Origin of the sequence: Bradyrhizobium sp. AUGA SZCCT0169, assembly GCF_018130085.1 — a bacterium.
In the GTDB taxonomy this organism is placed as follows: Bacteria; Pseudomonadota; Alphaproteobacteria; order Rhizobiales; family Xanthobacteraceae; genus Bradyrhizobium.
Window position 1 is genome coordinate 171,738 of sequence record NZ_JAFCMC010000004.1, and the last position, 108,577, is coordinate 280,314.

The 108,577-nt window shown below is 62.8% G+C and carries 120 protein-coding genes and 1 pseudogene (2 of these 121 only partly in view); 45 read left to right on the plus strand and 76 right to left on the minus strand.

Annotated features, from left to right (window positions below; all coding sequences use genetic code 11):
• The 4 genes from purF to JQ609_RS06435 all read left to right on the plus strand — a co-directional run.
• Positions 1–578, plus strand: partial view of an amidophosphoribosyltransferase gene (purF, locus tag JQ609_RS06420; protein WP_212208037.1) — the 3' portion only. The gene continues 931 nt to the left of window position 1, outside the view; the window shows 578 of its 1,509 coding nt (coding positions 932–1,509); its start codon lies beyond the left edge, outside the window; it ends in the stop codon at positions 576–578.
• A 158-nt stretch (positions 579–736) separates the two neighbouring features.
• Entirely contained in the window at positions 737–1,477 is a 741-nt protein-coding gene (locus JQ609_RS06425) for an SDR family NAD(P)-dependent oxidoreductase (RefSeq protein WP_212207963.1), read from the plus strand.
• Positions 1,478–1,738: 261 nt separating this feature from the next.
• A complete protein-coding gene (locus JQ609_RS06430) occupies positions 1,739–2,815 on the plus strand; it encodes a hypothetical protein (RefSeq protein ID WP_409411169.1) in 1,077 nt (358 codons plus the stop codon).
• A gap of 102 nt (positions 2,816–2,917) precedes the next feature.
• Positions 2,918–4,144, plus strand: a complete 1,227-nt coding sequence (locus tag JQ609_RS06435) for an ABC transporter substrate-binding protein (protein ID WP_212272507.1) — start codon at positions 2,918–2,920, stop codon at positions 4,142–4,144.
• 168 nt (positions 4,145–4,312) lie between these two features.
• On the opposite strand, the gene poxB is transcribed toward JQ609_RS06435, so the two are convergent.
• From poxB to JQ609_RS06460, 5 genes are all read right to left on the minus strand, one after another.
• Positions 4,313–6,049 carry a ubiquinone-dependent pyruvate dehydrogenase gene (gene poxB, locus JQ609_RS06440; RefSeq protein ID WP_212272766.1) on the minus strand — a complete coding sequence of 579 codons (1,737 nt, stop codon included), beginning with the start codon at positions 6,047–6,049 and terminating at the stop codon, positions 4,313–4,315.
• A 109-nt stretch (positions 6,050–6,158) separates the two neighbouring features.
• Positions 6,159–7,376 carry a TCR/Tet family MFS transporter gene (locus JQ609_RS06445; RefSeq protein ID WP_212208036.1) on the minus strand — a complete coding sequence of 406 codons (1,218 nt, stop codon included), beginning with the start codon at positions 7,374–7,376 and terminating at the stop codon, positions 6,159–6,161.
• 29 nt (positions 7,377–7,405) lie between these two features.
• Positions 7,406–8,791, minus strand: coding sequence for a ribosome biogenesis GTPase Der (gene der / locus JQ609_RS06450; RefSeq protein ID WP_212272510.1), 1,386 nt, complete (start codon positions 8,789–8,791; stop codon positions 7,406–7,408).
• A gap of 146 nt (positions 8,792–8,937) precedes the next feature.
• Positions 8,938–9,486: a hypothetical protein gene (locus JQ609_RS06455; RefSeq protein ID WP_212272513.1), complete on the minus strand. Its 549-nt coding sequence runs from the start codon at positions 9,484–9,486 to the stop codon at positions 8,938–8,940.
• 30 nt (positions 9,487–9,516) lie between these two features.
• Positions 9,517–10,170 carry a tetratricopeptide repeat protein gene (locus tag JQ609_RS06460; protein WP_212272516.1) on the minus strand — a complete coding sequence of 218 codons (654 nt, stop codon included), beginning with the start codon at positions 10,168–10,170 and terminating at the stop codon, positions 9,517–9,519.
• A gap of 260 nt (positions 10,171–10,430) precedes the next feature.
• On the opposite strand from JQ609_RS06460, the gene JQ609_RS06465 reads away from it, so the two are divergent.
• Positions 10,431–11,294, plus strand: coding sequence for a hypothetical protein (locus JQ609_RS06465; protein ID WP_212272519.1), 864 nt, complete (start codon positions 10,431–10,433; stop codon positions 11,292–11,294).
• 40 nt (positions 11,295–11,334) lie between these two features.
• Here JQ609_RS06465 and JQ609_RS34930 read toward each other — a convergent pair whose 3' ends face one another.
• The 7 genes from JQ609_RS34930 to JQ609_RS06495 form a co-directional block, all read right to left on the minus strand.
• On the minus strand, positions 11,335–11,700 hold the full coding sequence (locus tag JQ609_RS34930; protein WP_249127706.1) for a hypothetical protein: 366 nt from the start codon (positions 11,698–11,700) through the stop codon (positions 11,335–11,337).
• Positions 11,697–13,967, minus strand: coding sequence for a hypothetical protein (locus tag JQ609_RS34935; RefSeq protein ID WP_249127707.1), 2,271 nt, complete (start codon positions 13,965–13,967; stop codon positions 11,697–11,699). The genes JQ609_RS34930 and JQ609_RS34935 overlap by 4 nt, the downstream gene beginning before the upstream one ends.
• 183 nt (positions 13,968–14,150) lie before the next feature.
• The gene (locus JQ609_RS06475) at positions 14,151–15,746 is read right to left on the minus strand and encodes a class I adenylate-forming enzyme family protein (protein ID WP_212272522.1); all 1,596 of its coding nucleotides are present in this window, start codon (positions 15,744–15,746) and stop codon (positions 14,151–14,153) included.
• A 10-nt stretch (positions 15,747–15,756) separates the two neighbouring features.
• A complete protein-coding gene (gene panB / locus JQ609_RS06480) occupies positions 15,757–16,581 on the minus strand; it encodes a 3-methyl-2-oxobutanoate hydroxymethyltransferase (protein ID WP_212272525.1) in 825 nt (274 codons plus the stop codon).
• Position 16,582: 1 nt separating this feature from the next.
• On the minus strand, positions 16,583–17,167 hold the full coding sequence (locus JQ609_RS06485; RefSeq protein WP_212207953.1) for an NnrU family protein: 585 nt from the start codon (positions 17,165–17,167) through the stop codon (positions 16,583–16,585).
• 85 nt (positions 17,168–17,252) lie between these two features.
• Complete coding sequence (locus tag JQ609_RS06490) at positions 17,253–17,855, minus strand: hypothetical protein (protein ID WP_212272528.1); 603 nt, start codon at positions 17,853–17,855, stop codon at positions 17,253–17,255.
• A gap of 293 nt (positions 17,856–18,148) precedes the next feature.
• Positions 18,149–19,768 (minus strand): peptide chain release factor 3, encoded by a 1,620-nt coding sequence (locus JQ609_RS06495; RefSeq protein WP_212272531.1) that lies wholly within the window; start codon positions 19,766–19,768, stop codon positions 18,149–18,151.
• A gap of 151 nt (positions 19,769–19,919) precedes the next feature.
• On the opposite strand from JQ609_RS06495, the gene sugE reads away from it, so the two are divergent.
• The gene (gene sugE, locus JQ609_RS06500) at positions 19,920–20,234 is read left to right on the plus strand and encodes a quaternary ammonium compound efflux SMR transporter SugE (RefSeq protein WP_212207950.1); all 315 of its coding nucleotides are present in this window, start codon (positions 19,920–19,922) and stop codon (positions 20,232–20,234) included.
• 22 nt (positions 20,235–20,256) lie between these two features.
• Here the strand turns inward: sugE and JQ609_RS06505 are convergent, their stop codons facing one another.
• From JQ609_RS06505 to JQ609_RS06535, 7 genes are all read right to left on the minus strand, one after another.
• The gene (locus tag JQ609_RS06505) at positions 20,257–21,261 is read right to left on the minus strand and encodes an inorganic phosphate transporter (RefSeq protein ID WP_212207949.1); all 1,005 of its coding nucleotides are present in this window, start codon (positions 21,259–21,261) and stop codon (positions 20,257–20,259) included.
• Positions 21,262–21,275: 14 nt separating this feature from the next.
• Positions 21,276–21,920 (minus strand): DUF47 domain-containing protein, encoded by a 645-nt coding sequence (locus tag JQ609_RS06510; RefSeq protein WP_212207948.1) that lies wholly within the window; start codon positions 21,918–21,920, stop codon positions 21,276–21,278.
• A gap of 151 nt (positions 21,921–22,071) precedes the next feature.
• Positions 22,072–23,040: a branched-chain amino acid ABC transporter permease gene (locus tag JQ609_RS06515; RefSeq protein WP_212264839.1), complete on the minus strand. Its 969-nt coding sequence runs from the start codon at positions 23,038–23,040 to the stop codon at positions 22,072–22,074.
• Between the two features lies 1 nt (position 23,041).
• A complete protein-coding gene (locus JQ609_RS06520) occupies positions 23,042–23,905 on the minus strand; it encodes a branched-chain amino acid ABC transporter permease (protein WP_192739604.1) in 864 nt (287 codons plus the stop codon).
• 109 nt (positions 23,906–24,014) lie between these two features.
• A complete protein-coding gene (locus JQ609_RS06525; protein ID WP_212207947.1) occupies positions 24,015–25,232 on the minus strand; it encodes an ABC transporter substrate-binding protein in 1,218 nt (405 codons plus the stop codon).
• Between the two features lie 37 nt (positions 25,233–25,269).
• The gene (locus tag JQ609_RS06530) at positions 25,270–26,013 is read right to left on the minus strand and encodes an ABC transporter ATP-binding protein (protein WP_212207946.1); all 744 of its coding nucleotides are present in this window, start codon (positions 26,011–26,013) and stop codon (positions 25,270–25,272) included.
• On the minus strand, positions 26,006–26,761 hold the full coding sequence (locus tag JQ609_RS06535) for an ABC transporter ATP-binding protein (RefSeq protein ID WP_212207945.1): 756 nt from the start codon (positions 26,759–26,761) through the stop codon (positions 26,006–26,008). Before JQ609_RS06535 ends, JQ609_RS06530 begins: the two co-directional genes overlap by 8 nt.
• A gap of 371 nt (positions 26,762–27,132) precedes the next feature.
• On the opposite strand from JQ609_RS06535, the gene JQ609_RS06540 reads away from it, so the two are divergent.
• Genes JQ609_RS06540 through JQ609_RS34940 form a run of 3 tightly spaced genes read left to right on the plus strand, consistent with a single transcriptional unit; the run spans position 27,133 to position 28,364 of the window.
• Complete coding sequence (locus tag JQ609_RS06540) at positions 27,133–27,735, plus strand: hypothetical protein (protein WP_212272534.1); 603 nt, start codon at positions 27,133–27,135, stop codon at positions 27,733–27,735.
• 4 nt (positions 27,736–27,739) lie between these two features.
• Entirely contained in the window at positions 27,740–28,147 is a 408-nt protein-coding gene (locus JQ609_RS06545; protein ID WP_249127708.1) for a hypothetical protein, read from the plus strand.
• Entirely contained in the window at positions 28,113–28,364 is a 252-nt protein-coding gene (locus JQ609_RS34940) for a hypothetical protein (protein ID WP_249127709.1), read from the plus strand. The genes JQ609_RS06545 and JQ609_RS34940 overlap by 35 nt, the downstream gene beginning before the upstream one ends.
• 13 nt (positions 28,365–28,377) lie before the next feature.
• Here JQ609_RS34940 and JQ609_RS06550 read toward each other — a convergent pair whose 3' ends face one another.
• Positions 28,378–28,746 carry an ArsC family reductase gene (locus JQ609_RS06550; RefSeq protein WP_212207942.1) on the minus strand — a complete coding sequence of 123 codons (369 nt, stop codon included), beginning with the start codon at positions 28,744–28,746 and terminating at the stop codon, positions 28,378–28,380.
• A 118-nt stretch (positions 28,747–28,864) separates the two neighbouring features.
• Between JQ609_RS06550 and JQ609_RS06555 the strand changes: the two genes are divergently transcribed.
• Both JQ609_RS06555 and JQ609_RS06560 read left to right on the plus strand, forming a co-directional pair.
• On the plus strand, positions 28,865–29,023 hold the full coding sequence (locus JQ609_RS06555) for a DUF5993 family protein (RefSeq protein WP_212207941.1): 159 nt from the start codon (positions 28,865–28,867) through the stop codon (positions 29,021–29,023).
• An 8-nt stretch (positions 29,024–29,031) separates the two neighbouring features.
• On the plus strand, positions 29,032–29,589 hold the full coding sequence (locus JQ609_RS06560) for a disulfide bond formation protein B (protein WP_212272536.1): 558 nt from the start codon (positions 29,032–29,034) through the stop codon (positions 29,587–29,589).
• Positions 29,590–29,628: 39 nt separating this feature from the next.
• Here JQ609_RS06560 and JQ609_RS06565 read toward each other — a convergent pair whose 3' ends face one another.
• Positions 29,629–30,042 carry a VOC family protein gene (locus tag JQ609_RS06565; protein ID WP_212207939.1) on the minus strand — a complete coding sequence of 138 codons (414 nt, stop codon included), beginning with the start codon at positions 30,040–30,042 and terminating at the stop codon, positions 29,629–29,631.
• A gap of 64 nt (positions 30,043–30,106) precedes the next feature.
• On the opposite strand from JQ609_RS06565, the gene JQ609_RS06570 reads away from it, so the two are divergent.
• Entirely contained in the window at positions 30,107–30,724 is a 618-nt protein-coding gene (locus JQ609_RS06570; RefSeq protein ID WP_212272538.1) for a TetR/AcrR family transcriptional regulator, read from the plus strand.
• Between the two features lie 77 nt (positions 30,725–30,801).
• Here JQ609_RS06570 and JQ609_RS06575 read toward each other — a convergent pair whose 3' ends face one another.
• Complete coding sequence (locus JQ609_RS06575) at positions 30,802–31,506, minus strand: glutathione S-transferase N-terminal domain-containing protein (protein ID WP_212272540.1); 705 nt, start codon at positions 31,504–31,506, stop codon at positions 30,802–30,804.
• 113 nt (positions 31,507–31,619) lie between these two features.
• Here JQ609_RS06575 and JQ609_RS06580 point away from each other — a divergent pair, with 113 nt between their 5' ends.
• Both JQ609_RS06580 and JQ609_RS06585 read left to right on the plus strand, forming a co-directional pair.
• Positions 31,620–32,456 (plus strand): SDR family oxidoreductase, encoded by an 837-nt coding sequence (locus JQ609_RS06580; RefSeq protein ID WP_249127710.1) that lies wholly within the window; start codon positions 31,620–31,622, stop codon positions 32,454–32,456.
• Positions 32,457–32,473: 17 nt separating this feature from the next.
• Positions 32,474–33,106 (plus strand): HAD-IA family hydrolase, encoded by a 633-nt coding sequence (locus JQ609_RS06585; RefSeq protein ID WP_212272543.1) that lies wholly within the window; start codon positions 32,474–32,476, stop codon positions 33,104–33,106.
• Between the two features lie 8 nt (positions 33,107–33,114).
• Here JQ609_RS06585 and JQ609_RS06590 read toward each other — a convergent pair whose 3' ends face one another.
• From JQ609_RS06590 to JQ609_RS06610, 5 genes are all read right to left on the minus strand, one after another.
• The gene (locus JQ609_RS06590) at positions 33,115–33,795 is read right to left on the minus strand and encodes a GNAT family N-acetyltransferase (RefSeq protein ID WP_212272545.1); all 681 of its coding nucleotides are present in this window, start codon (positions 33,793–33,795) and stop codon (positions 33,115–33,117) included.
• 22 nt (positions 33,796–33,817) lie between these two features.
• Entirely contained in the window at positions 33,818–35,533 is a 1,716-nt protein-coding gene (locus tag JQ609_RS06595) for a dihydroxy-acid dehydratase (RefSeq protein ID WP_212272548.1), read from the minus strand.
• Between the two features lie 6 nt (positions 35,534–35,539).
• Positions 35,540–36,874, minus strand: a complete 1,335-nt coding sequence (locus JQ609_RS06600; protein ID WP_212272551.1) for an amidohydrolase — start codon at positions 36,872–36,874, stop codon at positions 35,540–35,542.
• Positions 36,875–36,943: 69 nt separating this feature from the next.
• Positions 36,944–37,294 carry a Lin0512 family protein gene (locus tag JQ609_RS06605; RefSeq protein ID WP_212272552.1) on the minus strand — a complete coding sequence of 117 codons (351 nt, stop codon included), beginning with the start codon at positions 37,292–37,294 and terminating at the stop codon, positions 36,944–36,946.
• Positions 37,295–37,432: 138 nt separating this feature from the next.
• The gene (locus JQ609_RS06610; RefSeq protein WP_212272768.1) at positions 37,433–38,617 is read right to left on the minus strand and encodes an aminotransferase class V-fold PLP-dependent enzyme; all 1,185 of its coding nucleotides are present in this window, start codon (positions 38,615–38,617) and stop codon (positions 37,433–37,435) included.
• Between the two features lie 252 nt (positions 38,618–38,869).
• On the opposite strand from JQ609_RS06610, the gene JQ609_RS06615 reads away from it, so the two are divergent.
• Positions 38,870–39,307, plus strand: a complete 438-nt coding sequence (locus JQ609_RS06615) for a VOC family protein (RefSeq protein WP_212272554.1) — start codon at positions 38,870–38,872, stop codon at positions 39,305–39,307.
• Positions 39,308–39,376: 69 nt separating this feature from the next.
• On the opposite strand, the gene JQ609_RS06620 is transcribed toward JQ609_RS06615, so the two are convergent.
• The 7 genes and pseudogenes from JQ609_RS06620 to JQ609_RS06650 all read right to left on the minus strand — a co-directional run bounded on the left by JQ609_RS06620 (position 39,377) and on the right by JQ609_RS06650 (position 44,430).
• Complete coding sequence (locus JQ609_RS06620; RefSeq protein ID WP_212272556.1) at positions 39,377–40,609, minus strand: MFS transporter; 1,233 nt, start codon at positions 40,607–40,609, stop codon at positions 39,377–39,379.
• A gap of 110 nt (positions 40,610–40,719) precedes the next feature.
• Positions 40,720–41,145: pseudogene (locus JQ609_RS06625) on the minus strand (GFA family protein).
• A gap of 74 nt (positions 41,146–41,219) precedes the next feature.
• Complete coding sequence (locus JQ609_RS06630; protein WP_212207927.1) at positions 41,220–41,486, minus strand: hypothetical protein; 267 nt, start codon at positions 41,484–41,486, stop codon at positions 41,220–41,222.
• 77 nt (positions 41,487–41,563) lie between these two features.
• Positions 41,564–42,310: a DUF899 family protein gene (locus JQ609_RS06635; protein ID WP_212272558.1), complete on the minus strand. Its 747-nt coding sequence runs from the start codon at positions 42,308–42,310 to the stop codon at positions 41,564–41,566.
• Positions 42,311–42,364: 54 nt separating this feature from the next.
• Entirely contained in the window at positions 42,365–42,895 is a 531-nt protein-coding gene (locus tag JQ609_RS06640; protein WP_212272560.1) for an SRPBCC family protein, read from the minus strand.
• Between the two features lie 12 nt (positions 42,896–42,907).
• A complete protein-coding gene (locus JQ609_RS06645; RefSeq protein WP_249127711.1) occupies positions 42,908–43,273 on the minus strand; it encodes an ArsR/SmtB family transcription factor in 366 nt (121 codons plus the stop codon).
• Between the two features lie 62 nt (positions 43,274–43,335).
• Positions 43,336–44,430, minus strand: a complete 1,095-nt coding sequence (locus tag JQ609_RS06650; protein ID WP_212272562.1) for an adenylate/guanylate cyclase domain-containing protein — start codon at positions 44,428–44,430, stop codon at positions 43,336–43,338.
• A gap of 118 nt (positions 44,431–44,548) precedes the next feature.
• Here JQ609_RS06650 and JQ609_RS06655 point away from each other — a divergent pair, with 118 nt between their 5' ends.
• Positions 44,549–45,007, plus strand: a complete 459-nt coding sequence (locus tag JQ609_RS06655) for an SRPBCC family protein (protein ID WP_212207923.1) — start codon at positions 44,549–44,551, stop codon at positions 45,005–45,007.
• A gap of 110 nt (positions 45,008–45,117) precedes the next feature.
• Here the strand turns inward: JQ609_RS06655 and JQ609_RS06660 are convergent, their stop codons facing one another.
• Positions 45,118–45,678 (minus strand): hypothetical protein, encoded by a 561-nt coding sequence (locus JQ609_RS06660; protein ID WP_212272565.1) that lies wholly within the window; start codon positions 45,676–45,678, stop codon positions 45,118–45,120.
• 103 nt (positions 45,679–45,781) lie between these two features.
• On the opposite strand from JQ609_RS06660, the gene JQ609_RS06665 reads away from it, so the two are divergent.
• Complete coding sequence (locus tag JQ609_RS06665; protein ID WP_312014809.1) at positions 45,782–46,717, plus strand: TRAP transporter large permease; 936 nt, start codon at positions 45,782–45,784, stop codon at positions 46,715–46,717.
• Between the two features lie 34 nt (positions 46,718–46,751).
• Here JQ609_RS06665 and JQ609_RS06670 read toward each other — a convergent pair whose 3' ends face one another.
• From JQ609_RS06670 to JQ609_RS06685, 4 genes are all read right to left on the minus strand, one after another.
• On the minus strand, positions 46,752–47,909 hold the full coding sequence (locus tag JQ609_RS06670; protein WP_212272569.1) for a substrate-binding protein: 1,158 nt from the start codon (positions 47,907–47,909) through the stop codon (positions 46,752–46,754).
• 150 nt (positions 47,910–48,059) lie between these two features.
• The gene (locus tag JQ609_RS06675; protein ID WP_212272572.1) at positions 48,060–50,270 is read right to left on the minus strand and encodes a hypothetical protein; all 2,211 of its coding nucleotides are present in this window, start codon (positions 50,268–50,270) and stop codon (positions 48,060–48,062) included.
• A gap of 161 nt (positions 50,271–50,431) precedes the next feature.
• Entirely contained in the window at positions 50,432–51,394 is a 963-nt protein-coding gene (kdgD, locus tag JQ609_RS06680) for a 5-dehydro-4-deoxyglucarate dehydratase (protein WP_212272574.1), read from the minus strand.
• A 166-nt stretch (positions 51,395–51,560) separates the two neighbouring features.
• On the minus strand, positions 51,561–52,484 hold the full coding sequence (locus JQ609_RS06685) for a LysR substrate-binding domain-containing protein (RefSeq protein ID WP_212272577.1): 924 nt from the start codon (positions 52,482–52,484) through the stop codon (positions 51,561–51,563).
• A 206-nt stretch (positions 52,485–52,690) separates the two neighbouring features.
• Here JQ609_RS06685 and JQ609_RS06690 point away from each other — a divergent pair, with 206 nt between their 5' ends.
• The 3 genes from JQ609_RS06690 to JQ609_RS06700 are packed head-to-tail and all read left to right on the plus strand — an operon-like array spanning position 52,691 to position 55,665.
• Complete coding sequence (locus tag JQ609_RS06690) at positions 52,691–53,674, plus strand: tripartite tricarboxylate transporter substrate binding protein (protein ID WP_211994527.1); 984 nt, start codon at positions 52,691–52,693, stop codon at positions 53,672–53,674.
• Between the two features lie 31 nt (positions 53,675–53,705).
• Entirely contained in the window at positions 53,706–54,164 is a 459-nt protein-coding gene (locus JQ609_RS06695; protein ID WP_212272579.1) for a tripartite tricarboxylate transporter TctB family protein, read from the plus strand.
• A gap of 1 nt (position 54,165) precedes the next feature.
• On the plus strand, positions 54,166–55,665 hold the full coding sequence (locus tag JQ609_RS06700; RefSeq protein WP_212272581.1) for a tripartite tricarboxylate transporter permease: 1,500 nt from the start codon (positions 54,166–54,168) through the stop codon (positions 55,663–55,665).
• 75 nt (positions 55,666–55,740) lie between these two features.
• On the opposite strand, the gene JQ609_RS06705 is transcribed toward JQ609_RS06700, so the two are convergent.
• Together JQ609_RS06705 and JQ609_RS06710 are read right to left on the minus strand one after the other, a co-directional pair.
• Positions 55,741–56,931: an NADH:flavin oxidoreductase gene (locus JQ609_RS06705; protein WP_212272582.1), complete on the minus strand. Its 1,191-nt coding sequence runs from the start codon at positions 56,929–56,931 to the stop codon at positions 55,741–55,743.
• Between the two features lies 1 nt (position 56,932).
• The gene (locus JQ609_RS06710) at positions 56,933–57,328 is read right to left on the minus strand and encodes a RidA family protein (RefSeq protein ID WP_212208032.1); all 396 of its coding nucleotides are present in this window, start codon (positions 57,326–57,328) and stop codon (positions 56,933–56,935) included.
• A 132-nt stretch (positions 57,329–57,460) separates the two neighbouring features.
• Here JQ609_RS06710 and JQ609_RS06715 point away from each other — a divergent pair, with 132 nt between their 5' ends.
• Positions 57,461–58,384, plus strand: a complete 924-nt coding sequence (locus tag JQ609_RS06715) for a LysR substrate-binding domain-containing protein (protein ID WP_249127713.1) — start codon at positions 57,461–57,463, stop codon at positions 58,382–58,384.
• Between the two features lie 58 nt (positions 58,385–58,442).
• On the opposite strand, the gene JQ609_RS06720 is transcribed toward JQ609_RS06715, so the two are convergent.
• Positions 58,443–59,039, minus strand: a complete 597-nt coding sequence (locus JQ609_RS06720; RefSeq protein ID WP_212207912.1) for a YdeI family protein — start codon at positions 59,037–59,039, stop codon at positions 58,443–58,445.
• Positions 59,040–59,434: 395 nt separating this feature from the next.
• Here JQ609_RS06720 and JQ609_RS06725 point away from each other — a divergent pair, with 395 nt between their 5' ends.
• The 4 genes from JQ609_RS06725 (at position 59,435) to JQ609_RS06740 (ending at position 62,320) form a co-directional block, all read left to right on the plus strand.
• Positions 59,435–60,094, plus strand: a complete 660-nt coding sequence (locus JQ609_RS06725; protein WP_212272583.1) for a VOC family protein — start codon at positions 59,435–59,437, stop codon at positions 60,092–60,094.
• Between the two features lie 94 nt (positions 60,095–60,188).
• Positions 60,189–60,605: a cupin domain-containing protein gene (locus JQ609_RS06730; protein ID WP_212207910.1), complete on the plus strand. Its 417-nt coding sequence runs from the start codon at positions 60,189–60,191 to the stop codon at positions 60,603–60,605.
• A gap of 30 nt (positions 60,606–60,635) precedes the next feature.
• The gene (locus JQ609_RS06735; RefSeq protein ID WP_212272584.1) at positions 60,636–61,337 is read left to right on the plus strand and encodes a cytochrome c biogenesis CcdA family protein; all 702 of its coding nucleotides are present in this window, start codon (positions 60,636–60,638) and stop codon (positions 61,335–61,337) included.
• Positions 61,338–61,339: 2 nt separating this feature from the next.
• Complete coding sequence (locus tag JQ609_RS06740; protein ID WP_212272585.1) at positions 61,340–62,320, plus strand: thioredoxin family protein; 981 nt, start codon at positions 61,340–61,342, stop codon at positions 62,318–62,320.
• Between the two features lie 13 nt (positions 62,321–62,333).
• On the opposite strand, the gene JQ609_RS06745 is transcribed toward JQ609_RS06740, so the two are convergent.
• Positions 62,334–63,725: an amidase gene (locus tag JQ609_RS06745; protein WP_212272587.1), complete on the minus strand. Its 1,392-nt coding sequence runs from the start codon at positions 63,723–63,725 to the stop codon at positions 62,334–62,336.
• Positions 63,726–63,733: 8 nt separating this feature from the next.
• Positions 63,734–64,285, minus strand: coding sequence for a carboxymuconolactone decarboxylase family protein (locus tag JQ609_RS06750; protein WP_212272590.1), 552 nt, complete (start codon positions 64,283–64,285; stop codon positions 63,734–63,736).
• Positions 64,286–64,455: 170 nt separating this feature from the next.
• On the opposite strand from JQ609_RS06750, the gene JQ609_RS06755 reads away from it, so the two are divergent.
• The 3 genes from JQ609_RS06755 to JQ609_RS06765 are packed head-to-tail and all read left to right on the plus strand — an operon-like array spanning position 64,456 to position 66,118.
• A complete protein-coding gene (locus JQ609_RS06755) occupies positions 64,456–64,920 on the plus strand; it encodes an Rrf2 family transcriptional regulator (RefSeq protein ID WP_212207905.1) in 465 nt (154 codons plus the stop codon).
• Positions 64,910–65,605, plus strand: a complete 696-nt coding sequence (locus tag JQ609_RS06760) for a class I SAM-dependent methyltransferase (RefSeq protein ID WP_212272592.1) — start codon at positions 64,910–64,912, stop codon at positions 65,603–65,605. The genes JQ609_RS06755 and JQ609_RS06760 overlap by 11 nt, the downstream gene beginning before the upstream one ends.
• Positions 65,606–65,620: 15 nt before the next feature.
• Positions 65,621–66,118, plus strand: coding sequence for a peptide deformylase (locus JQ609_RS06765; RefSeq protein ID WP_212272595.1), 498 nt, complete (start codon positions 65,621–65,623; stop codon positions 66,116–66,118).
• Between the two features lie 33 nt (positions 66,119–66,151).
• Here JQ609_RS06765 and JQ609_RS06770 read toward each other — a convergent pair whose 3' ends face one another.
• Positions 66,152–66,544, minus strand: coding sequence for a RidA family protein (locus tag JQ609_RS06770; RefSeq protein ID WP_212272597.1), 393 nt, complete (start codon positions 66,542–66,544; stop codon positions 66,152–66,154).
• 151 nt (positions 66,545–66,695) lie between these two features.
• Here JQ609_RS06770 and JQ609_RS06775 point away from each other — a divergent pair, with 151 nt between their 5' ends.
• Positions 66,696–67,292 carry a TetR/AcrR family transcriptional regulator gene (locus JQ609_RS06775; protein ID WP_312014810.1) on the plus strand — a complete coding sequence of 199 codons (597 nt, stop codon included), beginning with the start codon at positions 66,696–66,698 and terminating at the stop codon, positions 67,290–67,292.
• 22 nt (positions 67,293–67,314) lie between these two features.
• Here JQ609_RS06775 and JQ609_RS06780 read toward each other — a convergent pair whose 3' ends face one another.
• The gene (locus JQ609_RS06780; RefSeq protein ID WP_212272598.1) at positions 67,315–67,794 is read right to left on the minus strand and encodes a GNAT family N-acetyltransferase; all 480 of its coding nucleotides are present in this window, start codon (positions 67,792–67,794) and stop codon (positions 67,315–67,317) included.
• A 118-nt stretch (positions 67,795–67,912) separates the two neighbouring features.
• Between JQ609_RS06780 and JQ609_RS06785 the strand changes: the two genes are divergently transcribed.
• From JQ609_RS06785 to JQ609_RS06800, 4 genes are all read left to right on the plus strand, one after another.
• Positions 67,913–68,227: an ArsR/SmtB family transcription factor gene (locus JQ609_RS06785; RefSeq protein WP_249119179.1), complete on the plus strand. Its 315-nt coding sequence runs from the start codon at positions 67,913–67,915 to the stop codon at positions 68,225–68,227.
• Complete coding sequence (locus JQ609_RS06790; RefSeq protein ID WP_212272599.1) at positions 68,224–68,664, plus strand: SRPBCC domain-containing protein; 441 nt, start codon at positions 68,224–68,226, stop codon at positions 68,662–68,664. The genes JQ609_RS06785 and JQ609_RS06790 overlap by 4 nt, the downstream gene beginning before the upstream one ends.
• On the plus strand, positions 68,661–69,308 hold the full coding sequence (locus tag JQ609_RS06795; RefSeq protein ID WP_212272601.1) for a glutathione S-transferase family protein: 648 nt from the start codon (positions 68,661–68,663) through the stop codon (positions 69,306–69,308). The genes JQ609_RS06790 and JQ609_RS06795 overlap by 4 nt, the downstream gene beginning before the upstream one ends.
• 144 nt (positions 69,309–69,452) lie before the next feature.
• Positions 69,453–69,614 carry a bacteriocin gene (locus JQ609_RS06800; protein WP_212207899.1) on the plus strand — a complete coding sequence of 54 codons (162 nt, stop codon included), beginning with the start codon at positions 69,453–69,455 and terminating at the stop codon, positions 69,612–69,614.
• An 88-nt stretch (positions 69,615–69,702) separates the two neighbouring features.
• On the opposite strand, the gene JQ609_RS06805 is transcribed toward JQ609_RS06800, so the two are convergent.
• From JQ609_RS06805 to JQ609_RS06830, 6 genes are all read right to left on the minus strand, one after another.
• Positions 69,703–70,962: a serine hydrolase gene (locus JQ609_RS06805; RefSeq protein ID WP_212272603.1), complete on the minus strand. Its 1,260-nt coding sequence runs from the start codon at positions 70,960–70,962 to the stop codon at positions 69,703–69,705.
• Positions 70,963–71,117: 155 nt separating this feature from the next.
• A complete protein-coding gene (locus JQ609_RS06810; RefSeq protein WP_212272605.1) occupies positions 71,118–71,648 on the minus strand; it encodes a dihydrofolate reductase family protein in 531 nt (176 codons plus the stop codon).
• Between the two features lie 15 nt (positions 71,649–71,663).
• A complete protein-coding gene (locus JQ609_RS06815) occupies positions 71,664–72,077 on the minus strand; it encodes a YciI family protein (RefSeq protein WP_212272606.1) in 414 nt (137 codons plus the stop codon).
• A 187-nt stretch (positions 72,078–72,264) separates the two neighbouring features.
• The gene (locus JQ609_RS06820; protein ID WP_212272608.1) at positions 72,265–72,708 is read right to left on the minus strand and encodes an SRPBCC family protein; all 444 of its coding nucleotides are present in this window, start codon (positions 72,706–72,708) and stop codon (positions 72,265–72,267) included.
• Positions 72,709–73,506: 798 nt separating this feature from the next.
• Complete coding sequence (locus JQ609_RS06825; protein ID WP_212272610.1) at positions 73,507–73,749, minus strand: type II toxin-antitoxin system Phd/YefM family antitoxin; 243 nt, start codon at positions 73,747–73,749, stop codon at positions 73,507–73,509.
• Positions 73,750–73,989: 240 nt separating this feature from the next.
• Positions 73,990–74,634 carry a class I SAM-dependent methyltransferase gene (locus JQ609_RS06830; protein ID WP_212272612.1) on the minus strand — a complete coding sequence of 215 codons (645 nt, stop codon included), beginning with the start codon at positions 74,632–74,634 and terminating at the stop codon, positions 73,990–73,992.
• Between the two features lie 250 nt (positions 74,635–74,884).
• Here JQ609_RS06830 and JQ609_RS06835 point away from each other — a divergent pair, with 250 nt between their 5' ends.
• Entirely contained in the window at positions 74,885–75,514 is a 630-nt protein-coding gene (locus tag JQ609_RS06835) for a LysE family translocator (protein ID WP_212272614.1), read from the plus strand.
• Between the two features lie 95 nt (positions 75,515–75,609).
• On the opposite strand, the gene JQ609_RS06840 is transcribed toward JQ609_RS06835, so the two are convergent.
• From JQ609_RS06840 to guaA, 5 genes are all read right to left on the minus strand, one after another.
• On the minus strand, positions 75,610–76,254 hold the full coding sequence (locus tag JQ609_RS06840) for a hypothetical protein (protein ID WP_212272616.1): 645 nt from the start codon (positions 76,252–76,254) through the stop codon (positions 75,610–75,612).
• A 110-nt stretch (positions 76,255–76,364) separates the two neighbouring features.
• Positions 76,365–76,838, minus strand: a complete 474-nt coding sequence (locus JQ609_RS06845) for a hypothetical protein (RefSeq protein WP_212272618.1) — start codon at positions 76,836–76,838, stop codon at positions 76,365–76,367.
• 73 nt (positions 76,839–76,911) lie between these two features.
• Complete coding sequence (locus JQ609_RS06850) at positions 76,912–77,577, minus strand: hypothetical protein (protein ID WP_212272621.1); 666 nt, start codon at positions 77,575–77,577, stop codon at positions 76,912–76,914.
• 49 nt (positions 77,578–77,626) lie between these two features.
• Complete coding sequence (locus JQ609_RS06855; RefSeq protein WP_212272624.1) at positions 77,627–78,097, minus strand: hypothetical protein; 471 nt, start codon at positions 78,095–78,097, stop codon at positions 77,627–77,629.
• A gap of 4 nt (positions 78,098–78,101) precedes the next feature.
• Complete coding sequence (gene guaA, locus JQ609_RS06860) at positions 78,102–79,697, minus strand: glutamine-hydrolyzing GMP synthase (RefSeq protein ID WP_212272627.1); 1,596 nt, start codon at positions 79,695–79,697, stop codon at positions 78,102–78,104.
• A 338-nt stretch (positions 79,698–80,035) separates the two neighbouring features.
• Between guaA and JQ609_RS06865 the strand changes: the two genes are divergently transcribed.
• On the plus strand, positions 80,036–80,368 hold the full coding sequence (locus JQ609_RS06865; protein WP_212272630.1) for a DHCW motif cupin fold protein: 333 nt from the start codon (positions 80,036–80,038) through the stop codon (positions 80,366–80,368).
• A gap of 76 nt (positions 80,369–80,444) precedes the next feature.
• On the opposite strand, the gene JQ609_RS06870 is transcribed toward JQ609_RS06865, so the two are convergent.
• On the minus strand, positions 80,445–81,746 hold the full coding sequence (locus JQ609_RS06870) for an RsmB/NOP family class I SAM-dependent RNA methyltransferase (RefSeq protein WP_212272632.1): 1,302 nt from the start codon (positions 81,744–81,746) through the stop codon (positions 80,445–80,447).
• 32 nt (positions 81,747–81,778) lie between these two features.
• Positions 81,779–82,201 carry an MAPEG family protein gene (locus JQ609_RS06875; RefSeq protein ID WP_212208028.1) on the minus strand — a complete coding sequence of 141 codons (423 nt, stop codon included), beginning with the start codon at positions 82,199–82,201 and terminating at the stop codon, positions 81,779–81,781.
• 175 nt (positions 82,202–82,376) lie between these two features.
• Here JQ609_RS06875 and JQ609_RS06880 point away from each other — a divergent pair, with 175 nt between their 5' ends.
• Positions 82,377–83,084: an acriflavin resistance protein gene (locus tag JQ609_RS06880; RefSeq protein ID WP_312014811.1), complete on the plus strand. Its 708-nt coding sequence runs from the start codon at positions 82,377–82,379 to the stop codon at positions 83,082–83,084.
• Between the two features lie 301 nt (positions 83,085–83,385).
• Positions 83,386–84,234: a metallophosphoesterase gene (locus tag JQ609_RS06885; protein ID WP_212272634.1), complete on the plus strand. Its 849-nt coding sequence runs from the start codon at positions 83,386–83,388 to the stop codon at positions 84,232–84,234.
• On the opposite strand, the gene JQ609_RS06890 is transcribed toward JQ609_RS06885, so the two are convergent.
• The 6 genes from JQ609_RS06890 to JQ609_RS06915 form a co-directional block, all read right to left on the minus strand.
• On the minus strand, positions 84,231–85,256 hold the full coding sequence (locus JQ609_RS06890) for an NADP-dependent oxidoreductase (RefSeq protein WP_212272635.1): 1,026 nt from the start codon (positions 85,254–85,256) through the stop codon (positions 84,231–84,233). The genes JQ609_RS06885 and JQ609_RS06890 overlap by 4 nt on opposite strands.
• 169 nt (positions 85,257–85,425) lie before the next feature.
• Positions 85,426–86,049, minus strand: a complete 624-nt coding sequence (locus tag JQ609_RS06895; RefSeq protein ID WP_212207885.1) for a hypothetical protein — start codon at positions 86,047–86,049, stop codon at positions 85,426–85,428.
• Positions 86,050–86,170: 121 nt separating this feature from the next.
• Complete coding sequence (gene guaB / locus JQ609_RS06900; protein WP_212207884.1) at positions 86,171–87,661, minus strand: IMP dehydrogenase; 1,491 nt, start codon at positions 87,659–87,661, stop codon at positions 86,171–86,173.
• Positions 87,662–87,857: 196 nt separating this feature from the next.
• Positions 87,858–88,106, minus strand: coding sequence for a hypothetical protein (locus JQ609_RS06905; protein WP_212207883.1), 249 nt, complete (start codon positions 88,104–88,106; stop codon positions 87,858–87,860).
• Positions 88,107–88,207: 101 nt separating this feature from the next.
• The gene (locus JQ609_RS06910) at positions 88,208–88,618 is read right to left on the minus strand and encodes a helix-turn-helix transcriptional regulator (protein WP_212272637.1); all 411 of its coding nucleotides are present in this window, start codon (positions 88,616–88,618) and stop codon (positions 88,208–88,210) included.
• Positions 88,619–88,627: 9 nt separating this feature from the next.
• On the minus strand, positions 88,628–88,870 hold the full coding sequence (locus JQ609_RS06915) for a type II toxin-antitoxin system RelE/ParE family toxin (protein ID WP_212272639.1): 243 nt from the start codon (positions 88,868–88,870) through the stop codon (positions 88,628–88,630).
• Between the two features lie 168 nt (positions 88,871–89,038).
• Between JQ609_RS06915 and JQ609_RS06920 the strand changes: the two genes are divergently transcribed.
• Positions 89,039–90,514 (plus strand): DHA2 family efflux MFS transporter permease subunit, encoded by a 1,476-nt coding sequence (locus JQ609_RS06920; protein WP_212272640.1) that lies wholly within the window; start codon positions 89,039–89,041, stop codon positions 90,512–90,514.
• Between the two features lie 5 nt (positions 90,515–90,519).
• Here the strand turns inward: JQ609_RS06920 and JQ609_RS06925 are convergent, their stop codons facing one another.
• Complete coding sequence (locus tag JQ609_RS06925; RefSeq protein ID WP_212272642.1) at positions 90,520–90,819, minus strand: hypothetical protein; 300 nt, start codon at positions 90,817–90,819, stop codon at positions 90,520–90,522.
• Between the two features lie 248 nt (positions 90,820–91,067).
• On the opposite strand from JQ609_RS06925, the gene JQ609_RS06930 reads away from it, so the two are divergent.
• Positions 91,068–91,280, plus strand: a complete 213-nt coding sequence (locus JQ609_RS06930) for a hypothetical protein (protein WP_212272643.1) — start codon at positions 91,068–91,070, stop codon at positions 91,278–91,280.
• 30 nt (positions 91,281–91,310) lie between these two features.
• Positions 91,311–91,472, plus strand: coding sequence for a hypothetical protein (locus tag JQ609_RS06935; protein ID WP_212207879.1), 162 nt, complete (start codon positions 91,311–91,313; stop codon positions 91,470–91,472).
• A gap of 181 nt (positions 91,473–91,653) precedes the next feature.
• Here JQ609_RS06935 and JQ609_RS06940 read toward each other — a convergent pair whose 3' ends face one another.
• Both JQ609_RS06940 and JQ609_RS06945 read right to left on the minus strand, forming a co-directional pair.
• Positions 91,654–92,340, minus strand: coding sequence for an RlmE family RNA methyltransferase (locus JQ609_RS06940; RefSeq protein WP_212207878.1), 687 nt, complete (start codon positions 92,338–92,340; stop codon positions 91,654–91,656).
• Between the two features lie 114 nt (positions 92,341–92,454).
• Positions 92,455–93,495 (minus strand): Ppx/GppA phosphatase family protein, encoded by a 1,041-nt coding sequence (locus tag JQ609_RS06945; protein ID WP_212272646.1) that lies wholly within the window; start codon positions 93,493–93,495, stop codon positions 92,455–92,457.
• Between the two features lie 196 nt (positions 93,496–93,691).
• Here JQ609_RS06945 and JQ609_RS06950 point away from each other — a divergent pair, with 196 nt between their 5' ends.
• Positions 93,692–96,067, plus strand: a complete 2,376-nt coding sequence (locus JQ609_RS06950; protein ID WP_212272648.1) for a xanthine dehydrogenase family protein molybdopterin-binding subunit — start codon at positions 93,692–93,694, stop codon at positions 96,065–96,067.
• Between the two features lies 1 nt (position 96,068).
• Positions 96,069–97,457 carry an FAD-binding oxidoreductase gene (locus JQ609_RS06955; protein WP_212272649.1) on the plus strand — a complete coding sequence of 463 codons (1,389 nt, stop codon included), beginning with the start codon at positions 96,069–96,071 and terminating at the stop codon, positions 97,455–97,457.
• A gap of 10 nt (positions 97,458–97,467) precedes the next feature.
• Here the strand turns inward: JQ609_RS06955 and JQ609_RS06960 are convergent, their stop codons facing one another.
• On the minus strand, positions 97,468–98,076 hold the full coding sequence (locus tag JQ609_RS06960; RefSeq protein WP_212272652.1) for a 2-hydroxychromene-2-carboxylate isomerase: 609 nt from the start codon (positions 98,074–98,076) through the stop codon (positions 97,468–97,470).
• 2 nt (positions 98,077–98,078) lie between these two features.
• Complete coding sequence (locus JQ609_RS06965) at positions 98,079–98,879, minus strand: hypothetical protein (RefSeq protein ID WP_212272654.1); 801 nt, start codon at positions 98,877–98,879, stop codon at positions 98,079–98,081.
• A 175-nt stretch (positions 98,880–99,054) separates the two neighbouring features.
• Here JQ609_RS06965 and JQ609_RS06970 point away from each other — a divergent pair, with 175 nt between their 5' ends.
• From JQ609_RS06970 to JQ609_RS06980, 3 genes are all read left to right on the plus strand, one after another.
• Positions 99,055–99,540: a YaiI/YqxD family protein gene (locus JQ609_RS06970; protein ID WP_212207872.1), complete on the plus strand. Its 486-nt coding sequence runs from the start codon at positions 99,055–99,057 to the stop codon at positions 99,538–99,540.
• A gap of 8 nt (positions 99,541–99,548) precedes the next feature.
• The gene (locus JQ609_RS06975; protein WP_212272656.1) at positions 99,549–101,360 is read left to right on the plus strand and encodes an ABC-F family ATP-binding cassette domain-containing protein; all 1,812 of its coding nucleotides are present in this window, start codon (positions 99,549–99,551) and stop codon (positions 101,358–101,360) included.
• A gap of 98 nt (positions 101,361–101,458) precedes the next feature.
• Positions 101,459–102,541: a D-TA family PLP-dependent enzyme gene (locus JQ609_RS06980; protein ID WP_212272658.1), complete on the plus strand. Its 1,083-nt coding sequence runs from the start codon at positions 101,459–101,461 to the stop codon at positions 102,539–102,541.
• Between the two features lie 72 nt (positions 102,542–102,613).
• Here the strand turns inward: JQ609_RS06980 and JQ609_RS06985 are convergent, their stop codons facing one another.
• The 6 genes from JQ609_RS06985 to JQ609_RS07010 form a co-directional block, all read right to left on the minus strand.
• On the minus strand, positions 102,614–103,843 hold the full coding sequence (locus JQ609_RS06985; RefSeq protein ID WP_212272661.1) for a TIGR03862 family flavoprotein: 1,230 nt from the start codon (positions 103,841–103,843) through the stop codon (positions 102,614–102,616).
• 2 nt (positions 103,844–103,845) lie between these two features.
• On the minus strand, positions 103,846–104,763 hold the full coding sequence (locus tag JQ609_RS06990; protein WP_212272662.1) for an SDR family NAD(P)-dependent oxidoreductase: 918 nt from the start codon (positions 104,761–104,763) through the stop codon (positions 103,846–103,848).
• Positions 104,764–104,878: 115 nt separating this feature from the next.
• Positions 104,879–105,358 (minus strand): MaoC family dehydratase, encoded by a 480-nt coding sequence (locus JQ609_RS06995; protein WP_212272664.1) that lies wholly within the window; start codon positions 105,356–105,358, stop codon positions 104,879–104,881.
• Positions 105,359–105,361: 3 nt separating this feature from the next.
• Positions 105,362–107,095, minus strand: a complete 1,734-nt coding sequence (locus JQ609_RS07000) for an AMP-binding protein (RefSeq protein ID WP_212272665.1) — start codon at positions 107,093–107,095, stop codon at positions 105,362–105,364.
• A gap of 10 nt (positions 107,096–107,105) precedes the next feature.
• The gene (gene mmsB / locus JQ609_RS07005; RefSeq protein WP_212272666.1) at positions 107,106–107,993 is read right to left on the minus strand and encodes a 3-hydroxyisobutyrate dehydrogenase; all 888 of its coding nucleotides are present in this window, start codon (positions 107,991–107,993) and stop codon (positions 107,106–107,108) included.
• Positions 107,994–108,026: 33 nt separating this feature from the next.
• Positions 108,027–108,577, minus strand: the 3' portion of a protein-coding gene (locus JQ609_RS07010) for an enoyl-CoA hydratase/isomerase family protein (RefSeq protein WP_212272667.1). The gene runs 526 nt beyond the window's last position; 551 of the gene's 1,077 nt are visible here — the last part of the coding sequence; its start codon lies off the right edge, out of view; its stop codon occupies positions 108,027–108,029.

The window sequence follows — 108,577 nt, forward strand, 5'->3', positions numbered from 1 at the left end:
CGGTGCCGGATTCCGGCGTGCCCGCCGCGATCGGTTACGCCCAGCATTCCGGCGTGCCGTTCGAACTCGGCATCATCAGAAACCACTATGTCGGCCGCACCTTCATTCAGCCGACCCAGAGCGTCCGCGAACTCGGCGTGCGCATGAAGCATTCGGCCAACCGCGCCGCGATCGAGGGCAAGCGCATCATCCTGATCGACGACTCGCTGGTGCGCGGCACCACCTCGAAGAAGATCGTGCGCATGATGCGCGACGCCGGCGCCCGCGAAGTGCATTTCCGCCTCGCCTCGCCGCCGATCCTCTACCCCGACTATTACGGCATCGACCTGCCGGACCGCGGCGGGCTCCTTGCCGCCACGCATTCCCTTGAGGAGATGCGCGAGATCATCGGCGCCGATTCACTGGCGTTCCTGTCGATCGACGGCATGTACCGCGCGATGGGTGAACCCGGCCGCGATCCCGCCAATCCGAAATTCTCGGACCACTGCTTTACGGGCGCCTACCCGACCCACCTCACCGACCAGACCGAAACCGAGCCGTCGCCCCGGCAATTGTCGCTGCTGGCGGAGGCGAGTTAGTAGACCCGAGTTAGTAGACCCCATTGGTTTGTCGTCCCGGCGAAGGCCGGGACCCATAGCCACCGGCCGTCGTTTTACGGACGCCTCTAGACACAACCACCTTTCGCATCATAACCGTCACGGCGTATGGGTCAGACGACGATGATAGAGCCACTTCCATGACATCTCCCCTCGCCTCCCGTATCGCACTCGTCACCGGCGCCTCGCGCGGCATCGGCTATGCCACCGCGCGCGCGCTTGCCAAGGCCGGCGCGCATGTCGTGGCGGTGGCGCGGACGCAAGGCGGGCTGGAAGAGCTCGACGACGAGATCCGCAAGGACGGCGGCAGCGCCACGCTGGTGCCGCTGAACCTCACCGACTCCGACGGCATCGCCCGCCTCGGCGCGGCACTGCACGAGCGTCACGGCAAGATTGACATTCTCGTCGGTAATGCCGGCGTCGCCGGCCCCTCCTCGCCGCTCGGCCATATCGAACTGAAGCCTTGGAACGACGTGATGGCGGTCAACGTCACCGCGAACTTTCAATTGATCCGCTGCATGGAACCACTGCTGAGGCAGTCCGACGCCGGCCGCGCCGTGTTCGTCACATCAGGCGCCGCCAACAAGGCCAGCGCCTATGTCGGCCCGTATGCCGCCTCGAAAGCCGCCCTCGAAGCGCTGGCGCGCGCCTGGGCGCAGGAGACCGCAAGCACGAACCTGCGCGTCAATCTTTTCAGCCCCGGCCCGGTCCGCACCAAGATGCGCGCCATAGTATTTCCCGGCGAAGACCCGGAGACGCTGGATACGCCGGAACAGGTCGCGGAATTCATCGTGCCGATGTGTTCGCCGGATTGGTCCGAGACCGGCAAGCTCTATGATTACAAGACCCGCACGCTGATGGACTTTCGCGCGCCTGCTTGAGTTCTCTCCACGTCATTGCGAGCGAAGCGAAGCAATCCATTCTTCCTTTGCGGGGCGCCATGGATTGCTTCGCTGCGCTCGCAATGACGGTGGGTGTCATACCGTTGACTCCTCCCTTCCCCCACGATTGACTGCCCGCGCAAGCGGGAGCAACCCGCCAAGAATATCAGGGAAGGAAGCATCATGGCGATGCATCGCGCGCGCTCGATACCGGCCATCCAACATCTCAGCAAAACCATCCTCGCCGGTGTCACCGCCGCCATGCTGATGTCAGTCACCGCGATGCCACTTCCCGCGCTCGCCGGCGATGTTCCGACCTTCGCCGTCGATGCGTCCTGGCCAAAGCCGCTGCCGAACAACTGGATCCTCGGCCAGGTCGGCGGCATCGCCGTCGACTCGAAGGACCACATCTGGGTCATTCACCGTCCGCGCTCGCTGACCGACGACGAAAAGGGCGCAACGCTGACCCCGCCCCGATCGAAGTGCTGCGTCTCGGCGCCGCCGGTGCTGGAGTTCGATGCCGAGGGCAATCTGCTGCGCTCCAGGGGCGGTGCGGGCGAAGGCTATGAATGGGTCGGCCGCGAACACGGCATCGAAGTCGACGAAAAGGGTTTTGTCTGGGTCGGCGGCAACGCCGACAATGACAACGCGGTTCTGAAATTCACCCTCGACGGCAAGTTCGTGATGCAGATCGGCAAGATCGCGCCGAGCAAGGGTTCTAATGACACCACACAACTCGGCAAGCCCGCCGAGACCGCGGTCGACAAGGATGCCAACGAGATCTACATCGCCGACGGCTACGGCAACCGCCGCGTCATCGTGTTCGACGCGACGACTGGCGCCTACAAGCGGCACTGGGGCGCCTATGGCAAGCCGCCGAACGACGACAAGCAGCCGCCCTATGATCCCAAGGCGCCGCCTGCCCAGCAATTCGCAAATCCCGTGCATTGCGTGAAGCTCACCACCGACGGGATGGTTTATGTCTGCGACCGCATCAACAACCGCATCCAGGTGTTCAAGAAGGACGGAACTTTCGTGAAGGAGTGGTTCTTCGAGAAGAACACGCTCGGCAATGGCGCGGTGTGGGACATCGCCGTTTGGCCCGATCCGAAACAGACCTATTTGTTGAGCGCTGATGGCGAAAACAACGAAATTCGGGTGCTGAAGCGCGACGACGGTACCGTGGTCGGGAGTTTTGGACGCAGCGGCCGCAATGCCGGGCAGTTCCACTGGATTCACGCCATGGCGGTCGATTCCAAGGGCAACGTCTATACCGCCGAAGTCGACACCGGAAAGCGCATCCAGAAATTCAAGCTGACATCGGACGCGCTACGATAGGTGGATTGCCGGGAGCTTCCGGAACCACTACCACCATCTCAGTCATATGCCGGGTTGGACCTCCCAAAGAAGGCCGCCCGGCGACATAGATGGAGGAAATACATGACTGCACTTCGCGCGCGGCGCCTTGCCGCGTTGATCACCGTTGCCGGCGTCAGCCTTGCCGCGCCCGCCTACGCCCAGGACAAGACCGTCAAGATCGGCGTGTTGAACGACATGTCGAGCCTTTACGCCGATATCGGCGGCCCCAATTCGGTGGTCGCGGTCAAGATGGCGATCGAGGATTCCGGGCTGCTCAAGAAAGGATGGAAGATCGACGTCGTCAGTGGCGATCACCAGAACAAGCCCGACGTCGGCGTCAACATCGCCAGGCAGTGGATCGACAACGACAAAGTCGATGCGATCGCCGATACGCCGAACTCCGGCGTGGCTCTCGCCGTCAGCAACCTCGTCAAGGAGAAGAACATCGCGCTGCTCAATTCGGGCGCCGCGACGGCCGATCTCACCGGCAAGGCCTGCACACCGAACACGATCTCCTTCACCTATGACACCTATATGCTGGCCAACGGCACCGGCAAGGCGCTCACCAAATCCGGCGGCGACACCTGGTACTTCCTGACCGCCGACTATGCGTTTGGCCACGCGCTGGAGCGCGATACGTCCGCTGTTGTCACCGCCAATGGCGGCAAGGTGCTCGGCGGCGTCAAGCATCCGATCAACACCTCGGATTTCTCCTCGTTCCTGCTGCAGGCGCAGGCTTCCAAGGCCAAGGTCGTGGGCCTCGCCAATGCCGGCGGCGATACCACCAACGCGATCAAGCAGGCTTCCGAATTCGGCATCGTCGCGGGCGGCCAGAAGATCGCCGCGCTGCTGCTGTTCATCAACGACGTGCATTCGCTGGGATTGAGGACGGCGCAAGGCCTGACCTTCACGGAATCCTTTTACTGGGACCTGAACGACCAGACCCGCGCCTTCTCGAAGCGGTTTGCCGCATTGGCGAGCAAGAATGCGATGCCGTCGATGACGCAGGCGGGCAATTACGCCATGGTGCTGCATTATCTCAAGGCGATGGAAGCGCTCGGCGGCAATCCGCGTGACGGCGCCAAGGTGATCGCCAAGATGAAGGAACTGCCGACCGACGATCCCTTGTTCGGCAAGGGCCCGTTGCGCGCCGACGGCCGTCGTCTCATTCCGGCCTATCTGTTCGAAGTGAAGAAGCCGGAAGAGTCGAAGGGTCCGTGGGACTATTACAAGCAGATCGCCACGATCGCCCCGGAAGACGCCGCCAAGCCGCTCGAGGCAAGCGACTGTCCGCTGGTGAAGAAATAGTCAGACCACAAACTCGATCGTCGTCCCGGCGAAAGCCGGGACCCATACGCCGCGGCGGCTGTAATTGTAGCAGGTGTCGGCCACCTTGTTTTAGCCGATAGCACAAAGCGGTATGGGTCCCGGCTCAAGGCCGGGACGACGTAGACAAAAACGCTTTCATCCGCACCATCAACGCGGCAGCAGGTTGGTCTTGGCGAGGTCCAAAACCTCGTCGCCCCGTCCGCTCATCACGGCCCGCAGCACCCACAGGCTGAAGCCCTTGACCTGTTCCGCGGTGATCGTGGGCGGCATCGACAATTCCTGCCGCGCGGTGACGACGTCGAGCACCGCCGGTCCGTCATGGGCCAGTATTTCGCGGATCGCCTGCGGCAGATCGCCGGGATCCTCGACCCGCCGCGCGTGAATGCCCATGGCCCGGGCCATCGCCGCGAAGTCAGGGTTTTCCAGATCGACGCCGGTTTCGATAAAGCCGGACGCCTTCATTTCCAGCGCAACAAATCCCAGCACGCCGTTGTTGAAGATCACGATTTTCACCGGCAGCTTCATCTGCCGCAGCGTGATCAGGTCGCCCATCAGCATCGCGAACCCGCCATCGCCGGACATCGACACCACCTGCCGCCCCGGCTGCGATGCCTGGGCGCCGATCGCATGCGCCATCGCGTTGGCCATCGAGCCGTGCACCCACGATCCCAGCAGACGCCGGCGTCCGTTCATGACGAGATAGCGCGCCGCCCAGATCGTCGGCGTGCCGACATCGGCCGTGAACACAGCGTCGTCGGAAGCCGCCTCGCTGAGCAGGCGCGCCAGATATTGCGGGTGGATCGGCTTGTGCCCGGGCGTCCCGCGCGCCAGTTCGTCGAGGCCGGCGCGGGCTTTCTTATAGTGGGCAGCACTGTCGTCGAGATGACGGCGATCATCCTTCGCCGTCAGGCGCGGCAGCAGCGCCTCGATCGTGACGGCGACATCGCCGACAAGACCGAGATCGAGCTTGCAGCGGCGGCCGAGATTTTCGGGGCGGATGTCGACCTGCGCGATCTTCGCTCCCGTGGGTAAAAACTGCTTGTAGGGGAAATCGGTCCCCAGCATCAGCAACACATCGCAGGCGTGCATGGCGGCGTAGCCGGAAGAGAAACCGATGAAGCCGGTCATGCCGACATCGTAAGGATTGTCGAATTCGACGTGTTCCTTGCCGCCGAGTGCGTGCACCATCGGGCTCTTGAGCTTGTCCGCCAGCCGCATCAGGCTGGGATGGGCGCCCGCGCAGCCGCGGCCGCAGAACAACGTCACACGTTTGGCACCGTTCAGAAGCTCCGCCAGCGCCGCCAATTCCGTCTCATCCGGCCGAACCACGGGGGCTTTCGGCAACAGCCCGGCATTCGGTGAAATGCCACGGCTGGGCGCTAGTCGCAGCGCGATATCGCCGGGGATCACCAGCACGGCCACGCCACGCCGGCCGACCGCGGCGCGGATCGCATTTTCCAGCACGTAAGGAAGCTGCGCCGTATCGGAAACGAGTTCGCAATAATGACTGCATTCGCGGAACAAGTCCTGCGGATGGGTCTCCTGAAAGTATCCGCCGCCGATTTCCGCGGACGGAACCTGGGCGGCGATGGCCAGTACCGGCGTGCGGCTGCGATGCGCATCGAACAGGCCGTTGATGAGGTGAAGATTGCCCGGCCCGCACGATCCCGCGCATACCGCGAGCCCGCCGGTGATTTGCGCTTCAGCCGAGGCCGCGAAGGCGGCGACTTCCTCATGTCGAACGTGAACCCAGTCGATCACCTCGCGTTTGCGCAGTGCCTCGGTCAAGCCGTTCAGGCTGTCCCCGACCACGCCGAATATCCGCTTCACGCCGGCCTGGATGAGCGTTTCCGCGATGAGGTCAGCGACGGTGTCGATCGGCATGGTGGCCTCGCTCTGTTGGGGGAGCTTCGGAACGTCAGCCATCAGATGTAGCGGGCCGGCCGGGCCTGAACAATTCAGGCTACCGTGAAGTCCGTGGAACTCCGCGGCTTCAAGTGGCTGGTTTGCCAGCCATGGTCCGCCACGCCACCAACAGCGCCAGCGCCAATAGCGCAGCAGCCAGGAGGAACGGCGCGCCCGGCATTTTCACCGGCGCAGAATCGCTGATGAAATAGGCAAAGATCAGCGTGAACAGAAACGGTCCGACCATCTGGGCAACGCTGTTGACGCTGTTGGTAGCGCCCTGCAACTGGCCTTGCTGATCGGGCGCGACCAGTTGCGTGGTCAGCGACTGGACCGCGGCTCCGGCGATGCCCCACAACGCCATCACGGGAATGCCGACCCAGAACAGCGGGCCGGTCGGCGCGGCCCCATAGATCAGGAAACCCAGCGCACCGCAGCCGAGCCCGAGTAGCAGCGCGCGGCGCTCGCCGAGGCGCGCGACGATCGGTCCGACGCCCGCGCCCTGCACCACCATGGCGCAGACACCGACCAGCGCCAGCGTCAGGCCGACGGTCTTGGTGTCCCAACCGTAGCGATAGGTCGCATAGAGCACGAAGGTCGAGGGCAGCACGACATGCGCGACCTGGCCAAAGAAATTCGCCAGCGACAGACCTGCGAGAACCCGGTTGGAACGCAAGAGATGCAGCGCGCCGAGCGGGTTGGCGCTTTTCCATTGGAACGGTGCGCGCCGTTCCGGCGGCAGCGACTCCGGCAGGATCAGCCAGCCGTAAAGCGTGTTGGCAAAACTGAGGCCCGCCGCGACCCAGAACGGCAGCCGCGGATCCATATCACCGAGCAGGCCGCCGACGGCGGGGCCGAGAATAAATCCGGCACCGAACGCCGCGCCGATCTTGCCGAACACGGCAGCGCGCCGTTCCGGCGGCGTCACGTCGGCGATGTAGGCAAAAGCCGTCGAGATACTGGCCGAGGTGATGCCCGAGATCACGCGGCCGATAAACAGCCACAGCAGCGACGGCGCCAGCGCCATCAGGACGTAGTCCAGCGCTAGTCCAAAATTGGACAACAGCACCACGGGCCGGCGGCCGAACCGGTCGGACAAGGCGCCGAGGATCGGCGAGAAGATGAACTGCATCACCGCCCAGGCGGTGCCGAACAGTCCAAAGATCCGCGCGGCGGTCGCGGTATCATTGTCGACGAAGCTTTCGACCAGCTTGGGCAAGATCGGCAGGATCAGGCCGAGCGCGAACATGTCGAGCAGGATGGTAACGAAAATGAAGATGGCGGCGCCGCTGCGCACCGGCGGCATCTCGGCCACGCGTTCCGAGGCCGCCTCGTTCACGACGGCCGCTTGCGCTTGTGGGCGAACGGGTTGGCCTTCTCGCGCAGCATAATACGGATCGGCGTGCCCGGCAGATCGAAGGCCTCACGCATGCTGTTGGTGAGATAGCGCAAATAAGACGTCGGCACCGCGTCGGCGCGCGAGCAGAACAGGATGAAACTCGGCGGCCGCGCCTTGGCTTGCGTGATGTAATTCAGCTTCAGCCGGCGGCCCGACACCGAGGGCGGTGGATTGGCGTCGACCGCCTGTTCGAACCAGCGATTGAGGGCTGCCGTCGGCACGCGCTTGTTCCAGACCGCATAGGCTTGCTCGATCGCGGTCATCAGCCGGTCGATGCCCTCGCCCATCAGGCCCGACACCGCAACAACCGGCGCGCCCTTGATCTGCGGCAGCAAGTGATCGGCATCGGTGCGCAGCCCCGAAATGAGGCTGCCTTTCTTCTCCATCAAATCCCATTTATTGACGGCCAGCACGACCGCGCGCCCCTCGCGCTCGATCAGGTCCGCGATTCGCAGATCCTGTTCCTCGAACCGGTTCTGCGCGTCCATCATCATGACAACGACTTCGGCAAAGCGCACCGCGCGCAGTGCGTCCGCCACCGAAAGCTTCTCCAGTTTCTCGTCGATCCGCGCCCGCCGCCGCAAGCCGGCGGTATCGAACACCCGGAAGTCGCGCCCCTGCCAGGTCACCTCGACGGAGATGGAGTCGCGGGTGGTGCCGGCTTCGGCGCTGGTCAGCAGCCGCTCCTCGCCGAGCAGATGATTGATCAGCGTCGATTTGCCGGCGTTGGGACGGCCGACGATCGCGACGCGAATCGGACGCTTGGCGAGATCCTCGTCGGATTCGATGATGTCGTCATCGTCGAACTCCTCCCCCTCCTCGGTGGGATCGGGCATCAGCACGCGCAGCGAATCGTAGAGATCGCTGAGGCCTTCGCCATGTTCGGCGGAAATCTGCACGGGGTCGCCGAGCCCGAGCGCGTAGGCTTCCATCGCGCCGACCTCGCCGTGCCTGCCCTCGCTCTTGTTGGCGACCAGCACCACCGGCTTGTTGGCGCGGCGGGCGAAATCGGCAAAGGCGCGATCATTCGGCGTCAGCCCGGCGCGGGCGTCGATCACGAACATCAGCGCGTCGGCGAGCGCAATCGCGGTTTCGGTCTGTTCCTGCATCCGCGCGGTGAGCGAGCCCCTGGCGCCTTCATCGAGCCCGGCGGTATCGATCACGGTGAATTCGAGGTCGCCAAGGCGCCCGTTGCCCTCGCGGCGGTCGCGGGTGACTCCGGGTTCGTCGTCGACCAGCGCGAGCTTCTGCCCGACCAGCCGGTTGAACAGCGTCGACTTTCCGACATTGGGTCGGCCGATGATGGCAATCGTAAAGGGCATAAATAAATCCAAACGCCCTTCTTGAAGGACGTGTCCATCGAACGAAACGATAGAGCATGGTTTTCGTCGGAACCGCGCTCTGATTTTGTTTTGACGCGTTTGCTTTACGCGAACCGGCGTCCACTAGCCGCGAAAACGCTACGCCATTAACGCGTGAAGCTGCCGCTCGGCATCGGCGCCGGGAACGGAGCGGCCGATTGCTGGGTGGACTGCGCGGGCGCCGCCTGGGCCGGCTGGTCGGGTGGCGGCGCGGTGGTGCGCTTGCGCACGATCTTCTTCGGTTTCGGCGCCGGCGGGGCTGCATTGGTGCCGCCCTCGTCCACCGGCGCGGCATCGGGGTCTGCGGCGGCGGGCTCGGTCGCGGGCGCCGCTGCAACGGGTGCCTGCTTGCCTCTGGATTTCGCGGATCCCCTGGATTGCGACTCCTGCGGCGGCGGTGCGACCGCGGCCTGGGCATTCGGATCTTCGATCTGCTGCTGGCGCGCGCCTTTGTAGAGATCCTTCGGCACGCCCTGCTCGAGGCCGGGCACACCGTCGGGGAAAACCGGCTTGCGTTCACCGGGCAGCTTCTTTTTGGTGTCGAGGAAGTCGAGCATGTCGCTCGGATCGAAATTGCCCATGCTGCTACAGCCTGCCAGCGCGCTGGAAAACGCGATGAGGATGGTGGCTGCGATCAGACGGTGCGGACGGCGCATGCTCGGTTCTCGTTTAACTCGTTGGCCGGCTCAGCTCTTTGCGACAGGCGGAAGCAACGCCTCCAGCGCTTCGGCGCGCGAGCGCAGGCTCGGTGGCGTGCCGCCGTCATTGGCAATCACGTCCAGCCATTGCCGTGTCGCTGTCGCGTCGTTGGCGCGCCAGGCCGACAGCGCCAGCAATTCGCGCGCGGTATGGCGAAAGGTAGCAGCCGGTCCGGCTGCCGCCTCCAGGCGAGACTTCATGTCGGGATAGGAGGTGCTCTCCAGCAGCAACTGGGCGGCGCGAATTCGGGCCAGATCCTGTTCCGCTACGCCGACGCTGCGGTCGGCGGCAATCTCGTCGAACATCTTGGCAGCAGCCTGCTGGTCGCGGCTTGCGACCTCCGCGGCCGTGCGCAGGCGCGCCAGCACGCGGTATCCCGCCGGCGCCTTCGCCGCCAGCTCGGCAAACGCCGCCTCGGCCTCTGCGTGCTTGTTGGCTTCCGATAGCTCCGCCGCCTTGTCGAAGGCCGCACCGGCCTCAACCGCCTTCTTGGCTTCCAGATATTGGTAGCCACGCCAGCCACCCACGGAGGCGATGAGCAGCAGCGCTCCTGCAATGATAAAGAGAGAATATCGGTCCCACAGCTTCTTGAGCTGATCGCGACGGACCTCCTCGTCGACTTCATTAAATAATTCAGACACTTAAGGCTATCCCATCCCCGGTGAGCCGCTGGACGCGCGGCGGCGCCCTGCGCCCGATCCCCGCATGGCGGCGGCGATACCCTAACGATATGGCGGTGGCAAGGCAAAGCGAGCCGGATCAAAGCGTTAACGCTAGAGGGAGCGCCCGGAAGCGAGTTGTCCCACGCCGCGAGCGTCCGGGAATATTGACTTCGCGGTTCAAAGCTTGGCGTAATCCGTTCGATTTTTGTCGGTTATTCGTCTGATTTTGCAGGTGCTTCATGGTTTGCCGCGCCCTGGTCGTCACGCTTGCCATCGGGGCCGCCGCCCTGCCCGCCGCGACCCAAGCCTACGACATCAAGGCGAAGGCGCCGGACTCGGCATTTTCCGGCAAACAGCGTCCGGACATTTTGGGCATCTCGGCGGATTCCACCGCTGATTCCGCGCGTGCCACGCTCGAATCGTTCTTCAAGGGACGCACCAACACCACGACCGACGTCCAGCAACAGAAGTTCGGCAGCACCGCGATCAGCTTCACCTCGGCACTGACTTTCAGCCTTCCTCCCGGGCCCAGCCAGAACGGTGAGGTGCTGTCGAGCAGCTTCTCGTCGCCGGCGAGCGGCAATCGCATTTATTTCCTCGCCCGCAACCTCACCTTTGCGAAGGACCAGCAGCCGGCGAAAGCCGACATGGTCAAGGAGGTGATGGGCAAATACGGCGCGCCCACCATCGTCGGCGATCAGCACCTCTATTACATCTATCGCAAAGGCTCGATCGTATCGGTGGGCACGAAGTACAAGGAAGCGACCGCAATCGAGGCCATCGGCAAGCCGCTCGATCCCAAGGCCGCGCTCAAGCTCAACGGCGAAACCATCCGCGGCAGCTGCGTGGCGGTCGTCAAACGGGCGCAGGCAAAGGAGAAAGCGCTGGCTGCGATGCTCAGCGAAGCCAAGGGCGCCAATTGCGACGGCGTGCTGAGCGTGCAGCTGATACCGGGCACGGCGCCAGACCGGGTCGGGATCGCGCAGTTTTCGCTACTGGATGTCAAACGCGTCATCAGCGCGGCGGCGATCGACAACGATGCGCTTGCCGCGGAACAGAACGAACGCAATACGATGCCGAAGGGCAGCGCGCCGAAGCTCTGATTCTCGATCGCGCTCGTATCGGGCCTCGCGCGACGGCTCCTCAAACCAGCAAATGGAATTCCTGCCACGGGCTCCATTCGGTGCCGTCGCTGGCCCGCACCCAGAGATCGGCCGGAGCCGTCGCGGCATGGAACGCGGCGTCCGCCAGCTGGGCAGCGGTTACATCGATCGCCGAATTGGCAGCCTGCGCAATTCCGTTCAACGTCCAGTGCCCGCTTGTGGCATCCGCCGACGAATCCCAGAGCTGATATTTGATGATGGCGTCGCCGTCGGGATCGATCGCCGTGAAGAACGAACTGGCCGCCACGGTTTGATGCGGCGCGGCCACGACGTTGGATGCCGTAACAACAGGTGCCTGGTCGACCGGCGCGTTGACATGGAACGGCTTCCAGTCGCTCCACTTCATTCCGTCATTGACGCGAACCCAGAGATGATCGGAGCCGGATCCGCTTTGGAACGTGGTCTGGGAAAGTTGCGCGGCCGTGACATCGATTGCCACGCCCGCGGATTGGGCCACGCCGTTGACGCTCCAGTGCCCGCTGGCGGGATTTGCAGTCGAATCCCAGAATTGATAGGCGGCGATGCTGTCGTTTTCGGCGTCGATGACCGAGAACAGCGTCGAGGCCGCGATGTTCTGATTGTGAGTGGCCGAGAAATCGGACGCCACGGCAACCGGCGCCGCGTCGACCGGCGCTGTGACGTGGAATTCGGACCATTTGCTCCACTGGAAGCCGTCGTATGCGCGGACCCAGAGTTGGTCCGATCCTGAACCGCTCTGGAACGAAGTGCTTGCAAGTTCGGCGCCGTCACTTCGATAGCCACATTGCTCTGCGTCGCAACGCCATTCAGTACCCAGTGGCCGCTGCTGGCGCCAGAAGTGGAATCCCAGAACTCATACCGGGTCATATGGTCGCCACCGCTGACCGCAAAAAGGCTCGCGGCATCAAGCGATTGGCCATGCGTTGCAACGGTGTCCTGGCCGCTCACAACGGGCGCGGGGCCGGCCAATGGGGCCATGACTTGTGTAACGACCATCGTGAAGGGCTGCCATACCCCCCAATCCGTGCCATCGAACGCACGCACCCACAGCTGGTCGGAAATGTTGGTGCCGGCGTGAAACGAAGTTTGCGCGAGCTGTTCCGCCGAAACATCGATAGCCACATGCGCCGCCTGCGCGACGCCGTTCACAACCCAGTGGCCGCTATTCTGAACGGATCTCGAATCCCACAATTGATAGCGGGTGATGCTGTCGCCATCGGGATCGGCTGCAGAGACCAACGCGGAGATAGCAGCCGTATCGTCACTGATCATCGCCCGGTTTGCGACCGTCACCACCGGCGCCTGGTTGACGTTCGGACTCGCGGTAAACCGTTGCCACGCCCCCCACTCGGCACCGTCATTCGCCCGCACATAAAGCGTGTCTGTGGCCGAGCCGAACACGTAGCTCATCTGCGCGAGTTGTCCGGCCGCAATGTCGATCTCGGCGTTGGTGGACATCACGACGCCATTGAGCAGCCAGTGGCCGTTGCCCTCGGTGTCCCAGAACGAATAACGCGTAATGCTGTCGCCATCCGCATCCGTGGCGCCAAACAGGTCGGTGGCCAGGACGGAATTCTGACCATGCGCTGCGGTGACGTTGGAAGCAGTTACAACGGGCTTGTGGTTGAGCGGCGCGGTGACGTGAAACGCGATCCAGTCGCTCCACTCCCGGCCATCGAAGGCCCGGGCCCAAAGATGGTCGTCGCCGGAGCCGCTTAGAAAATCGAGATTTGCCAGCTGATCGGCGGCGACTTCGATGGCGACCTTGCTCTGCGTACGGACGCCGTCCAGAACCCAGCTTCCACTCGAGGCGCCGTCCGTCGAGTCCCATACCTCGTACAAGGTGATCGCGTCGCCATCGATATCCTGCGCGGAGAACAAGGCCGAAGCAGCCAGGCTTTGACCATGAAGCGCAGAGGTATTTTGCGCGGTAACCACGGGCGTATGGTTGGGTGTGGGTCCCGGATAGTCGCCGTCGGCCGGCACGGTGATTGTAAAAGATTTCCAGTCGCTCCACGCTACTCCGTCAAATGCGCGGGCCCAGAGCAGTTCAGAGCCGGTGATGGCGGTGTGAAACGACGTATGGGCGAGCTGGTCGGCCGTCACGTCGATCGCCGTGCCCGTCCCTTGCGCAACGCCGTTCACGACCCAATGACCGCTCTTCGATCCCGGTGTAGAATCCCACAACTGGTACTTCGTGATGGCATCGCCATCCGGGTCAGCGGCGGAAAACAAGTAGGAAACGTCTAGCGACGTATCGAACATTGCCACGATGGGCTGCGTGGTCACGACCGGTGCATGGTTAACGTATGGGCTGGCCGTAAACGCCTGCCAGCCACCCCAAGCTGCGCCGTTGTTGATGCGCACATAGAGGGTTTCGGCTGCAGAACCGAACACGTAACTCGTCTTCGACAGCTGCGCCGCGGTAATGTCTATCGCCGTGCTGCTGGCCTGGGCTACCCCGTTGATCACCCAATGTCCGTAGCCATTGGTATCGAACAGCGTATATCGGGTGATCGGATTGCCGTCGGCGTCGACCAAACCGAACAGATCAGAAGCCGCGATCGAAATCTGACCGCGCCTTGCGACGACGTTTGAGGCGAGCGACAGGGCTGGAAGCGCAGAACCAATCATCGGAACTAAGGGCCCCACGCAATTCAGAAATGATTATGCATAACGGGATGGCAATAAACGCACTTAACAAACTATCAACATCCGAAAAATTGGGAACCCCTGCAGGCCGACGCGCGGACTTATTGCAGCGTTTACAGTTAATTGCGAAAAGTCCTTCATATCAGGCTCGAGCTTGCGGCAACCTTACTGCGAAGCCGCCCAGGTCTCGCGCAACTGCCGTTTCAATACCTTGCCGTTGGCGTTGCGCGGCAGCGGATCGGCGGTCAGGTCGATGGTTTCCGGCACCTTGTAATCCGAAAGCCGCTCGGCACACCACGCACGCAAGGTCTCAACGCTGGCCTCGCCCCTGACCACGACAACGGCGTGGACGCGCTCGCCGAGCACGGGGCATGGTTTGGCGATGATCGCGCTTTCGAGCACGTCAGGGTGGCCTGACAGGACAGACTCGACCTCGGCGGAATAGATCTTCAGGCCGCCGCGATTGATCATATCCTTCTGGCGGTCGAACACGCGCACGAAGTTTGCCTCATCGATCGAGCCGAGATCGCCGGAATGCCAGAAGCCGGCGGTAAAACTTTCGGCCGTTGCTTTTGGATTGTTCCAGTAGCCCTTGATGACCGAGCCGCCGTGGATCCAGATTTCACCGATCTCGCCGCGCGGCAGTTCGTGGCCGTCGGGAGCGACGACGATGATCTGCGCGCCGGGACAGGGCAAGCCGACGCTGTCGATGTACCTCGCGGTCAATTCGCCGGGCATCATCGTCGATGGCGACGTCGTCTCGGTGGCGCCGTAGCAATTTGCCAGCTTCAAGCCCGGAATCCTGGCGGCCAGCCGTTCGATCGTCGCAATCGGCATCGGCGCGCCGCCAAAGCCGCCGATCCGCCAGCTCGACAGATCGTAGCTGTCGAAATCCGGCTGCAGCAGGCAGAGATTATACATCGCCGGCACCATCACGGTGTAGGTGACGCGCTCCCGTGCCGCCAGCTTCAGATATTCCGCGGCCTTGAACTCCGGCATCACGATCAGTGCGCCCGCGCAGCGAGCCATGGTCGTGATATTGGCGACCACGCCGGTGACGTGCCCGAGCGGTACCGCGGCGATCGAGCGGTCCGCCGCGGTCAGCTGCAGGCAGGACACGAAGACCATCGACGAATGGATGACGTTGCAATGCGCGAGCATTGCGCCCTTTGGCTTGCCCGTGGTGCCCGACGTGTAGAGGATCATCGCGGTGTCTTCTTCGCCGACCTCGGCAGGCGACACTGATGCCGCGTGATCCAGCAGATCGGAGAATTGCGAGGTGATGCCGTCACCGACGGCAACGCGATGCAGGAGATCGGGTACCTCGCCTGCATCCGGCACGCGCTCGGCCAGGGTCGCTTCGTGGATCAGAAGTTTTGCGCCGGAATCGGTCAGCACATAGGCGATCTCCGGCTTTTGCTGGCGGGTCGACAGCAGCACGGTCACAAGGCCGGCATGGGCAGCGGCGAACATCGTAAGCACGAACTCGACGCGATTGCCGAGCAGCACACCGATACGATCGCCGCGGCTCAATCCGAGCCGCTGAAGCCCGGCCGCAATCCGTGCCGATTGAGAGGCCACGTCGCGCCAACTCATCCGGCGATCACCGCAGATCAATGCCTCGCCATCCGGATTTCGCTCCGCAGCCTCGGCGATCATCGCCCAGACGGAGCCCGGCCGTTCACCAAACGCCGGCACCACGCGATCGCCGAAGCGTGTCTCGAGGCGCATCGCCGGAATAGGATGTTGCGACCAGTCCATTTTGGCCTCGTCAGTTCTTTGCCTTCATGTCGTAGACGTGTTCCGGGCCGGGAAACGCACGGGAACGGACGTCCGTAGCGTAGCCTTCAATGGCGGCCTCGATCGCGGGCCCGAGATTACCATAGCGGCGCACGAATTTCGGCGTCCGTGGCGACAGGCCGAGCATGTCCTCCAGCACCAGCACCTGGCCGTCGCAGGCTGCACTGGCGCCGATGCCGATGGTCGGAATGGCGATGCTTTCGGTGATCTTGCGGGCCAGCGGTTCCGCGACCGCCTCGATCACGACCGAGAAGGCACCCGCCCCGGCAATGGCCTTGGCGTCGTTCTCGATCGGCCCCCAACTGCCTTCCTCGCGGCCCTGCGCGCGAAACGAGCCGAGCGTGTTGATCGATTGCGGCGTCAGGCCGATATGGCCCATCACAGGAACGCCGCGCTCGCTGAGAAACGCCACCGTCTCCGCCATCCGCACGCCGCCTTCGAGCTTGACGGCGCCGCAACGGGTCTCCTTCAATATCCGCACCGCGGCATGGAACGCCTGCTCTTTCGAGGCCTCATACGAGCCGAAGGGCATGTCGACCACGACCAGCGCGTGTTGCGAACCGCGCATCACCGCACGCCCCTGCAGGATCATCATATCGAGCGTCACCGGCACCGTGGTCTCGAACCCGTGCATGACGTTGCCGAGGGAATCGCCGACCAGGATGACGTCGCAATAGCGATCGACCAATGCCGCCGTATGCGCGTGATAGGACGTCAGCATCACGATCGGATCGCCGTTCTTGCGCGCGCGAATGTCTGGCGCGGTCTTGCGCCTGATGGCCGACTGGACTGACATGCTAGACTCCAACCACGGGGACGCCGATCACGACCGGATGGAAGGCAAATGCCAGCGCCAGATAGGCGATGACCCCGACCGCGATCGCGATCAGGTCGTTGCCGGGACCGCCGACCGGTATCGGCGGCCCGCCGGCGTCTGCACGGCGTTTCAGCGAGATGCGGTCGAACACCGCCCACGCCAGAAACGAGCCGAACAGGATGATCGAGCCGAGATCGCCATTGGCGAGCAGATGCGCGGCCGCCCATAGCTTGATTCCGGTCAGCATCGGATGCTTCAGCGTCGTGTAGATCCGGCCACGGATGTAGGAGGCGACCACCAGAATGATCGCGGGCAGCATCAGGGCCACGGTGATGTGCTTGAACGCCGTCGGCGGGTTCCAGACGTTGATCCAGCCCGTAGCGCGATAATTGGCAAAGCCCCAGATGACCAGCGCCAGACCCGCGACCGAGGCCAGCGCATAGCCGATCTTGTAGCCGCCCTCGCCCATTGAGCCGATCACCCGTGCGCGCAATTCGCGCTGCGTGGTCAGCGTGTGGACGCCGAGAAACAGGATCAGGCCCAGGATCATCACCAGCAGTCCCACGATGTCCCTCCCTGGGCAGCTTTGGTTATGACCTCGCGTATCATTTAAAGGGCCGGGAGCGCAATGCGCACCGCCGCCATCAGCCTCATGGCTTCTCCGCTTGCTTCTTCAGATCGCGGTTGTCGACGTAGCGGATCGCGATCGGTCGCCCGGCCAGCGCGCCTCCGAGCTCGCCGGTGAATTTCAGCGGCTTGCAGGCATCGAGCGAGGCGTTGATCGCCTTCAGATAAATGGTGCGGGTATCGGCCGGAACGCCGGCGGTGGCGAAGGTCAGCCGGGGGGCGGCAATGATTTCGCCCGAGCGCTTGAAACTGAAGCGCACCGACATCTGCATGCCCTCGCGCGCGCTGTCGGCCGGCGGCGGGGTCCAGCAGGACCGCAGCGCCGCAAACAGGTCGCCGATGCTGTCGAGGTCGTGGTTCGGCTTCCGGTATTTCGCGGCCTGGTCCTTTGGCGGAACGCTTTCGATCGTCAGTTGCAGGTTCTGGCCGTAGGGATAATCGATCTCGGGAATGCAGGGGCCATCGTTGAACACGCTGCAGAACGACGGCGTGCAGGGCTGGCCGTCGAGCACGCTGCAGGGCGCGTGCGAAAACGGCGTGGCGTCGATCTGACGCCGCGACTGGGCGTCAGCAGCGTTGATTCCGATGGTGATGCCGATCAGGCAGATCGCGATAAGCCGGAGCATGGAAGAAGCCTCGATCGCAGTTCTGGTGAACTTGGTGCCCACTTTGGTCGGGATCAAGCCTGATAGCGTTCACATCCCTGCGCGTTCACTGCCCCGCATTCATGCCCGACAGTTCCGCGATCAGCGCCTGTTCGCCGGCGTGCGCTGCTGTAACGACGCGCGAGGTGTCGTCACCCGCGGAGGCGGGTGACCCAGTATCCCAGAGACGGTTGTTGAATAATCGAGGGGCCGCGGCGTACTGGGTCCCCCGCTTTCGCGGAGGACGACAAGGTGGGGCGCCGCACGAGCCCGCCCTACCCCTTCTTCTTCACATCCTTGATGTGGGAAAACACGATGCCCTCGGCGCGTTCCTTGGTATAGCCCAAATAGAACTCGTTCTTGGCGAGGAACACCGGGTCACCGTCGACGTCATCGGCAACACCCGATCCATTGGCCGAGATAAACGCGTCGAGCTTCTTGCGGTCGTCGGACGAGATCCAGCGCGCCAGCTGGAATTCCGAGACTTCGAATTCGACCAGCAGCGAATATTCCGCGTCAAGCCGCGCTTTGAGCACGTCGAGCTGCAGCGGACCGACCACGCCGACCAGCGCCGGCGCGCCGTCGCGCGGGCGGAACACCTGCACGACGCCCTCCTCCGACATCTGCTGCAGCGCTTCCTTCAGCTTCTTGGCCTTCATTGCGTCGGTCAGCCGCACGCGGCGGACGATTTCCGGTGCAAAGCTCGGCACGCCGACGAACGTGAGATCTTCGCCTTCGGTCAGCGTATCGCCGATCCGCAACGTGCCGTGGTTGGGAATGCCGACGACGTCGCCGGCAAAGGCTTCATCCGCCACCGAGCGGTCCTGTGCAAAGAAGAATTGCGGCGAGGACAGCGACATGTTTTTGCCAGTGCGCACCAGCTTGGCCTTCATGCCGCGGCTGAGCTTGCCGGAGCACAGCCGCGCGAACGCGATGCGGTCGCGGTGGTTCGGATCCATGTTGGCCTGGATCTTGAACACGAAGGCGCTCATGCGCGGCTCGGCTGCCTCGACCTTGCGCAGATTGCTTTCCTGCGCGCGCGGCGCCGGTGCGAAGCGCCCGAGGCCTTCCAGCAAATCGCCGACGCCGAAATTGCGCAGCGCGCTGCCGAAATAGACCGGCGTCAGATGGCCCTCGCGGAACGCCTCGAGTTCGAACGGCTTGCAGGCTTCCGAGACCAGCGCGAGTTCGTCCTTGACCTCGGCGACGTCGAGATTGGCGCTGCGGCCGGCGAGATCGGCGATGTCGATCTGCTGCGCGGCGCCGGTCTTGGCGCCGCCGCCTTCGAGCAGGCGCACGCCGCCGGTGGCGATGTCGTAGGTGCCGAGGAAGTCACGGCCGCGGCCGACCGGCCAGGTCATCGGCGTGGTGTCGAGCGCCAGCGTCTTCTCGATTTCATCGAGCAGTTCGAACGTGTCGCGGCTCTCGCGGTCCATCTTGTTGATGAAGGTGATGATCGGGATGTCGCGCAACCGGCACACCTCGAACAGCTTTCGGGTGCGCGCCTCGATACCCTTGGCGGCGTCGATCACCATGACCGCGGAATCGACCGCCGTCAGCGTGCGGTAGGTGTCTTCCGAAAAGTCCTCATGGCCCGGCGTATCCAGGAGGTTGAAGACGAGGCCATCGAACTCGAAGGTCATCACCGAGGTCACGACCGAAATGCCGCGCTCGCGCTCGATCTTCATCCAGTCGGATCGGGTGTTGCGGCGTTCGCCCTTGGCCTTGACCTGACCGGCAAGGTTGATGGCGCCGCCGAACAGCAGCAGCTTCTCGGTCAGCGTGGTCTTGCCGGCGTCCGGGTGGGAAATGATGGCAAAGGTCCGTCGCCGCGCCACTTCATCTGCAAGCGGCGAGCGGGACGGCGATTCGGCTGAAACGGCAATGTCGGACATGAATCGAGCGTTTGGCAGGGAAAACGGGCGCAATCAAGGGCGATTTGGCAATTGCCGACGGTGGATACAACCCCCATATCACTCTGGGAAGGACGACCTTCCCATCACCACCATCCGCGGGGACGACCCTGCTCTATCTGGAGGGTTTGTCATGGCTTGGGCTGTGTTGTTCACCGCGGGTCTCCTCGAAATCGGCTGGGCAATCGGCCTCAAATACACCGAAGGCTTTACGCGGCTGGTGCCGTCGGTCCTGACGCTGGCGGCCATGGCCGCGAGTATCCTGCTGCTTGGACTGGCGTTGAAGACGCTGCCGATCGGAACCGCCTATGCGGTCTGGACGGGAATCGGCGCCGTGGGCACGGCCATCCTTGGCATCGCCCTGTTCGGTGAACCTGCGACCGCAGCCCGCCTGGCCAGCATCGGGTTGATCGTTGCCGGTATTGTCGGCCTTAAGCTGGTCACCTGACGAGAGCCCGTTCCGATGCGCTCTAGCGCAGCAGCACGACCGCCCAATAGGTCAGTGCCGCCACGATTCCCGAGGCCGGGATGGTGATGACCCAGGCGTAGAGGATCGAACTCGCCACGTTCCAGCGCACCGCCGAGACCCGGCGCGCTGCGCCGACGCCGACGATCGAGCCAGTGATGGTGTGGGTGGTGGAGACGGGAACCCCGAGATAGGTCGCCATGAATAGAGTCGCGGCCCCGCCGGTTTCGGCGCAAAAGCCCTGCATCGGAGTCAATTTGGTGATCCGCAGGCCCATGGTGCGGACGATCCGCCAGCCCCCCATCAAGGTGCCGAGCCCCATGGCCGCCTGGCAGGAGATCACCACCCAGAACGGGATTGCAAAGTCGGAGCCAAGGTGGCCCTGCGAATAGAGCAGCACCGCGATGATGCCCATGGTCTTCTGTGCATCGTTGCCGCCGTGGCCCAGCGAATAAAGCGACGCCGATACGAATTGCAGAATACGGAATGCGCGATCGACCGCGAACGGCGTCGAGCGCACCGAGAGCCACGACACGATGGCGACCAGCACCAGCGCCAGCAGGAAGCCAACCAGCGGCGAAAGCACGATCGCCAGCAGCGTCTTGGACAGGCCGCTCCAGACCGCGGCCGAAATCCCGGCCTTTGCCATCCCGGCGCCGACCAGCCCGCCAATCAGCGCGTGCGAGCTGGACGATGGAATGCCGAGCCCCCAGGTGATCAGGTTCCAGGCGATGGCGCCGACCAGCGCCGCGAAGATCACGGTGGCATCGACGATATCAGGTTCGATAATTCCCTTGCCGATCGTATTGGCGACGTGCAGCCCGAAGAAGAGGAAGGCGATGAAATTGAAGAAAGCCGCCCAGAGCACCGCATATTGCGGGCGCAGCACTCGGGTCGACACGATCGTGGCGATCGAATTGGCGGCGTCATGCAGCCCATTGAGAAAGTCGAACAGCAACGCAACCGCGATCAGGAAGATCAGAATCGGAAGACCAAGCGAGGCGTCCACTGCGCGTCCCTGCCCTATACCTGTTCGATCACGATTGAATTGATCTCGTTGGCGACGTCATCGAAACGATCGGACACTTTTTCAAGATGCTTGTAGATCTCTGCGCCCACGATGAAATCCATGGTGTTGGCGTCGCGATGCTTGAGAAACAGTTCTTTCAACCCGATGTCGTGGAGGTCGTCGATGCGACCCTCCAGCTTGCCGATCTCCTCGGTGATCGCGGTCAGCATCGCGACGTTGTCGCCGATCGACTGCATCAGCGGCAATGCGCGCCCGACGAGATTGGCGCACTCGACAATCAGCGTCCCGATCTCGCGCATCGGCGGCTCGAAAGTTCGGACCTCGAACAACACCACTGCCTTGGCGGTCTGCTGCATCTGATCGATGGCATCGTCCATCGAGGTGATCAGGTTTTTGATATCGCCGCGGTCGAACGGGGTGATGAAGGTGCGCCGGACCGCGGTCAGGACCTCGCGGGTGATGTTGTCGGCGTCGTTTTCGAACTGACTGACGCGCTGGCAAAATACCGGCGTCTCGTCGCCGCCGCGCAGCATGTCCTGCAGCGCCAGCGCCCCCTGCACGACGGTCTGGGAGTGACGGGCAAAGAGGTCGAAAAACCGCTCTTCCTTGGGCAGGAAATAGCGAAACCAGCGCAACATCGGTCTTATCCATCGTTCTGGAACGGCTGCCCGGGGCGGCCTGTCACAAAACTGTCATAGACCATTCACAGGCAAAGCGCGCGACGACGGACCCCGGAATAGTGGTCATCCACCGCTTTGTAGGCCGTTAAAATGCGCCCAAACGGGTAATTTACAGCGACCGGCGGAAGAAATGCGCGATCTCGCCGATCACGCCGCGGCGGAAAGTCAGCACGCAGGCGACGAAGATGACGCCTTGGATCACCGTCACCCACTGGCCGAAACCGGCCAGATATTGCTGCATGGCAATGATCACGAATGCGCCGACCACGGGACCGAACACGGTTCCGAGACCGCCGACCAGCGTCATCAGCACGATTTCGCCCGACATCGTCCAGTGCACGTCGGTGAGCGAGGCGTTCTGCGCCACGAACACCTTTAGGGAGCCAGCGAAACCGGCGATCGTTCCGGACAGGATGAAGGCCAGCAGTTTGTAGTGATCGGTCTTGTAGCCCAGCGAGATCGCGCGCGGTTCGTTTTCGCGGATCGCCTTCAAGACCTCGCCGAACGGCGAGTTGATGGTGCGATAGATCAAGAGGAAACCGCCAAGGAACCCGACGAGGATGACGTAATACAGCACCGTCGGCTTGGCGAGATTGAAGATGCCGAACAGATAGCCCTGCGGGATGCCCTGGATGCCGTCCTCACCATGGGTGAACGGCGTCTGCAGGTAGATGAAATACAGCAGCTGCGACAGCGCCAGCGTGATCATCGAGAAGTAGATGCCCTGACGGCGAATGGCGACGACGCCGGTAATGACGCCGAGCCCGGCGGCACCGAGGGTGCCGACCAGAATTCCAAGCTCCGGCGACAGCCCCCAGACCTTCAGCGCATGCGCGGTGAAGTAACCGGCCGTGCCCAGAAACATCGCGTGGCCGAACGACAAAAGCCCGCCATAGCCGATCAGGAGGTTGAACGCGCAGGCCAGCAGCGCAAAGCACAGCGCCTGCATCACGAAGAACGGATAGATCCCGGTCAGCGGCACGATCGCCAGCAGCGCTGCCATCAGCACGAATACGATCATCTCGTCGCGCACGGCACGCGGTGAAGCCGGCAGTGTATCGTCAGTCAATGCGCTCATATCAGGCCGCCCGTCCGGTCAGACCCGTTGGCTTCACCAGCAACACCAGCACCATCAGGACGAAAACCACGGTGTTTGAAGCTTCGGGATAGAAATATTTGGTCAGTCCTTCGATCACGCCGAGCGAAAAGCCGGTGATGATCGATCCCATGATGGAGCCCATGCCGCCGATCACCACCACCGCGAACACGACGATGATCAGGTCGGCGCCCATCAGCGGCCGGACCTGGTTGATCGGGGCGGACAGGACGCCGGCCAGCGCCGCAAGACCGACGCCGAGCCCGTAGGTCAGCGTGATCATCCTGGGCACGTTGATGCCGAACGCGCGCACCAGCGTCGGATTTTCGGTCGCGGCGCGCAGATTGGCGCCAAGCCGCGTCTTTTCGATCAGGTACCAGGTAGCAAGGCAAACGATGAGCGAGAACACGACTACCCAGCCGCGGTAGATCGGCAGGAACATGAAGCCGAGGTTCATCCCGCCCTTCAGTTCATCGGGGATCGCATAGGGAAGGCCCGAGGAGCCGAAATAATTCTGGAACACGCCCTGCACGATCAGCGCGATGCCGAACGTCAGCAACAGTCCGTAGAGATGGTCGAGGCCTGAAAGCCACTGCAGCATGGTCCGTTCCAGGATCATGCCGAAGATGCCGACCACGATCGGCGCGATGATCAGCGCCGGCCAGTATCCGATGCCCGCCAGGTTGAGCAGGAAATAGGCGCAGAACGCCCCCATCATATAGAGCGCGCCATGGGCGAAATTGATGATGTTGAGCATGCCGAAGATGACGGCCAGCCCGAGACTGAGCAGCGCGTAGAACGAGCCGTTGATCAATCCCACCAAAAGCTGCGCGTAGAGAGCTTGCATCGGTTTCGCACTCGATTTCGTGGTGACGTTATTTCGCGTCGTGACGCGAAGGTGTCGCGTGGTGACGCGAACGGAAGCCCGCCGGCACGGTGCCGGCGGGCGATCTTCGTTACTTCTTTACCAGCGGACAGGCGCTTTCCGAAAGCGGCCGGAAGGCCTGGTCGCCAGGGGTGGTCCCGATCAGCTTGTAATAGTCCCACGGTCCCTTGGATTCGGACGGCTTCTTGACCTCGAACAGATAGGCCGGATGAAGCTTGCGACCGTCGGCGCGGATCGTCCCCTTGCCGAACAGCGGGTCCTCGGTCGGCGCCGCCTTCATTTTCTCAACGACCTTGATGCCGTCATGCGGATTGCCGCCCATCGCGTCGAGCGTCTTGAAGTAGTGGATCAGACCGGAATAGACGCCGGCCTGCACCATGGACGGCATCGCCTTGTTCTTCATGCGCTCGGAGAAGCGCTTGGAAAACGCGCGGGTGTCGTCGTTCAGATCCCAATAGAAGGTTTCCGTGAAGCTCAGGCCCTGCGCCACCTTCAGGCCGAGCGAGTGAACGTCGGTGATGAACAGCAGGAGACCAGCCAGCTTCTGGCCGCCAGAGACGATGCCGAATTCCGACGCCTGCTTGATGGTGTTGGTGGTGTCGCCGCCGGCATTGGCCATGCCGACGATCTTGGCTTTGGAAGCCTGCGCCTGCAGCAGGAACGAGGAGAAGTCCGACGAATTCAGCGGATGTCTGACGGTGCCGATAACCTTGCCGCCCGATTTAGTCACGACCGCAGCGGTGTCGCGTTCCAGCGCGTGGCCGAACGCGTAATCCGCGGTCAGGAAGTACCAGGTGTCGCCACCGGCCTTCACCAGCGCCTGCCCGGTGCTGTTCGCCAGCATGTAGGTGTCGTAAACCCAGTGAATCGTGTTCGGCGAGCACTGGGCGTTGGTGAGATCCGACGTCGCCGCGCCGGTATTGATCATAACGGCGTTCTTTTCCTTCACCAGATTGTTGACCGCCAGCGCAACGCCGGAGTTCAGCACGTCCATGAAGATGTCGACCTTCTCGACGTCGATCCATTGGCGCGCGATGGTCGTGGCGATGTCGGGCTTGTTCTGGTGGTCGGCCGAAATCACATCGATCTTCCAGCCCTTGGCGGCAAGCCCGGAATCCTCGATCGCCATCTGGGCGGCGAGCGTGGAGCCGGCGCCGCCGAGGTCGGAATAAAGACCGGAATTGTCGGTGAGGACACCGATCTTGATGTTCTTGTCCTGCGCCAACGCGCCGCTCGCGGCGAGTGTCAGCGCGGTGCCGAAAAGCAGTGCCGAAATTTTCTGTTTCATATTTTCTCCCTGAATTTTGTTTGCCGAACTATACCGATCAGACGCCAAGATAAGTGTGGAGCTTGTCCATATTGGCCTGCAGTTCCGAATTCGCGAACCCGTCGATGACCTTGCCGTGCTCGACGATGTAATAGCGATCCGCGACCGTCGCGGCGAAGCGGAAATTCTGCTCGACCAGCAGGATGGTAAAACCTTCCGACTTCAGCCGCGCGATGGTGTGCCCGATCTGCTGGATGATGACCGGTGCCAGACCTTCGGTCGGCTCGTCCAGCATCAGGAACCGCGCACCGGTACGCAGGATTCTGGCGATCGCGAGCATCTGCTGCTCGCCGCCCGAAAGCTTGGTGCCCTGGCTGTTGAGCCGTTCCTTCAGATTCGGAAACAGCTCGAAGATCTGATCGAGCGAAAGGCCGCCCGGGCGCACGATCGGCGGCAGCAGCAGGTTTTCGCGCACGTCGAGGCTTGCGAAAATGCCGCGCTCCTCCGGGCAGAAGGCGACGCCCATCCGCGCGATCTTGTCGGACGAGGTGCGCGTGATGTCTTCATTGTTGAAGCGGATCGAACCGGTGCGCTTGCCGATGATCCCCATCACCGATTTCAACGTGGTGGTCTTGCCGGCGCCGTTGCGTCCGAGCAGCGTCACCACCTCGCCGGCATTCACATTGAAATTGATGCCGTGAAGGATGTGTGATTCGCCGTACCAGGCCTCCAGGTTCTGAACCGAGAGAACCGGAGCGCCGGTCGTCTTTGCAGGGGCTTCCGCCATCTTTACCTCAGCCATGACCGGCCCCCAGATAGGCTTCCTTGACGCGCTCGTCCTTGGACAGATCGGCATAATTGCCTTCCGCCAGCACCTGACCGCGCGTCAATACCGTGATGATATCGGAAAGGTTCGCCACCACGGAGAGATTGTGTTCGACCATCAGGATCGTGTGTTTCGCCGAGATGCTCTTGATCAGCGCCGCGATCTTGTCGATGTCCTCGTGGCCCATGCCGGCCATCGGTTCGTCGAGCAACATCATCTCCGGATCGAGCGCCAGCGTCGTTGCGATTTCGAGCGCGCGCTTGCGCCCATAGGGCATCTCGACCGCCGGTGTCGTGGCGAATTCGCTCAGGCCGACGTCGTTCAACAGCTCATGGGCACGATTGTTGAAGCGATCGAGCACGCTCTTGGAGCGCCAGAAATCGAATGAAGAGCCGTGCTGGCGCTGCAACGCGACCCGAACATTCTCCAGCGCCGTGAGGTGCGGAAACACCGCCGAAATCTGGAACGAACGCACCAGCCCGAGGCGTGCCACGTCGGCCGGCGCCATCGCAGTGATGTCCTTCCCCTTGTACAGAATCTGGCCCGCCGAGGGCTTCAGAAACTTGGTCAAGAGGTTGAAGCACGTCGTCTTGCCGGCGCCGTTCGGCCCGATCAACGCATGAATACTGCCGCGACGCACCTTGAGAGCAACGTCGCGAACGGCGAAGAAACCCGCGAATTCCTTGGTCAATCCGTGGGTTTCGAGAATGAACTCATCGGCCAAACAAACTTCCCCCATCAGCCCGCTGCGAAATCCCCTCGCGCGCGGCCAATTTTTCCCTTGTCGGGCAGGCTCTCCCGGACGCCTTGGAAACCGTCCCGGACCTGCCGCCTCCGGGCGGAATATGCCGTCAACGGCACGGATTAGGCAAGGCGGAAAGCTTGGCTAGGCCAAAGCATTAGTGCCGGTTCCAAATCCGCCCTTAGTCGAATTGCATAGCCTGCGCGAATGGCAGGGTGCCGGAGCGTCTTCCCGCCATACCCGCGCACCGGAAAGCCGCCGTTAACGGTGTTTTGCTGCAATCGGGCCTTTTCATAGAATATTACCGCCCGGAGCAGATCATCTCGCGATTTAGTCAGGCAGGGATCGCGGCCGTGGATTTCGCAAGCGCCGACCCATCAATCGTCAAATCGATCAAGCAGCGCGATTTGCTGAACACCTGGCTGCGGCTTTTTGCCCGCGAGCATTCGCTGCCGCCTCTGGATCAGTATCGGCCGGAACGGCTGGAGGATGAACTTCCCGACCTCGTCTTCTTGGACGTCGATACCAGTACGCCGCTGCCCCGCCTCACGATCCAGAGCGACGGCACGCGGATGTCGAGCGCCTATGGCCATACCGGCAAGGGCCGCTATCTGGACGAGTATCTTGGCGCAAGGCTCGCACCGATCGTGATGCCGGTCTATTACGAATGCATCGCCCGCCGCCTGCCCGCCTACACCATCGCCAATATCGATGACGTCTACGGACGTATCGTCGCCTATGAGCGGCTGCTGCTGCCGTTCTCCGACGGCGGCAACGTCACCCACATCATCGCATCGCTCAAGACCATCAGCGAGGATGGCGGTTTCGAGATCAGGAATCTGATGCGCGGAAGCGACAAGCTGCCGGTGCCCAAGCTTCGTACCATCATCGACCGCGACCTTTTCCATCGCGCGCCCGGCCGCATTCCGTCCGGCGACGTGCTCGAATTCGGCTAGGGCAATGGAATTCGCAAGTGCCGATCCTTCGGTCGTAAGGTCGATCAAGCAGCGCGAGCTCCTGAACGCGTGGCTGCGCGCCGCAACCAGGCACCGGCCGCTTCCCCTTATCGATGATTTCCAACCCAACCGCGTCGGCGACGAACCGGCCGACATGATGACCCTTGACGTGGTCGGCCACGGCGACGACGCTCGCTTCCTGGTCACCCAGGCGGGCACCACACTAAGCGCCACCTATGGCAGCGATCGCTTCGAGCCGGCCAAACCGGCCAATCGCTATCTGGACAACGCGATCGGGCCGGAACGATATGCCCGCGTGGTTGCCCTTGTATCGCGCCTGCCTGAAGCACAAGCGGCCGGCCTATTCGATTTCAACGGTGCAGGACGCCGACAACAAGGACGTGTCCTATGAGCGGCTGCTGCTGCCGTTCGGTCGTGGCGATGGGGTCGAACACATCGTCGGCTCCTACAAGAGCATCAGTATCGAGGGCGGCTTCAAGATCAAGAATCTGATGGGTCTCAAGCCGAAGGCCGTGCCCGTGATCCTGGTCCGGGCGATCATCGATCGCGATTTCGTGCCGAGCACCGCAAGCCGGCAGCTGTCCGACGACGTCATCGAACTGGGCTAGGCTTCTAACTCGACTAGGCCTTGCGCTTGTCCTTCGACGCCACTTCCTTGGCGTAAATATCCGGCTTGAACCCGACCAGCAATTTGCCGCCGAGATCGAGCACGGGCCGCTTGATCATCGACGGCTGCGCCAGCATCAGCGCCAGCGCCTTGCGCTCGTTCAACCCTTCTTTGTCACTATCCGGCAGCTTGCGGAAGGTCGTGCCGGCGCGGTTGAGCAGGGTTTCCCAACCGAGTTCATCGGACCATTGCTTGAGCTTGTCCTTGGCGATGCCAGCGATCTTGTAGTCGTGAAAATCGTAAGCGACGCCGTGGCCGTCGAGCCAGGTGCGGGCCTTCTTCATGGTGTCGCAGTTCTTGATGCCGTAGATGGTGATGGGCATTTCAACACATTCCAGATTTGGCGCCATTCGCTGCTGGCGAGGCGTCCGCAGGTTTCTATACAATGCAGATCAGCGAATCCATCATAGACTGACGTGTCACCCGCAGGTGAGGCCCCGCATGGAATTCACCCTTTTGTTTCTGGCAGCAAGCATCGTGATGCTGGTGGCCTGGCGCGGTTCACGCGCCCTTGCGCTCGGCCTGTACGCGGCCGCCATGATCGCCTGCGTCGCGACCTATCTGCACCATGCGACCGATACGCTGAAACTGTCGTTCTGAAGCCGCCCATGACCCAGACCCGCGCCATCACCCTGAATGCGCTCAGCCTCTACGCCGTCGCGCTGGTGCTGGCGGCGGCATTTGCGGCGCAGCTCCTGCTGCATGAATTGCCCTGCCCGCTGTGCCTGCTGCAACGCATCCTGTTCGCGATGCTGGCGATCGGCCCGATCCTGAACATCCGCTTCGGACCGCGCCCCAGCCATTATGCCCTGTCGCTGTTGGCAGCCGTTGCCGGCGCGGTCGCTTCGACGCGGCAGGTGCTGCTGCACATCATGCCGGGAGACCCGGGCTACGGTTCGGCGTTGCTCGGCTATCACTATTACACCTGGGCGCTGATCGGCTTCATCGCTTCCATCGTTCTTCTCGCGGCGGTGCTGCTGTTCGACCGGCAGTTCGAAGATGATGGCGGTGCATTGCCGCCGACCGGCGGCCTGTTCGCGCTGGCCGCCGTCTGGCTCGTGATCGCGCTGACGGCGGCGAACGTGGTGACGACGCTTTTGGAATGCGGCTTTGGGGCATGCGCCGATAACCCGGTTGTATATGAATTGCTCAAACGGGGAGTGTAGCGGTTTGCCGACCTTGAAGCAGAATCGCCGCCATCAGGATCAGTTCTTGGCGTAAGACTCCAGGTATTCAGCTGATGGTGGAATCGGCGTGATCACATCGATCAATACGCCGTTGGGATCTTCAGTGATGAAGTGCCGCTGACCGAAGGGCTCATCGCGGAGCGGAAGCAGGATAGGCAGCCCAGCTGCACGAAGCCTGCCATAGACCTCGTCGACGTCTTGAACTTCAAAATTGATCAGAACACCGCGCGCAGAGCCGCGCGCTTTCGCGGGGATCGTGTCGTGATCGCCTGCCAGGATCGCGAGGGCAACGTTCTCTTGCACTTTCGATTGCAGATGGACGTACCAGTCCGCCTCGAACGCCGGCTCGAAATCAAAGTGGGTTCGATAAAATGCCGAGGTCGCGGCGACATTGTCGACCATCAGTACCGGATAATAGCTCGTGATCTGCATCCTTGTTCTCCGCTGCTGAAAAACATACAATCTGCACGCAAACAGAAACATACAGGCTGCATGTATGCAAGTGATAAAAGGACGCAGGAGCAACGTCGACCGCAGCGCGACCACTCGTGGGAGAGTGCTTGAAGCGGCCAAAACACTTTTTATCGCAAAGGGATATGCGGCTACCGGAACGCCCGAGATTGCCACGCAAGCGGGAGTGACCCGGGGGGCGCTCTACCATCATTTCGAGGACAAAAGGGCACTCTATCTCGCCCTGGTCGAGGCTGAGTCCGCCGCTGTTGCCGCCGAGATCGAGGACGCTGCTTCGCCTGCAGACGCTCCGATGCACATGCTCCATACAGGCGCTTCAGCGTACTTGCGCGCGATGCAGAAGGAAGGACGAACTCGTCTGATCCTAATCGAGGCGCCCGCCGTTCTGGGTTTCGAAACCGTGGATGCCATCGATGCCAAACATGGCCGCCGAACTTTGTTGAATGGTCTGGAAGCGGCGATGCGCCCCTCGCCTGAAATCTCGCTCGTCGCCGTGGCCAATATCCTATCTGCGGCCTTCGACCGGGCGGCTATCGCCATCGCTGCAGGCGGTAACTTTTCCGACTACGACATGGCGCTGAAGCAACTGATGGATGGCCTTGTCGCCGAGAGATTGACTTTGACCGGCCATCGGCCCGCGTGAAAGGCATTTCACTCGAAGGCTGTTGAGCGATGTTAACCGCCCGCTTTTGGAAAGCGCGTTGCGAAACATCCAGTTGCTTACGGCCGCTTCGGAATATTCAGGCCGCGCTCCACGGCAGGCCGCGCGAGGCCGCGCTCCAGCCATGCCGGCACGTGTTTAAAACTATCGAACGCGACGAGTTCACGCGCACCATAGAAACCGATCAGGTTGCGCACCCAGCCGAGCATCGAAATATCGGCAATGGTATATTCATCGTCCATCACCCACTGCCGGCCGCCCAGATGGGTCTCGAGCACGTCGAGCAGGCGCTTGGACTCCGCGACATAACGCTCGAGCGGCCGCTTGTCGGGAAACTCCTTGCCGGCGAATTTGTGGAAGAAGCCGACCTGGCCGAACATCGGCCCGATCCCGCCCATCTGAAAATGCACCCACTGAATGGTCTGCCAGCGTCGCGCGGCATCCACCGGCAGCAGCTTGCCGGTCTTCTCGGCGAGGTATTGCAGGATCGCGCCGGACTCGAACAGGCCGAGCGGCTTGCCGCCGGGTCCATCGGGATCGAGGATCGCGGGTATCTTGCCATTCGGATTCAGCGACAGGAATTCCGGCGTCTTCTGGTCGTCCTTGCCAAAGTCGACGAGATGCACTTCGTAAGGCAGCCCGATCTCTTCTAGCATGATCGAGATCTTGACGCCGTTCGGTGTCGGGAGCGAATAGAGCTGAAGGCGGTCGGGATGTTTTGCTGGCCAACGTTTTGTAATTGGGAAGGCGGAAAGATCGGACATTGAAACTCGTTCTTTTCGTGGTTGTTGTTGCGGCGGTAATGTACGAACGTTGCCACGCATAACAAGGGGCGGCATCGCCAATGACGGATCATGCAACACCTGAGAAACTCGGCATGACCGACGCGGAGCTCGCGGTTCACCCGACCGTGTTCGCGGCCGATGCGCTGAAAAACCAGGTCGTGCTGGTGTCCGGCGGCGCCGGCGGCATCGGGCGGGCGATTGCCTGGCTGTTTGCGCGGCTCGGCGCGCATGTCGCCGTGGTCGGGCGCGATCAGGGCAAGCTCGATGTGCTGGTCGCCGAAATGGCCGGACGCGGCCTGAAAGCATCGGCCCACACCGCCGACATCAGGGAGCCCGACGCGGTCAACGCCATGTTCGACGCGGTATGGTCCGCCCACGGCCGGCTCGATATTCTCGTCAACAGCGCCGGCGGTCAATTTCCGCAAGCCGCGATCGATTTTTCGGTGAAGGGCTGGAACACAGTCATCAACACCAATCTGAACGGCACCTGGTACATGATGCAGGCCGCCGCCCAGCGCTGGCGAGACCGCAAGCATCCCGGCAGCATCGTCAACATCGTGGTCGTCACCACGCATGGGCTCTACGGCATCGCGCATTCCGTCGCAGCGCGAGCTGGCGTGATCGGGCTGTCGCGCGCGGTTGCGGTCGAGTGGGCGCCGCTGAACATCCGCGTCAATTGCGTGGCGCCCGGCGCGATCGAAACCGAGGGCTGGAACGTCTACACGCCGGAAGCCCGCGCCGCCTATCCGCGCTCGAACCCGATGATGCGCGCGGGATCGCCATGGGACATCGCGGAAGCCAGCGTCTACCTCGCCGCCCCATCCGGCAAATTCGTCACCGGCGAAACGCTGACGGTCGACGGCGGCGGTCAGCTCTGGGGTGAAACCTGGACCACGGGCAAGCCGGATTATTTCGGCGGCGACAAGTGACGTGCTAGTGATCCCGCATGCCCCGCTATCGCCTCGCCATTTTCGATTTCGACGGCACGCTCGCCGACTCGCTTCCCTGGTTTCGAACCGTTTTTCAGGACCTGATCGCGAAGTTCGACCTCGCGCCAGTCAGCGCCGAGGAGCTGGAGGGATTGCGAGGACGGTCGGGCCGCGAAATCATCGCCCGCCTCAACATGCCAATGTGGAAGCTGCCGGCCATCTCGCGCGACATGCGGCGGCGCAAGCTTGCGGCCGCAAACCAGATCTCGCTGTTCGACGGCGTCCCGCAATTGCTGGCCGACCTGCGGAACATCGGCATCCACGCCGCAATCGTCAGCTCCGACAGCGAAGCATCGGTACGCCAGGTCCTCGGTCCTTCCGCGGCGCTGATCGCGCGCTTCGACTGCGGCGCCTCGCTCTTCGGCAAGCACCACAAGTTCAAGCGCGTCGCGCGGCAGCTCGGAACAAGTCCTTCCGAAGTCCTCTGCATTGGCGACGAACTCCGCGATATCGAAGCCGCCAGGGCCGCAGGGATGGATTCCGGCGCGGTCGCCTGGGGCTACGCCCTCCCCGCCGCGCTGCAGGCAGCCCGGCCGACGCATTTCTTCCATACGTTCGAGGAGATCAAGCAAGAGTTCGCGATCGCCTGATTGAACCGTCACGCCTTTTTCTGCAGCACCGTCACATGCAGGCGACGACGGATCTCCATTCCCTGCCTTTGATAAAGCGCGATCGCTGAGGTGTTGCTGCTAAACACATGCAGGAACGGAATCTCGCCTCGATCAACGATTCCGCGGGCGACCGCGCCGAGCAGTGCCTGCGCGTAGCCGCGGCCGCGATGATCCGGGTGCACGCAGACCGCCGTCATCTCGGTGTAATTGCCGGGCTTCATGCGCTCGCCGGTCATCGCGACGAGCCGGCCATCGATCCTGATGCCGAGAAACGTTCCGAGTTCATGGGTGCGCGTGCTGAAAGGACCGGGTTTTGTCAGTTCGACCAGTGCGATCATCTCGGGCACATCGGTCACGCCGAGCGTGACGATCTCCACGCCGGGCGCCGAACTGTCCTTGGGCGTTCCTGTCATCTGCTCCCCGGTCTCAGCGAGCAGCGTTTTGAATTGATCCGGCGCGGTGACTGCGCCTGATGTAAACAGCACGGCGATCTCGGATCCGGACATCAGCGCGCCAAGGGCGGCAAAGCTTTCGGGCGACATGTCGACCATGTCCGCGAACGGCGCGATCGCAAGCGGAAAGCGCCGCGCCACGGCGCCGCCCTCCGCCAGCGCCTGCTGCCGGGTCGTCAGAGCGCTCCAGATGGGCTGATCGAGCGGATGAGTCATGGTTTTGCCGACGCACGTCCGCTCAAAGCACGCAGCCGTAATGCGCCGACGACACCAGCCGGATATATTTGTCGTGCACCGAGCCGCGCCGCACCCGCGCCGCGTCAGGCGCGCGCCAGTCTGCCATGCGCCGGGCGATCTCCTCGGGCGACACGTCGAGGGTGACGGTGCGCGCACCGGGATCGATCACGATGATATCGCCGTCGCGGACCGCCGCGATCGGACCGCCACGCGCCGCTTCCGGCGAGACATGGCCGATCAGGATGCCGTGCGAGACGCCGGAGAAGCGCCCGTCGGTGATGAGCGCGACATCCTCACCGAGGCCCTGCCCCTGCAACTGGATCGTCAGCATCACCATTTCGGGCATGCCAGGCCCGCCGACCGGACCGACATTGCGCACCACGATCACATTGCCGGCCACGATCTCCCCGGCGCGGATCGCCGCCATCGTGGCGGCCTCGGATTCAAACACCCGCGCCGTGCCGCGGAATTGCCCGTTGTCGAGCGTCTTGCCGGAGAGTTTGAGCAGGCAGCTTTCCGGCGCGAGATTGCCCTTCAGCACGCTGATGTGGTTGTTCGGCGGCGCGACGGGACTGGCCACCGGCGAAACGATCTTCTGCGGGCCGATCTGATCCAGCGTCGGCACATCAGCGAGGTTTTCGGCCAGCGTCTTGCCGGTAACCGTCATCACGTCGCCGTGCAGCAGGCCGTTGCGCAGCAACTCCTTCATCACGACGGGCACGCCGCCGATCGCATGCAGGCTTCCCATCGCAAAGGGTCCATGCGGCTGCAGGTCGGCCAGCAGCGGCACGCGTTCGCCGACCGCCTGGATGCGCTCGATGCCGACCGGCACCTGCGCCTCGCGCGCGACCGCGAGCAAGTGCAGATACATGTTGGTCGAACCGCCCATCGCGTAGACGGTCGTGATCGCGTTCTCGAACGCACGCTCGGTCATGATGTCGCGCGGCCGGATGCCGGCCTCGATCAGCCCGTACAGCGCGTCGACCGAGGCACGGGCCTGCGCGCGGACGTCGGCATGGATATCACTGCCGGCATGGTAGTCGGCGGGATGCGAGGCGCCGCGCGGCAGCATCATGCCGATCGCTTCCGCAATCGTGCTCATGGTGTTGGCGGTGAACATCGCGCCGCAGGTGCCGCTGCCGGGCATCACGTTGCGCTCGATCTCGGTCAACTCTTCCGACGAGATGCGCCCGGAATCGTTGGCCGCGCGCGCCTCGGCGTAATCCATGATGGTCAGATTGTTGCCCTTGGCGGCCCAGGCGCCGAACGACACCCGGCCCGGCGAACTGGTGCCGGGATAGAGCACGAGCCCGAATGCATTGGTCCGCGCCAGCGGCATCAAGGCTGCAGCGCCGGTCTTGTCGCAACCGGAGATCACGATCATGGCGTCGCCATGGTGCGCGTAGTGGCCGATCTCGAAGCAATCGGCGACGACGTCACGCGACGCCAGGCTGTAGCCTGCCGTCGGCGTGCCCTGCGTCAGCGCGTCCGACACCGCAGGCGCCCCCACGATCAGCCCCTGCCCGCCGCGTTCGGCGAGAAGTTCGACGAGCAAATCCGTAATGGTGCGCACGCGATTGTTGCAGCGATGCGCATTGGTATAGGCGCTCGCAATCGTCACGACCGCGCTGGTCTTGGCGGCGCGGTCCGGTTCGAAGCCGGCGGCACGCAATTCGACGCGGGCTTTCTTCCAGTAGGTGCTGCTGTCTTCAACCATTGCTTCTTATTTACCCCTTGCATGCTGATCGAACGCGCTGAGCACGGCGAGCGTCATCGCCGTGACACCGGTCTGGATGGTCGGCTTCGGCACCGGCGCGAACAGCGGCGAATGATTGCCGGGCATCGGGGTTCCGCTCTTGTTGGCCGCAGCCCACTGCTCCGGGTCATGGACCCCGATGTTGAACATCATCGACGGCACCCCGGCATAGGCGAATTCGGAAAAATCCTCGCTCGGCGTGCCTGGCGGCGAAATCCTGAACTTGTCGCCGAAAGCTGCCTTCAGCACCTTCTCTGCGGTCGCAACGACCGCTGGATCGTTCATGACAGCCTTGGCGCCCTCGGCGATCCTGATCTCGGGCGCGGGCGCATCCGACATCGCGGCCGCCGCCTTCGCCACCCGTTCAATCCCCGCATGCAATTTGGCGCGTACCTGCGGTTTGAAGGTGCGGATGGTGCCCTGCAACGTTGCTTCATCGGGGATGATGTTGCCGACGGTGCCGCTCTGAATCGCGCCGATGCTGACAACAGCGAACTCGGTCGGATCCTTTTCGCGGCTGATCACGCTTTGCACGTCGACGATGAACCGGGCGGCAATCATGATGGGGTCGATGGTTGCCTGCGGCATCGCGCCGTGACCGCCGCGGCCACGGAACTTGATGTAGAGTCCGTCGGCAATCGACGAGCCGACGCCGACGCGATAGGCCAGATTACCGTGCGGGAATCCGCCGGCATGCAGAGCGAAGGCAAAGTCGGGCTTCTGAAATCGCGTGAACAGGCCGTCATCCAGCATGGCCTTCGCGCCTCGCACGATTTCCTCGGCCGGCTGGGCGATGAACATCAGCGTGCCCTTCCACTGGTCTTTCAGCCCCAGCAGAGTCTTCGCCGTTCCGACCCAACTCGCCATATGGATGTCGTGGCCGCAGCTATGGGCGACAAACGACTCCTTGCCACCAAACACGGCCTTGTCCTGACTTGCGTAAGGGAGCCCGGTTTTCTCCTCCATCGGTAACGCGTCGAGTTCGGTGCGCACCAGGATGGTGGGGCCATCGCCATTCTTGTAGATGGCGACCAGGCCCGTCTTGCCGACCTGCTCAGTCACCTCAAAACCCAGCGCGCGCATCTCGGCGGCGAGTTTTGCGGCGGTCTTCACCTCCTGGAAGGCGAGTTCGGGATGGGCGTGAATGTCCTTGTAAAGCGCATCGAGTTTCGGATAGTCGGCCTCGAACGATTTCTCGATGGCGGCCTTGAGCGCGGGAACGTTCAACTCGGCATGCGCGGGCCAGAGCGTGAATGCACAGAGCGCCGATGACAAAAGCAAGGATTTGACCAAGTGCTTCATGGCGGCGGCGCTCCCTTGTTTCCCCGGTGTTGCTCTTATCGGCAGCCTGGACGACGGCTCGTTGAGTGTCTACCCGGTTTTGCCGTCGTCAAAGCTCACGATCACGGCAGCGTTGGCGATCAGGATAGGATCGTTGCCCAGATCGGACGGGATCTCGAGCCCGCCCGCGATCGCCGTCACGGTCTTGGTGCCATATGGCAATTCCTTGGCGACCGCCGCGGTATCCACCGCCTCGGGGTTCGGCACGGCGATGGTGACATCGACGTACATATCGTTGGCGGTCTTGCCCAGCATCCGGAAGAAGCCGAGGCTGGAGTGGCGGATTGCGTCCGAGACCGCGCGCTTGGCGGCCTTGGTGGCGTCGCGGCCATGAACATCAACGCCCATGCCCATTTCGGTAATACAGCGCACGCGTGCCATCAGGTTTTTGCTTTCGTTGGAGTGCGGGGGATCAGTCTCGGCGCAGAGTTTCGCGCCATGGCGGTCCGAAGGCAAGTGGGCGACTGAAAGCGACGAAGCAAACCGCTCCTTCTTGAAGCGGCGAGATGCGCAAACCGATCACTGGCGATCCCTGAGCTTCCGAACAGTCGTCGTCAGACGATCGATTTCGTCCTCCGTATTATAATAGTGAGGCGAGGCGCGCACGATCGAAGGCAATGCACGCCGCTTCGCGTCGAGAAGCGTGCTTGCAGGATCCGACGTGCTGACATTGATTCCCGCCCCGGCCAGATGCGTCTTCACGGCATCGGCCTCAAAGCCCGGGACGGAGAATGTGACGATCGCCGCCGGATGCGGTCCAAGGTCATGGATCGTCACATCAGGAATCTGGCCAAGCCCGTTGCGCAGCAGGCCAGCCAACGTCCGGCAACGCGCGGCAATCGGCTCGATTCCAATCGCCTGCGCGTAGTCCACCGCGACGCCGAGCCCCAATCTTGCGGCGTAGTTGTTCTCCCAGGTCTCGAAGCGACGGGCGTCGGCCCTAAGCTGGTAGCGATCGGGCGCCAGCCACGGCGCGCCGAAATGGTCGATCATCGGGGGCTCGAGCTTGCCCAGCAGTTCGCGGCGCACATACAGGAATCCCGTCCCGCGCGGACCGCGCAAGAACTTGCGTCCCGTCGCCGAAAGCATGTCGCAGCCGAGCGCCGCGACGTCGACCGGTATCTGTCCGACGGCCTGACACGCATCGAGCAGATAGGGAATTCCGTGCGCCCGTGCGATGCGGCCGACGGCGGCCGCGGGATTCACCAGGCCGCCATTCGTTGGCACCCAGGTGATCGCGATCAGACGTACGCGATCGTCGAGCATCCGCTCCAGCGCTTCCGCATCCAGCACGCCATTTGCGTCATCAGGGATGATCTCGATCACCGCCCCGGTGCGCTTGGCGACCTGCAGAAACGCAACATAGTTCGCCGCGTATTCGGCCCGCGCTGTCAGGATGCGATCGCCGTCGCGCAACGGCAGGGCGTAAAACGCCATTTGCCACGCCACAGTGGCATTTTCGGTCAGCGCGATCTCATCCCTGGCGGCGCCGATCAGACCGGCAACACTGTCGTAAACGCCGTCAAGGCGTGCTGCAGCCTCGGCGGCGGCCTCGTAGCCCCCGATCTCGGCCTCCCGCCTAAGATAGTCTGTCATCGCCTGCAGCACCGGCAAGGGCATCAGGCCGGCGCCGGCATTGTTGAGGTGGACACGGCTGATGACACCGGGCGTCTCAGCGCGAAGGCGTTCAAGATCAATGGACATGGGCAATCCGGTTTCAGACGAACCGAGGAAGCCTACCAGACCAGCCCTGCCCCCGGAGGGGTGGATTGGGCCGTGCGAAAAAAGAAACAGACCGTGTCGGAATCCTGTCCCCTCGTTCGTCCACCCCATGAGCCCTCGCCGACGACGGCCCAATAATCCTCGCTGCTCTGCCTGTCGACCCTGCCCGGACCATCCTCTCCCTCCAAAGCCACCGAGCCGGCCGATTCACCTCAACCGACAAGGACATCCGTCATGACTTCCATCACGCCGTTCCTCTGGTTCGACAACAACGTCCCCGCGGCCGTCGCCTTCTACAAATCGGTGTTTCCCAATGCCAAAGTCGAAATCGTCAATGACTTCATGGCGAGTTTCGAACTTGAGGGACAGAAGTTCAACGCTCTCAATGGCGGCCCCAAGTACAGGTTCAACGAGGCGGTCTCCTTCTTCATCAGCGTCGAGACCCAGGAAGAGGTGGACTATTTCTGGAGCAAACTGACCGCCGACGGCGGCGAGGAATCGCAGTGCGGATGGCTGAAGGACAAATTCGGCCTGTCCTGGCAGGTTGTGCCCACGGCGCTGGGCCGTTACCTCGGCGATCCCGATCGCACGAAGGCCGATCGCGCCATGCAGGCCATGATGAAGATGCGAAAGATCGTTATTGGCGACCTCGACAAGGCATTTGCCGGCTGATCCCCTCAGCAAGGTGATCAATCTAACAACGAACCCGGGCGTGCCAACACGCGCCCGGGTTTTGTCTGGTTATGCCGATGCCGGCACCGTCGCCGCTTGAGCGTTCGCATTCGTCTTGGGGAACGGCTTGAAGGTCATCGCGATCAGGAACGCGCCCAGTCCCATGGCCCAGGAGCCGACGTAAAGCCACGTGTAACTGCCAAGGGTATCGTAGATCAGGCCGCCGGCCACCGGCCCCGTGGCCATGCCGAGGCTGCCGGTCATCGCCGTGCCGCCGATCACGGTGCCCATCATCTTCAACGGGAAATTCTCGCGCGCGATCGCGGCGTATAGGGGCATTGTGCCGGCATAGATGAAGCCGAACACCGCCGCCACCGCATAGAAGCCGGCAAGGTCGCGGACGAACACATAGGCCAGCGCGCCGAAGGCCTGCACCAGCAATCCCGCCACAAGAACGCGCTTGGCGCCCAGTTTGTCGCCGAGGATGCCGAACGCGATGCGGCCGCCGAGCCCCGTGAGCCCTTCGAGGCTGTAGATCGAAACCGCCGCGATCAGCGGGATACCGCAGCTGACGGCATAGCTGACCGTATGGATGATCGGTCCGGAATGGGTGGCGCAGCAGAAGAAATTCGTCAGCAGCAGGATCGCGAACTGGGGCGACCGCACCGCTTCGCTCACCGACATCTCGGTTTGCTGCTCGCCGTTTGCCGGGACACTGGCGCTGGCCGTCGCGAGCGCCGGCGGGCGTCGCACCAGGAGCGACACTGGAATCATGATGACGGCAACAATCGCAGCCACGATCTGCAGCGTCGTTCGCCAGTCATGGACCGAGACCAGCCAGGCCACCAGCGGCGCCATGGTCATGGGCGCGATCCCCATGCCGGCCGACACCAATGAGACCGCGAGGCTGCGATTTGTATCGAACCAGCCGGTGACGCAGGCCATCATCGGGGCAAAGATTGCGGCAATGGCGCCGCCGACCAGAACGCCGAATGCGAACTGGAACACCAGAAGCGAAGTCGCGAGGCTTGCGAGCAACAAGCTTGCCGCCAGCACCAATGATCCGGTCAGCACCACCGGCAACGGCCCGAACCGGTCCGACAGGTTGCCCCAGAGCATGCTGCAGCACGCCATCGCCAGGAAACCGACCGTCATCGCGCTCGATACGCCGGCGACCGACCAGCCGGTATCCCGCGTGATCGATTGCAACAGCACCGGCAGTGAAAACATCGCTCCGATCGCGACACAGCCCAGCGTGCCGCCGGCCGCGACAATCACCCATCGATAGCGGGAATGGTCCATTGCAAATCTCCGTTTTGGCGCTTCTTTGTTCAAGACGTACGAGAAGCGCCAAAGGCGACATGATCAGGATAATTTTTTAAGGGCACGCCTTTTAAAGACCCGTGGCCAGTTCAGGAACTGGCAGCAGGTGGCATCTTGTCGAATTTCGGCAAGGCCGGATCGAGATCATCCCAGGCATGGCTGCGTATCCCGTAGGTCACGGCCTGCGGCTTGAACCGGGCGGGATCGTCGAGGCTCGCCGCGTGCACGGTAATGACATCCGGCATCGCCGTTTAGGTCAGATAGACCGGTGACCCGCAGGCCGGGCAGAAGCTGTGCGTCTTCACATTGCCGCTATCGGCAACGACGTCGCAACGCGCCGCCTTGCCTTCGAGTTTTACGTTCTTCCTGTCCATGAAGGTCAGATAGGAGCCGTGCCCGGTGCCGCTCCTGTGCTGGCAGTCCAGGCACTGGCAGTGGTTCATGAAGACAGGTTCGCTGGAAATTTCATAACGGATCGCGGCGCAGGCGCAGCCACCGGTAAAAACTTTGCTCATGTTGTTCCTTTTCGTGGAGGTGATGCGAGGTAATCTGGATTTCGAAAGCAGGATCAGCACCGGTCAACACCATTTCACCGATGAGAAATCAGCTTCAGCCATGGCGCCAGATGAAAGGCGCTCATCAGCAAATACATCGGAACCATTCCGCTCAGCGGTGACGCCGGCGAACACAACGCCTCCACCGCTCCGCCGCCAAGAACGGACGTGAGCAACGCCATGATCGCGAAGGTCGGCGCGGCCGCGAGGTATAGAAATTCGGCGGCGCCGGTCGCGGCCGCATTGCCGTTGTTGCGAGGAATCGCACCGGTGCTGCGTGCGACGGCATGCGTCTCACTCATGTCCTTCTCCTGCGTTACTGCTAGCTGGCTGCTCCCGCTCGCGCAGCACTGCGCGAGCGGTGGCTGACGTCGCCGGATTAGCCGCTTTGCTTGCGCATGGCGGCCTCGCCGGCGTCCGACACCTCGACCCACTTTTTATCGGGCGCGGCGTTCGGGACGTAGCTGTCGTGCCAGTTCCACCATTTGTAGGTTGGCGTCTGCGGCGTACCTTCCGGAGAATCCTCCCAGATCTCCTGGCGGCCAAGCGGCGTGATGTCGAGGTAGTTCCAGGTGCCGCCCATCTGCTCGTCGCCGCGGTTGTTGATGAAGTAGGTCCGGAAAACCTTGTTGCCGTCGCGGATGAACACGTTGGTGCCGTGCCATTCGTCGACGCCGAAGTCTTTGTCGAAGCTGTCGGTGACGGTGTACCAGGGCATATCCCATTCCATCCGCTTTTTCAGCCGCGCGATGTCCACCTGCGGCGCGCGCGAAACGAAAACGAGCGTGGTATCGCGCGCGTTCAAATGAGCGAGGTGGGCGACCTGATCGGCCACCATGGAGCAGCCGCGGCACGCATGCTCGGGCCAACCATGCACGCCAGGCTCGTAGAACGCGCGGTAGACGATCAACTGGCGGCGGCCGTCGAACAGGTCGACCAGGCTCGCTCTGCCACCCGGTCCTTCAAACGCGTACGTCTTCTCCACGGCCATCCACGGCATCCGCCTGCGCTCGGCCGCCAGCGCGTCACGGGCACGGGTATTGGCTTTTTCCTTCACGAGCATCTGCTGGCGCGCAGCTTCCCACTCCATTGCCGAAACGACATGCGTCTTCATTGCCTGAATCATGGCTAGCCTCCTGTTTGGTGCGATGCTTGTTGCGGTCGGCGTCGTGCTGCGGCGTCAGGCCGGCAGCCGCCGGTCGTATTCCTTTTGCAGTTTGCTCCAGCCTTCCCAGAACGGCGCCGGCTCATTGCCGGATGCGCGTGCGACAAGGACGTCGAGATGCATATGCCAGCCGGCGCTGACCTTGAGCATGGTCGAACGATCGGGCAGACGGCGATGGATCACCGTGAGCAGCACGCCCTGCCCTTTTGGCTCCAGTTCAAACGTCACGTCGCCGCTGTTGTTCCAGGCGATGGAAAGCTTGCGCATCGGATCGAGTTCGGTGATCCGGCTTTGCATGCGGTGTTCTTCGGGAAAATCGGCCGGCCGCGGACTTGGCGGATCGTTGAGCTCGCCGTTGCGCCAAACGAATTCGACGGGCGCGCCAACCTTCATCTCCATCACGCCTGCCGCCAGCCATTTGCGGCGCAGGTCGCTGTCGGTGAGATAGGCCCAGATGCGCTCGATCGGACCGGGCAACAGCCGCTGGATCTTCAGCGTGGTGGGTTCGATCAGCGTGCCGTAGGCATCGGGTGTCTTCGCATCCATCGTTCTACTCCTTCACGTCTTGCTTTTCTTTGCCGCCGCTTCGTCTTCGGCGCGCAGCAGGGATTCCAGCGCGTCGAGTTTTTCAGTCCAGAAGCGCTCATAACGCCGCAGCCACTCATTGGCTTCTGCTAGCCGCGCCGCTTCCAGGCGGCACAGATGGGTGCGGCCCTGGATCGTGCGCTTCACCAGCCCTGCGTCCTCCAGCACCCGCACGTGTTTCGACGCACCCGCAAAGCTCATGCTGAACGGGGTCGCCAGTTCCCCAATCGTGAGTTCGCGTTCCGCGAGCTGGCCAAGCATGGCCCGCCGGGTGGGATCCGCGAGGGCATGAAAGACGGCATCGAGATGGGTCTCTTGTTCAACCATGTAGTTTAACATAGTCGTGCAGTCCGGATTGTCAACCGATCGGTTTAACTTCTTTGTGATCGAGTTCCGAAGGTCTAGCCGCCCGGCACGGTGTAGACATCGCAGGGAGCGGCGATGCCGCGCAGCGGATGCGTTCCGAGCGGGATTAGTTTTGCGGAGAGCTCGCGAGCGACCGCGCCGGAAATCAAAACCGTCCGGCCGAGCGGCCGGCACAGCCCCTCGAGCCGGCTGACCAGATTGACGGCGGGACCGATTGCGGTGAAATCCAGCCGGTCCGCCGCGCCGATATTGCCCCACAGAATTTCACCGAGATGCAGCGCGGCGCCGAAGCTGAGAGATGGCAGCCCCTGCTCTCGCCGCGTCTCATCGAGATGTGCCATTCCGGCCTGGGCTGATGTGACCGCGCGCAGCGCGGCGGTGCAGGCATCGCCGGGATTGTCGCCGATAACCGGAAAGATCGCCAGCATGCCGTCGCCGATGAATTTCAGCACTTCGCCGCCGAAGGCGTGAACGGCACCGGCCATGCAATCGAACCAGGCATCGAGCGCGGTGATGACGGAAGCCGGCGGCGAAGTCTCGGACAGCGCGGTGAAACTGCGTAGATCCGCATAGAGCAACGCGGCACGGATGGTTTCGCCGACATCACGCCGCAATGGTCCTGCCAGAACGCGCGCCGCACTGCGCCGGCCCAGATAGGCCTCGAGCGTTGCGGTCAGCGTCGCGCGCGCTGAAAGGGCGGCGAGTGGTGCGGCGGCAAAACGGGCGGCCTCGCGCAACCGGGCGATCTCCGCTTCCGTGAACTGACGCGGCCCGATCCATGAGAGCACAGGTCCATCCGGTCCCGGGCCCACGACGTCTTCGTGCACCATTCCGCCCGCGAGCCCGGCCAGCCAGTGGCGGCCGGCATCACCAGCGGAATCCTTCTGTCCTGCATTTGCGAATCCCGCCGGCGCGAAACCTACAGCCTCGATCACCTCGCCGTTGTCGGCCCGCCATAGCCAGGTACGACGGGCAATGATCGGATGCGGGACCGCGAGCGTCAGGGCGCCACCGGCGAGCGGCAATTTATCAGCGATCAAATGCGCACCGAGTTCGGCAAGGAACCGGTCCGCACCCGGTGCAGCGCCCGCCGCATCCACCAGCCATGTCAGCGTCGAATTGAGTTGCATGGGCCGATCATGTGGCAGCGGCGCGTCATTGTCATCAACCGCCCTTGGTAAATCCGCGCGCGGGCATATGTTCGCATCGGTCGCACCTTCTTCATGCCAACGAGCAACGAGGTTTTCGATGACTGAAGCGTTCGTCGTCCAGCGCGAGACCCACATTGCGGCGCCCCGCGCCAGCGTGTTCGCCTTCCTCACCGATCCCGACAAGATCGTGCAATGGATGGGCACCGAGGCGACGACTGAGATGCATCCGGGCGGGCTCTATCTCCTGAAAGGCGTCGGCAGCGCTACGGCGCGCGGCGCATTTCGCGAAGTCGTGCCGGTGCACCGCCTCGCCTACAGTTTCGGCTGGGAAACCAACGACGAGGTGCCGCCGGGATCAAGCCTGATCGAAATCGATCTGATCGAACAGGATGGCGGCACGCTGCTGCGCATGACCCATAGCGGTCTTCCCAATGAAGCCACCTGCGCCAGCCATGACAAGGGTTGGGCGCATTACCTCGGCCGGCTGACATCAGTCGCCGCCGGCCGCGATCCCGGTCCTGATTGGGGACCGAACGGCACGCGCAAGCCGGCGTGACGGCTCACCCCGCGTCATCCTCGTCAAGCGACTGGCTTGGGAAGATCAAGCGCCGAGCGCAGGCGGCTGACACCCGCCGGTAGAGCGCCGCGTCGCGTGCCGGCGCCAAGTCAATCCAATAACTTCATGAAGTTGCGCTTGCGATCGAAACGCGCTTTGAGCCCCAGGACATAATCCGCCTGCTCTTTTTTGCTGCGCATGGTCGCCATGCGCGCGATCAATTTTGCTGCCTCCGCGTAAGCTGCATTGCCACCAGTATTGACAAGCAAAACAACGCGTTCGGCATGAACTTCAAGTGCCTCACGCGGATGCGTCGCCTCGCTCGCCCTGGCAAGTTCGTCCTTCAAGGCCGGCGACGAGCCGTGTTTCCGCGCCACCGCCCAGGCTGCATCGAACATCTTCTCCTGCATCCATATTCGGATGAGAAGATCGGACGGCTGAAACCAATGGAATCGCGCGCCTGAGGCCTGCTTGGCCTCCAGGAAGCTGACAGCGCGAGCGCGGGTTTCCTCGCCGCCGAATTTGCGCAGCCGCGAGTAGAGATGGAGCGACGGCGTCTTTTCGAAAGCACGCCACAGGTGCGCCTCGGCATTTGCGCTTCGACCTGCCTTCGAAAGGGCGTCCGCTGCGAAGAGTACGAGCCGCTCGTCCGGCCGCTCATCCTCGAACACCCAGAGTCCCTCCTCAGCACGGCGAACGGCCTCTTCCTCTCGCCCGTGCAAGCGGCAGAATTCGGCGACTTGCAGATAGTCCCACTGGGACGCACTCGGCAAGGTGCTGACCCCGGCGATGAAGAAACAGGGCTATGGCGGCGGTTTCGCCGCGGCGCTGATGGCGTCGGCCTGCGTCAACGGGCCGATCATCCCGCCCTCGATCCCGCTGGTCATCTACGGGCTGTCCGCGGGAAAAGGCGTCTCCATCATTGCGCTGTTCCTCGGCGGCATCGTGCCGGGCATCCTGCTTGCGCTGTCGCTGATGGTCGCGGCCTACTGGATCTCGGTGAAGCGCAACTACCCCGTCTCGGAAGCCGTGCCGATCCGGCAGATTCCCCGGCTGTTCCTGCCGGCAAGCTGGGCGCTCATGATGCCGGTGATCATCCTGATCGGCGTCACCGGCGGCATCGTCACGGTCACCGAAAGCGCCACCATCGCCGTGGTCTACGCCGCGTTCATCGGCTTCTTCGTCTACCGGGAGCTCAGCCTCAGGACGATCTGGCCGATTCTGATCCAGACCGCCCTCGACACCGCGCTCGTGATGTTCATCATCGCGCTGTCATCGGGCTTCGGCTGGCTGCTCGCGGTGTCGGGCACGCCGCGCGCGCTCGCGACCTGGATCGGCTCCCTCTCCTCGGATCCGACGATCATCCTGATGATGATCAACGTCTTCCTGCTCATCATCGGCATCTTCATGGAGCCGCTGCCGGCGATGTTCATCCTGATCCCGGTGCTGGTGCCGGTGGTCCAGGCCGTCGGCATCGACCTCGTCCATTTCGGGCTGGTGATGGTGTTCAACCTCTGCCTCGGGCTGATCACGCCACCCGTCGGCATCCTGCTCTATATCTGCGCCAACTTCGCCGGCGTGAAACTGGAAGAAGAGAGCCGTGAACTCGGCCCCTTCCTGGGCGCCGGGGTCGCGGTGCTGATCATCATCTCGCTGTTTCCCGCGACGGTATTGTGGCTACCGAGACTGCTTGTGGGCTACGGCCAGTAGAGGCAACGGAGGTGCCCGATGGAGCGCCTCCGCATCAGCGATCCGCCAGTTTGCATCCCGGCTGCGGCGCGATCTGGCCCAGCGCACGGACCGTGACGAGTTCGCTCCCCTGCGTCTTGGCGATAAACATGTTCATCGTCGCGTAGTGGTTCTGGTCGATCGTCACTGGCCCGGTCGGCGATGGAAAGACGAGCCCCGCCATCGCGTCGATGATGGCCTCCTTGTCGACCTTGCCGGCCTTCTTGATCGCGCCCCTGAGCGCGATCAGCGTGTTGTAGTGCGTCATGACGTAGTTCGACACCAGCACATCGGCGCCGCCCTCGGCGCGAACCTTGGCGACAAACGCTTTGAGGGCGGGGTCATCGCTGGTCGCGACCGACGGCACCGCCGTGTGCATGTTCTGGCCCTTGCCGCGAAAGATGCCGAGGTCGATTTCGGACAAGCCGAGGAACGCGACCGTCGTCTCCTTGAACAATCCCTTGTCGTCGGCCTGCCGGATGAAATCGATGCCGTCGCCTTTGAGCGCAAACAGCAGCACCCTCGGCTTGGCCGCCGCGACCTGCGCGATCAGCGGGGTGAAATCCGTCTCGGTGCCCAGCGTATAATGCGTGCCGACGATTTTGCCGCCGAGCTTTTCAATGAGCGGCTTTGCGATGTCGAACATCTGATGCGGCCAGACCCGGTCGGCGCCCAGCAGGAAATAGGTATTGCCGAAGCTCTGGTTCATATAGGGCAGCAATTGGCCCATGTCCTGGTTGGGCACCGTTGAGAACGAGAAGACATAGCGGCTGCATTTGCCGCCTTCAAAATTGGTGGCGTAGAGCAGCGGAGTTTTCGAGCTCTCGGCTATTGGCACGATCGCATTCAGGTTCGCCGAGGTGATCGGGCCGACCACCGCCACAACGCCATCGCTCTCGATCAGTTTGCGCATCGCGGCCTCGGCGGAGGCCGGCCGTGTTTTGTCGTCGGCGTACATCACCTCAACGGGTCTGCCGAGAATGCCGCCCGCCGCGTTGATTTCCTTGGCCGCGAGGTCGAGCCCGAGCTTGGCCTGCTGGCCGTAAAGCTCGACGCCGCCGGAAAACGGCAGCACCGCGCCGACACGGATCGGCTCGGCGGCATCGACGCTGCTGAGGCCTGCGCCACAGACCAGCAGCGCGAGCGCCATTCGTTTGATCGACGGCAACGCCATACGCGTCCCCTCCGCAACCAAGAATCGGTTGGGACGAGCCTACAAGGGATTCGTTAGGCGTGCAGCCGCGCCGACTTACGCCGCCGCGAGCCACTGGGTCGTAAACTCGTTCGCTTTGAGGCGACCGACCAGCGCCGAGTGTTCCTCGACTCACCCGATGTCAGGTCGGTTTATCAGCGGCTGAGGCAGGTCTTCGATGCAAGCAACGATGACATGGGCGAAGTCTTCCATTTTCACCCTTCCGATTTGGGTTTCAAGCGACCGCCCAACCTCTGCATCGATGAAAAGGTAGTTGCGGCTGGGAAACGAAGCGACCGCAGCAATCACAACCACACACTGCCAAAAATAAGGTTCGACCTCGCACACAACCTGCACCGTGCGGCAATCCAGTCCTGCTTGAACTATCGTGTTGACCATGGACGCCGACATTGTCGGCTCAAATGTCGAATCGATACGTAGTTCCAGCCTGTCCGACTCATGATTGACCGGAAGGGGGCCTAGCAAGAGGCCGGCGCTCAGCGCATCCTGATCGACGAGGTAGAAGCCGGCCCTCGTCAAGGTGAGACTCAGCGTTCCGATTTGTGACACTACCGAGTCAAGACTCGCTCCAAATTTTCCAAGATAAACAAGGCTACGGGAGAATACACCGGGATCAGAGTCTTTCAGGCCCGTTGAAATGTGATCCGTCATGATCACGACCGCCTGCAACACATGAAGAAGGCAATAATAGAATGGCTCGGTTCTCGTCCTGCGCTTCAGTTCGATTGCTGTCGCGAGATGTTCGATAACCGACCGCAGCAGCGCTCGAAACTGCGAAGTGTGGTCCGGCGACCGTTCGGGAATTATCTGTTCGATTTGAACCAGGACTTGCCGAAGTTCGTCCGTCGCACTCGCGTCGGTCTTCAGAAGTTCGATTGCACGATTCATGAGAGTCAAAAGCGCAGCGATCGGTTCGTGCGCCAGCATCATGGCAGGAATATCGGCAGTGGTTTCTCCGGGACGTGGCAACAGAATTGCGCTTGCGAATATCCCCCGATTCCATCCATCTGAAGCCGACGCCTCGGCCTCGCTTTCGCCGAGGCGTACACCCAGTGGAGCTTTAGCCATGTCGACCGCCTCACGACTGAAGCGCAGCGCCGAATCGATGGTCGATTCGTTACGTCGACGACGCAATGCCCAGGCGCACAATGGTGGACCGGCACCGCCGGATTCAACAAAGGTCGACGATGCGTTATCAATAACCATAAAGGATCCCGGCGTGGCTTCCGGCGAATGACCGCGTGCAGCACTTAGCAATCCCCAAGCCTCCACCTCCTTCAGGCAATAGTTCGATGCTGCGTAGTTGCTGGTGACGAACGCGTGCATCTCTTCCGAGGCGCCGAGATTACGCCACAAGAAACGGCGGTTTGTATCGCCCCGAGGACGTGCCCAAATATCGAGGAATATCGTCGGCCGGGGCTTGCCATACAGATCCATCAACGCCCGTTTGCAGTCCGGACCACGATGGCTAAGAAAAACGCCTCCAACCCGCCGCATCTGCGAATGCAGGCCGAGGTGCATGACATCCTTGGCATCGAGGTATCGCGCATCAAGCGTAAGATCGCCGGCGTTGACGGCGCGCCTGGCGCGATCTTCGGTCTCATGTCCGAAGTCCCGCAGTCCTTCGGCACAAGCCTCCGCGATTATTCCCTGATCCGGCTCCGTCAATCCACGCAGGCGTGCATCCCGGTAGACATGCAGGGCGTTGATAATGCCCATTCGATTGAGTTGCTCGCCGGCCCAACGCCGGTTCTCAAAGATTTCTCCCATGCTCACGAACCGCATCATGGCTTGTCGAAGTTCCATGACATCTTCGAGTTGATGCCACGCGGCGCTCAGCCAAACGCACAGCTGCCAAAGTGCCGGGAAGTGCTGACGTTCGAGAGCGTCGATCGCCAACTCTCGGTCCCATTGGCTGATTGGGAGCGCAATCTGTCCATCCAGGATTTCCTTGAGCTTCTCCAGGACAACAAGACAGTCGGTCACGGCCATCCCGGCGTATGGATCATAGCTCCCCCCACCGTCGACAACGGGGCGGCACCGCTTGATGATCTCGGTCGCTGTAGTGTAGATCGCACGCATGCACTCATCGCTCCACGCTGCGATTGCCTCGTAGCACGGCGCATTTTCCGGGCTTGCCTCTTTGGCTTTGGCTTCGAAATTGGCCTTGGCCTCAAACAGATGAACAAGAATTGCGGTAAGACTACCCGTTGCCGCGAGATTGGCTCGGGCATCGATCAAAATCATCTCTTCCGGATTGAGATTCTGGCGAGGCTCGGCAGCGCCGCTTTGCTTACCCTTGCCGAAAAATTTATTCCACATCGCGCGGCCCCCTAACACACGTAGGGGTAGCACATTTGGTCGATCATATAAATGGATTCTGGCGCAGATTCCTGCCGGTCCGACGGGATGATCTGCGTGTCAAACTCTCATTCCACATTCTCATGCATGCGTATTAGTGAGCCCGTCCTGGTTGGTGTTCTTCATCCGGTCAGATTTGAATACGCAGTCACCCGCCTCGTAAACTCGCTCGCTTTGAGGCGACTGATCAGCGCCGAAAGTTCCTCGACCTCTGATGCTGTCAGATCGGTCAGCGGCGAGCGCACCGGGCCGGAATCACGGCCGATCACTTTCATCCCCGCCTTGATCATCGAGACCGCATACCCGCGCTTGCGGTTGCGGATCGCGAGCAGCGGCATGATGAAATCGCGCAAACCGGCCTGGACGGTTTCGCGGTCGCGCCGCCGCACCGCCGCGTAGAATTTGGTCGAGAACTCAGGCACGAAATTGAACACGGCGGAGGAATAGGTCGTGACGCCCATTTCGAGATAAGGCAGCGCGAAGGTTTCGGCGGTGGGCAATCCGCCGACATAGGTCAGCCGGTCCCCCATGCGCAGATAGATCCGCGTCATCTGTTCGATGTCGCCGACGCCGTCCTTGAACCCGACGAGGTTCGGGCAGCGCTCGCAGAGTCTTGCGATCGTGTCCTCGGTGAGGATGGCGTTGTCGCGGTTATAGACGATGACGCCGAGGCTGGTCGACTTGCAGACCGCCTCGACATGCGCGGCCAGTCCCGCTTGTTCGCTGAACACCAGGTAAGGCGGAAGCAGCAGGATGCCGTCCGCACCGGCGCGTTCGACGGCGCCGGCCAGTTCCGTCGCCGTCGCTGTGCCGTAACCGACGCCGGCGAGGACCGGCACGCGACCGGCGGTCTGCTGCACCGCAGTTGTAACGACGTCGACGACTTCCGCCGGCGTCAGCGAGAAGAATTCGCCGGTGCCGCCGGCCGCGAACAGACCGGCCACCTCATAGCTGCACAGCCAGTCGAGATTGGAGCGATAGCGCGCCGCGTCGAATCTGTTGGCTACGTCGAACGGCGTGACCGGGAACGACAGCAGCCCGTTGCCGATCGTCAGTGCCATTTCCTTCGGGGTCATTCTGCTCATCGCTGCGGTCCTTGCTGTGAAGACCTCAGAAGTAGACCGGGACTGATGCCGCCGCAGACCAATTGCTGGATCGAATGATCCATTGATTGGATGGCTCAGGCTCCAGAGCCTTTTCCGTTCCGATGCATCGGAACGGGGCTCTGGCTTCTTGATTTGACGCGTTTTCTTAACGCGAACCGGTGTCCACTTCGCTGGAAAACGCTCTGCCGGCCAGGTCGCGGGCGATCGCCGCGATCACCGGCAACAGCGGATTGTCATTGTCGTCGCGCCAGACGAAGTAGAGTTCGGCCGCCCGTTGCTGGTCGTCCGCCAGCGGCCGCAGCGCGACGCCCTTGAACTGCAATTTCTCGGCCGCTTCCGGCACCAGGGCGACGCCGACGCCGGCTTGCACGATGGCCAGGATCGAATGGATCTGCGCGAGGTGCTGGACATAGACCGGCGCCAATGCGGCGCGTGAAAACAACTCCACCAGCAGGTCGTGGAAGTAACGGGCCTCATACGGGGCGTAGGTGATGAACGGTTCGGCCGCGAGATCAGCCAGATCGATCGTCGCCGCCCCGGCGAGCTTGTGCCCGGCCGGCACGGCCGCGATCATCCGTTCGGCCTTGACCCGAAAAAACTGCAGGCCGGTGCGCGGGATCGGCGGCCGCAACAGGCCGATATCGATTTCGCCGGCACCCAGACGCTTGAGCTGGTCGCCGCTGACCATTTCCTTGAGGATCAGCTCGACGTCAGGCAATTGCTGGCGGCAGGCCGCGACCAGCTCCGGGACATAACTATAGGAAGATGCGGCGGTGAAGCCGATATTGACCGAGCCGGCCTTGCCTTCCGCCACGCGCCGCGCCAGCAGCGCCGCGCTCTCCGTCAGCTTCAGGATCAGCCGCGCCTCGGTCAGGAAGCTTTGTCCGGCCGGCGTCAGCCGGACCAGGCGATTGCCGCGCTGAAGCAGTTTTACACCCAGGATCCGTTCGAGAATCTGGATCTGCCGGCTGAGCGGCGGCTGCGTCATGTTCAGCCGGGCAGCGGCGCGGCCGAAATGCAGTTCCTCCGCCACGGCCACGAAGCAGCGCACCTGACTCAGTTCGAACATTCCACTCCCTTTATTCCTTGCCGCATACCGGCTCCCAGCTCGCCAGCCTAGCGCATGTCCGCGATTTGATCCAAAATTGGTATCGGACCATCCTCATTCTAGTTCGCTATTGGATCGGTCATCGCCTATCGTGCCATCAGCGCGGCCAAAGACCGCGATGCGCGACGCCTTAGAGCGCTTGCGCGAATTCGACCGGAGGAGAAACCATGCTTCCACGTTTCGGGCGCCGTGCCGCCCTCGCCGCCGCCGCAGCCATCCTGTTCAGCCAACTGCCGGGCACAGCTTCCGCCCAAAACTTCGACCGGCCGGTACGCATCATCGTGCCGTTCGCGCCCGGCGGAACCTCGGACATCCTGGCGCGGCTGATCAGCCCAAAACTGTCGGCGGCGATCGGCCAGAGCGTGGTGATCGAGAACAAGCCCGGCGCGTCCGGCAACCTCGGCGCCGACACCGTCGCCAAGGCGACGCCTGACGGCACGACCCTGCTGCTGACCGATCTCGGTTCGCTCACGACGGCGCCCAGCCTGTTTTCCAACCTGACCTATAGTCTCGAAAAGGACCTCGCGCCGGTCACGATGGTGATGTTCGGCCCCTATGTGCTGGCCGTGCATGAATCGATCCCGGTCAAGACGGCGGCAGAACTGATTGCCTATGCCAAGGCCAATCCCGGCAAACTCGCTGTGGCCAATTCCGGCGTCGGCGGTGCCAATCACATCACCGCCGTGGTGATGCAGAAGGAACTCGGCATCCAGTTCAAGCACGTGCCCTACAAGGGCGGTGCTGCCGCCACCCGCGCCGTCGTCGCCGGCGAAAGCGGCGCCCTCATCAATGGTGCCTCAGCCACCCTTCCCTTCGTAAACAACAAGCAGTTGATCGGTCTGGCGGTCACCGGCGAGAACCGCGTCCCCTCCGCGCCTGACGTGCCGACGTTCAAGGAAGCCAAGCTGCCCGGCGGCGAGTTCGGCACCTGGCAAGGCATCGTCGTGGCCAGCGGTACGCCGCCGGCAGTGATTGCACGGCTCAATGCCGAGATCGGCAAGATACTGGAGACACCCGAGATCAAGGCCAAGATCGCCGAACAGGGCGGCGAAGTCCGCGCCGGCAGCACGGATGCGATGGCGACCTGGCTGAAGGATTCAACAAAGCGCTGGGGCGACATCATTCGCGAAGCCGGCATCAAGGGCGAATGACGCGATCGATACCGGCGAAGCGAGGCTTGCGATGAACGCCCGCCGAACGGATTGGCAGGACCTGCTCTTCGGGCTGTTCCTGATCGCTGTCGCTGGCATCGCGCTGGCGGCGACGCGCACCTTGTCGGGCGGCAATGCCGCCGACATGGGTCCGGGCTACATGCCGCGCGCCATCGCCATCATGTTGCTGGGCTTCGGGCTCTGGTTCAGCGTCCGCGGCATCCGCCGCCCCTTTGTCGGGATCGCGCCGGTCCGGCTGCAGCCCCTGCTCGCGATCACGGCGTCGGTAGCCGTGTTCGCACTGACAGCCACGCGCTTCGGCCTTGCGCTGTCGTCCTTTGCCGCGATCCTGATCGCAAGCCTGGCGACGCGGGAAGCGCGGCCGATCGAAACCCTGCTGTTCGCGCTGGGGCTCTCGGCGGCCGCGGTGCTGCTCTTCGTCAAGGCGCTGGCCTTGCCGGTGCCGATCTGGCCTGGAGCATGGTTCTGACATGGAGCTCTTCGACAATCTGCTGATGGGGCTTTCGACCGCCCTGCAGCTGAACAATCTGCTGTTCTGCCTGATCGGCGTCGTCATCGGCACCGCGATCGGCGTGCTGCCCGGGATCGGGCCGATCCCGGCGGTCGCGCTGCTGCTGCCGTTCACCTTCGGCCTGTCGCCGCCCTCCGCGATGATCATGCTGGCCGGCATCTTCTACGGCGCGCAATATGGCGGCTCGACCACGGCCATCCTCGTCAACGTGCCCGGCGAAACGTCTTCGGTCGTCACCTGCCTCGACGGCCACGAGATGGCCAAACAGGGCAAGGCCGGAACCGCCCTCGCCATCGCCGCGATCTCGTCGTTCTTTGCCGGCACCGTCGCGACTGTCGTCATCGCCGTGCTCAGCCTGCCGCTGGCGGCGCTGGCGCTGAAATTCACCGCGGTCGAGTATTTCAGCCTGCTCGTGCTCGGATTGATCGCCGCCGTCGTGCTCGCGCACGGCTCCGTCGCCAAGTCGCTCGCGATGGTGCTGCTCGGCATCCTGCTCGGCCTTGTCGGCATCGACGTCAATTCGGGGGCGCCGCGGATGACCTTCGGGATCCCCGAGATCTCCGACGGACTCGACTTCGTGCCGGTCGCGATGGGGTTGTTCGGTCTCGGCGAGATCATCGCCAACCTCGAGCGCCCGGCGACGATGCGCGTCGTCAGCCAGTCGATCCACAGCCTGATCCCCAGTCGCGCCGACCTTCGCGCCGCCTTCCCGGCGATGCTCCGCGGCACCATGCTCGGCTCGGTCCTCGGCGTGTTGCCGGGCGGCGGAGCGGCGCTGCCGCCGTTCTCTTCCTATGCGCTGGAGAAGAAGCTCGCCCGCGATCCTTCCCGCTTCGGCAAGGGCGCGATCGAGGGCGTCGCGGGGCCCGAGGCTGCCAACAATGCCGGCGCGCAGACCAGCTTCATCCCGCTATTGACGCTCGGCATCCCCGCCAATGCCCTGATGGCGCTGATGATCGGCGCACTGATGATGCAAGGCATCCAGCCCGGCCCACAGATCATGCGCGAGCAACCCCAACTGGTCTGGGGCGTCATCGCCAGCATGTGGGTCGGCAATTTGATGCTGCTGGTGATCAACCTGCCCCTGATCGGCGTGTGGGTCTCGATGCTGAAGATTCCCTATCGTCTGCTGTTCCCGGCAATCGTGCTGTTCTGCTGCATCGGCACCTTCGGCATCGCCAACAATCTGTTCAACGTCTGGCTGATGCTCGGCTGCGCTGTCATCGGCTACTTCTTCATCAAGGTCGGCGTCGAGCCCGCGCCGCTGTTGCTCGGCCTCGTGCTCGGCCCGCAGCTTGAGGAAAATTTCCGGCGCGCGATGCTGCTGGCGGACGGCGATTTTTCGGTCTTCCTGCGCCGCCCGATCAGCGCCACGCTGCTCGCCCTCGTCGCGGTGCTGTTCCTGCTGATGATATTCCCGGCGATCCGGCGCAGCAGGCAGGAGGCGCTGGCGGAGTGATCGCGGCGTTCGGAAAGAGGCGGCGAGCCTAGCGAGGTCGAGAAGGTCCCGATCATAGTGATGACGGACCTGCTATTATGCGGCCTCTCCCGATGCGAGGTCGCCGTTCGGGACGTCCTGCTCCTGTCTGGCCGTTCGCCACCGTTCCGCGTTAGCCAGATCAGCGATGGGCGATAGCAGCGCACGATCGAACTCCGCCATGGGGTTTGCCGCCCGCGCCCGTACCGGCCAGTCCGCATGTGCCAGAGCGCCCCGCCCAAGCGAGACGAAGTCTGCCTCACCGTTCGCCAGGAGCGCGGCCGCACGCTTCGGGTCGTGAAGCGATCCATTGGCCAGAACCGGAAGCCGCGCATGTCGTTTCGCAAGCGCTGAAAGGCTTGCGCCGGTTTCACCGAAGGCAGGACGCCACGCCTCGAACTCCGTTGTGTGGAGATAGTCGAGCGGCAGGCGGCCGAGCGTCGTGAATATGATTGCGGCATCGTCCTCATGCCCTGACCATTTATGGAGGACGTTATTGACCTTCCCCTGCGAGATGCGGACGCTGACGACGAACTTGCCGCCGACCGCAGACCGGACTGCGCGAACCACCTCGACGGTTAGCTGAATTCGACGGGCGATATCGCCTCCATATTTATCCGCGCGCAGATTAACGTGTTCGGTCAGGAACTGGTCGAGCAGGTAGCCATTCGCGCCATGCACCTCGACGCCGTCGAACCCTGCATCCTTCGCGAACAGGGCTGCCCGCGCAAAGCCTTCGACGGCCTCCGCGATCTCTGCCTCGGTCATCGCAACCGGCATGGGGTACGCGCCACAGCCGCGGTAGAACGCCAGTTGCTCTCCCTTCGGCCGAATGGCCGAGGGTCCGGCGGTCTGCGAACGATATGGGTTGCCCTGCGAGAGCGCGCCCGCGTGCATGAGTTGCGCAATGATCCGGCCGCCCGCCTGATGTACGCCGTCCACGACGGTACGCCAGGCGTCGACTTGAGCGGCGTCGGTCAGACCGGGCTGATACAGATAGCCGTGCGAGAACGCCTTGTCGGTGTAGATACCCTCGGTCACGATCATGCCGAAACCGCCCTCGGCGAACCAGCGATAGTAGTCCGCCATGCTCCGCGTTGCGCGCCCACGCTGATCGGCGCTGACGCGGGTCATCGGCGCGACGGCAAGCCGATTTGCCAGTGTGAGGCTGCCAACCTGCAGAGGGACGAAAAGGCGCTCGATTGCGGACTGCTCGAGTCCTCGGCTCCCTACTTCATCAGACGCCATGTCACGACCTCCCCGCCGTCGCGACCGCAGCGATCGCTTCGATCTCGATCATGGCTTCCGGCGTGTAGAGCGCTTTGACTTCGACGATGGAGTCGGCGGGATAAGGAGCGCTGAAGAACGTGCGGCGAAGGTCGACGACCTCCTTGAAGTGAGTCATCGCGGTGAGGAAGATCGTCACCTTGATGACGTTCTGCAGGCTTGATCCGCCCGCCTCGAGCGCACGGCGCAAATTGGCGAAAGCCTGCTCGCCCTGAGCGCGGAACCCGCCTTGGACGATCTTGCCATCGTCGTCGTAACCGGCCTGGCCGGAGATAAAGAGCAGTTCGCCAACCCTAATTCCTTGCGACAGAAGATAGGGCTCATAGGGGTCGGGTTGGGTGATCACACGCTGCAACATGAACTTCTCCATTTGTTGAATCGCGGACATGCAGCTGAGAAAAATTCATCTCAAACGGCATACACGCGACCGGTTCGCAGCAATATGAGAAATCCTTTGGCGCTCGACAAACTCGAAATCATCAGGCATTAGATGAACAAATATCATCTGTATGAGCCAATGCGTCAGCTACCGCCACTTTCCGCCCTTCGCGCCTTCGAGGCAGCCGCACGTTTTGGGAGCTTCAAGCAGGCCGCCATCGACCTGGCTGTCACGCCAACGGCGATAAGCCACCAAATCCGGTCGCTTGAGGATCATACCGGGCTCGTCCTGTTTGAGCGCCGAACTCGCCAGGTCATCCTGACCGAGGCCGGGCAGCTGCTTTATCCCGTGCTGCGCGAAGGCTTTGACTCATTCGCTGCAGCGCTGGACCGCCTGCGCAAAACAAAACTCCGACCGACCGTGACAATCACCGCAACCACAGCCTTCACGGCGAAGTGGCTCGTGCCCAAGGTTACGAGATTTCAGGCGCTTCATCCGGACATTGACCTGCACCTACATGCCTCGGACGCGGCCGTTGATCTTGAGAGCAATGCCATCGACCTCGCGATCCGCTACGGTCGAGGCCCTTATCCCGGATTTCGTGCCGAAGCGATGTTTACCGATCGGTTCGCGCCCGTTGTAAATCCCCATCTGGGCGTCCGCACCCCAGACGATCTGGACCGCGTGCCGCTCATCCACTTCGAGTGGCACCGCTCCGATCCGGTCAATCCGACCTGGGCGGGTTGGTTTAGAGCAGCAGGCGTGATTGCGCACGATCCCAGGTCCCAGCTGAGATTTTCAGACGAAAGCCATGCCATCCAGGCCGCAGTGGCCGGCCAGGGAGTGGCGTTGCTCAGCTTGAGCCTCGTGGAGGATGAGCTAATGGCCGGCCGGCTCATCCAACCCTTTGGACCCGTCGTCGAGGGCCTGACCTACCACATGTTGACGGTAGCAGACCGGCCGATGAGTCACGTCATAACGGCCGCCGCAGATTGGCTTCGAGCCGAGATTGATGGCGTCCGGTCGACAGAGTGATCATTCTTCGTCGCGCGGTGATCATGCGCTCAGTCCCACCGCCCACTTCTACCAGGGCTCATTTCTTGCCTTGCGGATAGATCGTCTCGCCGCGCTTGAGCATCGCGACGAACGTTTCGACCTTCTTCTTCCGTCCGGCTTCGGTTTTCATATTGTGCGTCCGAAACGCCAGCGCGAAGCGGTTCTGCGCGCTGAGTTTCGCCAGCATGGCCTTTGCCCTGGGCTCGGCATCGATCGCGGCCTGCAGATCGTCGGGGATCTTCATGTCCTTGCTGTTATAGGCGCGCGCCCAGCGCCCGTCGGACTTGGCCGCGTCGACTTCCTTTAAGCCGTGATCGGTCATCCGGCCTTCCTCGATCAGGCGCGCGACGTTGTCGACGTTGATCCGGCTCCAGATGCTTTTCTTCGTGCGCGGCGTATAGCGCTGCATATAGCTCTTGTCGTCAAAACCCTTGCGCTGACCATCGATCCAGCCCCAGCACAGCACGACATCGATGGCTTGCTTCGGCGTAATCGATTTGAATCCTGAATCCACCTTGTGGATCTTGATCCAGATCTCGGCTTCCTTGTCGTGGTGCTTGCCGAGCCATTTGTAGAAGCTCTCGGCGTCCTTGAATTCGCGGATCTTGTCGGGATTGATTTTAACGGGTGCCACCAGCGGACCTTTGATCGAAGAATCATGCGTAGTTGAACGCTTCTATCATCGTGCACAACCACCGGGCCTCAGGAACGGTGGATGTCCGCAGCCTGCCCTGCTTCCTTCGTCGCTGTCGTCCAAATTGCCCCAGCCAGCACTGGCACCAGCCGCCGCCAACTTACACATCGCCCGGCATTTCCGGCATGCCGCGCCGCTTCTCGTTTGAATTGTCTGGGGAATCGGCCCTGGAGGCCGTCTTTCACCGTAGCCGGCACCCGCCTGCCGGACACGAAGACGTGAATAATATATCGTATACGATTTAATCGGACACGTTGACTTTCGGTGCTTTCGGGCCTTTATAGCGCGTACGCAAATAGATCGTATCCGATCTAATTCACAAAGGGAGAAGGACCATGACCAATGCAAGCAAGACCGCGACCCCCGCCATGAAGCTCGAGGTCGTCGTTATCCCGGTTTCCGACGTCGATCGCGCCAAGGCGTTCTACGGCAGCCTCGGCTGGCGGCTCGATGCCGACTTCACCGACGGCAAGGACTATCGCGTTATCCAGTTCACCCCGCCCGGCTCCGACGCTTCTGTCATCTTCGGCAAGAACGTTACCGCCGCGGCCCCCGGCTCCGCACAGGGACTTTATCTGGTCGTCTCCGACATCGAAGCCGCGCGCAAGGAATTGCAGGGTCGCGGCGTCGAGGTGAGCGAAGTGTTCCACGCCGCCGACGGCGAGTACTCCGGCAAACATGAACCCTTCCTGCTCGGACGCGATCGCGCCAGCGGCCCGGATCCGGAGCGTCGCACCTACCAATCCTATGCTTCCTTTAGCGACCCTGATGGCAATGGCTGGCTGTTCCAGGAAGTCACAGCGCGCGCCCCCGGACGCGTCGAAGGCGACACGAATTTCTCGTCGTCGGCCGAAATCGCCAGCGCGCTTCGCCGCGCCGCGGCAGCCCATGGCGAGCACGAGAAGCGCAACGGCGGCCAGCACGATGTGAACTGGCCGGACTGGTACGCCGAGTACATCGCCAAGGAACAGGCCGGCGAGCCGCTGCCGCTCTAAGTCAAACAACCTCAAGTCTGCCTTGCGTACCGACCGGGCTTCGGCCCGGTACGGGCGGGGCCTGTGAAATTCCCAAACACGAAGGAGAATCGATATGAGCAACCATCTGTTGAAGACGATGCGAGTTGTAGCGAGCGCGGCGTTGATCGCGGCAAGCGTTTTGGCGCTGCCGGCAGCGCAGGCACAGCCGTCCGGCATCACGCGAACCGACCTGCAGCGGCATGATCTCAGCATCCCCGGACGCGAGGTCGTCCAGGTGCGGGTCGATTTCGCGCCGGGTGCGGCGTTCGGCAGGCATAGCCATCCCGGCGAAGAGATCGTCAATGTGCTGGAGGGCACGCTCGAATACGAAGTCGAGGGCAAGCCACCGGTCACCCTCAAGGCGGGCGATGTTCTGTTCATTCCGGCCGGCACCGTTCACGCGGCCAAAAATGTCGGCAGCGTCACCGGCAGCGAGCTCGCCACCTACATCGTCGAAAAGGGCAAGCCGCTTCTGACGTTGAAGAAGTGACGGCGAGCGCTTCCCACGAGGAATACTGCGATGATCGACATAGCCCTCGCCCTCGCGGCAGGAGTGCTGACGGCGGCAGCGCCGTGCATCCTGCCGCTGCTTCCGATCCTGCTCGGCACGTCGATCGGCCAGCAAGGCCGGTTGCGGCCACTGTTCATCGTGGGCGGTTTCGTCATCGCCTTCTCCGGCTTCGCCCTGCTGTTCAGCGCGTTCCCAACGGTGTTGGGACTGACGCATGACAGCTTGCGCAAGATTTCCATCGTGCTGCTCGGCGGCTTCGGCGTGCTGATGCTCTGGCCGCAACCCTATGAATGGCTGGTGGCGCGGTTGAGCGGTCTCCTCGCGCACGCGGATGGCGCCGTGCGGGCTGCCGGACCGGGTAATTTCGGCGGCCTCGTTCTCGGCCTCTCGCTCGGCGTGTTGTGGACGCCCTGCGCCGGACCGGTGCTCGGCTCCATACTCACGCTGATCGCGACGTCCGAAGACCTCGCACGCGCCGGCGTGCTGCTCGTCACCTACGCAATCGGCGCGGCGATCCCGATATTGCTGATCGCTTATGGCGGGCAATACGCCACCACCCAGATGCGCAGGCTGGTGCCCTACACGCCTGCCCTGCAGCGCGGCTTCGGCGCAGCAGTACTGCTCGTCGCGTTCGCATTCTACACGCAATACGACACCATCATCACGGTGTGGCTCTCGGACTTCTACCCGAACCACCAAACAGGACTATGATCATGCGCAAGCTTCTCACCCTCGTTGTGCTTCTGATTGTCGGCTTCCTCGTCGCCATGCAGTTCAGCCCGTCGCTGACCCGCGGCGAGCAAACCACTTCGAGCGAGCGCCGCACCGCGCCGGAATTTGCCGGGATTTCGGCCTGGCTGAATTCTCCGCCGCTGACGCTGGAAAGCCTGCGCGGCAAGGTCGTGCTGGTGCAGTTCTGGACCTATTCCTGCATCAACTGCGTGCGCACCCTGCCCTATGTGACGAAGTGGTACGACACCTACAAGGACAAGGGTTTTGTGGTGGTCGGCGTGCACACGCCCGAATTCGCCTTCGAGCGGGAGACGGCGAATGTCGAGACCGCCATCAAGCGCTTCGGCATCAAATACCCGGTTGCGCAGGACAACCAGTACCGCACCTGGCGCGCCTTCGGTAACCAGTATTGGCCGGCCGGATATCTGATCGATAAATCCGGCACCATCGTCGCGACACAGTTCGGCGAAGGCGGCTACCAGCAGATGGAGAACACGATCGCCCGCCTCGTCGGCGAAGCCACGCCGTCCGCTCAGGCCAGTGATCCCGATCTCGCCGGCATCGAAACGCCCGAACTCTATCTCGGGTCGGAGAAGAATGACGGCGCCATCGTGGCGTCGCAGGATTCCGCGGCTGGAGAGCGATCCTACGCGCTGCCGGACAGCGTGCCGCAAGGCCGCTTCGCGCTCGGTGGCGGCTGGAAGCTCGTCGGTGACAGCGCCACCGCTTCGGCAGACGGTAGCGAGATCGTGCTCCGCTTCAACGCGCCCAAGGTCAATCTGGTCGCGGGCAGCGCGTCCCCGCAAGCGGTCTCCGTCACTGTGGACGGCACGCCGCAACCGCCGGTCACGATCGATGGAAGCCGGCTTTATCCCATCTACAGCGGCAGCAGTGGCGAGCATGTGTTGCGCCTGAAGGTGCCCAAGGCCGGCCTGAGCGCTTACAGCTTTACGTTCGGTTGATGGGCAAGGCTTCCTAGACAAGGCTCGGCCGCGCGCCGCTGGCGCAGGCCTGTTCGACGCAGCGGCTGGCGCGGAGGATTTTCTCCTCGCTGAACATCGGCCCCACGATCTGCAGGCCGATCGGCAAACCATCAACGAAGCCGCACGGCACCGAGGCCGCGGGCTGCCGGGTAAGATTGAACGGCCACGTCAATGGCGTCCAATCGAACCATTGCGGAAAGCGCGCCGGATCCGGTGTGTCGATGCCGGCGGCGAAGGCTGTGATGGGGATGGTCGGCGTCAGCAAGAGATCGTAGTGCTGATGGAAGTGATGCATCTGCTGGCTGAGCGTGCGCATGTCGGCATGGGCCGCCTGCAATTCGCTCGCCGAAATATCCTGGGCTGATATCACCAGCCGCAGCAGGCCCGGATCGAGCGCCGCCAATTGCTCACCGTCGAAGCCCCGCACCACCGCAGCATGCGATGCGCCCCAGATCACCTCCAGTGCGGGCTGCGCGGCGGACAGATCCAGATCGACGCTCCGCACATCGGCGCCGGCCTTCACCAGCGCATCAATGGCGGGCTGCATGCCGGCGACGATTGCAGGCTCGGTGACCGGGAAGCCGAGATCTGGCGACCATGCGATTTTCATTCCCGCCACCCCCTGGTCGAGGCCATCGAGATAGTCGATGCCGCGATAGGGAATGGCGAAGGAGTCCCGCGCGTCCGGCCGCGTCAGCACGTTCAGCAGCAGCGCGCTGTCGGCGACGTCGCGCGACAGGCCGCCATAGACCGCGAGCGTCCCCATCGGCCCCGGCAAATTCGGCACCACGCCGTAGCTCGCCTTCAACCCGAACACGCCGCTGAACGCCGCGGGGATGCGGATCGAGCCGCCGCCATCGCCGCCGGTGGCCAACGGCACGACGCTCGCCGCAACCAGGGCGGCCGAGCCGCCGCTGGAGCCGCCGGGCGTGCGGGAAACATCCCAGGGGTTGCGCGTGATGCCGGTGAGCGGGCCGTGCGTAATCCCCTTCCAGCCGAATTCCGGCGTCGTCGTCTTGCAGAAGAACACCGCGCCGGCCTCGCGCAGGCGGGCGACGCCGGGCGTATCCTCCGTGCTTGGCGCCGTTGCGGTCGAGTGCGAGCCGATGCGCATCGGCCAGCCCGCGACATGTCCGGTGTCCTTGATCGCGACCGGCACCCCGTCGAGCGGTCCCATGGGCTCACCGCGACGCCAGCGTTCCGCCGAGTCCGCAGCTAGTCGCCTCCCCTGCGGCTCATCCAGCAGGCAGGTCGCATTGAGAGCCGGATTGACCGCATGCAGTCGCGCCAGCGTCGCTTCCAATACATCGACCGGCGACAGGTCGCCCTTGGCGAAGCGCCGGGTCATCTCGCGGGCGGAAAGCCAGTTCAAATCGTCGGACATCGCGCGGCCTACTCAGCCGCTTCACGCGCGGGGACGCTCGGCTCGATATCGCATTGCAGGATATCGGTGAAGCGGTTGAACGCGCCACACAGCGAGATGCGCCACGTCAGTTCGACGATCTGGGCTTCGGAAAAATGTTCGCGAAGGCGGGTGAAGATTTCGTCGCGGGTCTTGCTCCAGTTATTGTTCACCGCAACGGAATATTCGACCACGAGCTTGTCGACGTCGTCGAGTTCCGGATGGTCCTTGTAGTCGAGCAGCCGTTCGGCGCCCTCCTCCGATACGCCCTGGATCGCCAGTTTCGGCGCGTGGTGCGAAACGCAATACTCGCACTTGTTCAACAGGGACACCGCGACCAGCGCGATCTCCAGATGGCGCTTCGACAACGTGCCACTCTCGGCGAGATCGACCAGCAGCGACCAGGTATGCTCAAAGATCGGCGGCCGGTGCGCCATCACGCCCGCCTGGTTCTCGAACGCGCCATAGGTCGTCATCTTGTCCCACAGCGGCTGCAACTCGGGCGGGAGATCGTTCTTGGTCTTGATCGACACGCGTGACATGGGCTTTCCCTGAATGATGGTCCGCTGATTGCCGCCATCCTGCCACATCCGAGCAGGTTTGGCGCAGCTTGCCGAGAATAGCAGCCCTGTCCGCGCTGAGTATTGTCAGGCGTGGGCGCGGTCACGCGCGGGCTTGACTTGTCGATCATTCATGTAATATCAATAGTTACATGAAACGAGACAGTCGATTGTCCGGCGTGTTGCACGTGCTCCTGCACATGGCCGAGCGTGATGAGCCGGTGACATCAGAGGCACTGGCAAAAGCCATGGATACCAACCCGGTGGTGATCCGCCGCGTCATGGCGGGCTTGCGCGATCAGGGCTATGTGCGATCGGAAAAAGGCCATGGCGGCGGATGGACGCTGGCGCGTGATCTGGCTGATGTCTCCTTGCGCGACATTTATGAGGCGCTCGGCGAGCCTTCATTGCTGGCGATCGGCAACAGGACTGAAAAACCCGGCTGCCTTGTCGAGCAGGCCGTCAATGCCGCCCTCACCCGCGCATTCGACGATGCGGAAGCGCTGCTGTTGTCGCGCCTGGCCGACGTGACGCTTGCGCAGCTGAGCGCCGATTTTCACAAGCGTCTCATTGGCCGCGGCAAAGGCCATCGCCTGGAGGTCGCGCATGCGAAATGATGCCGCCGTTCAGGCAATGCTGGATCATTTCTTCGATCCCGACACAGTGAAGCATTATGCGGAAGGACCGCGGCGCTTCGTCCCGGGCTTTGCCGACCTTCACCGCATGACCAGCATCCTGCTGGCGGAACATGCGCCGCAAGACGCGCGCGTCCTGGTGCTGGGCGCCGGCGGCGGCCTGGAGTTGAAGTCGATGGCGGAGACCGCAGCCGGCTGGACCTTCGTCGGAGTCGATCCGGCGGCGGAGATGCTGAAGCTGGCGGAGCGGATACTGGGTCCGCTCAGCGCGCGCGTGCAGCTCCAGCAAGGCTATATCGACGATGCCCCCGATGGCCCGTTCGATGCGGCGACGTGCCTGCTCACGCTGCATTTTCTCGATGCAGATGAACGGCGGCGGACGGCCGGCGAAATCCATCGCCGTCTCAAGCCCGGCGCGCCCTTTGTGGCCGCGCACTCCAGCTTTCCGCAAGGGGCGCGCGCGCAATGGCTATCGCGGTACGCTGCTTTTGGCATCGCTTCCGGCGCCGATCCCGACAAGGCCAACGGCGCCCGCGCGGCGGTCGATAAGAATCTGAACCTGTTCAGCCCGGAACAGGACGCGCAGATCCTGCGCGAAGCCGGCTTCAAGGGCGTCGAGCTGTTCTACGCCGCCTTCACCTGGCGCGGCTGGATCGCGTACGCCTGAAGCGGTGGAACATTCATGACCGTCCGCCCTATCGTCCGTTACCCCGATCCCCGGCTGGCGCTTCTCGCGCAGCCTGTGACCGTGTTCGATGATGCGCTGCACGAGCTTGCGTCAGACCTGCTGGAAACCATGCACGCCGCCCCCGGCATCGGCATCACCGCGCCGCATATCGGCGTCTCGCTTCGCGTCGTCGTGCTCGATCTCGACCCGGTTGATGGCGCGCGGACCTATGTCAATCCGGAGATCATCTGGGCCTCGCCCGAGATGATCATGCACCAGGAAGGCAGCGTCTCGATGCCCGGCGTCAACGACGACATCGAGCGCCATGCCCGGTTGCGGATCAGCTATCACGACATCGACGGCCATGCCCGAACCGAGGAATCGCAAGGCCTGCGCGCGGTCTGCCACCAGCATGAGATCGATCAGCTCAACGGGATTTTCTGGATCAGGCGGCTGTCCCGGCTGAAGCGCGAGCGGCTGATCAAGCGGTTCGAGAAGCTGTCGCGGGGTTGAGGTGAAGGCGGGAGCGACGCTCCCGCCAGTCGATCACTGCGGAATGCGCGCAATGACCTTGATCTCGAAATCAAAGCCCGCCAGCCAGTTCACGCCCACTGCGGTCCAGTTCGGATAAGGCGCCTCGCCGATCGCTTTCAGCCTGATAGGGCCGATCGTCTCCCACTGCCTGGCCGGGTCGGTGTGGAAGGTGGTGACGTCGACGACGTCGTCGAAGGTGCAACCGGCGGCCTTCAGCACGGCGGCGAGATTGTCGAAGGCGAGCTGGACCTGCTTTGCAAAGTCAGGCTCGGGCGAGCCGTCATCGCGGCTGCCGACCTGGCCGGAGACGAACAGCAGGTCGCCGGAGCGGATTGCCGCCGAATAGCGGTTGATTTCGTATAGCGCCTGCCGGCCGGCAGGGAAGATCGCGTCGCGCTTTGTCATGGTTTCACTCCATTCGAACAAGGCAAGGCCCGGCTGCAACGGTCGCGGCCGGCAGGAGCATTGATATACGCCCCGTATGCCGCTATATCTGTTCATACGCGTCGTATGTCAATGGCATACGCGGCGTATGTTTTTTTTGCAGGAGTTGGCGGTGGTCGCGAAGCGGCGGGCGCAGATGGTGGAGAAGACCCGGGCCAAGCTCATCAGGGCCGCCCGCAAGGCGTTTGCGGCGGAGGGCTATGCGGCGGCGTCGATGGACGATTTGACCGCGAAAGCCGGCCTGACGCGCGGCGCGCTCTATCACAATTTCGGCGACAAGAAGGGCCTGCTGCAAGCGGTGATCGACCAGATCGACGCCGAAATGGTGGCGCGGATGCGCGCCGTCCAGGACCGGGCCAAGACCGCGTGGCTCGGATTTCTCGACGCCAACATCGCCTTTATCGAGATGGCGCTGGAGCCGGAGATCCAGCGCATCATGCTGCTGGACGGGCCGGCCGTGCTCGGCGATCCCTCGCGATGGCCGAACCAGAACGAGTGCCTGCGCACTACGACCCAAACCATCCAGGCGCTGATCGATGCGAAAACGGTCAGGCCGGTGGATGCGGAAGCTGCCGCGCGGCTGCTCAATGGCGCAGCGCTCAGCGCCGCGCTGTGGATTGCGGCGGCCGACGATCCCCGCGCCGTCCTTGCCAAGGCAGTCGCGGCGTTCCGGCATCTTGCGGTCGGGTTGCTGCAGATCGAGGAATGACGTCGCGATAGTCACGGCAACTTCAGCGCCGCGCGAGCAATTTCTCATAACGCCAGATTTCGAGATCGAACGGGCCGTCAACGGTATCGAGGCGATTGACCATCGTCCGGGCGAGATGCCATCCGCTCTTCTCGTAAAATTTTGCGGCGCGCGAATTGCCGATCGCGCAGGCGAGCCAGGCCGTCTCGACGCCGCGCTGCGACATCTGCACCTCCGCGTCCGCGATCAGCGTGGCCGCGACACCCGTGCCGCGCGCTGCCGATGTGACGTAGAACTGATTGAGCTCATCGCCCTTCAGCATCGCAAAGCCCAATGGCGCGCCCAGCGGGCCAATCACCCGCACATCGGCGAGCGCGGCGGACATCCGTTCGGCAAAATCTTCAAACGTGCGCGCACGCGCCAGCGCCGGCGGCAGGATCGCCGCATGGGCATCCTGCCAGCCGTCATACCACAGGCGCGTCAGCACTCTGGTTTCGGAGGGGTCGGCGGGTCTTGGCTTCATCGCGTCCACATTATCCTCAGTCAGATCGAATGGAAACCTCATCAGTCCGACGGCGAAGTTGACTCCGCCGGTGACAAAAGCAATACTTCGCTACATGGTGAAGTATCAAGCATCCCGGATGGACCGCACGTTCTCCGCGCTCGCCGACCCTACCCGGCGGGCCGTGCTGCTGCGGCTGAAGGAAAAACCCGGGCTTTCGGTGAGCGAGCTCGCCCGGCCGTTTTCGCTGAAGCTTCCGGGAATGATGAAGCATCTGGACGTGCTGTCCGATGCGGGATTGATCAAGCGCACCAAAACCGGTCGCACCGTGTCGGTCCATCTTTCGGTCCGGCCGATGCGGGAGGCCATGGAGTGGCTCAAACGGTATGAGCGGCTCTGGACAGTCAGCCTCGATCGCCTGGTTGCGCTCGTGGAAGAGGATGGCGAGCGATGACCAGCAGCCTGCCGGGCGTGACCATCGTGCGCAGAATAAAGGCCTCGCCCGCCAGGGTTTGGGCAGCAATCACAGAGCCCAAACTGATGCTGCAGTGGTGGGGTCCCGATGCCGGGCCGACGCTGCGCGCCGAGGCGGACGTGCGACCCGGAGGCCGCTTCAGCGTCGTCTTCCGGTTGCTGAACGGCGAGGAGCACAATCCCACCGGTATTTATCAGGAAGTGATTCCCGAGAAGAAGCTGGTGTTCACCTGGGACTTGCCGGGAACGAAGGAACGCGAGTCGCTGGTCACGTTTCTGCTTGAGCCTGAAGACGGCGGCACCAGGCTGACACTGCTGCACGAGCATCTTCCCGACGAAGAGATGCGCAAGAGTAACGAGCACGGCTGGAGCGGCCTGCTCGACAAGCTGCCTATTTTCCTTGGAGTTGCCCAATGAACGACCTGATCCTCACCACCTTCGACTGGGTTCCCGAACCGCCGCGCGGCTTTGTGCGTGACATCCGGGTGCGCTGGGCGCTGGAAGAGGCAGGACTGCCCTATCGCGTCGAGGGCGTGCCGTTTCGGAATCGGAGCGCCGAACATTTCGCCCACCAGCCGTTCGGCCAGGTACCGTGGTTGACCGATGGCGACATCTCGATCTTCGAGAGCGGCGCGATGTTGCTTCATCTCGGCGAGCGCAGCGACGCGCTGATGCCCAGTGATCCGCGCGCTCGCAGCGAAACGAAACAATGGCTGTTCGCGGCGCTCAACTCCGTCGAGATGGCCAGTCTGCCCTGGTCCTTGCTCATGTTTTCCGGCAACACCGGCGACACGCCGGCCTGGAAACTCTTTGACGGGTTCCTCCACCAGCACCGGCTCAAACACATGGAGGCCGTGCTGGCAGGACGTGAATGGCTCGCCGGGACATTCTCCGTCGCCGACATACTCATGGCGGATGTGCTGCGCCTCGTCGCCCGGTTCGACAGCCTGGCGACATATCCCGCCTGTCGCGACTATGTCGCGCGCGCCACGGCCCGACCATCCTTCGTGAAGGCGCACGCTGACCAGATGGCGCATTTTGCCGCGGCTGATGCGGCTTGAGATTTCTTCACGGCGTTTTCGAACCTCGTCGGCACCCAAGCGGCGCCGTGTGACGTCGGTCACAGCGTCGGGAGGCGTCCTGCGGCATTGATCTACCCATCGACGGCGGAATGGTCCGCCCGACCTGACAAGGAGTGGACGACAATGCAGAACATGGAACAGAAGACCTCGGAAATCCGCGAGCTGACCGATGCAGAGCTCGAGTCGATCAGCGGCGGCAACATCTTCGGCGACATTGGTCGCTGGATCGTTCGCCGTTTGAAAGGAGACGGCGATCTTCGCCGCGCGACCGACCGCCCGAACTGAACTCATTTTCCAGACTGCCCCCCCCGCGGCGCAAGCGGCGTTCGCGGGGGTCTCGTGTGCGATCTGTCGCACGCAGCGCCCCGCCTCCTCACCCACCCGCCATCAAATCCTTCGCCAGCGCCATGTAGGCCGGCAGCGTGACGGGGTCGTTGGCGGCGTTGCCGGCGGCCGGGTGTGAGGCGTAGCGCGCGATCACCATTTCGGCTTTCGGATCGATATAGATGCCCTGGCCGTGAACGCCGCGCGCCATGTAGGCGCCGTGGGCATTGTGCGTCACCCACCACTGGTTCCGGTAGGACGCGCCGGGCAAGGTGGTGTAGCCGGCCGGCTTGAACTTTTCGGGATCGCCGCCGCGCGCGATGTCTTCCACCACCGTTGACGGCACGATCTGGCGGCCGTTGAAGCGGCCGTGATTGCGGATGGTTTCGCCGAAGCGGGCGAGATCGCGCAGCGTGGTCGAAAGACCACCGCCGCCGCTTTCGGTGCCGATGCGGTCGACGTGATAATGCGCGTCCTCTTCCGCGCCCATCGGCGCCCAGATGCGCTCGGAGAGCAGATCAGACAGCGTCATCCCGCTCGCGCGCCTGATAATCCAGGCGAGCACATCGGTATTGACGGTCTTGTAGGCGAACGCCTTGCCGTGCTCGCCCTGCTTGCGCTGCGTGCACAGGAAATCGAAAATATTGGTCGCGCCTTCATAACCCGGTTCGATCGGCGCCATGCCATTGGCGCGCCGCAGCGCGAACACGCCGGAATTCCTGTCGGTGTAAACTTCGGTGTATTCGAGTCCCGTGGTCATATCCATGACCTCACGCACCCGCGCGTCGCCGAACGCGCTGCTCTTCAGCTCCGGCACATAGTCCGTGACCGGCGCCTGCGGATCGATCTTGCCCTCCGCAACCAGAATGCCGGCGAGCGTGCCGGTGAACGATTTTGTGACCGACATCGAAATATGCGGCTTGTGCGGCTTCAGCGCGCCGAAATAGCGCTCGTAGATCAGCTTGCCCCGGTGCAGCACCGCGATGCCATCGGCATAGGTCTCCTCGAGCATGCGCTCAAACGTCATCGGCCGGCCATCCATCGTGACCGACGCCGACGCGCCGATATCGTGGTCCGCCCGCGAAAGCACCGACGCCGGCCCTGCCCCGCGCCAGACGTTTACGGTCGGCACCAGTTGGCGGATGTTGCTCCATGCCCAACGGAGTTCGGGAAAGCTACGGAAGGAACCGTTATGGAAGGTGATGGTTTTGTCGGGCGGCGGCGGGAAGCCCTGCATCCAGCCGAGGGATTGCGGATCAGTTTCGGTGGCGGTTGGAGTTGGTTGGGCGGCTGCGGTGGCGACGGACATGAGAACGGGCTCCGGAGGGCGATAGAGGATTCGTAACATGGAGCCGCACAGGAGGCAGCCCGCGTTTGCGGCTGATGGTTATGCATTCGCATGCTCGCCGCCCTCCCCGTCATTGCCCGATGCAGCTTGATTTTCCCCGTCGGCCAGTCCCGTCGTCATGCCGGCACATATGTCAACCTGATCACCTGCTCGTCCATTCGATCGCTGGCCACAAGGCGGAGCGGCGGCCGGGGGCCGGCGAAGAATGGCTTGCCGCGACCCAACACGACGGGGTGGAGATAGAGCCGATATTCATCGACAAGACCGAGATCGGTCAGGCTTCGCGCCAGGTCCGGTCCGGCGACGTCAATCTCGCCGACGCGTTCAGCCTTCAGCTTTCGTATCACCGCCTCGAGGTCATCCCCGACCAGCGTGGCGTTGGGGCCGACTGACTTGAGGGAGCGCGACACCACCCATTTCGGTTGCTTCCGCCAGGCCGCCGCGAAAGCGTGTTCCGCGGTGTTCCACTCGGGATGGTCTTCGTCCCAATAGCGCATCACCTCGTATATCCGCCGACCATAGATGCTCCCCGCCAAGCCGCGCACTTGCTCGACGAAATGATCGAAGAGCGCCGGGCTTGGCCCGAATTTGTCGTGGTCGACATAGCCGTCCAGCGACTGGTTCATTCCAAATACGATCTTCGCCATGGTGATTTCCCTGTATCAGGCGACGCCGAGCTTGCCGCGCTCGCCGTCACGGGGCTGTTCCTCTGATGTCAGAAACTCGGCCAGATCCGCCGCCTCGTAGAATGGGCGGATCTCGACCCCGCTCGCGCCCAGCATGGGATTGCGCTTCGCCCAGGCCACGGCCTCGTCCATATCCCTGACCTGCCAGATCATGAAGCCGGCGACCAGCTCGCCGGTGTCCGCGAACGGCCCGTCGATGACCTCGGCGCGCGAACCATCTGACGTGATGCGCTTGGCCTCGGCGCTGTTCTGGAGGCCGGCGCCGGCCACCATGATGCCGGCCTCGACCAGTTCCTCGGTGAACCGGTCCATCGCCGCGAACGCCTCTTTCGTTGGGGGCGCGCTTTTTCCGCCGCAGTCAGTGGCTTTTCCGAACACCATCACCCGCATCGTCTGTCTCCTCGCTTGAGGCGGCCTCTTTGGCACTCGCATCGGGACGACGAACGGTGTTTTCGGAAACCGACATTGTCCGGCGATTATTTTCGACAGTTGAGGCGCCTCTCTCTCCGTCATTCCCCGATGCGCAATCGCGCATCTGAGGGCTCACGAAGCGAGAACCCGGAATCCAGCCGGCAAGCTACTCGTTGATCTCGGGCTCGACCAGCTTCGCCAGGTTTCGCAGCGACTCCTGCCAACCGAGATAGCAAGCCTCGGCTGGAATGACATCAGGCACGCCGGCCTGCTCGATATTCACCTCCGTGCCGACCGACACCTTCTTCAGCGTCACGGTCACCTGCATCTCGCCGGGCAGGTTCGGATCATCGAACGTATCGGTGTAGCGCAGGCGTTCGCCAGGCACGAGCTCGACATATTTGCCACCGAACGCGTGGCTTTTGTCCGTCGTGAAATTCCGGAAGGACATCCTGAACGTACCGCCGACCTTCGGTTCCAGATGGTGCACGGTGCAGGTAAAGCCGTTCGGCGGAAGCCATTTCGCAAGCGCATCCGCTTCAAGGAACGCGCGATAGACTTTCTGTGGGCTGGTTGTCAGGACACGGTGCAAGCGGATGGTGCTGGGCATGCTGATGGACCTTCTTGGATTGCAGGTTGGTGCACTCAGGACGAACGAGGCTTGATCGAGCCGACATAGGGTCCGGGATTTTTTTGTAAAGGACCTCATGCCTGTTCGGCCTACGGTGGCATGGGTCCGTATTCTCGCGGCACGACATGCCCGAGCTATTGCTTTGGTTTCGCCCTCTGATGACAGAGGGCGCAGGGAAGGCCGGGTGCGCGCTGCACCCGCGGTCTCGTGTGCGATTGTGCAACAAGATGGTGCACACGAGCATACAGGGCAGCGGGGAACACCCAGCCTTCCCTGCGCAATGGCTTTACGGCTTATGACGCGCTCTCCCCGGTGAGACGGCCTCTATTGCCACCGTCGCCTCTGGTCAGCGTTAGCCTCCCAAAAGCTTGACGCCGTTACGGGCGCCAGGACCACACGCTTTTGCCGTACGCCTCTGCCGCGCGCGTCAAGCGCAACATCGGCGTCCATCGCGACCCGCCCAACGTTCGTGACGATGGCCGACGCCCCTCATGGCAGGACGGGATGGGCAGATATGTGCCGGTGATTTGGGGTGCGTGGAAAGAAGAATATTTTTGTTTTCCAGAAATTTTGGACTTGACATGATTTCTGACAATCGGAACTACTTTGCCCGTCGGGTTGTTTTGTCGCAGGTCGCGATGCAACTTCGTTGTTGCGGACGAGACGACGCAATGGATGGCGGCGCTGGCCCACGGCTAAAGACCCGCGCGCCCCTCTGCGATTTCTCGGTTCGAAGACATGTCGCGGGGTGTTGTTTGACGGTGACCGGCCAGAAATTCAGGGGCCAGGTTTCGGCAACGATGAATTGTCGCGGCCGGGCACGTCGTCTACCGTCAACGGCGCCGCCATCAGCAGGCGACCAAAGCTCGGAACGGTCGATAACCGTTCCCATTCCTCGTAGCTCACAACCACCGCCTGCCGCTTACCGTGACGGGTGATGACAGCCGGCTCTCCCCGCATCGCTTCATCCACGACCGCGGACAGGCTCGCTTTCGCATCACGCAATTGAATTTCGCGCATTATGGAATCCGTGGAAATGACTACTATAGCAATATATGCCGAGACGCCCCTTATTACGAGACCAAACGATATGGGCTGCCGTCCGCCTCATCACGTATGGCAGTTCGTAGGGCGGGTTAGCGAAGCGTAACCCGCCACTCCACCAGTCGTCACGGTGAAAACGATGCGGTGGATTACGCCTTCGGCTAATCCACCCTACGAGCTACGGCGGACAAGTCGGCTAATCCATCTTACGGGTGCTCAAATCATCGCCTTTCGCGCCACAACGAACGGCCGCGCGTCCTTGCCGCGCGAGGCGTGGCGCGCAAGTTCGATGATTTCAAATCCCGCCGACGCGATCTCGCGCTCCAGATCCTCCGCGGACAGGAACGTCACATGGGGCGCCTTGCCGATGAGCTGCGCCAAGGGCACCGCGATCCGCAGCAGCGGATTCATTTCCTTCAGGCATGGCGTCTTCGAAAGGAACAGCCCGCCAGCCCGCAGCAGCCGATGGATGCCTCGCAAGACAGCGGCGCGGTCGGCCACCAGATGCAGGACATTGAAGCCGAACGCGACGTCAAAACTTCCGTCGGGCCACTGCGCCGCCTCGGGCCGCGCCACCTCGAACGTGATATTGCCGCAGCCTTCGGCGTGAGCCTTCTCACGCGCGATCGCGATCATTTCGCCGGACAGGTCGGTCGCCATGATGCGCCCGACCGATGCCGCAAGTCTGAGCGCCGTCGTTCCCGTCCCGCATCCGAACTCGAAAGCCGCTTCATTGCCGTTGAGATAATGTCGCGTTCGCTCCAGCGTGCGCTCATAGCCCGGCATATCGGCGATCGGATCGGCGGCATATTTGCGCGCGATGCGGTCCCAGAACTGCGCATCATCTGCGGTACGAAACATGGCGCCCCCTATGCGGAGGCTTCTAGCATATACGGAGGAATTGGAAACTGCGGATGGCAGCCCGTAGGCGGATTGGCATAAGCGTAATCCGCCGCTCGGTCTGTTACAAAGGCGGCGGATTACGCCTTCCGCCTTCGCCCTGCGAGCTACGGCGGACAGGTCGGCTAATCCGTGCTACGTGCTAAGTCGTTCGCGGCTCATGGTCCGGGGTAAGGCCGCTTTCCTGAATACTGGTTGCGAGGACTGGTACATGATCGACTGGACGACCTTGATAGCTTACGTCTCAATCGTTCTTGGATTCGTTTTCATACCTGGTCCTGCCACACTCCTGACCGTCGCCCGGGCGACAAGCTCGGGCACCCGGGTCGGCATCGCGACCGGAGCTGGAATCGCGGCTAGCGATGTTATTCATACCGTCACGGCGATCGTCGGCATTTCCGCCATCATCGCCGCGTCGGCAACGCTTTTTAGTATCGTCAAATATCTCGGCGCCGCCTATCTGATCTTTCTCGGAATACAGGCGATCATCGCAAAATCACCGTCGGATCCAACTGCCGCCCGATCAGTTCTGATCACGCCGCAGACGGCGTTTCGGCAGGCCATCGTGGCCGAAGTGCTAAACCCAAAGACAGCGCTTTTCTTCCTGGCCTTCCTGCCTCAATTCGTCGACTCCGGGAATGGCTTGGTGGCGCTACAACTGGCGATCTTCGGGACGATCTTTGTCCTGTTGGGCTTGCTAAGCACCGTGATATTTGCGGTTTCGGCCGGACGACTCGGCAACTTTCTCCGCCGCAATCCGACTGTGCTGAAGTGGCAAGGCAAGATCGTAGGCGGAATTTATTGCGCCTTGGGCATCCGCTTGGCTCTGCAAGAGCGCTAGCAGGTGGATTACGGCTTCCGCCTTCGCTCCGCGAGCTACGGCAAACAAGTCGGCTAATCCACCCTGCGAGCTTTAAGCGAAATAGAGAGAATTGATCAGGACGCTTGCGGTTTTGGTAGTTCAGCAACTACGGCCAACAGGACGGCTTGCACGTCCGCCGCGTGCGATTCAAAGCGCCCGTCTACAAAGTGAGATTGACCGTTCTCCACCTCAAGCTGGTATGAATTCTCGAAGGACTCGACGGCGTCCTTCGGCGGAAACACGTCGAACTCCATCAGCAATTCGTAAGCGCGAACCATAAAGTTGAAGAGACATGGGTTGATGTTCACTGCGGGGCCGTACCAATGGAACTTGCCCTCACATGCGCCTCTCGTATGCGCGCGCCACCGCTTATCGACGCTCTCGATCGCGCGCTCGACCTGGTCACGTCGGACTATGCAAAGAAAAAGCAGATCGCTCATCGCTGGACTTGGAATTACGCACACATTGGCGCGAACCTCCTCTTGATGGTGGGTAAAATTGCGAAGCGCCTTCAGCGCAACGAATTCGTCAATTTTATGAAAATCGTGATCGACCGCACTTCGGAGCCTGTCGTTCAGGCTGTGCATTGAGGTTAGAGTATTAAAGAGCGTGTCAACACCTGGACGTCGGCAATGTTGCTCGTACGCGCGAAAGAGGCGCCCTGCGGCGGCGACGGCCGACGTCTGCTCTATTTCATCTTTGCTTTTGCGTTCGATCAACGCATGCCCTCGTTAACCCACCCATATGCACTCATACTACGCTTGAACGTCACGCAGCACTGAAGACACTTTGCTTGCACCCTAAGTCACCTCAATGACTGCGCGTCCGGCTAAGGTGTCCCGCGAGCTGGTTGAAGTTGAGACCCCGGTCTTGCGGTCAACAGTCGACAAGCGAGTTCCTGATCGCCCCAACGTGTTGAAAACGCGTCAGACACTTCGAACCAGCTGCCATCATTTCCCGCGCCGTGGTGGACACCCATGCAAGAGCATTCGCACTCATGCCCGGCCGCATTCTGGCAAGCCGGCGCGCATTTCTCCTGCTCGCGATAAGGCTGGATAATATAAACCTTGCCATACTCGGCTAGACACCTCTCGACAAAATCGTTGAACCAAGCCTTTGGCAATTCCCAGTATTTCTTACTGGCAAACCAGAACGGCGACGTCCGCCGGCCGTTTTGAAGCCATTTGCAGTTCGTTTCCGAGTAAGGAACGCGAACGCGCAAGCGCTGCCCCTTGCCTGTCCGCCGAAGCACAACTGGTATTTTCTCCTGATTCCAGACCAACTTTAAGGCAAATTCGGACATGTCTGCCTACAATCCGTCTAGCGCAATTGAGAACGCTCAATGCCTGGAACGCCTCTATAGCCTAGTCTGCCCTCTATCCGTCCGGGATTTTCCAGACGTCAAACCGCTGCGATGGCGGCATATCTCCATTTTCATCCAACGACTTGACGACCCCGCGCATTCTTGCGTTCAACTGTTCAATCAACTGCGCGAAATGGCCTTCATAGCGGGCAATATCACCTGCCATATCCATGGGAGGACGCTCACCGCGCTCAATGAACTCCAGAGCATTTCGAGCATCCATTTCGAGTTCCCGCAGTAGCAGCGCTCCATTGCTCGCGAGATGGTTTAGCATCGGATGAATATGATCGAGTCGCTTAGCGAACACGTCCAGAACGTTACGGCAATTATCAATCCGAAGCTGCCAATGACGCCTCGGACTTTCGCTTTTTGCTGCACTCTTGTCGAACAATTCCAACACGATTGTTCGAGCCTCAAGCTGTGCATTTGTGAGGGCAAACCTCACAGCCCAAGCCACTTCCTCGCCCTGGGCCCGTCGCTCTCGCCGCCTCCGCTTGGTTTCACCTCGGAAAAGCCAAACAGCACCAGCGATCGCTGCAACTGATCCACCCGCTTGAACCCAAGCCGCGCTATTTGTACCAAAACCGTCACGAGCGACAATCAGCGCAGCAATCATTACCGCAAAAGCCACGAGCACGAAGCTAATCACCAAAAAGGCTATGGCTCCTCGATCACGCACTCGCGCTCCTCGCGAACGAAAATTAGTTATTCTCTAGTACTCAACTCACTCATTTTACCTGACGCTGAAACTCAACAAGAGCGCCAATTACCCTGTCCGTAACAGTATTGGCTGCACCAACAAACAGGAAAGTCAGAGCGAAGCTAATCAGTACAACAAGGATCCCCCGGGCCTTGAGCAAGGCCTGCGCGAACACGTTAGCGAGTCTTGTTCTGACCGTCTCGTTAGAGTCGGCTCCTACGTCGGCTATTGCAATGCCAGCAAGTTTCTTGCCGGAAATGGCCTTATATCGCTTGAAACTCAGCACCCAGTCGACAAAGCAGCCAAGGAAGCCAAGAATGAGCAAATACGAAAACCATTGAACAACGAGCAGCACTCTACTACCGGTTCGCTCCTGAACGAATTGCACGGTCGAGACGATTATCAGCCAACTGAAAAACTTGAACATCCACTCTACAAATGGACGCGCAAGCAGAAGAAAATGATGCTCCGCTGGAAATTCACCGAAACGAAGCTTCAACGGACTACTCCCACTCAATCGTCCCCGGCGGCTTAGACGTCACGTCATACACCACCCTGTTCACCCCCTTCACCTCGTTGATGATCCGCGTGGCGGTCTCGCCCAAAAATTTCATCTCGAAGGGATAGAAGTCCGCGGTCATGCCGTCGGTCGAGGTGACGGCGCGGAGGCCGACGACGTATTCGTAGGTGCGGCCGTCGCCCATCACGCCGACGGTTTTCACCGGCAGCAGCACGGCGAAGGCCTGCCAGATGGCGTCGTAGAGGCCGTGTTTCCTTATCTGGTCGATATAGACGGCGTCGGCGTTGCGGAGGATGTCGAGCTTTTCTTTCGTGATGTCGCCAGGGCAGCGGATGGCGAGGCCCGGCCCGGGGAACGGATGGCGGCCTACAAAAATTTCGGGGAGGCCGAGTTCGCGGCCGAGCACGCGGACCTCGTCCTTGAACAATTCGCGCAGGGGTTCGACCAGCTTCATGTTCATGCGCGCTGGAAGGCCGCCGACATTGTGGTGGCTCTTGATGGTCACCGACGGGCCGCCGGTGAAGGAGACGCTCTCGATCACGTCGGGGTAGAGCGTGCCCTGCGCCAGGAAGTCCGCGCCGCCGATCTTTTTCGCCTCGGCGTCGAAGACGTCGATGAACAGGCGGCCGATGGTCTTGCGTTTTACTTCGGGATCGGTGACGCCAGCGAGTTCGCCGAGGAACTGTTTTGACGCGTCCACGTGCACCAGCGGGATGTTGTAGTGGTGCCGGAACAGGTCGACGACGGTCTTGGCTTCATCCAGCCGCAGCATGCCGTGATCGACGAACACGCAGGTGAGCTGGTCGCCGACCGCCTCGTGGATCAGCACCGCCGCCACCGCCGAGTCGACGCCGCCGGAGAGGCCGCAGATCACCCTGCCCTTGCCGACCTGGGCGCGGATTTTTTCAATTGCCTCCTCGCGGAAGGCGCGCATGGTCCAGTCGCCGGTGAGGCCGGAAACCTTTCTGACGAAATTGCGGATCAGTTTGGCGCCATCCGGCGTGTGCACCACTTCGGGGTGGAACATCAGGCCGTAATATTTGCGCGTCTCGTCCTGGATGATCGCGAATGGCGCGTTGGCGCTGACGCCGGCGACCGAAAAGCCCGGCGGCATTTTTGTAATGCGGTCGCCATGGCTCATCCAGACCTGGTGCTTCTCGCCCATGCCCCAAATGGATTCGAACAGCTGGCTCGCCGCCTTGACCTCGACATCGGCGCGGCCGAATTCGCGGTGATGCCCGCCCTCGACCTCGCCGCCGAGCTGGGCGGCCATGGTCATCTGGCCGTAGCAGATGCCGAGCACGGGAACGCCGGAATCGAAGATCAGCTGCGGCGCGCGGGGCGAGCCGGCTTCATGCACCGATTCCGGACCGCCGGAGAGGATCACCGCTTTCGGCTTCATCTCCTTGAAGGCTTGCTCCGCCTTCTGGAACGGCACGATCTCGGAATAGACGCCCTCCTCGCGCACGCGGCGGGCGATCAGTTGGGTCACCTGACTGCCGAAATCGACGATCAGAATCTTGTCGTGCGCCGAGGCCACCGAGGGCGTCGACTCTGCTGCGGGCTGTGCTGCTGTCATGGACAGGAATTACGCGACGGGGGCCGCACTCGCAACCGCACAAACGGGGGACTCACATTCTTATGTGCGCGGTGGACAGGGAGGTATTTAGGTAGGTATTGCTGACCTGGTTTGCGTGGATGATCGTGCGCAGGACGTCTCCCTCGCCCCGCTCTTGCGGGGGAGAGGGTTGGGGTGAGGGGCTCTCTCCTCCAGCTCGACCTATCGATGGACCGGTACCCCCTCACCCGGATTGCTTCGCAATCCGACCTCTCCCCGCAAGCGGACCGCAAGCGGGGCGAGGTAAGCTGAACGCCGACACCGATTTAAAGTCACTGGTTCACAGCGCGAGACCCCACATGAAAATCCCCACCCTGCCCTTCACCGTAACCGACTGGAGCAAGGTCGAGCCGACGACGCACAAGGGCGAGACCGGTCAGGCGACGTGGCGGACGCTCAACATCGGCGACTTGCGGGTGCGGATGGTCGAGTACACGCCGGGCTACCTCGCCGACCACTGGTGCGACCGCGGGCATGTGCTCTATGTGCTGGAGGGCGAGCTCGATAGCGAGCTGCGGGATGGACGGAAGTTCAAGCTGACGGCGGGGATGAGTTACCAGGTGTCGGATTTCGGCGATGCGGCGCATAGGTCGTCGACGACGACGGGGGTGAAGCTGTTTATTGTGGATTGAGGCTTCGTAGGGTGGGTTAGGCGAAGCCGTAACCCACCGCCGACACGAAGAACGAAAGATGGTGGGTTACGCTGCGCTAACCCACCCTACGCAGAACCGACACAAAAAACCCGTCCGTTCCTGTCCGCCGCGGCGTCATCAGCCAGCCCTCCGGCGACTGCAGCGCGGCCTTGGCAAAATCCTCCGCCTTGTCCCACAGCACGCTCGCCGTCTGCTCCGGCGGTACCACCGCAAACTCCGGATGGCGCGCGACAAAACTGCGAACTTGCGCGCCGTTCTCCGGCGGCAGCACGGAACAGGTGATGTAGGCGATCCGGCCGCCCGGCTTTACCAGAGCGGATGCGCGATCAAGCACTTCGGCCTGGTCCTTCAAGCGCACGTCGAGCGCGCCGGGGCGCATGCGCCATTTGGCGTCGGGGTTGCGGCGCCAGGTGCCGGTGCCGGTGCAGGGCGCGTCTATCACGACCAGATCGGCTGAGGCATGGATGTCGGCCAACGGGTCGGCGTCGCCCTTCGGGGTGCGGACATCGGCGTTGTGGATGCCGGCGCGCGACAGCCGCTCGTGGATCGGCGCGAGCTGGCGCTTGTCGTGGTCGGTGGCAATCAGCCGGCCCTTGCCCTGCATCATTGCCGCTAACGCAAGCGTCTTGCCGCCGGCGCCGGCGCAGAGGTCGATCACCTGCTCGCCGGGTTTTGCCGCCGACAGCAACGCCGCCAGCTGCGAGCCTTCATCCTGCACTTCAACGGCGCCCTTGATAAAGTCCTCCTCGGCATGGATGCCGGGGTTGCGGGCGTCGGCGCCGAGTTCGATGCGCAGGCCGATCGCGGACCATGGCGTCGGCTGCGCGCCGAGATGAGAAAGCCGCGGCAACATCTTCTCGCGGCTCGCTTTTAGGGTGTTAATGCGAAGGTCGAGCGGCGCCCGGCTCGCCATCGCGGTGGCCTCCGCGACGCGGTCGTCGCCGAACACATCAGCCAGATGCGCATCCAGCCATTCCGGGTAATCGCCGGCGATGTGCGGCGGCGCGCCGTCGAGGGAGCGTGAGGTCAGCGCTGTTCGTTCGCCGTCGCTGAGCGGTTCCGGGGCGAAGCGGCCACCGTCGCAGAGGGCCGAAATGGCGTCCGCGTCGAGCTTGCGCTCGAGCCGGAGCATGCCGAGCATGCGGGCCCGCGACGTGTCGGCCTCCATCAGCCAGGCGCTCGAGGCGCGGCGGCGCAGTACGTCCCAGATCAGGCCCGAGATCGCCGCGCGGTCGCCGGAACCCGCATAACGGTGCGCGGTGCCCCACTCCTTCAGCGCCTTGGCGGCGGGAACACGCTGGGCGTCGATGGTGTCGATCAGTTCGATGGCTGCGGACAGCCGGGCGGCGGGGGTCATTCAAAGCTTTCGGTTCGAGACAGGCGCTGGGCTCAAATCAGGAGCAGCATCTTCAGCGCGAAGTAGATCCACATCGCCAGCAGCACAAGGACGCCGGCGAACCAGGCCAGCGAGCGGGTCCGGACGTCGTTCGACGTGACAAAGATCCCGGCATGGGCAAAGCGGGTCACCACGAACACCCAGGACATCAGCAGGATGAAGAAATCGGCCTTGCGCAGCGGCAGCGCCAGCGCGATCAGGATGTAGAACAGGACCGGGATTTCGAACTGGTTGCTGTAACAATTGCCGATCTGGGTGGCCTTTTCGGGCCAGTTCGGCTGCCGCAGCGCGATGTCCTTCAGGGTGGTTTCCCTCGCTTTCAGGGCACTGGTCCGCGCCGTGGCCATCCACAGCAGCAGCGCAAAGGTGAGCCCGACCTGGGCAAAGACAGGCAGCAAAACCAGTTGAATCGACATCAGGACACCCATGGGAATCTCCCCGGAGGCATTTGCCTCCGCTGCACCAATAGCGGGGGTGCCGCCGCCTGACAAATCGCCGTTTGGGCTGAACCGCAATCGGCCCCCGCGTGACCAATTGCTGGAGCGCTCAGGTCATTCCGGTCCTGATGGCTCCGCCCTTCGAGATGGCGCCATGAACATCACCTCACCGCTTCTAACCGGCGCGGCCCGCGTGGCCGAAGCGCCCGGCGATTCCGTGACCTCCCTGCTCAAAATGGTCGGCGCCGGAACCGGCTGGTTCGACGACAGCGTCGATGGCGGGCTTGGCATTGTGATGTCGACGCTGGCGGGTGTCGCCGCCGCGCTGGCGGTGGCGATCGTGCTGTCGGTCTATTTCCGCAGCGGCACCCGCGGCCCGCGCGACCTTCTCAAGCACGGCCTCGCCGCGGTTGTCGTGATCGCCCTCGTCGCCTTCGTGGTCTATGACGTCCGGCATGCCGCGCTGGCCTATCTCGGAATCAATCCGGCAAAACCCGCCGTGGAATTCGAAATCCGGCTGCCAAAGGCGGCGCTGACCGCAATTGCCGATACCCAGGTGGAACTGCTGACCGACCGGAACCAGAAGCTGGCCAAGGTGCAGGATGCGCTGGCCTCGACACCGGACGGCCGCAGCGTGCTCAAGGGAACCGTGACCCTCGACTACCGCACCACCGATCGCATGGTGGTGCTCAATCTGCCCGGGCGAGCGCAGACCCAGTTCAAGCTGCGGCTGCCGGCCAGCCCGACGCATTCCGACAAGTTCGGGCCGTGGCATCTGGCCGACGGCATCACGCTTGCGAAGGGCAACACGGTGACACCAGAGACGCATAACGCTTTTGCGATCCGCTACCGCGTGCTGTGAGCCGATACTCCTTCCTTCTCCCCTTGTGGGAGAAGGTGGCGCGAAGCGCCGGATGAGGAGTCTCTATCCTCATCGCAACTCGTGCAGTGAGGATAGAACCACTCACCCGTCTTCGCTTCGCGAAGCCACCCTCTCCCACAAGGGGAGAGGGAAGGAAGATCCGGTCTTCTCGATTCAAACATCTTTTCAAGCAATCCTTCAAACAACCTTGCGCGCGCGGTTTATTGTGCGGGCGATCACGACTCACATTTCATCATTCCGTCGCCGACAAATCTATAATCGGCGACGAAAGGATTTTCACATGAGCTCATTCCGCCTGACCCAGATTTCCGACACCCACCTCGCCCGCCGCCTCGCAAAGCTCACCGACAATTTTCATCGCGTAGCGGAACATATCGACGCGACCCGGCCCGATCTCGTCGTCAACAGCGGCGACGTCGCCTTCGACGGGCCGACCAGCCGCGCCGATCTCGAATTCGCCAAAAGCCTGCACGCCGAACTTCCGGTGGCCTGCCGCTACCTGCCCGGCAATCACGACATCGGCGACAATCCGACCGCGGTTGGACCGGTGCCATCGCATCCCGCGAGCGAACAGCACCTGCAAAACTTTCGCGCCGTGATCGGCGAGGACCGCTGGCGCTTCAACGAAGCCGGCTGGTGTTTTGTCGGGTTGAACTCGCTGATCATGAACACCGGAATTGCCAGCGAGGCCGAGCAGTTCGACTGGCTTGCGTCAGAACTGTCACGCACCGGCGGCAAGCCGGTCGCGCTGTTCCTGCACAAGCCGCTCTATCTCGACGCGCCCGACGATCCCGAACTGGAATCATCGGCGATCCGCTACGTGCCGCAGCCGGCGCGGGCGCGGCTGATCGAGATGTTCGGCGCGGTCGATCTGCGTTTAGTGGCCTCCGGCCATGTCCACCAGCGCCGCGATTTCACCTATGGCCGCGTCCGCCATGTCTGGTCGCCGTCTGTGGGCTTCATCATTCCTGATCGCATGCAGGAAGTGATCGCGATCAAGGAAACCGGGCTGGTGGAATACCGCTTTGCGCCCGACAGTTTTGAAGTCCGCCACGTGCGTGCGCCGGGCCAGGTCGATGTCGACCTGGATGAGTTGCTTTATCCGGATCGGAAAACGGAGAGCGCTTAAGCCTTGTCCGGCCCGACGCGCACCAGCTGTTTGCCGAAATTGGCGCCCTTCAGCAGGCCCATGAACGCGGCGGGCGCGCTGTCGAGGCCTTCGGTGACGAACTCCTTGTGCTTGATCTTGCCTTCGCGGAACCACCCCGACATGTCGCGCAGAAAGTCGCCGTGGCGCGACGCAAAATCGCTGACGATGAAGCCGCGGATGGTGAGGCGCTTGGTCAGCACCGCGCGCATCAACTTGCCGCCCCATTTCGGCGATGTCTCGCCGAAATTATTGTATTCCGCGATCAAACCGCAGACCGGCATACGCGCGAACGCGTTGAGCTGCGGAAACACCGCATCGAACACCGCGCCGCCGACGTTTTCAAAATAGACGTCGATGCCCTTCGGGCAGGCGTCCTTCAGTTTTGCAGCCAGATCCGGATCGCGGTGATCGAGGCAATCGTCGAAGCCGAGCTCTTTTTTGACGTACTCGCATTTGTCCTTGCCGCCGGCGATGCCGATCGCCCGCGCGCCCTTGATCCTGGCGATCTGGCCGACGGCCGAACCGACAGCGCCGGAGGCCGCGGCCACCACCACGGTCTCGCCCGGCTGCGGCTTGCCGATATCGAGCAGGCCGGTATAGGCGGTCATGCCGGGCATGCCGAGCACACCGACCGCGGTCGAGATCGGCGCGAGCTTCGGATCGATCTTAGCGAGTCCCTTGCCGTCCGAGATCGCATGCGTCTGCCAGCCGGCGCGCGACAGCACGATGTCGCCTTTCGCAAAACCGGGATTGTTCGAGGCTATCACCTCGCTGACGGTGCCGCCTTCCATCACGCCGTCGATCGGCACCGGCGCCGCATAGGACGGGCCGTCGCTCATCCGTCCGCGCATATAGGGATCCAGCGACAGCCAGATGGTGCGCAGCAGGACCTGGCCCTCGCCAGGCGTCGGCGCAGTATATTCCTCAAGGCGGAAGTCTGATGGCTTCGGTTCGCCCACGGGACGGGACGCGAGAACGATGCGTTTTGCGGATTGGGACATGGTTGGTTCCTCCGATTGTTATTTGTCGTCATCGCGAGCGTAGCGACTTGTCCGCCGAAGCTCAACGAGCGAAGGCGGAAGCAATCCATTCTTGCCAAAGACAAATGCTTCGCGGAGCCTGTCATCGGGCGCGCATGCGCGCGACCCGTTGGCTCGCAATGACGGTCAGTCAGGTCGCGATTTTTGCCAGCGCGGCCTCAAACGCCGCAGCAGCGCTTGGCAAATCGGGGAACGCCAGACCGCTGTCAGCGGTCTGCTTCTGGGCTTCCGTCGCGGTGGGACGCACCTCCGCGATCGGCTTGCCGCCATCGAGCAGCGCCAGCGGCGCGATCACGTGAAATTCATGGGTTTCGACCGGCGCATCCTTCAGCAGAAAGACGCTGAGCGAGACGATGTCGGTACCACGCCGATAGGAAATGTAGCGGTCGACCGCCACCGAACCGTCGCGCTGCATGCCGCCGAGTTTTGCAAAACCCTTGGAGTCGAGCAGCTTGTGGGCCTTGAAGCCCTTGACGCCAACCGACTTCGCTTTCGCGGTCTCTTCCGACAGATCGAATTTGGCGGCCATCGCCTTGCCGATTTGGGCGAGCTGCTCCGACATCGCGTGCTCGAACTCTTTTGCCTCGGTGCGCGGCTTTGATGCCTTGCCTGGCCTGGCGGCATTGCGCTTTTGCAGCTCGGCGTTGCACCGCGCGATGATGTCAGCGGCGGCTTTCCGCTCGGCGTTGACGAGCAGATTCTTCAAATCCTGATTAGAAAGCGCGGCAATCCTGTCGTCCGACCAATCGACCATAATCAACTTCTTTCAATGGCAAGGCAGCGTCATTCCGCGGCGCGTCGAAGACGCGAACTACGATGTGCAATTGCACATCTGCGGTCTGGTCCTTCGGACCATCCCGGAATGACGGCCTAAATTACACTCCGCCCGGATAGTTCGGGCTTTCGCGGGTGATGGTGACGTCGTGGACGTGGCTCTCGCGCAGTCCCGCGCCGGTGATGCGCACGAACTGCGCCTTCTCGTGGAATTCGGCGAGGTTGCGCGCGCCGACATAGCCCATTGCCGCGCGAAGACCGCCGGCAAGCTGGTGCATGACGTTGCCGACCGGGCCCTTATACGGCACCTGGCCCTCGATGCCCTCGGGCACCAGCTTGAGCGTGTCCTTGATGTCCTGCTGGAAGTAGCGGTCGGCCGAGCCGCGCGCCATCGCGCCGACCGAGCCCATGCCGCGATAAGCCTTGTAGGAACGGCCCTGCCACAAGAACACTTCGCCCGGGGTCTCGTCGGTGCCGGCCAGCAGCGAGCCGACCATGGCGATGTCGGCGCCGGCGGCGAGCGCCTTGGCCAGATCGCCGGAATATTTAATGCCGCCATCGGCGATCACGGGGATGTCGGATTTCTTGGCGGCTTCGACGGCATCCATGATCGCGGTCAGTTGCGGCACGCCGACACCGGCGACGATTCGCGTGGTGCAGATCGAGCCCGGCCCGATGCCGACCTTGATCGCGTCGGCACCGGCATCGATCAGCGCCTGCGCGCCTTCCTGGGTGGCGATATTGCCGGCGATGACCTGTACGGCGTTAGAAAGCCGCTTGATGCGATTGACGGCTTCCAGCACCCGCGAGGAGTGGCCGTGCGCGGTGTCCACCACGATGAGGTCGACACCGGCGTCGATCAATAGCTCGGTGCGCTCAAAGCCGCCCTCGCCGACCGTGGTCGCCGCCGCGACCCGAAGCCGCCCCTGCGCGTCCTTGCAGGCGAGCGGATGCGCGACCGCCTTTTCCATGTCTTTGACGGTAATCAGGCCGACGCAGCGATATTGCTCGTCGACCACCAACAGCTTTTCGATGCGATGCTTGTGCAGCATGCGCTTCGCCTCGTCCTGGCTGACGCCTTCGCGCACCGTGACGAGGCCTTCATGCGTCATCAGCTCGGAGATTTTTTGCTTCGGGTCGGTGGCAAAACGCACGTCGCGGTTGGTGAGGATGCCGACCAGCTTGCCCGGAACGCCCTTGGAAGCACCGGTGACCACGGGAATGCCGGAGAAGCCGTGATCGTTCATCAACGTCAGCGCGTCCGACAGCATGGCGTCGGGGCCGATGGTCAGCGGATTGACCACCATACCGGATTCGTACTTCTTGACCTGCCGCACCTGGGCGGCCTGGCCTTCGGGATCGAAATTGCGGTGAATGACGCCGACGCCGCCGGCCTGCGCCATCGCGATCGCCATCCGCGCTTCGGTGACCGTATCCATCGCGGACGCAATGATCGGGATGTTGAGCGGGATCGCGCGGGTCACGCGGGAGCGGATATCCGCCTCCGAGGGCAGGATGTCGGAAAGACCGGGTTTGAGCAGCACGTCGTCGAACGTGTAGGCTTCGCGGATAGCCTGAAGTCCCTGCGCCATTTGCCAACTCCTTTCGGCGGCCTCCGCCGCGATATTATTTGGGATGAACGTCGCCTTCGGCTGCGCGAGCGGCGCTGCCGTCGAATCGAAGCCCATCGGTGGGGTTGACGGTGGTCGATAGCATGGCGGACGGCCGAATCAAAGCGTTTGGCCGCTTTGCACAGGCTTTTCCCGAAAAGCCCCGTCGTTAAGGACTTTAACGTTGATATCCGGGCGGCGGGCCATGCTGGCGGATCGCCTCCACCACCTCCCGGTGCCGGCGGTCCTTCCGCTTCATGTGAACCATGACAAGCGCATGCGCCGACGGCACCAGCAGCAGGACGTGGAAAAACAGGCCAAAAACCAGGCAAAACACCAGCAGAACGAGGTTGAAGATCGCCGAAAACGGCTGTCCGTTCAGGAGCAGCCCAAGCGGCGGCAACAGCGCGGCAAGCAGGTAGATCATCGTCAGGTCTCCGGTGGCGCCAGTTGGCGGCGTCACGCAGGATTTAGGTGGTATGCGCGGTTCCGCAATGGCCAGGGTCCCTACCCAGGAATCGTCTGATCTCATTCGATCAGGAGGTCGACTGGCACGCCGAGCGCCCGGGCGAACTTCTTCTGCAGTTCGGCCGGGCCTTTTCGTCGACCAGTTTCAATCTCGGACAGGTAGTTCTGGCTAATTCCGACCGCCACCGCCAATTCGCCTTGAATCATGTCACGCCATTCGCGGATAACGCGCACCGCGTTGTCTCCTTTTGCGAGACGATCAGCCACGGCTTTCGGCAGAACGACTTCACGGCCTTCCTTGAGACTACGCGTGGAATTGCGGACGATCCGGCTCGCGGCAGCATCTTCCTGTGCCTCGGCGGCGAGAGCTACCAACTGATCATATTCATTGCGCGGCAGCACGGCGAGATCATCACCACCGGGCGTGCGGATGAATTGGACAGCGCTTTTTGCGGTACCGGTTTTTGCCATCGGGTTCTCTCAGTCATAAATATCGCGGCGGTGTCCGACCGCGTGAATTGTGATGGTGTTGGCGCTGACCGTGAACACGACGCGCCAATCACCAGAGCGCAACCGCATTCCAGCGACGCCCTTGAGCGCTTTCACATCTCCGACGCCGGTTTCCGCGAACGCCTTCAATTTGAGATCGATCTGCGTGCGCGTCGTCGCGGTAAGTTTCCGCCATTGGCGGACGGCGGCCGAGGTAAACTCGATCTCTTTCACGAGCTAAAAATCGCACAATGCGATGGAAAAATCAAGCTCTCAATCGCATAATGCGATATCTTGGATCACACAAGGTTTAGGTGGTATGCGCGGTTCCGCAATGGCTTGCCCGGGAGCAGGGTGATACAGCCCAAAGCGCCCCACCCGCTCCCCGCACCCTGATTCCCGATGAACAAACAGCGCATCATCCCGCTCATCGTGGCCACCGCCCTGTTCATGGAGAACATGGACGCGACCGTCATTGCGACGTCGCTGCCGGCGATCGCGGCCGACATCGGCACCAGCCCGCTGACGCTGAAACTGGCGATCACGTCCTACCTGCTCTCGCTCGCGGTGTTCATTCCCGCCAGCGGCTGGACCGCCGACCGCTTCGGCGCGCGGATGGTGTTCGCGATCGCGATCGGGGTGTTCATGCTGGGATCGATCGGCTGCGCATTGTCGCAGAACGTGACCCATTTCGTGATCGCGCGCATCCTGCAAGGCCTCGGCGGGGCGATGATGACGCCGGTCGGGCGACTGGTGCTGCTGCGCTCGATCGACAAGAGCGGGCTGGTGCAGGCGATGACCTGGGTGACGGTGCCGGCGCTGATCGGCCCGGTGATCGGGCCGCCGCTCGGCGGCTTCATCACCACCTATTTCTCCTGGCACTGGATCTTCCTGATCAACATCCCGATCGGGTTGCTCGGGATCTTCCTCGCGATGAAATATATCGATCCGATCCGCAGCGAAGATCCGGAGCGCTTCGATCTCTACGGGCTGGTGCTGGCGGGCATTGGCCTTGCCGGCATCGCTTTCGGTCTGTCCGTTGCCGGCCTCAACCTGCTGCCCTGGACGGTCGTCGGCGGCCTCATTGCCGTCGGATCGATCTCGATGACTCTTTACGTGGTGCATGCGCGGAAGACGAAATCGCCGGTGCTGGATTTTTCCATGCTGCGCCTGCAGACCCTGCGCGCCAGCATCTATGGCGGCTTCCTGTTCCGGCTCGGGATCGGCGCGCTGCCGTTCCTGCTGCCGCTGCTGATGCAGGAAGGTTTCGGGCTGACGCCGTTCCAGTCCGGCCTCGTGACGTTCTCCTCCGCGGTCGGCGCCATGGGCATGAAGACGCTGGCCGCGCGCATCATCCGCACCTTCGGCTTCCGCAACATGATGGCGGTCAACGCCATCATCAGCTCGGTGTTTCTCGCCGCCTGCGCCCTGTTCACGGTGTCGACGCCGCTGACGCTGATCTTCCTCATCCTCGTGGTCGGCGGCTTCTTCCGCTCGCTGCAATTCACCGCGATAAACACCGTCGCTTATGCAGAAGTCGAACCGGCGCAGATGAGCCGCGCCACCACGCTTGTGAGCGTCAACCAGCAGCTGGCGACCTCGGCCGGCGTCGCGGTCGGCGCGTTCTCGGTGGAATCGACCATGCTGTGGCACCACGCCACCGAACTGGATGCAACCATGTTCGGCCCGGCCTTCATCGTGGTCGCGATCATCTCGGCGGTGTCGGGCTGGTTCTTCTGGCAGATGCCCGATGACGCCGGCCACGAAATCTCGGGCCGCAAGGCGGTCGAGATTTCCAGCCGCAAGGGCGCGGAAAAGGCCGCGACCAGAGCCGCCAGCGAAGGCACCGAGGACGCGCGGGATCAGCGGCTGGGGTAGATCCGTCACACCCAGTTGATCCCGGCACCGGAAACATATCCGGGCGCAACCGTTTTCCTTTCGTACCTGGAAAGGAAAGACATCATGAAACTCGGAACTATCGGATTGGCCGCAGCACTGACATTTGCGAGCACACTGGCTATCGCACAGACCGGAACCGGCTCCGGCGGTGGCAGCACGGCGACCGGCGGATCGACCACAAGCGGCACCACTACGGGACCCTCGGTCAACAGCACGACGACAGGCAGTTCCACCACCGGCTTGAGCAACGATGCCGGCAGCGCCGCCGCCGGCGCGAACAGCACGCGGAATCCATCAGGAAATCCCGCTATCAATACCTCCCCCAGCGGATCGCCGGCGCTTCCTAAGGGCGGACGGTAGTTACGGCACCGCAACGACGGAATACGGAAAGCCGCCTCATGGCGGCTTTCTTTTTGCCCGGGGGTGCGTTGGCGCTCTCATTTTGAAATCGCGATGGCCCGGTTTGCTGTGTGACGTCGGTCACGGCAAGGAACCGGCCCATGCCGTATCCCTGTGATCACGGATGGCGGGAATGGTCTCGCTCAAGGACACACGGGAGACGACAATGGTGAACTCTAGGAATTCAGATCAGTCGGTTCGTCTGCTCGACGATGCCGCACTGGAAGCGGTGGCAGGCGGGGTCAAGGATGGCTGCATTCCGGGGCGCCCGCTGCCCAAGCCCCCGATTAATCCGGACGGCGGCTGGACGTTCAAGGACGTCTTCGCGCGCTGGACCATCGGCTAACGATCAATCCCAAACCAACAGGAGACTGACATGAACAAGAATGAACTGAGCCTCGATGAACTGAACAAGGTTGCCGGCGGCGCAATCAAGCAGACCGGGCCGCGGCTTCCGACCGGGACCGGCCCGACCTTCCCGACCGACCCGTTTCCGTTCCCGATTCCGTTTATTCCGCTTGGTCCGTTCCGTTTCTGATCATTTGCAAAATCAGACCGGCAAGAGGCCGCCCAGTCGGGCGGCCTCTTTTTTCGTCATTGCCTGCGACAAACGCAAAGCGTTTGCGCACGGGAGCACTTGCGACGAAGCAATCCACCTGTCTGTTATGCCGCGCGATGGATTGCTTCGCTTCGCTCGCAATGACGGCGGAACGTATCGGCTACGACTTCGCTCCACCGCGAAAGCCCATCGCCAGCACGTAGCGCTCGGACGAGTCCTGGCGGCTCGAGGCCGGCTTGACGTGTTTGACGGTGGCAAAATCGCGCTTCAGCTGCGCCAGCAGTTCGCCTTCGGCGCCGCTCTGAAACACCTTTGCGACGAAGGTGCCGCCGGGATTGAGCACCTCGGTGGCGAACGCCGCCGCGGTTTCGACCAGCCCGATGATGCGGAGCTGATCGGTCTTGCGATGGCCCGTGGTGTTGGCGGCCATGTCGGACAGCACCACGTCGGCGCGGCCGCCCATCATCGCCAGCAGTTTTTCCGGCGCATCGTGGCTAAGAAAATCGAGCTGCGCAAAGGTGACGCCCGGCACTTCCGGCATTTCCAGCAGATCGATCGCGACCACCTTGCCTTTGCCGTTGGCCGCCCCGATGCGTTTGGCCGCGACCTGGCTCCAGCCGCCGGGGGCCGCGCCGAGATCGACCACCGAAATGCCTTGCTTGAGGAAGCGGTGCTTGTCATCGATCTCGATCAGCTTGTAGGCCGCGCGCGAGCGCCATCCGTCCTTTTTGGCCTGCGCCACATAGGGATCGTTGAGCTGCCGTTCCAGCCAGAGCTTCGATGACAGCTTGCGCTTGCCACCAGACTTGACCGTGACGTGCAACCGGCCGGTGGTGTCTTTCGCCATGTCGATATTCGCCTTGAGGAGCCGGATGTGATCTAGCACACGCTGCCGCGCCTTAGCACGACCTCGGTTTCTTGAGCATGATCTTTTCGGAAAACCGGTGCCCACTTTTCCGGATCATGCTCGCAGCGCGCCGTCCTCCCGCATCATTTCGACCAGCATGCCCTCGCGCAGGCCGCGGTCGGCGACGCGCAGCCGCGGCAGCGGGAACGCGTCGCGGATCGCGTCGAGAATGGCGCAACCGGCCAGCACCAGATCGGCGCGCTCGACGCTGATGCAATTGTTGTTGGCGCGCTCCTGATAGCTCATGCCGAGCAGCCGCTGGATCACCGAGGTGACGTCGGAATTGTTCATCCAGATGCCGTCGATGCGGCGCCGGTCGTAGCGCTGCAGATTGAGAAACACGCCGGCCAGCGTCGTCACGGTGCCCGACGTGCCGAGCAGATGCATGTCCCGCAGATCACCGCCATGCTCGGCCGCAAACGGCGCCACATATTGCGCGACCTCGGCGACCATCCGTGCATAGGATTCGGCCGTGACGTCCTTGCCACCGAAATGCTCGGCGATGGTGACGACGCCAAGCGGGATCGACATCCAGGCCTTGATCCGCGGGACGGCGTTTTCTTCCCCTGGATCGCGCTCGATCCGGACCAGTTCGGTCGATCCGCCGCCGATATCGAACAGGATGGCACCCCGTCCCTTGGGATCGAGCAGTGGCGAGCAGCCGATCACCGCGAGCGTCGCCTCGGTCTCGCGATCGATCACCTCGAGCCGGATGCCGGTGTCTTTTGCCACCCTCTCGCGAAAACTCTCGGCATTGGCGGCGGCGCGGCAGGCTTCGGTTGCGATCAGCCGCAGGCGCCGGGCCTTGCGGTAGCGGATCTTGTCGCTGCAGATACTCAAGGCCGCAATCGCACGATCGATCGCCGCCTCGCTGATGGAACCGGTCGAGGAGATGCCCTCGCCCAGCCGGATGATCCGCGAGAACGAATCGACCACACGGAAGCCGTCGCCGGCCGGACAGGCGATCAGGAGCCGGCAGTTGTTGGTGCCAAGGTCGAGCGCGGCGTAGACGCCGCTTTCCGCCCCTGCCACAGCAGACCCTGACGGGCTTGCGCGGGCCGCAAGGCCATCGGCAAGCCGCGTATCCTCGTTCATCAAAACTGTCTTTCCGCGGCATTTGCTGCCGCCGAAGAATGAGGGTTCACGGAAACTTTAGCAGCGCCAAGGACCTACGCAACATCCCATCACATAGGACCATGCCCAAACAGGCGTTGTCGCTGGGGGATCGGTGCGTTATTTGGTTCCGAGCCCGCGAAAGTCGCGGAAATCCAAGCATTTCAGGTATTTTTCGATGCAAGATCATACGTCTCCGTCGTCGCTGGAAAACGCTATCGCAGTGCAAAAATACGGGGTCGGACAGCCTGTGCGCCGCAAGGAAGACGACACGCTGGTTCGCGGCAAGGGCAAATACACCGATGATTTCAGCCTGCCAGGCCAAGCCTATGCCTGGATCGTGCGGTCCAGCCACGCCCACGGAATCATCCGCGGCATCGATATCAAGGCGGCGCGGACCATGCCGGGCGTGCTCGGCGTCTGGACCGGCCAGGACCTCGTCGCCGCCGGCTACAACCCCTTCACCTGCGGCCTGCCGCTGAAGAGCCGCGACGGCTCGCCGCTGCTGCAGACCAACCGCATGGCATTGGCGACCGACAAGGTGCGCTTCGTCGGCGATCCCGTGGCCTATGTCGTCGCCGAAACGCTGGCGCAGGCGCGCGATGCGGCGGAAGCCGTCGAGCTCGATATCGAGCCGCTGCCTGCGGTGACCAATGCCGAGGAAGCCGCACGGCCCGGCGCGCCGCAGCTCTACGATCACATCCCCAACAACACAGCGCTCGACTATCACTATGGCGATGCCGCCAAGATCGATGCGGCGTTCGCCGGCGCCGCGCATGTGACCAAGCTTGACGTCGTCAACACCCGCGTCGCCGTGGTGTCGATGGAGCCGCGCGTGGCGCTGGCTTCCTACGACAAAACCAGCGAGCGCTTCACGATCCAGGTGCCGACGCAGGGCGTTTCCGGCAACAAGGTCACGTTTGCAAAAATCCTGAACGTGCCGAACGACAAGGTTCGTATCCTGACCGCCAATGTCGGCGGCTCGTTCGGCATGAAGAACATGAACTATCCGGAATACACCTGCATCGCGCATGCCTCGAAGGTGCTGGGCCGCCCGGTGAAGTGGACCGACGAGCGCTCGACCAGCTTCCTGTCCGACAGCCACGGCCGCGCGCAGACCATGCATTGCGAACTGGCGCTCGATGCCGAGGGTAAATTCCTCGCCGTGCGCCTCAAAGGCTACGGCAATCTCGGCGCCTACATCACCGGCGTGGCGCCCGGCCCGCTATCGCTCAACACCGCCAAGAACCTTGCGAGCGTCTATCGTACGCCGCTGCTCGGCGTCGACATCAAGACGGTGCTGACCAACACGACCTTGATGGGCGCCTATCGCGGCGCCGGCCGGCCCGAGGCCAACTACTACATGGAGCGGTTGATCGACCGCGCCGCCGATGAAATGGGCATCAACCGGCTCACCTTGCGCAAGCGCAATTTCATCAAGCCGGCGCAACTGCCGTTCCCCGCCGCCTCCGGTGTCACCTATGACAGCGGCGATTTCCAGGGCGTGTTTGCGAAAGCTCTGGAATTGTCCGACCACGCCAATTTTGCCAAGCGCAAGAAGGAAAGCAGGAAGCAGGGAAAACTGCGCGGCATTGCGGTCGGCTCCTACCTCGAAGTCACGGCGCCGCCGAGCGGCGAACTCGGCAAGATCAATTTCGAGCCTGATGGTTCGGTGAAGCTCACGACGGGGACGCTCGATTACGGCCAGGGCCACGCCACGCCGTTCGCCCAGGTGCTGTCCGCCGAGCTCGGCGTTCCCTTCGAGAAGATCACGCTCGAACAGGGCGACAGCGATCTCGTGCGTTTCGGTAACGGCACCGGCGGCTCGCGCTCGATCACCGCGACCGGTCAGGCGATCGTCGAAGCCGCGGCGCTCGTGGTTGCCAAGGGCAAGCAGGCTGCGGCGCATCTGCTGGAAGCCAGCGAGGGCGACATCGAATTCGGCAATGGCCGCTTCACCATCGCCGGCACCGACCGCTCGATCGGCATCATGGAGCTGGCGCAGCGGCTGCGCGACGGCAAGGTGCCGGAGGGCGTGCCCGATACGCTCGACGTCGACCACGCCACCAAGGACACGCCGTCGACCTTCCCCAATGGCTGCCACGTCGCCGAAGTCGAGATCGATCCCGACACCGGCGTGACCCAAATCGTGCGCTACACCGGGATCTCTGACTTCGGCACCATCGTCAATCCGATGATCGTCGACGGCCAGCTGCATGGCGGCGTCGCTCAGGGCATCGGCCAGGCGCTGATGGAGGAAGTGAGTTACGATTCCAGCGGCCAGCCAATCACCGGCTCGTTCATGGATTACGCGATGCCGCGCGCCGGCGACATCCCGCTGATGGCAACCGCCGATCACCCCTCGCCGGCCAAAACCAATCCGCTCGGCACCAAGGGCTGCGGCGAAGCCGGCTGCGCCGGCAGCCTCGCCTGCATCGTCAATGCTGTCATCGATGCGCTGTCGGAGTACGGCATTTCGCAGATCGATATGCCATTGACATCGGAACGCGTCTGGCGTGCGATCCAGGAGGCCAAGGCGAGGAAGGCGGCATAGGATGCAACCAGCCATCATCGGTGAACTCCGCGCTGCGTTCGATGCGACAACGGTCCTGACCGGCGCCGATATCGATGCGCGCTATTACACCGATATGGCCGGCATCCCCGTCCCTCCGCCGCTTGCGGTGATGCGGCCGCGCTCGACCGAGGACGTCTCGCGATTCCTGGCGATCTGCCACCGGGCGCGCGTCGCGGTCACGACCCAGGGCGGCATGACCGGGCTCGTCGGTGCCACCATGCCGATGGCCGGCGAGATCGTGCTGTCGATGGAACGCATGAACGCGATCGAAGAGGTCGACACCGGCGGCGGGGTCGTGATCGCCCAGGCCGCCGTGCCGCTGCAGCGCGTGCACGAGCGCGTCGCGCAGGACGGCTTCATGTACCCGCTCGATCTCGGCGCCCGCGGCAGTTGCACGATCGGCGGCAACATCTCGACCAATGCCGGCGGCAACCGGGTGATCCGCTATGGCATGACGCGCGATCTCGTGCTCGGGCTCGAAGCGGTGCTTGCTGACGGCACCGTGCTCAAGGGCGTGCGCAAATACATCAAGAACAACACCGGCACCGACCTCAAGCAATTGTTCATCGGCACCGAAGGCACGCTCGGCGTGGTGACGCGCGCGGCATTGCGGATTTTCCCGGCGCCGGCCGAACAGCAGGTGGTGCTGTGCGCGCTGCCGAGTTTCGACAAGGTGCGGGCGATGCTCGATTTGGCACGCAAGCGGCTTGGCGGCGAACTGACCGCCTTCGAGGTGATGTGGAACAGCTATTACCGCCTTGTGACCAAGCTGGTGCGAGGCGTCGCCGCGCCGCTGCCGGCCACCCATCCGTTCTACCTGCTGATGGAATCCTCGGGCAGCAATGCCGAGCGACTCCGCGCCGACGTTGAAAGTCTGCTCGAAGAGGCGCTCGGTGAAGGCATCATCCTCGATGCGATCATTGCCAATTCCGGTGCTTCTACCGCCGCGATTTGGCGGGTTCGCGATTCCAGCGTCGAACTCAGTCGGGCGACCGCGCCCACGGTCGGTTTCGACATCAGCCTCGCCATCGACCAGATGGAACCGTTCACGGAAGCCGTCGCAAAGGCGATCAAGGCGGTCGACAAGGACGCCTACACCATCGTGCTCGGGCATGTCGGTGACGGCAACCTGCACGTCAACACAAAATACTCGCCACCGGCTGACAAGCACGAGGAGATGAAGAAGCTGGTCTTCGGCCTCACCAGCGACTTCGGCGGCTCGATCTCGGCCGAGCACGGCATCGGCATCTCCAGGCGGCCCTATCTCAAGCTCAGCCGCACCGCGGAGGAGATCGAGACCATGCGCACGCTGAAGCGCGCGCTTGATCCGCATCACATCCTCAATCCCGGTCGCGTCTTCGAGATGTGAAGCGCGCCGGTTAGGCGGCGAGCTTCAGCGCGCGCTCTAGGAGCTCCAGCCGGTCCTGGCCCCAGAAGATCTCGCCCGAGGGCAAGACGTAACTGGGCGCGCCGAACACGCCCGCCTTCAGGGCATCCTGCGTATATTTCTCATACAGCGCATCGAGTTCGGCGTCCGATGGGCCGCCGGCCCGCAGCGCGGCGGCATCGAGACCGGCGCGTTGCGCCGATGATGCCATCACCGCGGTATCCGCAAACGATTCCTCGCGCTCCCAGATGGCGCGCGCCAGCTCCAGCGACAATTTATGAGCGTCCTTGCCCTGCAGCTTGGCTGCGATCACGAGGCGCGTCGCCGCCGCGTCATCGCTGGGGAAGAATTTAGGCTCGACATTGAGAGGAAGTCCCCGCACCTCGCGCCAGCGCCTGAGTTCCATCAGCCGGTAAGCCTGCCGCTGCGGGGAACGCTTTGGCAGCGGCAGCCCGCCGGTCTGCTCGAAAATCGGACCGAACTTGGCGGGCTTGACGTTGACTTCAGCGCCATAGCGGCGCGCGATCTCGGCGAACGGGCCGCTGCCCATGTAGGTCCAGGGCGAGTTCAGCGACAGGTAGTAGTCGATGGTGATGGTCATGATTACGCTGCCACCTGTTCGCGCGGCTGGTAGATCGCGGTGTGGTGGCAATGCGCCAGCGGCGTCTTGCCGTTGGCGACCACCAGCGCGTCGAGTTCGACAAAACGGTGCCCCTTCTTGTCGTAATTGCCGATCACTTTGGCACGCGCGGTCAGTTCATCGCCGATGCGGGCCGCGGACAGGAGCTGCATCCTTGTGCCGACATGAATCCACGGGCCCATGATGGCGTTGTCGACCAGCACCATGTTCATCACCCGCGGCAACAGGCCGGGGTGGCCGAGTCCTTCCTGCGCGTAGATCGCTTCGGTTTCGCGAATATCCGCCAGATATTGTTTTGCCGCGTCCGTCGCCCAGGTGCGCGGCGCCGCGCCGAGCCATTTACCAAGAGCATAGGACGTCGCATCCACCGGCTTTCGCTCGCCTGCGGCTGCGACCTCGACAAAGTCGGAAAGCGAAAATGATGGCGCTGCCGCCGGCAACGACGCGGTGCCGGTGGCACAAAGATCTCCCCGGCTCTCGACCTGGAGCTCGAGCACGCCGTTGCTTTCTTCGCCCATGACATCGGCCTGCTCGCCGTCATAGACCGGCTTGACGAAGCGCGCCTCGATCAGGCCACGCTCGAGAAAGGCACGGCCCCATTTTGCGACCGGCAGGTGCATCATGTAAGCCATGACATCGACACCGGGCACCAGACCGCCGCTAAAACCATAGCGCTTCGCCACCGTGTCATCGTGCATCTTGTTCTCGGAATGCTTGGAAGTGTTGTAGGCCGAGACGCGATACGGCCCGATGCGGCTTGTCATGCCCGTTTCCTCTATTTTCTTGTTGTTTCCGGGCGTTATCGTACGCAAAGAAAGTGTCGTGGCAAGCGTGTTCCCCGGCCTGTTTTCCTCGCCTTTTTCCGCCCCATGGAGTACCACGCGCGGACGAGACGACGAGACCGAATCCAACCCCGATAAACCGACTGAAGTGCCCGACTTGAATCCTACCCGCATCTATGTCGACGCCGACGCCTGCCCGGTCAAGGACGAGATCTATAAGGTCGCGAGCCGGCACGGCCTGCCCGTCAGCGTGGTCGCGGGCAATTTCATCCGCGTGCCGCAGGATCCGCTGATCGAGCGGATCGCCGCCGGCGCCGGGATGGACGCCGCTGACGACTGGATTGCGGAACGCGCCGGCAGGGGCGATATCGTCATCACCTCCGATATTCCGCTGGCGAGCCGTTGCGTCAAGGCCGGCGCCGAGGTGCTGGCACCGAACGGCAAGCCGTTCACCGAACAATCGATCGGCATGACGCTCGCGGTACGCAATCTGATGACCGATCTGCGTTCGTCGGGTGAAGTGACGGGCGGACCGAAATCGTTCGCCCCGCGCGACCGCTCGGCGTTCCTCTCCGCGCTCGACCAGACCATCCGGCGCATCCAGCGTCAGCGGGCCTCGCAGCCTGCGCCGAACCAGAATTGAGCTGAACGATGCCGCCGCCGCTGATCCAGTTGAAAGATATCGCGCTGACCTTTGGCGGCACGCCGCTGTTGTCGGGCGTGGAATTGTCCGTGTCGACGGCCGAGCGCGTGTGCCTGATCGGCCGCAACGGCTCCGGCAAATCGACGCTGCTGAAGATCGCCGCCGGGTTAGTCGAGCCCGACAGCGGCAGCCGCTTCGTGCAGCCCGGCGCCACCATCCGCTATCTACCGCAGGAGCCTGATTTCGGCGCGCACAAGACGACGCTGGCCTATGTCGAGGCCGGACTCAATCCGGGCGACGACCATTATCAGGCACGCTATCTCATCGAGCAGCTGGGCTTGAGCGGCGATGAAGATCCCACCCATGTCTCGGGCGGTGAAGCCCGCCGCGCGGCGCTGGCGCGGGTGCTGGCGCCCGCCCCCGACATTCTGCTGCTGGACGAGCCGACCAACCATCTCGATCTCACCACCATCGAATGGCTGGAAGGCGAGCTGGAGAGCCGGCGCTGTGCGCTGGTCATCATCAGCCACGACCGCCGCTTCCTCTCGAACCTGTCGCGCTCCACCGCCTGGCTCGACCGCGGCCAGATCAAGCAGATCGACCGCGGCTTCTCTGCATTCGAGGCCTGGCGCGACGAAGTGCTGGCCGAGGAAGAGCGCGACCAGCACAAGCTCGACCGCAAGATCGTCAATGAAGAGCATTGGCTGCGCTACGGCGTCTCCGGCCGCCGCAAGCGCAACGTCAAGCGGCTCGGCAATCTGCATGCCCTGCGTGATCAGCGGCGAACCTATCGCGGCGCGACCGGCAACGCCAGCCTCGCCGCCGCCGAAGCGGACAAATCGGGCAAGCTGGTGATCGAGGCCAAGAACATCGGCAAATCGTTTGGCGACCGCAAAATCGTCGAAGGGTTCTCGATCCGGGTGCAGCGCGGCGACCGCATCGGCATCGTCGGGCCGAACGGCGCCGGCAAGACCACGCTCATTGATATGCTGACCGGCGGCAGCCCGCCCGACAGCGGCACGATCCGGCTGGGTGCCAACATCGAAATGGCGACGCTGGACCAGCACCGCGAAAGCCTCGACCCCAAGTCGACGCTGGCCGATGCCCTGACCGGCGGCGGCAGCGACCATGTCATGATCGGCGGCAAGCCGAAGCATGTCGTCAGCTACATGAAGGACTTTCTGTTCGCGCAGGAGCAGATGCGCACGCCGCTGGAAGTATTGTCCGGCGGCGAACGCGGCCGGCTGATGCTGGCGCGTTCACTGGCAAAAGCTTCCAACCTGCTGGTGCTGGACGAACCAACCAACGATCTCGACCTCGAAACCCTCGACGTGCTCGAGGAAATGCTCGGCGACTACGAAGGCACCGTGATCCTGATCAGCCATGACCGCGACTTTCTCGACCGCGTCGTGACCTCCGTGATCGCGCCCGAAGGCGATGGGCGCTGGATCGAATATGCCGGCGGCTACACCGACATGCTGGCGCAGCGGGGCGCGGATCTGAAGCGCGAGGCGGTCAAGGTCGCCGAAGAGAAGCGGGAAGCGAGGGTTGCCGCTGGATCGCCTTCGACCGGACCGAAACGGCGCCTGAATTTCAACGAGAAGCACGCGCTGGAAACGCTGCCCAAGACCATGGCGAAGCTGCAAGCCGAGATCGCCAAGCAACAGCGCATTCTCGACGATACCGATCTCTACAAGAAGAACCGCAAGAAGTTTGATTCCGCCTCCGATGCGCTTACAAAGGCGCAGAAGGAATTGCAGGAAGCCGAGGACAAGTGGCTGGAACTTGAGGTTTTGCGCGAAGAGATAGAGCAGGCTTGAATCGTAGGATGGGTGGAGCGAAGCGATACCCATCATGCCCCGTGGATAGTGTTTGATGGGTTTCGCTGCGCTCTACCCATCCTACAATTGAGGAAACCATGACCACACCCCTCGCCGCCAAGATCGCCCGTGAATACGGCACGCCCGCCGCCGTGATCGACATGGACCGGGTCGAGCGCAACATAGCGCGCATCCAGGCGGCTTGCGATGCCGCCGGCGTCGCCAACCGGCCGCACATCAAGACCCACAAGAGCCCGCTGCTCGCGACCATGCAGATCAAGGCCGGCGCCAAGGGCGTGACTTGCCAGAAGCTCGGCGAGGCCGAAGTGATGGCAGACGCCGGGATCGACGACATCCTGATCAGCTACAATCTGATCGGCGAAGAGAAGATGGCGAGGCTCGGCGCGCTGCAGGGCAAGGCCAACATGACGGTCGCCTGCGACAATTCCGTCGTGGTGGCGGGCCTGCCGCAGGCCGCCGCGGCCTCAGGCCGTCCGCTGTCGGTGGTGGTCGAATGCGACACCGGACGCAAGCGCGCCGGCGTCGAGACGCCTGCCGAAGCCATTGCGCTGGCACGCGAGATCGCGGGCTCCAAGGGACTGAAATTCGCCGGCTTCATGCTGTACCCGACCGAAACCGGCTGGGCCGAGGCACAAAAATTCTTTGACGAGGCGCTGGCCGGCGTCCGCGCCCACGGCCTCGATGCCACGATGGTCTCGACCGGTGGCTCGCCGAACATGAAGAACGTCGGCAAGCTCAAGGGCGCCACCGAGCATCGGCCCGGCACCTACATCTACAACGACCGCATGCAGGTCGCGGCCGGCGTCGCCAGTTGGGACGATTGCGCCCTCAGCATCTATTCGACGGTCGTCAGCCGCGCCGGCCCGGATCGCGGCATCCTCGATGCCGGCTCCAAGACCTTGACGTCGGACACCGGCGGCGGGCTCGAAGGCCACGGCCTGATCCTCGAACATCCCGAAGCCAAGATCGCGCGCTTTGCCGAGGAGCATGGTTTCCTCGACCTCACCCGCAGCAACACGCGGCCGAACGTCGGCGACGTCGTGCGCATCATCCCCAACCACGTCTGCGTCGTCGTCAACATGATGGACGAAGTGGTGATGGTCCGCGGCGAGGAGATTCTTGGGACGTTGCCGGTGGCGGCGCGGGGGAAGCTGCGGTGATCCAGTCCGTAGGATGGGTAGAGCGGAGCGAAACCCATCATCTATCCCCGTGACATGATGTGATGGGTTTCGCTACGCTCTACCCATCCTACGATCGAGCCACTTCAACACACCCTTCCCCGCCGCTGCTCCCGTCGCAAACGACGCCTGCAGCAGATAGCCGCCGGTCGGCGCTTCCCAGTCGAGCATTTCGCCGGCCGCGAATACGCCCGGCAAACGGCGGATCATGAAGTCGGCATCGAGTTCGTCGAAGGCAATTCCGCCCGCGGTCGAGATCGCGCGCGCGATCGGTGCGACGCCGTTGAGTTCTACGGGCACAGCATTGATCAGTCGCGCGAGATCGGATGGCGATAGCGAAGCCAACGAGACGCCGGACGTCTTCGCCGCCTCCTGCAGCAATCCGATCGCGACCGGCGAAAGATGCGCGGCCTTGCGCAGGAAGTTCGACTGGGATTGTTTACCTTTTGGCGCAGAGAGCCGCGCGGTCAATTCCTCGATCGCCAGATCGGGGCGCAGCGCGACGTGCAGCGTCGCCTGCCCTGCGCCAAGGATCGCCTCGCGCAATTCCGCCGACAGCGCATAGATCGCGCCACCTTCGATACCCGTGCGGGTGACGATGGCTTCGCCGCGAACGCTGTGCGTTCCAAACGTCAGCGCTACGCCCTTGAGCGGCTGGCCTTCGAACCGATCGCGGAAAATATCGGACCATGCGACGGTGAAGCCGGAATTTGCCGGACGCAGCGGGGATATGTTGACGCCCTTGGCAGCGAGCGTTTCCGCCCATACGCCGTCGGAGCCAAGCCGCGGCCAGCTTGCACCGCCAAGTGCCAGTACGGTCGCGCTCGCTTCGATGTCGCGTGGTCCGTCCGGTGTCTGGAACTGGAGGCGGCCGTCTTCGCTCCAACCGGTCCAGCGATGGCGCAGCGCGAACTGCACGCGCTGCGAATCCAGCCTCCGCAGCCATGCCCGCAGCAACGGTGACGCCTTGAATGCTTGCGGGAAAACCCGGCCGCTGGAGCCGACGAAAGTCGGCTGCCCCTGCGCCTCGCTCCAGTCGCGCAGCGCTTGTGGCGGAAACGCTTCGATGACCGATACGAGATGCGGCTGCGCGCTGCCGTAGCGCGCAACGAAGGCGGCCAGCGGCTCGCTGTGCGTCAGATTGAGCCCGCCCCGGCCGGCCATCAGGAACTTGCGCCCGGCCGAGGGCATCGTGTCGTAGACGGTGACCGCAGCGCCGCCCTGCGCCAGCACTTCGGCCGCCATCAGCCCGGCAGGTCCGGCGCCGATGACGGCGATAGCCATCGTCAGAGCTTGATCCCCGCCTTCGCGGCCGCCTGCCCGACATATTTCTGCGTCTGCTCGAACGCGCCCTGCAGCGCCTTCGCCGTGGACATATCGCCGATCGCGGCAAAGTTCGCCGCGATGGCGTCCGGCGTCCACTCGGCTTGCGGCAGGTTGATGCCTTCGGTTTCCACGACCTTGATCACCGCGAACGAGCCGGCACCCGCGCCCATGATGGTGCGGGTCGGCGCGTCCTCGCTGAGCAAAAATTCCACCGCCGGGGTGATCGCCTCGGGGCGCATCAGCGCCAGCGCCTGTGGCGGCAACAGCTCTTCGGTCATGCGCGTCGCCGCGGTCGGCGAAATCGTATTGACGCGGATGTTGTTCTTGCGGCCCTCCTCGGCCAGCACGTTCATCAGGCCGACCATGCCGGCTTTGGCGGCGCCATAATTGGCCTGGCCGAAATTGCCGAACAGGCCGGATGAGGAGGTCGTCAGCACGATGCGGCCGTAATTCCGCTCGCGCATGCCATCCCACACTGCCTTGCAGCAGTAAAATGTACCGACGAGATGAACATCGAGCACCTTGGCAAAGTCGGCGATGTCCATTTTTGCGAACGACTTGTCGCGCAGGATGCCGGCATTGGCGCACAACAGATCGACGCCGCCCCACTCCTTCGTGGCCCGCTCGACCATCGCGGTGACCTGTCCGAACTTCGAGACGTCGGCGCCGTCGGCCATCGCCGTGCCGCCGGCTTTGCGGATTTCCTCGACCACGGTCTCGGCGGGCGTCAGCGAGCCGCCGGTCCCGTCGCGCGCGCCGCCGAAATCATTGACCACGACCTTGGCGCCGCGGCTGGCCAGCCCCAGCGCATGCGCCCGTCCCAGACCATTGCCCGCGCCGGTGACGATTGCGACGCGTCCGTCAAACCTGATTGTCATGAGTGGTGTTCCCAGTTCTCGTCATGCCCGGGCTTGACCCGGGCATCCATCCAGAATCGACCGTTTTTGAGCAGTGATGGATTGCCGGGTCAAGCCCGGCAATGACAGCCAATCCTCAGGCGAAATAGATCAGCCCGAGCCAGTTGGCGACCAGGGCCGGCTTTGGCTCGCCCTCAATCTCGACGGTGACATTGGTGCGCGACTGCAGTTCCTTGGGCTTGCGTAGCGTGGCTTCCAGCAGCGTGAAACGGCCGCGGACGCGGGAGCCCGCGCGCACCGGCGACATGAAGCGCAGCCGGTCGAACCCGTAATTCACACCCATCGTGGTGCCTTCGATGACCGGCATCACCTCATAGGACATGATCGACAGCAGCGACATCGTCAGAAAGCCGTGCGCCACGGTTGTGCCGTAAGCGGTTTCCTTCTTGGCGCGCTCGGGATCGACGTGGATGAACTGGTGGTCCTCGATCACGTCGGCATAGAGGTCGATCCTGGCCTGATCGACCAGGTGCCAGGACGAGACGCCGATCTCCTTGCCCACCATGGCCTGATAGGCTTCGAACGACACCGGCGGCTTCTTCCAGACTTCATTCATTACTCAGGTCTCCAATCCGGCGGTCCGCACCTTCTGCAGCTCCGGAAACTGTTCTTCGCGGAATTCCGTCCCGCGCAGCGCATCGCTGCGGTTGTCGTCGTGCTCCAGCCGCCGCAATTGCACGCGGCGGATTTTTCCCGAAATCGTCTTCGGCAATTCGGTTACCAGCTCAATGCGCCGGATGCGCTTGAACGGCGCAAGGCGGGTGTGCAGGTGGTTGAAGATCGACAGCGCGGTCTCCGGCGAGCGTTCCACGCCAGCCACCAGCAGCACATAGGCCTTCGGGATTGCGAGCCTGATCGGATCGGGACTGGGCACGACGGCGGCTTCCGCCACCGATTCATGCTCCAGCAGCACGCTTTCGAGTTCAAACGGGCTGATGCGGTAGTCGGAGGATTTGAACACGTCGTCGGAGCGGCCGACGAAGGTCAGATACCCCTCGTCATCGGCGAACACCACGTCGCCGCTGCGATAGAGATCGCCATCGGCGCCGCTCAGTTTGCCGTCCTCGCCTTGATAGCCCTGCATCAGGCCGGCCGGACGGTCCGCGCCGAGCACCAGCGTCACCTCGCCCTCCTTGGTGGCGTGGCCGTCATTGTCCGTGATCTGCACGCGATAGCCGGGCAATGGACGGCCCATCGATCCGATTTTGACCTTCTGGCCCGGCGAATTGCCGGCGAGCGCCGTGGTTTCGGTCTGGCCGTAGCCGTCGCGGATGGTCAGGCCCCAGGCGTTCTGCACCTGATCGATGACTTCGGGATTGAGCGGCTCGCCGGCGCCGCAGACCTCGCGCAAGCTCACCTTGAAGTCCGCGAGCTTCTCCTGGATGAACAGCCGCCACACCGTCGGCGGCGCGCACAAGGTCGTCACGCCGCAGCGGCCGATGGTGGCGAGCAATGACTTGGCATCGAAGCGCGGCTGGTTGACCACGAACACGGTGGCCCCGGCGTTCCATGGCGCGAACAAGCAACTCCAGGCGTGCTTGGCCCAGCCCGGCGAGGAAATGTTGAGGTGCACATCGCCCGGCTGCAGCCCGAGCCAGAACATCGTCGACAACGCGCCGACGGGATAGCTGCGCTGGCTGTGCCGCACCAGCTTTGGTTTTGCCGTGGTACCCGAGGTGAAATAGAGCAGCATCGGATCGTCGGCGTTGGTCGGGCCGTCGGCTGCGAATGTTTCGGAGGTGTTGGCGGACTCTTCGAACGGCAACCAGCCGTCGTGCTTCGCGGTCGCACCGACCACGATGCGCACCAGGCCCTCGGCACCAAGGCTCGCGAATTTCGCGACCTGATCCTGCGAGGCCACCACGACCTTGGCGCGGCCGCGGTCGAGCCGGTCGCGCAGTTCGTCGGGCGTCAGCAGCGTGGTTGCGGGGATCACGACGACGCCGAGCTTCATCGCCGCCAGCATGGTCTCCCACAGCGGCACGACATTGCCGAGCAGCAGCAGCAGATGATCGCCGCGCTTCAGGCCCTGCGCGCGCAGGAAATTGGCGACCTGGTTGGAACGGCGCGACAGCGCGGCAAAGGAAAGTTTTGTTTCCTTGTCGCTGCCGGCATCGACGATCCACAGCGCCGCGCGGTCCTTGCTGTCGGCGTTACACGCCAGTTCGGCGTCGAACCAGTCCAGCGCCCAGTTGAACGGAACAGGGTCCGGCCAGCGGAACCCTTTTACCGCGGTGTCGTAATCGGTGCGGTGCTTGAGCAGAAAGGCGCGCGCGTCCTGGAAACTCGTCATCGGCTCTCCGTTATTTCCCGGCGAGACTCCGAACGTGCTGGATAATCCCGGAAAAATCCACCCCGCCATGGCCGGCGGCGTCGAATGCCTTGTAGATCTCCTGCGCATGTTTGCCCAGAGGGGTCGCGGCCCCCGCGGCATTGGCGGCGTCCTGCGCCAGCGTCAAATCCTTCACCATCAGGTTGGACGCAAAACCCGGCTTGTAGCCGTTGTTGGCCGGCGAGGTCGGAACCGGGCCCGGCACCGGGCAATAGGTCGTCAGCGACCAGCATTGCCCCGATGAGGTCGAGGCGACGTCGAACAGCGCCTGATGCGACAGGCCGAGCTTTTCGGCGAGCGCGAAGGCCTCGCCTACCGCGATCATGGAAATACCCAAAATCATGTTGTTGCAGATCTTGGCCGCCTGCCCGGCGCCGGCGCCGCCGCAATGCACGATCTTCTTGCCCATGTTCTCCAGCACCGGCTTGGCCGCGGAAAACGCCTTGTCCTCGCCGCCGCACATGAAGGTGAGCGTCGCGCCCTTGGCGCCGCCGGTTCCGCCGGACACCGGCGCATCGACCGAAGCCATGCCGTGCTTCGCCGCCAGCGCATGCGCCTGTTTTGCACTCTCGACGTCGATGGTCGAGCAATCGATGATCAGCGCACCCTTGGCCATCGCCGGAACCACGTCGGTCCAGACCGAGACCACGTGCTTGCCCGCGGGCAGCATGGTGATGACGGTATCCGCACCCTTCACCGCGGCCGCGGCGCTGTCCGCGATGGTGGCGCCATCGGTCCTGGCCTGGTTCTTCGACGCTTCGACCAGATCGAAGGCAATGACCTTGTGGCCGGCCTTGACCAGGTTGGCCGCCATCGGCCCGCCCATATTGCCGAGGCCAATGAATGCGATATTTGCCATCTCAAATCCTCCGCGTGAGCTGTTCTTGTTATTTCAGTTGAACCTGAGTTCGTCGGCGCCGATCTCGGCGAAGTAAGGCGCCTGCATCGCAGGCGTCACATCCTCGATCCGCAGCGGCGACCATTTTGGACTTCGGTCCTTGTCGATCACGGCGGCGCGCACGCCTTCGCGAAAGTCGTCGCTGGCAAACACTTCCAGCGCGGCGCGATATTCCCGCACCAGGCATTCCTCCAGCGAGGACGACGCCCGCGCCAGCCGAAGCAGTTTCAGCGTGACCACCATGCCGCGTGGCGATTTCTCGCCGAGCGTCTTCAGGGTTGAAAGCGCCAGTTCCGAGCGGTCCTGCTGCAGGGCGGCAACGATGTCTTCCATCCGGTCATGGGCGAACCAGCTGTCGATTTTTGTCTGCATCGCGGCCACGGGGCCGGCAGTCTCGCCGGTCGCAAAGCCATCAATAAGGGTCTTGATTTCGGCTGATGTTGCTCCGGGCCGAACCTTGGTCAGCGCCTCGCGCAGCGCGGGCAATTTAGCCGATGGCACGACCGCATCGGCAAAACGCGCATTGATCGCATCGGGGCCATTCA

What these genes read in the sequence shown, in the direction of transcription:
- JQ609_RS06425 (WP_212207963.1), top strand. Translation starts at nt 737, where the DNA reads ATGACATCTCCCCTCGCCTCCCGTATCGCACTCGTCACCGGCGCCTCG.
- JQ609_RS06430 (WP_409411169.1), top strand. Translation starts at nt 1,739, where the DNA reads ATGCTGATGTCAGTCACCGCGATGCCACTTCCCGCGCTCGCCGGCGAT.
- JQ609_RS06435 (WP_212272507.1), top strand. Translation starts at nt 2,918, where the DNA reads ATGACTGCACTTCGCGCGCGGCGCCTTGCCGCGTTGATCACCGTTGCC.
- poxB (WP_212272766.1), bottom strand. Translation starts at nt 6,049, where the DNA reads ATGCCGATCGACACCGTCGCTGACCTCATCGCGGAAACGCTCATCCAG.
- JQ609_RS06445 (WP_212208036.1), bottom strand. Translation starts at nt 7,376, where the DNA reads ATGCCGCCGGTGCGCAGCGGCGCCGCCATCTTCATTTTCGTTACCATC.
- der (WP_212272510.1), bottom strand. Translation starts at nt 8,791, where the DNA reads ATGCCCTTTACGATTGCCATCATCGGCCGACCCAATGTCGGAAAGTCG.
- JQ609_RS06455 (WP_212272513.1), bottom strand. Translation starts at nt 9,486, where the DNA reads ATGCGCCGTCCGCACCGTCTGATCGCAGCCACCATCCTCATCGCGTTT.
- JQ609_RS06465 (WP_212272519.1), top strand. Translation starts at nt 10,431, where the DNA reads ATGGTTTGCCGCGCCCTGGTCGTCACGCTTGCCATCGGGGCCGCCGCC.
- JQ609_RS34930 (WP_249127706.1), bottom strand. Translation starts at nt 11,700, where the DNA reads ATGAAGTGGAGCGACTGGAAGCCGTTCCATGTCAACGCGCCGGTCGAC.
- JQ609_RS34935 (WP_249127707.1), bottom strand. Translation starts at nt 13,967, where the DNA reads ATGATTGGTTCTGCGCTTCCAGCCCTGTCGCTCGCCTCAAACGTCGTC.
- JQ609_RS06475 (WP_212272522.1), bottom strand. Translation starts at nt 15,746, where the DNA reads ATGGACTGGTCGCAACATCCTATTCCGGCGATGCGCCTCGAGACACGC.
- panB (WP_212272525.1), bottom strand. Translation starts at nt 16,581, where the DNA reads ATGTCAGTCCAGTCGGCCATCAGGCGCAAGACCGCGCCAGACATTCGC.
- JQ609_RS06490 (WP_212272528.1), bottom strand. Translation starts at nt 17,855, where the DNA reads ATGCTCCGGCTTATCGCGATCTGCCTGATCGGCATCACCATCGGAATC.
- JQ609_RS06495 (WP_212272531.1), bottom strand. Translation starts at nt 19,768, where the DNA reads ATGTCCGACATTGCCGTTTCAGCCGAATCGCCGTCCCGCTCGCCGCTT.
- sugE (WP_212207950.1), top strand. Translation starts at nt 19,920, where the DNA reads ATGGCTTGGGCTGTGTTGTTCACCGCGGGTCTCCTCGAAATCGGCTGG.
- JQ609_RS06510 (WP_212207948.1), bottom strand. Translation starts at nt 21,920, where the DNA reads ATGTTGCGCTGGTTTCGCTATTTCCTGCCCAAGGAAGAGCGGTTTTTC.
- JQ609_RS06515 (WP_212264839.1), bottom strand. Translation starts at nt 23,040, where the DNA reads ATGAGCGCATTGACTGACGATACACTGCCGGCTTCACCGCGTGCCGTG.
- JQ609_RS06520 (WP_192739604.1), bottom strand. Translation starts at nt 23,905, where the DNA reads ATGCAAGCTCTCTACGCGCAGCTTTTGGTGGGATTGATCAACGGCTCG.
- JQ609_RS06525 (WP_212207947.1), bottom strand. Translation starts at nt 25,232, where the DNA reads ATGAAACAGAAAATTTCGGCACTGCTTTTCGGCACCGCGCTGACACTC.
- JQ609_RS06530 (WP_212207946.1), bottom strand. Translation starts at nt 26,013, where the DNA reads ATGGCTGAGGTAAAGATGGCGGAAGCCCCTGCAAAGACGACCGGCGCT.
- JQ609_RS06545 (WP_249127708.1), top strand. Translation starts at nt 27,740, where the DNA reads ATGGAATTCGCAAGTGCCGATCCTTCGGTCGTAAGGTCGATCAAGCAG.
- JQ609_RS06550 (WP_212207942.1), bottom strand. Translation starts at nt 28,746, where the DNA reads ATGCCCATCACCATCTACGGCATCAAGAACTGCGACACCATGAAGAAG.
- JQ609_RS06555 (WP_212207941.1), top strand. Translation starts at nt 28,865, where the DNA reads ATGGAATTCACCCTTTTGTTTCTGGCAGCAAGCATCGTGATGCTGGTG.
- JQ609_RS06560 (WP_212272536.1), top strand. Translation starts at nt 29,032, where the DNA reads ATGACCCAGACCCGCGCCATCACCCTGAATGCGCTCAGCCTCTACGCC.
- JQ609_RS06565 (WP_212207939.1), bottom strand. Translation starts at nt 30,042, where the DNA reads ATGCAGATCACGAGCTATTATCCGGTACTGATGGTCGACAATGTCGCC.
- JQ609_RS06570 (WP_212272538.1), top strand. Translation starts at nt 30,107, where the DNA reads ATGCAAGTGATAAAAGGACGCAGGAGCAACGTCGACCGCAGCGCGACC.
- JQ609_RS06575 (WP_212272540.1), bottom strand. Translation starts at nt 31,506, where the DNA reads ATGTCCGATCTTTCCGCCTTCCCAATTACAAAACGTTGGCCAGCAAAA.
- JQ609_RS06580 (WP_249127710.1), top strand. Translation starts at nt 31,620, where the DNA reads ATGACCGACGCGGAGCTCGCGGTTCACCCGACCGTGTTCGCGGCCGAT.
- JQ609_RS06585 (WP_212272543.1), top strand. Translation starts at nt 32,474, where the DNA reads ATGCCCCGCTATCGCCTCGCCATTTTCGATTTCGACGGCACGCTCGCC.
- JQ609_RS06590 (WP_212272545.1), bottom strand. Translation starts at nt 33,795, where the DNA reads ATGACTCATCCGCTCGATCAGCCCATCTGGAGCGCTCTGACGACCCGG.
- JQ609_RS06595 (WP_212272548.1), bottom strand. Translation starts at nt 35,533, where the DNA reads ATGGTTGAAGACAGCAGCACCTACTGGAAGAAAGCCCGCGTCGAATTG.
- JQ609_RS06600 (WP_212272551.1), bottom strand. Translation starts at nt 36,874, where the DNA reads ATGAAGCACTTGGTCAAATCCTTGCTTTTGTCATCGGCGCTCTGTGCA.
- JQ609_RS06605 (WP_212272552.1), bottom strand. Translation starts at nt 37,294, where the DNA reads ATGGCACGCGTGCGCTGTATTACCGAAATGGGCATGGGCGTTGATGTT.
- JQ609_RS06610 (WP_212272768.1), bottom strand. Translation starts at nt 38,617, where the DNA reads ATGTCCATTGATCTTGAACGCCTTCGCGCTGAGACGCCCGGTGTCATC.
- JQ609_RS06615 (WP_212272554.1), top strand. Translation starts at nt 38,870, where the DNA reads ATGACTTCCATCACGCCGTTCCTCTGGTTCGACAACAACGTCCCCGCG.
- JQ609_RS06620 (WP_212272556.1), bottom strand. Translation starts at nt 40,609, where the DNA reads ATGGACCATTCCCGCTATCGATGGGTGATTGTCGCGGCCGGCGGCACG.
- JQ609_RS06630 (WP_212207927.1), bottom strand. Translation starts at nt 41,486, where the DNA reads ATGAGTGAGACGCATGCCGTCGCACGCAGCACCGGTGCGATTCCTCGC.
- JQ609_RS06635 (WP_212272558.1), bottom strand. Translation starts at nt 42,310, where the DNA reads ATGATTCAGGCAATGAAGACGCATGTCGTTTCGGCAATGGAGTGGGAA.
- JQ609_RS06640 (WP_212272560.1), bottom strand. Translation starts at nt 42,895, where the DNA reads ATGGATGCGAAGACACCCGATGCCTACGGCACGCTGATCGAACCCACC.
- JQ609_RS06645 (WP_249127711.1), bottom strand. Translation starts at nt 43,273, where the DNA reads ATGTTAAACTACATGGTTGAACAAGAGACCCATCTCGATGCCGTCTTT.
- JQ609_RS06650 (WP_212272562.1), bottom strand. Translation starts at nt 44,430, where the DNA reads ATGCAACTCAATTCGACGCTGACATGGCTGGTGGATGCGGCGGGCGCT.
- JQ609_RS06655 (WP_212207923.1), top strand. Translation starts at nt 44,549, where the DNA reads ATGACTGAAGCGTTCGTCGTCCAGCGCGAGACCCACATTGCGGCGCCC.
- JQ609_RS06670 (WP_212272569.1), bottom strand. Translation starts at nt 47,909, where the DNA reads ATGGCGTTGCCGTCGATCAAACGAATGGCGCTCGCGCTGCTGGTCTGT.
- JQ609_RS06675 (WP_212272572.1), bottom strand. Translation starts at nt 50,270, where the DNA reads ATGTGGAATAAATTTTTCGGCAAGGGTAAGCAAAGCGGCGCTGCCGAG.
- kdgD (WP_212272574.1), bottom strand. Translation starts at nt 51,394, where the DNA reads ATGAGCAGAATGACCCCGAAGGAAATGGCACTGACGATCGGCAACGGG.
- JQ609_RS06685 (WP_212272577.1), bottom strand. Translation starts at nt 52,484, where the DNA reads ATGTTCGAACTGAGTCAGGTGCGCTGCTTCGTGGCCGTGGCGGAGGAA.
- JQ609_RS06690 (WP_211994527.1), top strand. Translation starts at nt 52,691, where the DNA reads ATGCTTCCACGTTTCGGGCGCCGTGCCGCCCTCGCCGCCGCCGCAGCC.
- JQ609_RS06695 (WP_212272579.1), top strand. Translation starts at nt 53,706, where the DNA reads ATGAACGCCCGCCGAACGGATTGGCAGGACCTGCTCTTCGGGCTGTTC.
- JQ609_RS06700 (WP_212272581.1), top strand. Translation starts at nt 54,166, where the DNA reads ATGGAGCTCTTCGACAATCTGCTGATGGGGCTTTCGACCGCCCTGCAG.
- JQ609_RS06705 (WP_212272582.1), bottom strand. Translation starts at nt 56,931, where the DNA reads ATGGCGTCTGATGAAGTAGGGAGCCGAGGACTCGAGCAGTCCGCAATC.
- JQ609_RS06710 (WP_212208032.1), bottom strand. Translation starts at nt 57,328, where the DNA reads ATGTTGCAGCGTGTGATCACCCAACCCGACCCCTATGAGCCCTATCTT.
- JQ609_RS06715 (WP_249127713.1), top strand. Translation starts at nt 57,461, where the DNA reads ATGAACAAATATCATCTGTATGAGCCAATGCGTCAGCTACCGCCACTT.
- JQ609_RS06725 (WP_212272583.1), top strand. Translation starts at nt 59,435, where the DNA reads ATGACCAATGCAAGCAAGACCGCGACCCCCGCCATGAAGCTCGAGGTC.
- JQ609_RS06730 (WP_212207910.1), top strand. Translation starts at nt 60,189, where the DNA reads ATGAGCAACCATCTGTTGAAGACGATGCGAGTTGTAGCGAGCGCGGCG.
- JQ609_RS06735 (WP_212272584.1), top strand. Translation starts at nt 60,636, where the DNA reads ATGATCGACATAGCCCTCGCCCTCGCGGCAGGAGTGCTGACGGCGGCA.
- JQ609_RS06740 (WP_212272585.1), top strand. Translation starts at nt 61,340, where the DNA reads ATGCGCAAGCTTCTCACCCTCGTTGTGCTTCTGATTGTCGGCTTCCTC.
- JQ609_RS06745 (WP_212272587.1), bottom strand. Translation starts at nt 63,725, where the DNA reads ATGTCCGACGATTTGAACTGGCTTTCCGCCCGCGAGATGACCCGGCGC.
- JQ609_RS06750 (WP_212272590.1), bottom strand. Translation starts at nt 64,285, where the DNA reads ATGTCACGCGTGTCGATCAAGACCAAGAACGATCTCCCGCCCGAGTTG.
- JQ609_RS06755 (WP_212207905.1), top strand. Translation starts at nt 64,456, where the DNA reads ATGAAACGAGACAGTCGATTGTCCGGCGTGTTGCACGTGCTCCTGCAC.
- JQ609_RS06760 (WP_212272592.1), top strand. Translation starts at nt 64,910, where the DNA reads ATGCGAAATGATGCCGCCGTTCAGGCAATGCTGGATCATTTCTTCGAT.
- JQ609_RS06765 (WP_212272595.1), top strand. Translation starts at nt 65,621, where the DNA reads ATGACCGTCCGCCCTATCGTCCGTTACCCCGATCCCCGGCTGGCGCTT.
- JQ609_RS06770 (WP_212272597.1), bottom strand. Translation starts at nt 66,544, where the DNA reads ATGACAAAGCGCGACGCGATCTTCCCTGCCGGCCGGCAGGCGCTATAC.
- JQ609_RS06780 (WP_212272598.1), bottom strand. Translation starts at nt 67,794, where the DNA reads ATGAAGCCAAGACCCGCCGACCCCTCCGAAACCAGAGTGCTGACGCGC.
- JQ609_RS06785 (WP_249119179.1), top strand. Translation starts at nt 67,913, where the DNA reads ATGGACCGCACGTTCTCCGCGCTCGCCGACCCTACCCGGCGGGCCGTG.
- JQ609_RS06790 (WP_212272599.1), top strand. Translation starts at nt 68,224, where the DNA reads ATGACCAGCAGCCTGCCGGGCGTGACCATCGTGCGCAGAATAAAGGCC.
- JQ609_RS06795 (WP_212272601.1), top strand. Translation starts at nt 68,661, where the DNA reads ATGAACGACCTGATCCTCACCACCTTCGACTGGGTTCCCGAACCGCCG.
- JQ609_RS06800 (WP_212207899.1), top strand. Translation starts at nt 69,453, where the DNA reads ATGCAGAACATGGAACAGAAGACCTCGGAAATCCGCGAGCTGACCGAT.
- JQ609_RS06805 (WP_212272603.1), bottom strand. Translation starts at nt 70,962, where the DNA reads ATGTCCGTCGCCACCGCAGCCGCCCAACCAACTCCAACCGCCACCGAA.
- JQ609_RS06810 (WP_212272605.1), bottom strand. Translation starts at nt 71,648, where the DNA reads ATGGCGAAGATCGTATTTGGAATGAACCAGTCGCTGGACGGCTATGTC.
- JQ609_RS06815 (WP_212272606.1), bottom strand. Translation starts at nt 72,077, where the DNA reads ATGCGGGTGATGGTGTTCGGAAAAGCCACTGACTGCGGCGGAAAAAGC.
- JQ609_RS06820 (WP_212272608.1), bottom strand. Translation starts at nt 72,708, where the DNA reads ATGCCCAGCACCATCCGCTTGCACCGTGTCCTGACAACCAGCCCACAG.
- JQ609_RS06825 (WP_212272610.1), bottom strand. Translation starts at nt 73,749, where the DNA reads ATGCGCGAAATTCAATTGCGTGATGCGAAAGCGAGCCTGTCCGCGGTC.
- JQ609_RS06830 (WP_212272612.1), bottom strand. Translation starts at nt 74,634, where the DNA reads ATGTTTCGTACCGCAGATGATGCGCAGTTCTGGGACCGCATCGCGCGC.
- JQ609_RS06835 (WP_212272614.1), top strand. Translation starts at nt 74,885, where the DNA reads ATGATCGACTGGACGACCTTGATAGCTTACGTCTCAATCGTTCTTGGA.
- JQ609_RS06845 (WP_212272618.1), bottom strand. Translation starts at nt 76,838, where the DNA reads ATGTCCGAATTTGCCTTAAAGTTGGTCTGGAATCAGGAGAAAATACCA.
- guaA (WP_212272627.1), bottom strand. Translation starts at nt 79,697, where the DNA reads ATGACAGCAGCACAGCCCGCAGCAGAGTCGACGCCCTCGGTGGCCTCG.
- JQ609_RS06865 (WP_212272630.1), top strand. Translation starts at nt 80,036, where the DNA reads ATGAAAATCCCCACCCTGCCCTTCACCGTAACCGACTGGAGCAAGGTC.
- JQ609_RS06870 (WP_212272632.1), bottom strand. Translation starts at nt 81,746, where the DNA reads ATGACCCCCGCCGCCCGGCTGTCCGCAGCCATCGAACTGATCGACACC.
- JQ609_RS06875 (WP_212208028.1), bottom strand. Translation starts at nt 82,201, where the DNA reads ATGTCGATTCAACTGGTTTTGCTGCCTGTCTTTGCCCAGGTCGGGCTC.
- JQ609_RS06880 (WP_312014811.1), top strand. Translation starts at nt 82,377, where the DNA reads ATGAACATCACCTCACCGCTTCTAACCGGCGCGGCCCGCGTGGCCGAA.
- JQ609_RS06885 (WP_212272634.1), top strand. Translation starts at nt 83,386, where the DNA reads ATGAGCTCATTCCGCCTGACCCAGATTTCCGACACCCACCTCGCCCGC.
- JQ609_RS06890 (WP_212272635.1), bottom strand. Translation starts at nt 85,256, where the DNA reads ATGTCCCAATCCGCAAAACGCATCGTTCTCGCGTCCCGTCCCGTGGGC.
- JQ609_RS06895 (WP_212207885.1), bottom strand. Translation starts at nt 86,049, where the DNA reads ATGGTCGATTGGTCGGACGACAGGATTGCCGCGCTTTCTAATCAGGAT.
- guaB (WP_212207884.1), bottom strand. Translation starts at nt 87,661, where the DNA reads ATGGCGCAGGGACTTCAGGCTATCCGCGAAGCCTACACGTTCGACGAC.
- JQ609_RS06905 (WP_212207883.1), bottom strand. Translation starts at nt 88,106, where the DNA reads ATGATCTACCTGCTTGCCGCGCTGTTGCCGCCGCTTGGGCTGCTCCTG.
- JQ609_RS06910 (WP_212272637.1), bottom strand. Translation starts at nt 88,618, where the DNA reads ATGGCAAAAACCGGTACCGCAAAAAGCGCTGTCCAATTCATCCGCACG.
- JQ609_RS06920 (WP_212272640.1), top strand. Translation starts at nt 89,039, where the DNA reads ATGAACAAACAGCGCATCATCCCGCTCATCGTGGCCACCGCCCTGTTC.
- JQ609_RS06930 (WP_212272643.1), top strand. Translation starts at nt 91,068, where the DNA reads ATGGTCTCGCTCAAGGACACACGGGAGACGACAATGGTGAACTCTAGG.
- JQ609_RS06935 (WP_212207879.1), top strand. Translation starts at nt 91,311, where the DNA reads ATGAACAAGAATGAACTGAGCCTCGATGAACTGAACAAGGTTGCCGGC.
- JQ609_RS06940 (WP_212207878.1), bottom strand. Translation starts at nt 92,340, where the DNA reads ATGGCGAAAGACACCACCGGCCGGTTGCACGTCACGGTCAAGTCTGGT.
- JQ609_RS06945 (WP_212272646.1), bottom strand. Translation starts at nt 93,495, where the DNA reads ATGAACGAGGATACGCGGCTTGCCGATGGCCTTGCGGCCCGCGCAAGC.
- JQ609_RS06950 (WP_212272648.1), top strand. Translation starts at nt 93,692, where the DNA reads ATGCAAGATCATACGTCTCCGTCGTCGCTGGAAAACGCTATCGCAGTG.
- JQ609_RS06955 (WP_212272649.1), top strand. Translation starts at nt 96,069, where the DNA reads ATGCAACCAGCCATCATCGGTGAACTCCGCGCTGCGTTCGATGCGACA.
- JQ609_RS06960 (WP_212272652.1), bottom strand. Translation starts at nt 98,076, where the DNA reads ATGACCATCACCATCGACTACTACCTGTCGCTGAACTCGCCCTGGACC.
- JQ609_RS06965 (WP_212272654.1), bottom strand. Translation starts at nt 98,879, where the DNA reads ATGACAAGCCGCATCGGGCCGTATCGCGTCTCGGCCTACAACACTTCC.
- JQ609_RS06975 (WP_212272656.1), top strand. Translation starts at nt 99,549, where the DNA reads ATGCCGCCGCCGCTGATCCAGTTGAAAGATATCGCGCTGACCTTTGGC.
- JQ609_RS06980 (WP_212272658.1), top strand. Translation starts at nt 101,459, where the DNA reads ATGACCACACCCCTCGCCGCCAAGATCGCCCGTGAATACGGCACGCCC.
- JQ609_RS06985 (WP_212272661.1), bottom strand. Translation starts at nt 103,843, where the DNA reads ATGGCTATCGCCGTCATCGGCGCCGGACCTGCCGGGCTGATGGCGGCC.
- JQ609_RS06990 (WP_212272662.1), bottom strand. Translation starts at nt 104,763, where the DNA reads ATGACAATCAGGTTTGACGGACGCGTCGCAATCGTCACCGGCGCGGGC.
- JQ609_RS06995 (WP_212272664.1), bottom strand. Translation starts at nt 105,358, where the DNA reads ATGAATGAAGTCTGGAAGAAGCCGCCGGTGTCGTTCGAAGCCTATCAG.
- JQ609_RS07000 (WP_212272665.1), bottom strand. Translation starts at nt 107,095, where the DNA reads ATGACGAGTTTCCAGGACGCGCGCGCCTTTCTGCTCAAGCACCGCACC.
- mmsB (WP_212272666.1), bottom strand. Translation starts at nt 107,993, where the DNA reads ATGGCAAATATCGCATTCATTGGCCTCGGCAATATGGGCGGGCCGATG.